This is a genomic window from Alteromonas sp. CNT1-28, from assembly GCF_022348345.1.
Lineage (GTDB): Bacteria > Pseudomonadota > Gammaproteobacteria > Enterobacterales > Alteromonadaceae > Alteromonas > Alteromonas macleodii.
This window is the reverse complement of sequence record NZ_JAKREZ010000009.1, coordinates 1-105,028: the sequence shown is the minus strand read 5'-3', so window position 1 is coordinate 105,028 and position 105,028 is coordinate 1. Positions and strand designations below refer to the sequence as shown.

Annotated in this window: 92 protein-coding genes, 1 tRNA gene, 1 other RNA gene and 1 riboswitch; of the genes, 35 read left to right on the top strand and 59 right to left on the bottom strand. The window is 44.8% G+C overall.

Annotated features, from left to right (window positions below; translation table 11 throughout):
* Positions 1-248 precede the first annotated feature (248 nt).
* From MHN02_RS08590 to MHN02_RS08580, 3 genes are all read left to right on the top strand, one after another.
* Complete coding sequence (locus MHN02_RS08590; protein WP_014975982.1) at positions 249-2,171, top strand: PrkA family serine protein kinase; 1,923 nt, start codon at positions 249-251, stop codon at positions 2,169-2,171.
* An 85-nt stretch (positions 2,172-2,256) separates the two neighbouring features.
* On the top strand, positions 2,257-3,543 hold the full coding sequence (locus MHN02_RS08585; protein ID WP_014948762.1) for a YeaH/YhbH family protein: 1,287 nt from the start codon (positions 2,257-2,259) through the stop codon (positions 3,541-3,543).
* Position 3,544: 1 nt separating this feature from the next.
* The gene (locus MHN02_RS08580) at positions 3,545-5,092 is read left to right on the top strand and encodes a SpoVR family protein (protein WP_014978686.1); all 1,548 of its coding nucleotides are present in this window, start codon (positions 3,545-3,547) and stop codon (positions 5,090-5,092) included.
* 28 nt (positions 5,093-5,120) lie between these two features.
* Here MHN02_RS08580 and MHN02_RS08575 read toward each other — a convergent pair whose 3' ends face one another.
* The 3 genes from MHN02_RS08575 to prmB form a co-directional block, all read right to left on the bottom strand.
* Positions 5,121-6,338: an MFS transporter gene (locus MHN02_RS08575; protein WP_239245550.1), complete on the bottom strand. Its 1,218-nt coding sequence runs from the start codon at positions 6,336-6,338 to the stop codon at positions 5,121-5,123.
* A 151-nt stretch (positions 6,339-6,489) separates the two neighbouring features.
* The gene (aroC, locus tag MHN02_RS08570) at positions 6,490-7,587 is read right to left on the bottom strand and encodes a chorismate synthase (protein WP_239245547.1); all 1,098 of its coding nucleotides are present in this window, start codon (positions 7,585-7,587) and stop codon (positions 6,490-6,492) included.
* A 9-nt stretch (positions 7,588-7,596) separates the two neighbouring features.
* Positions 7,597-8,532 (bottom strand): 50S ribosomal protein L3 N(5)-glutamine methyltransferase, encoded by a 936-nt coding sequence (gene prmB / locus MHN02_RS08565; protein WP_239245556.1) that lies wholly within the window; start codon positions 8,530-8,532, stop codon positions 7,597-7,599.
* Between the two features lie 152 nt (positions 8,533-8,684).
* Here prmB and smrB point away from each other — a divergent pair, with 152 nt between their 5' ends.
* Entirely contained in the window at positions 8,685-9,335 is a 651-nt protein-coding gene (smrB, locus tag MHN02_RS08560; protein ID WP_239245544.1) for an endonuclease SmrB, read from the top strand.
* A 29-nt stretch (positions 9,336-9,364) separates the two neighbouring features.
* Here the strand turns inward: smrB and MHN02_RS21645 are convergent, their stop codons facing one another.
* The 5 genes from MHN02_RS21645 to MHN02_RS08540 form a co-directional block, all read right to left on the bottom strand.
* Positions 9,365-9,490, bottom strand: coding sequence for a hypothetical protein (locus MHN02_RS21645; RefSeq protein ID WP_012517787.1), 126 nt, complete (start codon positions 9,488-9,490; stop codon positions 9,365-9,367).
* Between the two features lie 255 nt (positions 9,491-9,745).
* The gene (locus tag MHN02_RS08555) at positions 9,746-10,204 is read right to left on the bottom strand and encodes a hypothetical protein (protein ID WP_014948755.1); all 459 of its coding nucleotides are present in this window, start codon (positions 10,202-10,204) and stop codon (positions 9,746-9,748) included.
* Positions 10,205-10,482: 278 nt separating this feature from the next.
* Positions 10,483-11,121 carry a hypothetical protein gene (locus MHN02_RS08550; protein ID WP_014948754.1) on the bottom strand — a complete coding sequence of 213 codons (639 nt, stop codon included), beginning with the start codon at positions 11,119-11,121 and terminating at the stop codon, positions 10,483-10,485.
* 67 nt (positions 11,122-11,188) lie between these two features.
* The gene (gshA, locus tag MHN02_RS08545) at positions 11,189-12,787 is read right to left on the bottom strand and encodes a glutamate--cysteine ligase (RefSeq protein WP_131138032.1); all 1,599 of its coding nucleotides are present in this window, start codon (positions 12,785-12,787) and stop codon (positions 11,189-11,191) included.
* A 74-nt stretch (positions 12,788-12,861) separates the two neighbouring features.
* A complete protein-coding gene (locus tag MHN02_RS08540; RefSeq protein ID WP_239245541.1) occupies positions 12,862-15,747 on the bottom strand; it encodes a pitrilysin family protein in 2,886 nt (961 codons plus the stop codon).
* Positions 15,748-16,084: 337 nt separating this feature from the next.
* Here MHN02_RS08540 and MHN02_RS08535 point away from each other — a divergent pair, with 337 nt between their 5' ends.
* The 3 genes from MHN02_RS08535 (at position 16,085) to MHN02_RS08525 (ending at position 18,437) form a co-directional block, all read left to right on the top strand.
* Positions 16,085-16,651, top strand: a complete 567-nt coding sequence (locus MHN02_RS08535; protein ID WP_014948751.1) for an Hpt domain-containing protein — start codon at positions 16,085-16,087, stop codon at positions 16,649-16,651.
* Positions 16,651-17,403 (top strand): pseudouridine synthase, encoded by a 753-nt coding sequence (locus MHN02_RS08530; RefSeq protein WP_239245537.1) that lies wholly within the window; start codon positions 16,651-16,653, stop codon positions 17,401-17,403. Before MHN02_RS08535 ends, MHN02_RS08530 begins: the two co-directional genes overlap by 1 nt.
* A 92-nt stretch (positions 17,404-17,495) precedes the next feature.
* Positions 17,496-18,437 (top strand): 2-dehydropantoate 2-reductase, encoded by a 942-nt coding sequence (locus tag MHN02_RS08525; RefSeq protein WP_239245534.1) that lies wholly within the window; start codon positions 17,496-17,498, stop codon positions 18,435-18,437.
* Positions 18,438-18,477: 40 nt separating this feature from the next.
* On the opposite strand, the gene lysS is transcribed toward MHN02_RS08525, so the two are convergent.
* Both lysS and prfB read right to left on the bottom strand, forming a co-directional pair.
* Positions 18,478-20,046: a lysine--tRNA ligase gene (gene lysS / locus MHN02_RS08520; protein ID WP_076012584.1), complete on the bottom strand. Its 1,569-nt coding sequence runs from the start codon at positions 20,044-20,046 to the stop codon at positions 18,478-18,480.
* Between the two features lie 23 nt (positions 20,047-20,069).
* Positions 20,070-21,168 (bottom strand): peptide chain release factor 2 gene (gene prfB / locus MHN02_RS08515; protein ID WP_101563798.1). Its coding sequence is split into 2 segments (ribosomal slippage): positions 20,070-21,092 and positions 21,094-21,168, totalling 1,098 coding nucleotides; the frame shifts between segments, so codons are not numbered across the junction.
* Positions 21,169-21,479: 311 nt separating this feature from the next.
* Here prfB and MHN02_RS08510 point away from each other — a divergent pair.
* On the top strand, positions 21,480-21,698 hold the full coding sequence (locus MHN02_RS08510) for a hypothetical protein (protein WP_014948746.1): 219 nt from the start codon (positions 21,480-21,482) through the stop codon (positions 21,696-21,698).
* A gap of 225 nt (positions 21,699-21,923) precedes the next feature.
* On the opposite strand, the gene MHN02_RS08505 is transcribed toward MHN02_RS08510, so the two are convergent.
* Positions 21,924-23,009: an alkene reductase gene (locus MHN02_RS08505; RefSeq protein ID WP_239245532.1), complete on the bottom strand. Its 1,086-nt coding sequence runs from the start codon at positions 23,007-23,009 to the stop codon at positions 21,924-21,926.
* A 289-nt stretch (positions 23,010-23,298) separates the two neighbouring features.
* Between MHN02_RS08505 and MHN02_RS08500 the strand changes: the two genes are divergently transcribed.
* Together MHN02_RS08500 and MHN02_RS08495 are read left to right on the top strand one after the other, a co-directional pair.
* On the top strand, positions 23,299-24,357 hold the full coding sequence (locus MHN02_RS08500) for an FAD-binding oxidoreductase (RefSeq protein ID WP_230633740.1): 1,059 nt from the start codon (positions 23,299-23,301) through the stop codon (positions 24,355-24,357).
* Positions 24,354-25,508 (top strand): acyl-CoA desaturase, encoded by a 1,155-nt coding sequence (locus tag MHN02_RS08495; protein WP_239245529.1) that lies wholly within the window; start codon positions 24,354-24,356, stop codon positions 25,506-25,508. The genes MHN02_RS08500 and MHN02_RS08495 overlap by 4 nt, the downstream gene beginning before the upstream one ends.
* On the opposite strand, the gene MHN02_RS08490 is transcribed toward MHN02_RS08495, so the two are convergent.
* Together MHN02_RS08490 and MHN02_RS08485 are read right to left on the bottom strand one after the other, a co-directional pair.
* The gene (locus tag MHN02_RS08490; protein ID WP_014948742.1) at positions 25,486-25,923 is read right to left on the bottom strand and encodes a DUF2177 family protein; all 438 of its coding nucleotides are present in this window, start codon (positions 25,921-25,923) and stop codon (positions 25,486-25,488) included. The genes MHN02_RS08495 and MHN02_RS08490 overlap by 23 nt on opposite strands.
* Positions 25,924-26,066: 143 nt before the next feature.
* Complete coding sequence (locus tag MHN02_RS08485; RefSeq protein ID WP_239245527.1) at positions 26,067-26,924, bottom strand: SDR family oxidoreductase; 858 nt, start codon at positions 26,922-26,924, stop codon at positions 26,067-26,069.
* Positions 26,925-27,031: 107 nt separating this feature from the next.
* Here MHN02_RS08485 and MHN02_RS08480 point away from each other — a divergent pair, with 107 nt between their 5' ends.
* Together MHN02_RS08480 and MHN02_RS08475 are read left to right on the top strand one after the other, a co-directional pair.
* The gene (locus MHN02_RS08480; RefSeq protein ID WP_239245525.1) at positions 27,032-27,943 is read left to right on the top strand and encodes a LysR family transcriptional regulator; all 912 of its coding nucleotides are present in this window, start codon (positions 27,032-27,034) and stop codon (positions 27,941-27,943) included.
* A 230-nt stretch (positions 27,944-28,173) separates the two neighbouring features.
* A complete protein-coding gene (locus MHN02_RS08475) occupies positions 28,174-28,545 on the top strand; it encodes a hypothetical protein (protein ID WP_014948739.1) in 372 nt (123 codons plus the stop codon).
* A 69-nt stretch (positions 28,546-28,614) separates the two neighbouring features.
* Here the strand turns inward: MHN02_RS08475 and MHN02_RS08470 are convergent, their stop codons facing one another.
* On the bottom strand, positions 28,615-29,073 hold the full coding sequence (locus MHN02_RS08470) for a hypothetical protein (protein WP_156086095.1): 459 nt from the start codon (positions 29,071-29,073) through the stop codon (positions 28,615-28,617).
* Positions 29,074-29,320: 247 nt separating this feature from the next.
* Between MHN02_RS08470 and MHN02_RS08465 the strand changes: the two genes are divergently transcribed.
* Positions 29,321-30,199, top strand: coding sequence for a DUF417 family protein (locus MHN02_RS08465; RefSeq protein ID WP_239245523.1), 879 nt, complete (start codon positions 29,321-29,323; stop codon positions 30,197-30,199).
* Positions 30,200-30,260: 61 nt separating this feature from the next.
* On the opposite strand, the gene MHN02_RS08460 is transcribed toward MHN02_RS08465, so the two are convergent.
* Both MHN02_RS08460 and MHN02_RS08455 read right to left on the bottom strand, forming a co-directional pair.
* Positions 30,261-33,119, bottom strand: a complete 2,859-nt coding sequence (locus tag MHN02_RS08460; protein ID WP_343212216.1) for a diguanylate cyclase — start codon at positions 33,117-33,119, stop codon at positions 30,261-30,263.
* Positions 33,120-33,221: 102 nt separating this feature from the next.
* Entirely contained in the window at positions 33,222-34,436 is a 1,215-nt protein-coding gene (locus MHN02_RS08455; RefSeq protein ID WP_239245521.1) for an endonuclease/exonuclease/phosphatase family protein, read from the bottom strand.
* Between the two features lie 308 nt (positions 34,437-34,744).
* Here MHN02_RS08455 and MHN02_RS08450 point away from each other — a divergent pair, with 308 nt between their 5' ends.
* The 5 genes from MHN02_RS08450 to MHN02_RS08430 all read left to right on the top strand — a co-directional run bounded on the left by MHN02_RS08450 (position 34,745) and on the right by MHN02_RS08430 (position 40,656).
* Positions 34,745-35,794 carry a PLP-dependent cysteine synthase family protein gene (locus tag MHN02_RS08450; protein WP_239245519.1) on the top strand — a complete coding sequence of 350 codons (1,050 nt, stop codon included), beginning with the start codon at positions 34,745-34,747 and terminating at the stop codon, positions 35,792-35,794.
* Between the two features lie 36 nt (positions 35,795-35,830).
* Positions 35,831-37,087: a DUF2891 domain-containing protein gene (locus MHN02_RS08445; RefSeq protein ID WP_239245517.1), complete on the top strand. Its 1,257-nt coding sequence runs from the start codon at positions 35,831-35,833 to the stop codon at positions 37,085-37,087.
* A gap of 105 nt (positions 37,088-37,192) precedes the next feature.
* Positions 37,193-37,828 carry a response regulator transcription factor gene (locus tag MHN02_RS08440; protein WP_014975961.1) on the top strand — a complete coding sequence of 212 codons (636 nt, stop codon included), beginning with the start codon at positions 37,193-37,195 and terminating at the stop codon, positions 37,826-37,828.
* 243 nt (positions 37,829-38,071) lie between these two features.
* Positions 38,072-39,922: a methanol/ethanol family PQQ-dependent dehydrogenase gene (locus MHN02_RS08435; protein ID WP_014948731.1), complete on the top strand. Its 1,851-nt coding sequence runs from the start codon at positions 38,072-38,074 to the stop codon at positions 39,920-39,922.
* Between the two features lie 65 nt (positions 39,923-39,987).
* Positions 39,988-40,656: a pentapeptide repeat-containing protein gene (locus MHN02_RS08430; protein WP_014948730.1), complete on the top strand. Its 669-nt coding sequence runs from the start codon at positions 39,988-39,990 to the stop codon at positions 40,654-40,656.
* 42 nt (positions 40,657-40,698) lie between these two features.
* Here MHN02_RS08430 and MHN02_RS08425 read toward each other — a convergent pair whose 3' ends face one another.
* The 3 genes from MHN02_RS08425 to prfC all read right to left on the bottom strand — a co-directional run bounded on the left by MHN02_RS08425 (position 40,699) and on the right by prfC (position 44,907).
* Positions 40,699-41,265: an NAD(P)H-dependent oxidoreductase gene (locus tag MHN02_RS08425; protein ID WP_014978661.1), complete on the bottom strand. Its 567-nt coding sequence runs from the start codon at positions 41,263-41,265 to the stop codon at positions 40,699-40,701.
* Positions 41,266-41,553: 288 nt separating this feature from the next.
* The gene (gene argS, locus MHN02_RS08420; RefSeq protein WP_239245515.1) at positions 41,554-43,284 is read right to left on the bottom strand and encodes an arginine--tRNA ligase; all 1,731 of its coding nucleotides are present in this window, start codon (positions 43,282-43,284) and stop codon (positions 41,554-41,556) included.
* Positions 43,285-43,317: 33 nt separating this feature from the next.
* Positions 43,318-44,907: a peptide chain release factor 3 gene (gene prfC, locus MHN02_RS08415; protein WP_014948726.1), complete on the bottom strand. Its 1,590-nt coding sequence runs from the start codon at positions 44,905-44,907 to the stop codon at positions 43,318-43,320.
* Positions 44,908-45,253: 346 nt separating this feature from the next.
* On the opposite strand from prfC, the gene MHN02_RS08410 reads away from it, so the two are divergent.
* The 6 genes from MHN02_RS08410 to MHN02_RS08385 all read left to right on the top strand — a co-directional run bounded on the left by MHN02_RS08410 (position 45,254) and on the right by MHN02_RS08385 (position 52,079).
* Positions 45,254-46,747, top strand: a complete 1,494-nt coding sequence (locus MHN02_RS08410) for a carbon starvation protein A (RefSeq protein WP_239245512.1) — start codon at positions 45,254-45,256, stop codon at positions 46,745-46,747.
* 122 nt (positions 46,748-46,869) lie between these two features.
* Complete coding sequence (locus tag MHN02_RS08405) at positions 46,870-48,561, top strand: sensor histidine kinase (protein ID WP_239245509.1); 1,692 nt, start codon at positions 46,870-46,872, stop codon at positions 48,559-48,561.
* A gap of 2 nt (positions 48,562-48,563) precedes the next feature.
* Positions 48,564-49,292, top strand: coding sequence for a two-component system response regulator BtsR (gene btsR / locus MHN02_RS08400; protein WP_101563756.1), 729 nt, complete (start codon positions 48,564-48,566; stop codon positions 49,290-49,292).
* Between the two features lie 220 nt (positions 49,293-49,512).
* A complete protein-coding gene (locus tag MHN02_RS08395; RefSeq protein WP_014948722.1) occupies positions 49,513-49,968 on the top strand; it encodes a MarR family transcriptional regulator in 456 nt (151 codons plus the stop codon).
* Complete coding sequence (locus MHN02_RS08390; RefSeq protein WP_239245506.1) at positions 49,965-51,038, top strand: HlyD family secretion protein; 1,074 nt, start codon at positions 49,965-49,967, stop codon at positions 51,036-51,038. Before MHN02_RS08395 ends, MHN02_RS08390 begins: the two co-directional genes overlap by 4 nt.
* Positions 51,039-51,047: 9 nt before the next feature.
* Positions 51,048-52,079: a DUF2955 domain-containing protein gene (locus tag MHN02_RS08385; RefSeq protein ID WP_187447336.1), complete on the top strand. Its 1,032-nt coding sequence runs from the start codon at positions 51,048-51,050 to the stop codon at positions 52,077-52,079.
* A 49-nt stretch (positions 52,080-52,128) separates the two neighbouring features.
* Here the strand turns inward: MHN02_RS08385 and dkgB are convergent, their stop codons facing one another.
* From dkgB to MHN02_RS08370, 3 genes are read right to left on the bottom strand one after another with little or no spacing between them, the layout of a single operon-like run.
* Positions 52,129-52,965: a 2,5-didehydrogluconate reductase DkgB gene (gene dkgB / locus MHN02_RS08380; RefSeq protein ID WP_014948718.1), complete on the bottom strand. Its 837-nt coding sequence runs from the start codon at positions 52,963-52,965 to the stop codon at positions 52,129-52,131.
* A gap of 21 nt (positions 52,966-52,986) precedes the next feature.
* A complete protein-coding gene (locus MHN02_RS08375; RefSeq protein WP_239245503.1) occupies positions 52,987-53,895 on the bottom strand; it encodes a TIGR03571 family LLM class oxidoreductase in 909 nt (302 codons plus the stop codon).
* Positions 53,896-53,905: 10 nt separating this feature from the next.
* Positions 53,906-55,105, bottom strand: a complete 1,200-nt coding sequence (locus MHN02_RS08370) for an MFS transporter (RefSeq protein WP_239245500.1) — start codon at positions 55,103-55,105, stop codon at positions 53,906-53,908.
* A 192-nt stretch (positions 55,106-55,297) separates the two neighbouring features.
* On the opposite strand from MHN02_RS08370, the gene MHN02_RS08365 reads away from it, so the two are divergent.
* Entirely contained in the window at positions 55,298-56,194 is an 897-nt protein-coding gene (locus MHN02_RS08365) for a LysR family transcriptional regulator (protein ID WP_014948715.1), read from the top strand.
* Positions 56,195-56,201: 7 nt separating this feature from the next.
* Here MHN02_RS08365 and MHN02_RS08360 read toward each other — a convergent pair whose 3' ends face one another.
* From MHN02_RS08360 to MHN02_RS08315, 10 genes are all read right to left on the bottom strand, one after another.
* Positions 56,202-57,131, bottom strand: coding sequence for a DMT family transporter (locus MHN02_RS08360; protein ID WP_014948714.1), 930 nt, complete (start codon positions 57,129-57,131; stop codon positions 56,202-56,204).
* A 228-nt stretch (positions 57,132-57,359) separates the two neighbouring features.
* The gene (locus MHN02_RS08355) at positions 57,360-57,656 is read right to left on the bottom strand and encodes a hypothetical protein (protein WP_014948713.1); all 297 of its coding nucleotides are present in this window, start codon (positions 57,654-57,656) and stop codon (positions 57,360-57,362) included.
* Positions 57,657-57,784: 128 nt separating this feature from the next.
* On the bottom strand, positions 57,785-58,285 hold the full coding sequence (gene rimI / locus MHN02_RS08350) for a ribosomal protein S18-alanine N-acetyltransferase (protein WP_239245497.1): 501 nt from the start codon (positions 58,283-58,285) through the stop codon (positions 57,785-57,787).
* A gap of 8 nt (positions 58,286-58,293) precedes the next feature.
* A complete protein-coding gene (locus tag MHN02_RS08345; protein WP_239245494.1) occupies positions 58,294-59,022 on the bottom strand; it encodes an alanine acetyltransferase in 729 nt (242 codons plus the stop codon).
* 307 nt (positions 59,023-59,329) lie between these two features.
* A tRNA-Trp gene (locus tag MHN02_RS08340) sits at positions 59,330-59,406 on the bottom strand.
* 211 nt (positions 59,407-59,617) lie between these two features.
* The gene (locus tag MHN02_RS08335) at positions 59,618-60,469 is read right to left on the bottom strand and encodes a phosphotransferase (protein ID WP_232306464.1); all 852 of its coding nucleotides are present in this window, start codon (positions 60,467-60,469) and stop codon (positions 59,618-59,620) included.
* Positions 60,426-61,070 carry a nicotinamide riboside transporter PnuC gene (gene pnuC, locus MHN02_RS08330; protein WP_020743106.1) on the bottom strand — a complete coding sequence of 215 codons (645 nt, stop codon included), beginning with the start codon at positions 61,068-61,070 and terminating at the stop codon, positions 60,426-60,428. Before pnuC ends, MHN02_RS08335 begins: the two co-directional genes overlap by 44 nt.
* On the bottom strand, positions 61,070-61,333 hold the full coding sequence (locus MHN02_RS08325; RefSeq protein WP_014975943.1) for a hypothetical protein: 264 nt from the start codon (positions 61,331-61,333) through the stop codon (positions 61,070-61,072). Before MHN02_RS08325 ends, pnuC begins: the two co-directional genes overlap by 1 nt.
* A gap of 17 nt (positions 61,334-61,350) precedes the next feature.
* Positions 61,351-63,441 (bottom strand): TonB-dependent receptor, encoded by a 2,091-nt coding sequence (locus MHN02_RS08320; RefSeq protein ID WP_239245491.1) that lies wholly within the window; start codon positions 63,439-63,441, stop codon positions 61,351-61,353.
* Positions 63,442-63,496: 55 nt separating this feature from the next.
* A riboswitch (TPP riboswitch) is annotated at positions 63,497-63,600 on the bottom strand.
* A 130-nt stretch (positions 63,601-63,730) separates the two neighbouring features.
* The gene (locus tag MHN02_RS08315) at positions 63,731-64,156 is read right to left on the bottom strand and encodes a hotdog domain-containing protein (protein ID WP_012517742.1); all 426 of its coding nucleotides are present in this window, start codon (positions 64,154-64,156) and stop codon (positions 63,731-63,733) included.
* Between the two features lie 59 nt (positions 64,157-64,215).
* On the opposite strand from MHN02_RS08315, the gene MHN02_RS08310 reads away from it, so the two are divergent.
* Positions 64,216-66,477: a GNAT family N-acetyltransferase gene (locus MHN02_RS08310; protein ID WP_239245488.1), complete on the top strand. Its 2,262-nt coding sequence runs from the start codon at positions 64,216-64,218 to the stop codon at positions 66,475-66,477.
* A gap of 229 nt (positions 66,478-66,706) precedes the next feature.
* Here the strand turns inward: MHN02_RS08310 and MHN02_RS08305 are convergent, their stop codons facing one another.
* The 7 genes from MHN02_RS08305 to MHN02_RS08275 form a co-directional block, all read right to left on the bottom strand.
* On the bottom strand, positions 66,707-67,972 hold the full coding sequence (locus tag MHN02_RS08305) for a tetratricopeptide repeat protein (RefSeq protein ID WP_239245485.1): 1,266 nt from the start codon (positions 67,970-67,972) through the stop codon (positions 66,707-66,709).
* 2 nt (positions 67,973-67,974) lie between these two features.
* Positions 67,975-68,586: an energy transducer TonB gene (locus MHN02_RS08300; protein WP_014948704.1), complete on the bottom strand. Its 612-nt coding sequence runs from the start codon at positions 68,584-68,586 to the stop codon at positions 67,975-67,977.
* Position 68,587: 1 nt separating this feature from the next.
* On the bottom strand, positions 68,588-68,986 hold the full coding sequence (locus MHN02_RS08295) for a biopolymer transporter ExbD (RefSeq protein ID WP_012517737.1): 399 nt from the start codon (positions 68,984-68,986) through the stop codon (positions 68,588-68,590).
* An 11-nt stretch (positions 68,987-68,997) separates the two neighbouring features.
* Entirely contained in the window at positions 68,998-69,522 is a 525-nt protein-coding gene (locus MHN02_RS08290) for a MotA/TolQ/ExbB proton channel family protein (protein WP_012517736.1), read from the bottom strand.
* Between the two features lies 1 nt (position 69,523).
* Positions 69,524-70,882: a MotA/TolQ/ExbB proton channel family protein gene (locus tag MHN02_RS08285; RefSeq protein WP_156078053.1), complete on the bottom strand. Its 1,359-nt coding sequence runs from the start codon at positions 70,880-70,882 to the stop codon at positions 69,524-69,526.
* Positions 70,883-70,888: 6 nt separating this feature from the next.
* Positions 70,889-71,650, bottom strand: coding sequence for a DUF3450 domain-containing protein (locus MHN02_RS08280; RefSeq protein WP_014948702.1), 762 nt, complete (start codon positions 71,648-71,650; stop codon positions 70,889-70,891).
* 335 nt (positions 71,651-71,985) lie between these two features.
* On the bottom strand, positions 71,986-72,684 hold the full coding sequence (locus MHN02_RS08275; protein WP_239245482.1) for a 2OG-Fe(II) oxygenase family protein: 699 nt from the start codon (positions 72,682-72,684) through the stop codon (positions 71,986-71,988).
* A 133-nt stretch (positions 72,685-72,817) separates the two neighbouring features.
* Here MHN02_RS08275 and MHN02_RS08270 point away from each other — a divergent pair, with 133 nt between their 5' ends.
* A complete protein-coding gene (locus tag MHN02_RS08270) occupies positions 72,818-73,375 on the top strand; it encodes a 2OG-Fe(II) oxygenase (protein ID WP_239245479.1) in 558 nt (185 codons plus the stop codon).
* Between the two features lie 127 nt (positions 73,376-73,502).
* On the opposite strand, the gene MHN02_RS08265 is transcribed toward MHN02_RS08270, so the two are convergent.
* From MHN02_RS08265 to MHN02_RS08235, 7 genes are all read right to left on the bottom strand, one after another.
* A complete protein-coding gene (locus MHN02_RS08265) occupies positions 73,503-75,314 on the bottom strand; it encodes a putative 2OG-Fe(II) oxygenase (RefSeq protein WP_239245476.1) in 1,812 nt (603 codons plus the stop codon).
* Between the two features lie 4 nt (positions 75,315-75,318).
* Positions 75,319-76,251 (bottom strand): aspartyl/asparaginyl beta-hydroxylase domain-containing protein, encoded by a 933-nt coding sequence (locus tag MHN02_RS08260; RefSeq protein WP_239245473.1) that lies wholly within the window; start codon positions 76,249-76,251, stop codon positions 75,319-75,321.
* Between the two features lie 102 nt (positions 76,252-76,353).
* A complete protein-coding gene (locus MHN02_RS08255; RefSeq protein ID WP_120960342.1) occupies positions 76,354-76,626 on the bottom strand; it encodes a hypothetical protein in 273 nt (90 codons plus the stop codon).
* Positions 76,627-76,631: 5 nt separating this feature from the next.
* A complete protein-coding gene (locus MHN02_RS08250; RefSeq protein ID WP_239245470.1) occupies positions 76,632-77,762 on the bottom strand; it encodes a 2OG-Fe(II) oxygenase in 1,131 nt (376 codons plus the stop codon).
* 66 nt (positions 77,763-77,828) lie between these two features.
* Positions 77,829-80,642, bottom strand: a complete 2,814-nt coding sequence (locus MHN02_RS08245; RefSeq protein ID WP_239245467.1) for a TonB-dependent receptor — start codon at positions 80,640-80,642, stop codon at positions 77,829-77,831.
* 324 nt (positions 80,643-80,966) lie between these two features.
* Positions 80,967-83,912, bottom strand: coding sequence for a TonB-dependent receptor (locus tag MHN02_RS08240; RefSeq protein ID WP_239245464.1), 2,946 nt, complete (start codon positions 83,910-83,912; stop codon positions 80,967-80,969).
* A 251-nt stretch (positions 83,913-84,163) separates the two neighbouring features.
* On the bottom strand, positions 84,164-85,252 hold the full coding sequence (locus tag MHN02_RS08235) for a tryptophan 2,3-dioxygenase family protein (protein ID WP_239245461.1): 1,089 nt from the start codon (positions 85,250-85,252) through the stop codon (positions 84,164-84,166).
* Between the two features lie 270 nt (positions 85,253-85,522).
* Here MHN02_RS08235 and MHN02_RS08230 point away from each other — a divergent pair, with 270 nt between their 5' ends.
* Positions 85,523-85,804, top strand: coding sequence for a late competence development ComFB family protein (locus MHN02_RS08230; RefSeq protein ID WP_014948691.1), 282 nt, complete (start codon positions 85,523-85,525; stop codon positions 85,802-85,804).
* A gap of 15 nt (positions 85,805-85,819) precedes the next feature.
* On the opposite strand, the gene ffs is transcribed toward MHN02_RS08230, so the two are convergent.
* Together ffs and MHN02_RS08220 are read right to left on the bottom strand one after the other, a co-directional pair.
* Positions 85,820-85,916: signal recognition particle sRNA small type (ffs, locus tag MHN02_RS08225), an RNA gene on the bottom strand.
* A gap of 86 nt (positions 85,917-86,002) precedes the next feature.
* Entirely contained in the window at positions 86,003-87,061 is a 1,059-nt protein-coding gene (locus tag MHN02_RS08220; RefSeq protein ID WP_014948690.1) for a Glu/Leu/Phe/Val dehydrogenase dimerization domain-containing protein, read from the bottom strand.
* 308 nt (positions 87,062-87,369) lie between these two features.
* Here MHN02_RS08220 and MHN02_RS08215 point away from each other — a divergent pair, with 308 nt between their 5' ends.
* Positions 87,370-87,837 carry an Lrp/AsnC family transcriptional regulator gene (locus MHN02_RS08215; RefSeq protein WP_014948689.1) on the top strand — a complete coding sequence of 156 codons (468 nt, stop codon included), beginning with the start codon at positions 87,370-87,372 and terminating at the stop codon, positions 87,835-87,837.
* A 44-nt stretch (positions 87,838-87,881) separates the two neighbouring features.
* Here MHN02_RS08215 and maiA read toward each other — a convergent pair whose 3' ends face one another.
* The 7 genes from maiA to pspA all read right to left on the bottom strand — a co-directional run bounded on the left by maiA (position 87,882) and on the right by pspA (position 94,335).
* A complete protein-coding gene (gene maiA, locus MHN02_RS08210; protein WP_014975930.1) occupies positions 87,882-88,535 on the bottom strand; it encodes a maleylacetoacetate isomerase in 654 nt (217 codons plus the stop codon).
* A 155-nt stretch (positions 88,536-88,690) separates the two neighbouring features.
* Positions 88,691-89,701 carry a fumarylacetoacetate hydrolase family protein gene (locus MHN02_RS08205; RefSeq protein WP_014948687.1) on the bottom strand — a complete coding sequence of 337 codons (1,011 nt, stop codon included), beginning with the start codon at positions 89,699-89,701 and terminating at the stop codon, positions 88,691-88,693.
* A 416-nt stretch (positions 89,702-90,117) separates the two neighbouring features.
* Positions 90,118-91,674 carry a transcriptional regulator TyrR gene (tyrR, locus tag MHN02_RS08200; RefSeq protein ID WP_014948686.1) on the bottom strand — a complete coding sequence of 519 codons (1,557 nt, stop codon included), beginning with the start codon at positions 91,672-91,674 and terminating at the stop codon, positions 90,118-90,120.
* A 215-nt stretch (positions 91,675-91,889) separates the two neighbouring features.
* Complete coding sequence (gene phhA, locus MHN02_RS08195) at positions 91,890-92,690, bottom strand: phenylalanine 4-monooxygenase (RefSeq protein WP_014948685.1); 801 nt, start codon at positions 92,688-92,690, stop codon at positions 91,890-91,892.
* A gap of 203 nt (positions 92,691-92,893) precedes the next feature.
* A complete protein-coding gene (gene pspC, locus MHN02_RS08190; protein ID WP_014948684.1) occupies positions 92,894-93,340 on the bottom strand; it encodes an envelope stress response membrane protein PspC in 447 nt (148 codons plus the stop codon).
* A complete protein-coding gene (gene pspB, locus MHN02_RS08185; RefSeq protein WP_014948683.1) occupies positions 93,337-93,576 on the bottom strand; it encodes an envelope stress response membrane protein PspB in 240 nt (79 codons plus the stop codon). The genes pspC and pspB overlap by 4 nt, the downstream gene beginning before the upstream one ends.
* Before the next feature lie 75 nt (positions 93,577-93,651).
* Entirely contained in the window at positions 93,652-94,335 is a 684-nt protein-coding gene (pspA, locus tag MHN02_RS08180) for a phage shock protein PspA (protein WP_014948682.1), read from the bottom strand.
* 222 nt (positions 94,336-94,557) lie between these two features.
* On the opposite strand from pspA, the gene pspF reads away from it, so the two are divergent.
* Genes pspF through MHN02_RS08150 form a run of 6 tightly spaced genes read left to right on the top strand, consistent with a single transcriptional unit; the run spans position 94,558 to position 101,154 of the window.
* The gene (pspF, locus tag MHN02_RS08175; RefSeq protein ID WP_239245458.1) at positions 94,558-95,679 is read left to right on the top strand and encodes a phage shock protein operon transcriptional activator; all 1,122 of its coding nucleotides are present in this window, start codon (positions 94,558-94,560) and stop codon (positions 95,677-95,679) included.
* Between the two features lie 3 nt (positions 95,680-95,682).
* Positions 95,683-97,443 carry an ABC transporter substrate-binding protein gene (locus MHN02_RS08170; RefSeq protein ID WP_239245455.1) on the top strand — a complete coding sequence of 587 codons (1,761 nt, stop codon included), beginning with the start codon at positions 95,683-95,685 and terminating at the stop codon, positions 97,441-97,443.
* Between the two features lie 59 nt (positions 97,444-97,502).
* Positions 97,503-98,471, top strand: a complete 969-nt coding sequence (locus MHN02_RS08165; RefSeq protein WP_014948679.1) for an ABC transporter permease — start codon at positions 97,503-97,505, stop codon at positions 98,469-98,471.
* Positions 98,458-99,351, top strand: a complete 894-nt coding sequence (locus tag MHN02_RS08160) for an ABC transporter permease subunit (protein WP_014948678.1) — start codon at positions 98,458-98,460, stop codon at positions 99,349-99,351. Before MHN02_RS08165 ends, MHN02_RS08160 begins: the two co-directional genes overlap by 14 nt.
* A gap of 1 nt (position 99,352) precedes the next feature.
* Positions 99,353-100,348 (top strand): oligopeptide/dipeptide ABC transporter ATP-binding protein, encoded by a 996-nt coding sequence (locus MHN02_RS08155; protein WP_014948677.1) that lies wholly within the window; start codon positions 99,353-99,355, stop codon positions 100,346-100,348.
* Positions 100,348-101,154 carry an ATP-binding cassette domain-containing protein gene (locus MHN02_RS08150; protein WP_014948676.1) on the top strand — a complete coding sequence of 269 codons (807 nt, stop codon included), beginning with the start codon at positions 100,348-100,350 and terminating at the stop codon, positions 101,152-101,154. Before MHN02_RS08155 ends, MHN02_RS08150 begins: the two co-directional genes overlap by 1 nt.
* Positions 101,155-101,324: 170 nt before the next feature.
* Here MHN02_RS08150 and MHN02_RS08145 read toward each other — a convergent pair whose 3' ends face one another.
* The 4 genes from MHN02_RS08145 to MHN02_RS08130 form a co-directional block, all read right to left on the bottom strand.
* Positions 101,325-102,455, bottom strand: coding sequence for a sodium ion-translocating decarboxylase subunit beta (locus MHN02_RS08145; protein ID WP_014948675.1), 1,131 nt, complete (start codon positions 102,453-102,455; stop codon positions 101,325-101,327).
* 3 nt (positions 102,456-102,458) lie between these two features.
* The gene (oadA, locus tag MHN02_RS08140; protein WP_039226399.1) at positions 102,459-104,279 is read right to left on the bottom strand and encodes a sodium-extruding oxaloacetate decarboxylase subunit alpha; all 1,821 of its coding nucleotides are present in this window, start codon (positions 104,277-104,279) and stop codon (positions 102,459-102,461) included.
* A gap of 19 nt (positions 104,280-104,298) precedes the next feature.
* Complete coding sequence (locus tag MHN02_RS08135) at positions 104,299-104,586, bottom strand: OadG family transporter subunit (RefSeq protein ID WP_061485071.1); 288 nt, start codon at positions 104,584-104,586, stop codon at positions 104,299-104,301.
* Positions 104,587-104,840: 254 nt separating this feature from the next.
* A partial coding sequence (locus MHN02_RS08130) for a hypothetical protein (RefSeq protein WP_239245452.1) occupies positions 104,841-105,028 on the bottom strand: 188 nt, incomplete at its 5' end.

Below are 105,028 nucleotides of genomic sequence, written 5' to 3'. Positions count from 1 at the left end.
CTTAGCATTAGATATGGAAACGCCTAACGCAGTGCATAATAGAAAAGGCCAGCTTCGAGAGCTGGCCTAATAACTGTCAACCTATATTAGGACGACACACACTGTTGTTCATTAAGTGACACTAAATTCTTATTAAAGTTGCATTTTTCATTAGACGAAAAGATTAAAAACTATACACAATAATTACTATCGTTTTCCCAAATACATACTAAGCTGAAATTACGGGGTTCCGTATTTAAGGGGTATTCATGGGTATTTTTGAACACTATCAAAGTCGCTATGAAGAGCGAAAACAGGAAGAGTTCACCATTGGGGAGTTCCTTGAAATTTGTAAAGAGGATCAAACCGCTTATGCAAATGCAGCAGAACGTTTGCTACAAGCTATTGGTGAGCCTGAATTAATCGACACTGCCAACGACCCGGCACTTAGCCGCATTTTCTCAAACCGCGTTATTTCTCGTTATCCAGCTTTTTCAGAATTCTATGGCATGGAAGAGGCCATAGAACAAATCGTTTCTTACCTTAAACACGCCGCACAAGGTCTTGAAGAGAAGAAACAAATTCTCTATTTGCTCGGCCCAGTGGGTGGCGGTAAATCGTCTCTGGCAGAGAGACTTAAAGAACTGATGCAGCACGTACCTATTTACATGCTGAAAGGCTCGCCTGTTAACGACCATCCATTCTGTCTGTTTGATGTCAAAGAAGATGGCGACATTTTACAAAAAGAGTACGGCATTCCTAAGCGCTACTTAAAAACCATCATGTCGCCGTGGGCACGCAAGCGCCTGCATGAATTCAATGGCGATATTACCCAGTTCAAGGTGGTTCGCGTTTACCCTTCAGTACTCGACCAAGTGGGTATCGCTAAAACCGAACCCGGTGATGAAAACAACCAAGATATTTCATCTTTGGTGGGTAAAGTTGATATTCGCCGCTTAGAACAATATGCACAAAACGACCCTGATGCTTACAGTTACTCGGGTTCACTATGTAAAGCCAATCAGGGCTTAATGGAATTTGTGGAGATGTTCAAAGCACCGATTAAAGTGCTGCATCCACTATTAACCGCAACACAAGAGGGTAACTACAACCCAACAGAGGGCTTCTCTGCCCTTCCCTTCGATGGGCTTATACTTGCGCATTCAAACGAATCTGAGTGGCAATCGTTTAGAAACAATAAGAATAACGAAGCCTTCCTAGACCGTGTCTATATAGTAAAAGTACCGTACTGTTTGCGAGTACGTGAAGAAATTAAGATCTACAAAAAGTTACTAGACAGCAGCGAGCTTAACGGCGCGCCCTGTGCGCCAGACACGCTAGAGTGTTTAGCGCAGTTTACTGTGTTATCGCGCTTGAAAGAGCCAGAGAACTCCAGTCTATTTTCTAAAATGCGCGTGTATGATGGCGAGAGCCTGAAAGACACCGACCCGAAAGCCAAGTCTTATCAAGAGTACCGCGACTACGCCGGTGTCGATGAAGGCATGGAAGGGTTATCCACCCGCTTTGCATTTAAGATTCTCTCCAGGGTTTTTAACTTCGATCATCAAGAAGTGGCGGCAAACCCAGTCCATTTGTTTTATGTACTGGAGCGTCAAATTGAACGGGAGCAGTTCCCTCAAGAAACTGCTGATAAGTATTTGGAGTTTTTGAAAGGCTACCTCATTCCTCGCTACGTGGAATTCATTGGTAAAGAGATTCAAACGGCTTACTTAGAATCGTATTCTGAATATGGGCAAAACCTGTTTGACCGCTATGTAACCTATGCTGATTTCTGGATCCAAGACCAAGAGTATCGCGACCCAGAAACCGGACAGCTGTTCGACAGAGCGTCACTGAATGCTGAGTTAGAAAAAACAGAGAAGCCTGCAGGAATAAGTAATCCGAAAGACTTCCGTAACGAAATCGTTAACTTTGTTTTGAGAGCCCGTGCAAATAACGGCGGCAAAAACCCAGCATGGACCAGTTACGAGAAACTTCGCACCGTGATTGAGAAGAAAATGTTTTCTAACACGGAAGACTTACTGCCGGTTATTTCTTTCAACACCAAAGGCTCTGCAGAGGAGCAGAAAAAACACGACGACTTTGTAAATCGTATGACCGAGAAGGGATATACGCAAAAACAAGTTCGGTTGCTGTGTGAATGGTACCTGCGCGTACGTAAAGCGTCTTAGCGCTAAACGCATGTGATGCTGAAGCGCGTGTAATGCGTGCTTCAGCACGGGTATTTGTAGTTCACAACAAGACAAGCAGGTGTGTATGGCGCATTTTATTGACCGAAGGTTAAACAGCAAAGGTAAGAGTACGGTAAACCGCCAGCGCTTTATTAAGCGTTACAAACAGCAGATAAAGCGCGCTGTTTCTGATGCAGTGGGTAAACGTTCTGTTACCGATTTAGATTCTGGCGAGCAAATTAGCATTCCAGCCAGAGATATCTCTGAACCTATTTTTCATACCGGCCGCGGCGGCAGTAGAGATATTGTCCACCCCGGCAACGACCAATTCACAGCGGGTGATAAAATTGATAGGCCGCCAGGCGGCGGTGGCAAGGGCGCAGGCGAAGGCGACGCTAGCAATGAAGGCGAAGGCCAAGATGAGTTCGTATTTTCTATATCTAAAGACGAATATTTAGACCTACTTTTTGAAGATTTAGCGCTTCCCAACCTAAAGAAAAATCAATTTGATAAAGTCACCCAATACGAAACCTATCGCGCAGGTTATCAGACCGATGGCGTGCCAAGTAATTTAGATATTGTTCGCTCACTCAAAGGCTCTGTGGCAAGGCGTATTGCCTTAAGCGGAAGTGATAGAAAGAAACTGAGAGAGCTTGAAGAAAAACTTGCACTGCTTATAGAAGACAAGCACGACAATACGTTAGCCATAAATGCATTAAAAGAAGAAATTGAAGCACTTAAAGCCAAAATAGCCCGAGTGCCTTTTATTGATACTTTCGATTTGCGCTTTAAGAACTATGACAAGCGTCCGCTTCCCTCAAGCAAAGCCGTAATGTTTTGCTTAATGGATGTATCTGGCTCTATGGACCAAGCCACCAAAGACATGGCTAAACGGTTTTATATCTTGCTGTATCTCTTTTTGACGCGAACCTACGAAAACGTAGACGTGGTGTACATTCGTCATCACACGCAAGCAAAGGAAGTAGACGAGCACGAGTTTTTCTACTCTCAAGAAACCGGCGGCACTATTGTTTCAAGTGCATTGAAGCTAATGGATGAAGTCGTTCGCGAGCGCTACAGCGATGGAAACTGGAATATCTATGCAGCACAAGCGTCAGATGGCGATAATTGGGCTGATGACTCGCCTCAGTGTCGTGACTTGCTTACCGCTAAACTGCTACCCGCAACCCGTTACTATGCCTATATTGAAATAACCGAGAGGCAGCACCAAAGTTTGTGGCGAGAATACGAGAAAGTGGCCGCCACTCACGACAACTTTGTATGTAAGCACATACAAACACAGGCCGACATCTATCCTGTGTTCAGAGAGCTTTTCAAACGCTCTGAACAAGATGCGCAGCAAGGAGCCTAATATGACAACCGACGCTATGGCAAAAGAAAACAGCAAGCCTGAAACTTCAAAACGCCACTTATTAAGCGATGGGCCCGACTGGACGTTTCCACTTATCGAAGAGTATGAGCAACATATCGATCGCATCGCCAAAAAATTTAAGTTAGACACCTATCCCAATCAAATTGAGGTGATCACCGCAGAGCAGATGATGGATGCTTACGCCAGCATCGGCATGCCGCTTAACTACACGCACTGGAGCTTTGGAAAAAAGTTTATTCAAACTGAGCAACAATACCGTCGTGGACAAATGGGGCTGGCTTACGAAATCGTCATTAACTCTGACCCCTGCATTGCGTATTTAATGGAAGAGAACACCATTACCATGCAAGCGCTCGTTATGGCTCATGCGTGCTACGGTCACAACTCATTCTTCAAAGGCAACTACTTATTTAAAACCTGGACCGATGCCAGCTCTATCATCGACTACCTAGTATTTGCTAAAAACTACATTGCTAAATGCGAACAAAAATATGGATTTGATGAAGTCGAAAATATGCTCGACTCGTGCCACGCGCTAATGAATTACGGCGTTGACCGATACAAACGCCCGCAGAAAATTTCGTTACAAGAAGAGAAAAACAGACAAGAAGAGCGCGAGGCCTACCTGCAATCGCAAGTGAACGAGCTTTGGCGCACCCTGCCAAATAGCCCGCATAGCAAACACAAAGAAAAAATTCGTTTTCCACAAGAACCGCAAGAAAACCTGCTTTATTTTATTGAAAAAAACGCACCTTTACTTGAACCTTGGCAACGTGAAATTGTGCGTATTGTACGGAAAGTTTCGCAGTATTTTTATCCGCAAAAACAAACCCAAGTAATGAATGAAGGATGGGCCTGTTTTTGGCACTACCACATTCTAAATGAGATGTATGACGAGGGTTTGGTCAGCGACCGCTTCATGATGGAGTTTTTGCACAGTCATTCAAGTGTGGTTATGCAGCCAGAGTACAACAGCCCTTATTACTCTGGCATCAATCCGTATGCGTTAGGCTTTTCCATGTTCATGGATATTAAACGGGTGTGTCAGTCCCCCACTGAAGAAGACTATAAATATCTTCCAAGTATTGCGGGAAAAGACTGGCTGGAGACCGTGCATTTCGCCATGGAAAACTTTAAAGACGAAAGTTTTATCAGTCAGTTTTTATCGCCTAAAGTTATTCGCGACTTTAAGTTATTCGCCCTTGAAGATGACACCACCAAGCCCTTTATTGCGGTGAGCGCTATTCATGACGAAATGGGTTATCAAATTATTAAAGAGAAGCTGTCTGCTCAGTACAATTTGAGTAATTTAGAACCCAACATTCAGGTGCATAATGTTGATGTGAGAGGCGACCGTTCGCTTACTCTTCGCTATATTCCTCAGCGAGGAATTCCGCTAGGCGATTCAAAAGATGAAGTTATGCGCCACCTGCACAGGCTGTGGAAATTCGATGTACGTTTAGAGCAAGACAATGGTGATGATGGTATTGACGTGATATCAGAGTGTAAACGTGCACCGCAGGCGTAAGCCTGCGGTCAGCCCTTAAAACAAGATTTTAAGCCGCCTTCGCACCTTCCATTTCTTTTCTGGAACACAGTAACAATGACAATGCGCCTATTGCTGCAAAAACGGCTGCGGTAACGAACGTCTCATAGGCGTTAGTGCCTTGCTGCCATTGCTGCCCTGCCATGTAGTTTCCAAATGCACCACCTAATCCAAACGCTATACTGATGTATACCGCTTGCCCTCGGCTTTGATACGCCTTCGGCAGGAACTGATGGATAAAATGCACCGATACTGCATGCGTTAAACCAAAGCTTAATGCATGAATAAGCTGACTCAACACAATCACCATAAAGGTATCAGCGAATGCCGCCATGACATACCAGCGAAGCCCTGTCAGTGCGATGCTCACAAACAATAAATTCCACACGCCAAACTGGCTAATCAGACGGCGGGCAATAAGAAATATCCCCACCTCGGCAAGTACCCCAAGCGCGATAAAGATGCCAGTTTGTTGACCGCTGTAATCAAGGTCGCGCATGTAAAGTGCGAAAAATCCGTAATACGCACCAAAGCTAATTTGCAAGCACGCTGAAGCGAATATAAAGATGGCGAAAGGTTTTTGTTTGGCGTATTTCCAAATACTTCCCGCCGTAGACGTTTCAGGTGCAGCTTCTTTGGGCGCATGTATGAACAAGGTACTGATGAACAGTAACGCGAGTACGCCAATACTGGCGTGCACTGGCGTATCGGTAGAAAAAATGTCTAGGGCCTTTCCTACACCGACCGTCAAACAAATAAAGCCAACGCTCCCCCATAGCCTTACCTGCCCATACGTGGCATTGGTTTTCGCCACCGTGTTCATGGTGATAACTTCAAGTTGAGGCAACACCGCTGTCCAGAACATCATCATTAATCCGAACGCCAGCGTAAGCCCCCAAAAACTGGTGAAGTAAAACACCGAACTGAAAGTCAGTACGGTGAGCAAGCAGCCTAAACGCATTACGCCAATGGCATTGCCCGTTTTATCGGCCACGCCGGCCCACAGGCCAGGCCCTAAAATACGCGCTAACGTTATAACCGCAAAGAGTTCACCGATTTCGGCAGAGGAAAACCCCCGCCCATCAAGAAAAATACCCAAATAAGGCACAAGCACGCCAAGCTGACCGAAGTAAAGCCAGTAGGTAATAGCAAGAATAAAAAGACCGGTTCTGCCGCTTGCTGGGCTCGCCGAAGTGCTTTTGGCGTCGTTTAGGCCATTTGGTGACAATTCACATCTCCATATGCAAAAACGCCACTAGCGCAAAACTGGTAGTGGCGAATAGTAAAATTCATTGGCGCAACATGTTTTTAGTGCTGCGCGTATTTGTAAACCGCGTGAATATGGCGGTCGTTAGAATGCGGCGCTGGGATTATAAACGCTATGCCTGACCAGCAATAGGCTTGGTGGTCGATAGCACACCGGCATTTTGCGCGCGATGACGCAGCAGATGATCCATCAATACCAGCGCCAGCATGGCTTCAGCAATAGGTACAGCACGGATACCCACACACGGGTCGTGACGCCCTTTGGTGACGATATCGATTTCCTCATTGTCTTTATTGATAGTTTTACCGGGAACCGAAATACTTGAGGTCGGCTTAAGCGCCATGTGTACTTCAATGTCCTGACCGGTAGAGATGCCGCCTAGCACGCCACCTGCATGATTAGATGTGAAGCCGTCAGGAGTAAGCGTATCGCGGTGTTCACTGCCTTTTTGATTAATAACATCAAAACCATCACCAATTTCCACGCCCTTTACAGCATTAATTCCCATCATGGCGTGGGCAATTTCAGCATCTAGCCTATCAAAAACTGGCTCGCCAAGGCCTACAGGCACGTTCTTCGCAACAACCGATACTTTCGCGCCAATGCTGTCGCCTGACTTTTTAAGATCTCGCATGTACTCGTCCAGCGCATCTAACTTAGACTCATCTGGACAGAAAAACGGATTAGTGTTGGTTACGCTGTGATCAACCTTATCTACTGTTACCGGCCCAAGCTGAGACAAATAGCCTAATACTTCAATGCCGTGCACTTCTTTGAGGTACTTTTTCGCAATACCACCTGCAGCTACGCGAATAGCTGTTTCGCGGGCTGATGAACGTCCGCCACCGCGATAGTCGCGGCTACCGTATTTTTGATCGTAAGTGTAGTCGGCATGACCAGGACGGAAGCGGTCTTTGATATTGCCGTAATCTTGGCTTCGCTGGTCTTTATTTTTAATCAACAGACCAATGCTAGTGCCGGTTGTTTTGCCTTCAAATATGCCAGATAAAATTTGTACTTCATCGTCTTCTCTTCGCGCCGTAGTATAGCGAGAGGTGCCGGGCTTACGTCTGTCTAAATCAACCTGAAGATCTTCTTCTGTGATCTCAAGTCCTGGAGGGCAACCGTCTACTACACCGCCAATTGCAATGCCGTGGCTTTCACCAAACGTGGTTACAGTGAAAAGTTTTCCGAAGCTGTTACCTGACATAATTAACTATTAATCCTTACTACTAAAATACTGTACTAATGTGTTTTTGCGAACGGCGAAAATACCTGAACCGCCATTTTCGAACTCAAGCCAAATGACTTCTAAGCCAGGGAACCTTTCGCTCATGTGCACTTCGCTATTTCCAACTTCAACGAATAACCAGCCACCGTCATTAAGGTAAGTTGGCGCCTCTTTAAGCATGATATCAACCAGTTCCAGACCGTCTTCACCTGCGGCAAGGGCAAGCTCAGGCTCGTGGTGATACTCTTCTGGCAGGTCAGCCATGTCCTCTGCGTCAACATAAGGAGGATTAGACACGATAAGGTCGTATTTCTGCCCTTCTAAACTTGAAAACAGGTCAGACTGAATGGGATAAACACGGTGACTAAGACCATGCTCCTGAATATTAATATCGGCCACTTCCAATGCATCTGTGCTGATATCAACGGCATCTACCTGCGCCTCTGGGTATGCATGAGCAAGCGCAATAGCAATACACGCACCGCCCGTGCACATGTCGAGAATAGTGTTTGGCGTCGACTCTACAAAAGGCGCAAATTCGTTTTGAATGAGTTCAGCAAACGGTGAACGAGGAATAAGCACGCGCTCGTCTACGTAAAACGGCATACCGCAGAACCAGGCTTCATTAGTGATATAAGGCAATGGCATGCGAGTTTGCACGCGCTTTAAAACAAGCTCTGCAATCTTCTCTCGCTCGCTTTTCGTTAAGCGAGACGTCATTACGCTGTCCCCAACTTGCTCTAATATAGGATGAGGCAAATGTAAGGCTTGCATAACTAGGCTTGTCGCTTCATCCCATGCATTGTCAGTACCATGACCAAAATACAAAGCCGCATCGTTAAAACGGCTGGTTGCCCATCGTGTCATATCTAACAGGGTATGCAGATCTTCAATGGCTTCTTCAAGGTAAAACTTATCGGTCATGGCGTTTGGGTACATCAAAAATTTCAAAGCTGGTATCATACCCAAACTTCATACCGATTCACATAATTAACTACGTACCGAATCTTTCTATTCGTTATAATTTAGGCGTTTTGAATCGTTAAACTCGAGTGTATTTACCCAAACTATCGTTGATGAAAACCTTTAAAAAAGAACTTAAAGCATTAAAGAAGCAACTTTCTGAACCTCATCGCCATAAAAGTCAGGCGAGACAGGAAGGTGCCCGTAATGGAAATACGTCTACGAATACCGAGGAAGAGACCTTTTCATTTGCCGATGCAATGCAGGGAGTGACGCCTTTATCACAAGATAAAGTTGAGCCTGATAAGCAAGTTGAGTTATTTAAGAAGTCGCAGCAGGTAAAAGGTAAACACATGAAACACAGCAAGCAATTAGCGGCAAGCTTCGACTTTTCTGATATGTACCAGGCAGCGTTGCCGCAAGAAGGGCCTATGCGCTTTTGCCAAGATGATGAGTCTACGCATATTTTGAAACAGTTACGCCGTGGCGACTACTCGCCAGAAATGACGTTAGATTTACATGGCCTTACCCGAGAGATGGCAAAAGCCGAGCTTGCCGCACTTATTCACACGGCAAGAAAAGAACTGATAGATTGCGTGTGCGTTATGCATGGTTTTGGTCAGGGCGTGCTAAAAGCCGCCCTGCCCCATTACTTAGTTCAGCACCCACACGTACGTGCATTTCATCAAGCGCCCCTCGAATACGGTGGACAAGCAGCACTATTGGTACTCATCGACATACCGCTTCAAAACAACAAGCGTTAATTTGCACCTGGACAGCCATACATGGTGACTTATTTGTCTTCATCTGCACTGTTGTGCATAAACAAATAAGTGTAATACATCATCATCGCTACAATAATGCCTATACCGAGTAGTGAGCCCCATACTACGGGGTCTTTCATCATAGTCCACAACATAAGTAATCTCCTCTTCAACTAAGTAAATAGTAGAAGAGGCGTTAGATAGAGGATGTGATCCAGATCAAATTCGATTTCTAGTCGTTAGCTGTCGGCCTAATTATTTGATCCAGGTCAATATACACTTTATACCAATCAGAAATACGCATACTACCATGGCTACCTCCTGTTATGCCTTCATTCAATTGGTAGAGTGGAGCTCTGAGCAAAGATCAATTTTGACAGGGCGAGTTCGCCTAGTTAGGACTGTTATGGCTATCGTCTGGCATTATTGAACTGATTAACATTGTGGGCCTGCAGACAAGCAAGTACTTTTTCACTCAACCACAGTGTTGCCTGAGCAGTGTCGTCAAAGTATTCGAATGCTAGTGTTGAAGATTCATAAACACGAGACCAAAACTTCTTTTGCATTGCCACACCTTCTGGTTCATGAAGCACCACTGCCGTAGCAATTAGCCCCAATGCTACGGCTTTACTAACAATTTCTTGCCCAGCGTTAGTAGCCTCCATGGGCGCAAGTGCCAGACCATGCACATTTACTAAGCTTCCCCAACACGGTGTATCAATATTCTTTCTTTGTGCGCCAACCACACGCTCATACTTTTGCATGAACTCAAGATTAAACGGACCTACTAAGTCTATATGTAGAATATTTTGCTCTGCTTGAAAATGAGCGTGAACCTCTCCATGCGCACTAAACTTGTCTATATCCATACGTTCCTCCACTTGAAAAGTATAGAACAAGATCAGGGCCAGATAAATTTGTTGCATATTTAGGGATAGAATTAATTTACAAAAAGATATTGCAAATCATTCTCATTTGCAATATCTTGTAAATGCCTGTTCGACGTTGGGTAAAAAAACGGTCTTGGCTTAGCGTCGCTGAGGGATAGACGCCCGTCTATCCCTCATTTTTTTCTACTTAATTTAATCAACGTTCATAGACGCATAAAAAAAGCGACTATAACGTCGCTTCTTCTCGTTTCTGTAGTTTAGCTAAACAGCTTCATAAACCAACCTTTTTGAAGATCTTCCTCGCAGGTTTTAAGTTGCGTAGCATAGCGCAACGAGCGCGCTTTAACTTTTGACGCCACTTTCTTAAGCCACGGCTTTCTATCATAGCTTCTGCGTTTGTACCCGCCCCATCCTTCGTGATAGTTAAGGTATTGCGCGTAGGCGTCCCATTTAGAAATACCGTTCACTTTTTGCGACTTGTAAATAAACCATCCCATAAAGTCGATAGCGTCCTCGAAATCATCACGATCCGCACCACTGTTATCTGTTTCTCTCATATAGTCAGACCAGGTAGGTGTTTTCGCTTGTGAATAGCCATAAGCCGAACTAACACGCCCCCAAGGGATAAGCCCGAAGAAAACGTAATCTCGCGGTGGAAGCGCATCGTGGCGGAAGGAACTTTCTTGATACATCATGGCCATTGGAACATGTATAGGCACACCCCATTTATCGCGGGCATCAGCAGCTGCATCATACCAATCGTCCTTTTCGTAGAATATTTCGCACAAATTACTGATGTCTTTAGGGGGCGTAGTTGCACACCCAGCGATAAACAGCGGAAAAAGAACGATGAGAGTTGATAAAAAAACAACCAATTTTTTGAACTTTTGGTTCATAGCTTGTCTTAACTAATGTTCTAGTAAAATGTGTGTTTCCCTGGAACCCTTCGATGCCTGACCTATGTCAGGCATTTTTTTTTGCTGGGGCCTCAGCGAAATAATCACGAATAAATGTATCAAAGTCTTTAACATCAGCAGCTTCTATTTCTTTTTGAGCAGCAAACGACACGTCAGCTTGGGCAGCAAATCCAGCAGCATCCGTATCCGTGTATTCAAAAGACTTCATCTCAGCTTGATAAGCTTGTGCCAGTTCTAAGCCCAACACGCCATTATCTTTGTCGCTTTCTAGCAAAGTAGCAAGTAGTTTACCTGACGGTGTTAGCGCCGGATCCGCCACTTTTTCAGCCTCGACGTTCACCGCTTGTGTATAACGCGACGTATCATTGGCTAAATCGAGTAATTCGGCCGCTTGCTCGAAGGACTTAAACAGCGAGGCACACCATTTAGGTAGTGAAATATTTTCTCCGCCATTTTGCAGGAGCAAATCAGGGTTTCGCCCTTCTAACACCACTTTATTCATATTCTCTTTAGCTTCTTTAAGCTGCGCTTCGTCAAGTTCTGCACTTGGCATTAGTAAGCACGCCACTAAGAAAACATCTAAGAAATCGAATTGCGTCTGTGAAATACCAATTGCCGAAAATGGATTTACATCTAGAGCGCGCACTTCAATGTAGCTGATACCGCGTCTAACCAAAGCGTCTGTTGGCTTTTCCATTGACTGAGTGGGCTGCTTAGGGCGAATAGGCGAGTACAGTTCATTTTCAATTTGAATGATGTTGCGACTTAACTGTTGATAATTGCCCTCTTCGCCTGCAGCAAACTGGCTGAACCGGGATGACGGCGTATTCATCGCATCGCGCAGCAAGGTGACATAGTTGTCTAGCTTGTTGTAACAAATCTTAAGCGACGATTGCTCTGCACTTGTGTAGCCTAAATCACTCATGCGAAGTGATGTCGCGTATGGCATGTATACCGTGCCCTTACCTACCTTTTTAAAAGGTAACGCATGCTGCTTTCCTTTTAAAAACGATCCACATAATGCAGGGGATGCACCGTACAAATAAGGAATAAGCCAACACAACCTGCGGTAGTTGCGGATAAGCCCAAAATAATCGGCTGAAGTCTGCTCTTGAGAATGTTCTTTTCCATTCAGTTCAGCCCATAGCTTCCAAAACGTTTCGGGAAGAGAAAAGTTGAAATGCACGCCGGCAATTGCCTGCATCATACTGCCGTAGCGGTTTTTCAGACCAATGCGATATACACGCTTCATCTTGCCCACATTTGACTCACCAAAATAGGCGATGGGAATGTGCGCTTCATCATCTATAAAGCATGGCATACTTAGCGGCCATATTTGCTCTTCACCAATATTATCAATAACGAATTTATGGATATCTTTTAACTGAGAAATCGTTTTGGCAGCACTGTTTTCTGGCGGCGTAATAAACTCAAGCAAGGATTCAGAAAAATCGGTGGTGATTGAATCATGGGTTAGCGCAGATCCCAGCGGCTTAGGATGAGGGGTTTGCGCTAATGTACCGTTCGGGTTTATACGAAGGGCTTCGCGCTCGACACCACGCTTAATATCTTTTAGCGCAGCGAGAAATTCGGGTGACTTAAGCGCAGCAATGCGCGCTTCAAAACGGGATGAGTCTACAGTCAAAATGGTGGTCCGTTATGTCAATATAGCCCCCTTTTATGGGGGGCAATAATGTAAATTCAACAAAAATCAATCTATCAGTTTAACGTTTCTCGGGTATTACTCTCTACTGATAACTCGATAATTGGCATCGATAGCGCGTTTAACTGAGGCAAAATTTTAGCTTTATCGCCTACTACAATAATTTGCATCTTGTCGAGATTCAAATATTGCTTTGCCAACGCATCCATCGTTTTCTTATCAATATTGTTGATAATAGCAAGCTGCTCTTCACGATAGCCTTTATCAAGACCATAGCTAAGCAATTGCCTTAAAAAGCGCGCTTTACTGGTAGGTGTTTCAAATTCAAGTGCGTCGCTTAACGTAAAGGCATTGCGCATGAACGCAATTTCTTCCTCGGTTACACCTTCAGTGCGGTAGCGATTAATCTCTTTTAAAATTTCAGCGATACCTTCACCTGTGTTAGCAGCAGTGAGGTCGGTACTTGCTTCAAACCAGCCAAGGGTTTTGCCACCAACGAAACCACTATTTGCTCCATAGGTGAAGCCTTTATCTTCTCGAAGGTTCAGATTTATGCGGCTATTAAATGCTCCCCCTAAAGGGAAGTTCATAAGACGAGACTTAAAGTGATCGCCTGTCGCGTCAAATGGCAAGCTTCTATCAACAATAAATACTACTGACTGAACCGCTTCTGGGCTATCCACTAGGAAGATTTGGTTTTCTTCGTACTTGGGAAAGTCGCTGTAATCAGCAAATTCATAGGTATTCCCCTTCCACTGACCAATAAAGTCTAGTGTATTCACCATGTCTTTTTTCGGTAAGTTACCAACAACGACGATACTCGCTTTATCTGGCGAATAGTAATTGGCATAAAACGTTTTAACATCTTCCAACGTGATATTCTGCACAGTTTGCAGCGTGCCTTCGTCCGGCAGGCTCACGCGATTATCTTCACCAAACAAAACGAGGTCACGCGCGCGGCGGGCTAAGCTAGACGGCGTTTTCGCTTGCTGCTGTAAGCCTTGTACAACACGCTCTTTCATGCGGTCGAAATCTTCTTGAGTGAACGCAGGGTTGAACAGCTTTTCTTTTAACAGCGCTAGGGTTTCATCTAAATGCTTGGTTAAAGTAGACACGTAAACCTGTGAGTATCTACCTGCAGTACTAAATCGGATAGTGCTACCCAGTTTTGCAAGTTCGCTGGCTAATTCTTCGTTGCTGTAATGCTTTGTAGTTTCATTCATAAGTAACGCGGTTAGGTAGGCCGTACCCGCTTTACCTTCAGGGTCTAGCAACATGCCTCCATCCATACCTAATGTAAGCGTTACCGTTGGTGTTTCGGTGCTGGTTACGCCAAGCACTTCAATACCGTTGGCAAGTTCAGCTTCCCAATAATCTGGAACTTCAACAACCGGTGCTTCACCGGCTTTCGGCATTACGCTTCTATCAAAGCTAGGGGCGGTATTGGTAGATAGGGCACTGGAAAAGGCTTCATCATCAGACACCTCTACCGTATCGATTTCAATATTTCTCACCGGACGTTCAAAGGTCTGCTTAGCCGCAGCGAGCTGAACCTTCCCTTTTGGCACCACGCTTAACACAACGCTGTTGGCGTCTTTAATATATTTATTGTAAACACGCATAACGTCTTCAGCAGTTACGGCGTTATAGCGCGCAATATCTTCGGCAATCAAATCTGGCGTTTGGTAAAAGGTTTCGTTAGCGGCGAGGGCTGACACTTTGCCAGATACACTTTGTAAGCCAAATACCGTACGCGCTTCAATTTGTCCTTTTGTACGCGCTAAATCATCTGCCGTTACCCCACGTGTTTCAAACTCTTTTAGGGTTTCATTCAGTACGTTCTGGAGAGTAGAAAGTGAGGTGATTTTTGCAGGGTTGGCCAAAGCGAGTAGTTGGAATTCACAGGCAAGTTCGCGGCAAGGGTGAGACACCACGGCTTGCACCGCCATACCTTCTTTCACTAGGTTTTTGTAAAACAATGAGGTTTTTCCACCGCCTAAGATATCGGCCAACACGTCCAGTGGCGCTTCGTCTTCATGGCGACCATACACTGTAGGATAAGTTATTTGCAGAAGCGGAAGATGAACTTTATCTTCTAACGTTACATAACGGGTTTCGTCTAACGTTACTGGCTGAGGCTCAGGCTCATCTACTTTCGGTCCTGTTGGGATTTCCCCAAAGTATTTATTCACCCACGCTTTGGTTTTGGCTACGTCGATATCACCGCCAATAGTAAGGACTGCATTGTTCGGGCCATACCAACGCTTAAAAAAGGCTTTTAGGTCATTAACGTTAACCCGGTCTAAATCTTCTACATAGCCGATAGTCATCCACGAGTACGGATGCCCTTCAGGATATAGCGCTTCACCGTTCAACTCGAAACGCAATCCATAGGGCTGATTGTCCACACGTTGGGCGCGCTCGTTTTTAACCGTTTCTCTTTGGTTTTCAAACTTAGTTTGGTCTACGGCTTCTAACAGGTAGCCCATTCTGTCAGATTCTAACCAAAGGACTTTTTCTAATTGGTTGGCAGGCACGGTTTCAAAATAGTTAGTGCGGTCTGTATTGGTTGTACCGTTTAAATTACCGCCCGATTCCGTAATAACCTTAAAGTGCTGCTCATCGGCAACATGCTTTGAGCCTTGAAACATCATGTGTTCAAAAAAGTGAGCAAAACCCGATTTGCCTACGTCTTCTCGCGCAGAGCCAACGTGATAGGTAACATCGACGTGAACCAGCGGATCAGAATGGTCTTCGTGGAGAATGACGGTAAGTCCGTTTTCTAATGTGTACTTTTCGTAAGGGATCGACACGGTGTTCGACGAATCAGCGACTGTGTTTAATTGGTTATTCGTCTTCTCTTCCTGTACGTGCTGACACGCTGTTACTGCGATGACGCTTATGGTCATAAAGAGGGTACGTAGGGTCAGTTTTCCTGACATGATGATTCCTTTTAAATTACTACACATTCTTCACTCTGCCTTTTCACTCTGTATTCACTGAGTGGTACTTGGCTTATTGGGTGAAAACAGAGGTTGCTATCTCTATAGCGCAAGCGAATTTTCGAAGACTACCAGACTTTTTAGCGCTTTACTTGCTTCGACTTTGCTATGATTGTATTAATTTGTGTATTTCTGAAATACACTTACACTTCATAGTCTTTTGTAAAATAGGCTTTAGCCAGTTGAATTCGCTAAGTGGTACGAATGAACTGACAAACGGTTTCCATTTGGAATAGAAATAGCCCAATAGAAGTTGCGAAATAAAAAGGATAGTTGCATGGATCAGTCAACAACAGTAGTCGATATTGATTTTGGAATGTCACAGCTAAGTGGTAACAAAAAACTGTTGTTCACCCTACTTGGTAAGTTTACGGACGAATACCGTTCTCTTGATGCTGACTTGCAGGCGCATGTTGCTAAGGGTGATTTTAATGAGGCTTACTCTCTTGTTCACACACTAAAAGGCGTGACAGGAAACCTAGGGCTTTTTGCTTTGCACAATGCGAGCAAGCCTGTAGAAAGCGGCTTTAGAAACGACAAACGCGTTGCTGAACAATACCCTGCTTTTATCGCAGTACTTGATGAAACCATTGCTGCGGTTGATGCGTTGATCAAAGAGCCAGAAGTCACAGCTTCTGCCCCGGCACCGGCGAATGGAGCAGCAGCTGAGCAAGCGCGAAAACAGTTAATGACAGCGCTGAAAGCGAGCGAGTTTATCGCCCAGGACAAACTGGATGAATGGCTAGATGCCCTTGCCCTACCACAAGAAAAGCGCTCGGCTATTATCGATGCGGTAGACGAACTTGACTATGAAGAAGCCATTTCAGAGTTAGAAAATAGCTAGTGCAGCCGATCCCCGTTCTCTTTGAAAATACAGACCTCATTATTGTTAACAAGCCTATTGGCATTGCTATGCACGATGCCACTAATGAGGCAGATGTTAGAGAAAATATTGCCGAAAACGGCGAACCAGAAAAAATAGACGGCATTGTCACCCGATTAAAAAAGCAGTTAGCCGTAACAGAACTGCATCTATGCCACCGCTTAGATACGGGCACGTCGGGCTGCTTGTGTCTTGCTAAAAATGCAGCTGTAGCCGGAGAAATTGGCGAGCTTTTCTCATCACGACGTGTGAGCAAATACTACTTGGCGCTAAGTGATCACAAGCCTAAAAAGAAACAAGGCATGATAATGGGCGATATGAAAAATCGTCGAGGCGGCCAGCGGATTTTGCTAAAAACCACAGAAAACCCGGCTATCACTCAGTTTTTCAGTAGCGCGGCTAAGCCCGGTACCCGAGGGTTTATCGTTAAGCCTCACTCGGGGAAAACCCATCAAATTCGTGTGGCGCTTAAAAGCATTGGCGCACCTATTTTGGGTGATACACTTTATGGGGGTGAGACATCAGACAGGCTGTATCTTCATGCATGGCATTTACAGCTTCCTTTATCTTCTGGTGAATTAGCAGTTACTGCACCTTTCGATAAAGGTGAAGTCATAAACGAAGCCGATGTGCAGACTTGGTACAACGGGCTTAATGCGCCTGAGACTTATCCATGGCCTTCCCTGCCCGCACGCTTTCTGCCGGCGTGCTAGGGGAAAACGCGAACGGCCTAATAGGTGCTAACCTAATAGGTGCTAATAGTCATAAGAAAATAGAAGCTACTTTGAATGTTTAATAGGTGCTAATGGGTAAACTACATATAGTTGGCGGCGGTGCCATAGGAAGCCTCATTGCTGCAAGCTCCCAGAAAAATGGCGTGCCGTATGACTGCTACCCCAGAGACATGAAAACCATGCCCTCTTGCGCACAATGGCAAAACGGCCAAACCACTGCGCTAAAACCTGCGAAGCCTTCACCTATCGTGTTACCTAAAAGTGATGTGCTGATAATCCCCTTAAAAGTATATCAACTTAAAGCAGCCCTATTGCAATGGCTTCCCTATCTCACACAACAACCTACCGTTGTGCTGCTTCACAACGGTATGGGCGGACTTGAGATCGCAAGAGATTTACTAGGCGGCGATTATCCGTTGCTTCTTGCTACAACCAGTCATGGCGCGTTAAAAGTAAGCGCGTCGAGCGGCGATTTTCATGTTAAGTATACTGGCGTTGGCGCAACGCAAATTGGCGCGCCTAATGTAGATAAGCCATCACCTCAAACATTGGCCGCCCTCTCACAAATAGCGCCACAGCTAGCCAGCGCAATTGCGACGTTAGATAACGCACTTCCGCCGGTGCAATACCAAAATAATATTCTAAGAGCATTGTGGACGAAGCTTTCCGTTAATGCCGTAATTAACCCACTAACGGCGCTTCACAATATCCAAAATAAGCACATTACTAAGCCTGAATTTGAACAAAGCCGTATTTCAATTTGCAATGAGTTTACTCAGGTAGCGGATGCTTACGGGCTAGATTTTGATGCACTGTCAGTTCATGAAAATGTGCTGTCTGTCGCCAAGGCGACCGGAGAAAACTACTCAAGTATGCATCAGGATGTTGCTCACGGTAGACAAACAGAAATAAACGCCATCAACGGTTACATTGTAGATATGGCAACAAAAAAGGGTATTCCCGTTCCCGAGAATACCCTTTTAGTAGAGCGTGTTAAGGCGCTGAAGCTTTAACAGCGCCGAGCACCTAAATCACGCAATTTAAGGATTAAGATTATTCTTGTTCACCCGCTTCTTGCGCGTCTTTTGGCGCCTGAGGCTTCATGTGTGGGAACAAGATAACATCTTTAATTGTTGAGCTATCAGTAAATAGCATAGCTAGACGGTCAATCCCGATACCTTCACCCGCCGTTGGCGGCAAGCCATATTCAAGGGCGCGGATGTAGTCATCGTCAAAGTGCATGGCTTCATCATCGCCAGCGTCTTTCTCTTCAACCTGCTTTGCAAAACGTTCCGCCTGATCTTCCGGGTCGTTAAGCTCGCTAAAGCCATTCGCTAATTCACGTCCACCTACAAAGAACTCGAAGCGGTCTGTAATGAATGGGTTGTTGTCGTTACGGCGCGCAAGCGGCGATACTTCCCACGGATATTCTGTAATAAACGTAGGTTGGATAAGCTTCTCTTCCGCGGTTGCTTCGAAGATTTCGCAAAGGTACTTACCCGCACCCCAAATGCCATCAACTTCAGGCTCTTTAATGTGAAGCTGTTTTGCCATTGCTTTAAGCGCGTCAAGGTTCGCCTCTGGGTCGCGGATAGCTTCCTCGTTAGCTTCTGGCCAGTACTTAAGAATAGCTTCGCCCATGCTTAAGCGGTCAAACGGCTTACCAAAATCGTATTCAACTTCAGACGTTACGTTGCCTTCAGCGTCTTTAGTTGTGTTTTTGATAATGCTTGTACCAAGAATATCTTCTGCCAGCGTGCGCAGCATATCTTCGGTAAGGTTCATCAGGTCATTGTAGTCAGCATACGCTTGGTAGAATTCAAGCATAGTAAACTCTGGGTTGTGACGGGTTGATAAGCCTTCGTTACGGAAGTTACGGTTAATTTCGAATACACGCTCAAAACCACCAACCACTAGGCGCTTAAGGTAAAGCTCTGGCGCAATACGTAAGTACATATCGATATCTAGCGCATTGTGGTGAGTTACAAACGGCTTCGCCGTCGCGCCACCAGGAATAACCTGTAGCATTGGCGTTTCTACTTCTAAATAGTCACGCTTAGTCAGATAGTTACGAATTCCGTTTACGATCTTGCTACGGATCATGAACGTTTTGCGCGTTTGTTCACTTGTGATCAAATCTACGTAGCGCTGGCGATATTTCGTTTCCTGGTCACTCAAACCGTGGAATTTTTCTGGCAATGGACGAAGTGCTTTGGTTAGCAACTCGTATTGCTCCATGTTCACGTAAAGATCGCCTTTACCTGACTTATGCAGGTCACCCGCCACGCCAATAATGTCGCCAATATCTAGTGCGCCATATTTTGCTTTAAGGGCTTTTTGCGTGTCTTTATCTGCATATGCCTGAATACGGCCAGTCATATCTTGAAGTAGCATGAAAGGGCCACGCTTTGCCATAATACGACCAGCGATGCTTACTTTGTTACCCTGCTCTTGTAGCGTTTCTTTGTCGAATTCACCGAACTTAGCTTGAAGCTCATCCGCATAGTTTTCGCGACGGAAGCTGTTTGGGAAACCGTTTGCACGGCACTGCTCGCGAATAGCGCTTAGCTTAGCACGGCGCTCTGCAATCAATTTGTTATCGTCTGTTTGTTGGTCAGTCATAACCTTTCACTTCGTTGTTCGGTTTACAGCCCAGATTTCAGGCTGGCTTCAATAAATTTGTCCAAGTCGCCATCCAGCACGGCTTGAGTGTTGCGTGTTTCCACGCCAGTGCGCAAATCTTTAATGCGAGAGTCGTCCAAAACGTAAGAGCGTATTTGGCTTCCCCAGCCGATATCAGACTTGCTGTCTTCCATCGCTTGTTTTTCAGCGTTTTGTTTTTGCAGTTCAAACTCATAAAGTTTGGCTTTTAACTGCTTCATCGCCTGATCTTTGTTTTTGTGCTGCGAGCGGTCGTTCTGACACTGCACCACAATGCCCGTAGGTTCATGGGTAATACGTACCGCTGAATCTGTTCTGTTTACGTGCTGGCCACCCGCGCCCGATGCGCGATAGGTGTCTATACGTAAATCAGACGGGTTGATTTCAATATCGATGTCGTCATCAATTTCAGGATATACAAACGCAGATGAAAACGACGTATGACGGCGGTTGCCCGAGTCAAACGGCGATTTACGTACTAAGCGGTGTACGCCTGTTTCTGTGCGTAGCCAGCCAAACGCATATTCGCCCTGAACGCGCAGCGTAGCACTTTTAATGCCCGCGACTTCGCCTTCCGACACTTCAATAAGTTCCGTTTTGAAACCGTGCGCTTCGCCCCAACGCAAATACATGCGCAGCAGCATGTTGGCCCAATCTTGTGCTTCTGTACCACCAGAGCCCGACTGAATATCAATATAACAGTCGTTTTCGTCGTTAGGGCCAGAAAACATGCGGCGAAACTCAAGCACTTCTAGCTGCTCAATTAAGCCTTCAAGCTCACTTTGGGCCTCAACGAAGGTATCTTCATCTTCGGCTTCAACAGCCAATTCAACAAGACCTTCAACGTCTTCAGTTCCCTGATCGAGCTTGTGGATCGTCTCTACGATTTGCTCCAAGGCCACTTTTTCTTTGCCAAGGGCCTGCGCTCTGTCTGGCTCGTTCCAAACGTCAGGACTTTCTAACTCTCGGCTAACTTCTTCTAAACGCTCTGACTTTGCATCAAAGTCAAAGATACCCCCTAAGCGCTTCAGTGCGCTCGCGGATATCTTTTATCGCATTCATAACGGGGTTTATTTCAAACATAGTCCGCTTATTTCGTTAAAAATTTAAGACCGCGGATAGTACCGAATTTGAAGGAATTTTGATAGGGGTTGGCGCAAATATTGCGACACTGAGCTTGTGCTAATTTTCGTATGGATTTTAAGCACCTTCGTTGAAGCGAGTATTTTCACCGTTCAATGGCGCGCACATACTGTTGGGTAGGCTGTCTTAGCCCATACAAATAGAGTAAATGTTTGAAAAAGCAGCCTTCAGCTGCACTAGTTTGGAGCATTATTGCTTATTGTCGCGTGCGTTTAGTGTGCGAATTGATTGGAAAATCTTTTAGGAAAAGTATGTCGTTCAATAATTTGTCTTATGCCGTTATCGGCGTACTTCTCGGTCTTTTTGTATTGGCCTTGGGTCAACTCGTCGATTGCCAGAACCTTGCGGGGGCAACGATGGCGTTGCAGTGCCCCAACGGCACACCCATTTCTAAATTGTGGCTTGCCACGTCAATGTTAATAGCGGGAAGCGGAATTTTCACTTGGCTATATCGCAATCGTAAATATTAACCGTAAAGTGCAGAAATGACTCGGTGAGTATCAACGGTGTTAACACATCACTGCGTATAACTGTTACGTAATGAGTCTAACTGCTGACTGACGAAAGTAAGATTTAGAACGAACAACATGTTTTAAGTGCTGTTCGTTCTGGTAAAAAAGAGCCATGCTCATTTTTAATGGGTTGCCCCTTTTTCCTGAGCAAAGTGTTTTTTACACACCCGCTGGAATTTCCGGCTATTTAGCAAAAGAATAATCTGTGTAGCCCTTCTCACCACCGCCAAATAACGTATCGGGGTTGTGCTCATTCAGGGGTACATTATTCGCTAGTCTGTAGGGTAAATCTGGGTTCGCCACGAAAGGTCGACCAAAACCAATCATATCTGCCCACCCTTCAGTTAAAGCTTGTTCGGCACGCTCTGTGTCGTACTTTCCGGCATAAATGAGCAGACCGCTATAGGCTTCACGAATAGCCATCTTGAATGATATTGGCATTTGCGGCGCATCATCCCAGTCGGCTTCGGCAATATGCATATAGCCAATCTTGAAACTATTAAGCATGGAAGCAATCGCAAGATATGTCTCTTCGGGATTGTCGTCGACTGTCCCGTTTAATGTTGTTAGGGGCGCCAAACGTACACCTACTTTATCAGCGCCAATTTCCTCAGACACAGCCTGCACCACTTCTTTCAAGAATCGAATACGGTTCTGTACACTTCCGCCGTATTCATCAGTTCTTGTATTACTTTGAGAATCGATAAACTGGTTAAGCAAGTAACCATTAGCCGAATGCAACTCAATGCCATCAAATCCGGCATCTACGGCATTGCGCGCCGCAACGCGGTACTCTTCTACCACGGCTTTTATATCTTCAATGCTCATTTCTCGGGGCATGACCGACTCAACAAAGCCAGGGTTGCCGCCTTCATCAACAAATACTTTTACGCCTTTTGCTTGAATCGCCGATGCGCTAATAGGCTGCTTCCCCTCTGTATTTGAAGGATGGGATACGCGACCCACATGCCAAAGTTGCGCAAACATCACACCACCCGCTTCATGGACTTTATCTGTTACCAACTTCCAGCCATCGATTTGCGCCTTGGTATAAATACCCGGCGTCCACGCATAACCCTTACCGAGTGCCGAAATTTGTGTGCCTTCACTCACAATAAGCCCTGCACTTGCGCGCTGAGCGTAATATTCAGCCATAAGGGTGTTGGGCACATCTCCCGGCTGCGTTGAGCGGGAGCGGGTCATTGGCGGCATAACAACCCGATTGTTCAGCGTTTTTCCAGACAGCGATAGGGTTTCAAATAATTTCATAATACGATCCTTTGAACTTTATTCTTGCAATTTACACGTTTAGATAACGGTAAATAAAAGGCCCTATAGCTGGCTTAGAACCCGTACTTTTAACAAAGCACTTTTGCATTTTTCACAAAAGTACCGGTGTATTTCGACGACGTTATCCCAAATTTCATGCATCTCCTCTTGACGCAGAAAAAATTAAGCTTACACTTGTGCGCTGAGTTAGCGTACAAGTGTAAGCTAAAATATTTTCATCCTTTTTGTATTTAAGATATTCCGACGAAATACAGGTGTGATTTCTACATTGAGACTATTACTAGATAAATTCACTGATCGCATTTTTCACCATGCCTCTTGGAAGGGCTACTGGGAAGTGCTGATGCAGCAAGTTAGACCCGCGTGGCGCGATGGGTATTTCAGAGCTAGGGTCGTGACCGTAAAAAAACTGAGCACGGATATGCTCGAGGTGTTACTTATACCAGAGAGGTCTTGGCCAACGCATGTTGCAGGGCAACATATCGCAATAACCATAGAAATTAATGGCAGGCTCACCACTCGCGTGTTTACCATAGCGAGTGGTGCTAACACCCGACAAAAAGAAAAGCAGATTCGTCTTGTAACCAAGGTTAAAGCTCAGGGCGCATTAACACCTTATCTTCACTCTTGTGTGCCTAATCAATGGGTAAATATCTCAGCCCCTATGGGGGAATTTATCTGGCCGAAGGTTGAAAAGCCCCTACTTATGATAGCGGGCGGCTCGGGTATAACTCCTTTCATTGCCATGCTTGACGATGCCGTCAACAACGCGCAGCTAAACCATACACCGGTACACTTACTTTATTTTGCTAAGCCGGACGAGCATGTATTACTCAATGAATTATCAGCGTTCAGTCAGCGCTGTGAGCACTTCACCTATGATATTTTGAGCAAGCAAAAAGACGGAGACGTAGAAGCGCATCTGTGTAACTTTGCCAATGCACACTGGTTAGTGTGTGGTCCACATGCCATGTTCGAGCAAGTTGAAAGTTATGCAAATACGATCAACGTCCCTGTTTCGAGCGAGCACTTCGCTGCGCTTCCTGTCCTAAGCAGTTCTAGTCTTAGCCAAAGTGAAACCTTTTCCTTGGTACACAACGGCCAATCTTTAACTGTCGACAATCAGCAAACCCTACTTATACAACTTCAGCAAGCAGAACAACCTGTGACTTATGGCTGTGGCATGGGAATTTGTCATCAATGCCAATGTGTTAAGAAACGGGGCGTAGTGAGAGATACCCGCACGGGTGAGCTTTCAGATAGCGCAGAGCAACTTATTCAGCTGTGTGTATCACAAGCCGTTACTGATTTGGAGATTCAACTATGAACACCAGCGTTGCAATAGACAACCAACACCGTGAAGAAGCCATCGAACAAGCGCATTCTCCGATAAGTGAAACCAAAGCTATTCGGTCAACGAGCACTAAAGAGAAACCGAACTACGAGTTACTTGCCGCTCAGCTTGATGAAATTAAAGCTGACATTAAACGAAAAGTGGGCGCTGAAGATGCGGCCTATATCCGACGTATTATTCTTGTTCAGCGAATTTGCGAGTGGAGCGGACGGATACTTTTAATGTTGGGGTTCATTCAACCGCTGCTCTGGGTTGCCGGCGTATTGAGTTTAGCTACAGCAAAAATTCTCGATAATATGGAAATAGGCCACAACGTAATGCACGGCCAGTACGATTGGATGAACGACAAACACATTAATTCGAAAGGCTATGAGTGGGATATTGCCTGCGATGGTGCGAGCTGGAATCGCGTTCATAATTACGAGCATCACACGTATACCAATATTATTGGGAAAGACAGAGACTTTGGCTACGGCTTGCTTCGCCTGTCTAACGATTTTAGATGGCGTGTAAAAAACCTATGGCAGTTTGCGACTTACATCGTACTTAGTGTTTTATTTCAGTGGGGTGTGTCGTATCACGAAATGGCCGCTGAGCGGGTCTTTTTTGGAAAAAAGAAGGACAACCGTAAGAATCAGGTTACCCATAATGAACTTAAGAAACGCTTTTTTAGTAAAGGCGCACGTCAGTTAGTAAAAGATTATGTACTATTTCCTTTATTAGCTGGGCCGTTATTTTTATGGGTATTTACCGGCAACCTTATCGCCAATTTGCTACGCAATTTATGGACATCTACTATTATCTTTTGCGGCCATTTCACTGGCGACGTGGAAACGTTTAAACAAGAAGATTGTGTTAATGAAACCCGAGGGCAATGGTACTACCGACAAGCGCTGGGCTCGTCGAACATAAAGGGCGGAAACCTGTTTCACGTGCTTACTGGGCATTTAAGCTTTCAAATTGAGCACCACCTGTTTCCAGATATCCCAGCCAGACGCTACCGAGAGATGACCCCCAAGGTAAAAGCCGTATTCGAAGAACACGGCATGCACTACAACACTGGCAGCTTTTTAAAACAATACGCCAGCGTGTTAAAACGCATTATTCGCTACTCTTTCCCTTAACCAGTTGAAACCCTAACCAGCCGGCCATGGCGCTTGCGCTGGTTAGGCACGTGCCCCACGCCCAGTCAATCAACATAATAAACAAAGTAAAACCTTCAATAATGCTGTACGCCGTTAAATTGTAGGCGCCATAACTGGCCAACCCTAGAAGCGCGCCATCGATCCCTGCATAAAGTAACGACTTATCTCTGTTCGCCACCACAGCAAGTACAAACACCACACATCCATACATGAGGTAAAAAACCACCCAAGGCCACGTGATAAATTGACTTCTAAGCAGAGGAGCCATTTCACTTTGATACCAGCCATCCGCAATAACGCCAAGCCACAAGAAGTCGAGCACACCAAAACACACAAAGATTGCAATTAACGACACGACGATGTTTTTCGCAAAGCGAATGATGTTGGAAAGCATGGAACCTATCCCTGTAAATAAGCAAATTGCGGATGCAAGTGATTTAAAATATGAATACGCAAGTGTTGCACAATAAGCGCATCACTTGAATGATAATTCAAGGTAATGCGCATGGGATGGTAATTCACTTAGCTTTTAGATACTCAGCTTTTCATTTTCGCAGCAAGTGTTGCACGCAGAGTTGCAGTTGGACGACCAAGTAGTGATGATAGGGTGCCGCTGTTATCTTGGAGCCACCCCGAGGCGGCGTAATGCTCTGAATCTGCTAACGCTGCTGCCATACCTTCAGGCAGCCCAGCTTTAATGAGTGCTTCTCTATAAGCGCTCTCATCCATGTCTAAAAAACCAATATCTTCGCCGGTAATTTCAGATAGGGTGGAAGCATACTCCATAAGCGTAAAACCCGTGTCGCCAGCAAGCTCATAAATTTTGCCTGTTTGATTTTGCGATGATAAAAGAACGGCCACTGCGGCGTCTGCATAATCTTGTCGGCTAGCGGTAGACAAAACTCCCTGTTTTGCAGCGCCTGCCACCGCTCCCATCTGCAGTACGCTGTCTACATTATCGGTGTAATTTTCCGTGTACCACCCATTTCGAAGAAACACGAAAGGCGCTGACACATCTTTAAAGTAAGCCTCGGTTTGTTTATGTTCTTGCGCTAACAGCAAAGGAGACGTATCAGCTTTCAACAAACTGGTATAAGCAATGAGGCTAACGTTTTGTGCCATAGCTGCATCTATTACCGCCTTGTGCTGCTCAAAGCGTTTCCCAAACTCTGTACCTGATATTAGCAACAACTTCTCAACACCCTCAAAAGCTGACTTAAGCGTTTCCGGGTTATTATAGTCGGCCTGTCGTACTACTACTCCCAACTGCTTTAATGCGTGTGCGTTATCAGGGTTGCGCACTAGTGCAACTATTGTGTTTGCCTTCTCTGTATTAAGCAGTGTTTGAATAACTTTTTGACCTAATTGTCCGTTAGCGCCGGTTACTGCAATCATAATCTATCCTCTATCAATTAAATGAGTACTGGTTGAACACAGAGGTGATTATGTGCGTGAAACACTGTTATGATAAGTAGACATATACAGAACGAATTGTCACGAATATGAGTACAATTAACTATTCACATCTTAAGGCACTCGCCATATTTGCCAACGTAGTAGAATGTGGAAGCTTTGCGGAAGCTGCCCGCCGTTTAGGCACCAGTCGATCTAGAGTTAGCGAGCAAGTGGCAGGTTTAGAAGCATCTCTTGACGTGCGATTACTGCAAAGAACCACTCGACAGCTCATGCTTACTGACGAGGGAAATGCTGTATTTTCCCATGCGAAAAAGTGCCACGAGATTTTGCATGGTATTGATGAAGAGCTGCGTCAAACAGCGCCAAAAGGAAGAGTATCAATAACAGTCACCAACGACATTGCACACAAGTTTTTATTACCGTTGCTGCCTGAGTTCAAGCGCCGCTATCCTGAAATAGATTTACACATAGTGAGCAGTGACGATAAGCTCGACCTTATCGCTCAGAATATTGATGTAGGACTTCGAATTGGTTTGCCACGAGACGACTCGCTCGTCGGTAGGGTCTTATATCAAGAACAATTCGCCTTATATGCTAGCCCTGATTATCTCAAGAAATATGGTGAACCTAAGACTATTGCAGAACTGAATAATCATACCTGGATTTTGCTATCTCAGTTAAATTCACGAATCATGCATTACCTAATGCTGGACAACACACCAATCGACATTACACCCAAACATTACGAGCTGTGTAATTCTCCTCACCTTGTTCAAGAAATGGTCAAAGCAGGGTTGGGAATATCTACGCTGCTACCTTCAACTGTGCAAAAAGAAGTCGCATCTAACGAACTGGTACGAATTTTCCCTTCACTTGGAAGTGAAACCTTGTTGTTTACCTTGGTTTATCCTTCTCGTAAGCATGTGCCAAGCCGTACCCGAGCACTTATTGACTATCTGGTTGAGACTTGTCGCTTCGGCAATGCCGCTTCTTTTTGACGTAAAATGCATAACGTAATGAGTGTTGCTTGTAACGATACGCTCGTTATGAAGTTTGCATACCGAAATGCTTTACTTAAAACTTACACTGGGTGCTGCAACTAAAGAGGCGTTTGAATCTCAAAGTGACGTGGTTCAAATAAGCGTTAAATAAAATGAATAAAACACTATTAGTAATAACGACCTCTTTGATTGTCAGTGCGTGCGCTCATAGGCCACCACCTTTAGACATGGATGAAATATTTTTTGAAACGAAGATCAAGCAAGACGGTACCAAGCTCTTCGCCTTTAGCATTCCGTTAATGCAGCATCGTGACAGTGCCAAAGGTGGCGGTAAAGGCGGCCGTGGTCAGGGAGGCGAACGAAGTGGTCGTGGCGGTCGCAAAGGACAGGAAAGTCGCGAAGGCTCGTCACATAGCAGCGATAGAATGACTGAGCAACTTTATACATCTCTAGATGAGAAACTGGATGAGACCGGTTACTGCCAAACGGGCTTTCTAGAAATAGATACACACCAAACCGAAGATAGGCTTCACCTATTAGGTGAGTGCAATGAAACGGCGAGCGAACTGGACAAAATCGAGTTCCCCAACGTTAATTAACCCGCGTTGTTGTGAAGCGCATTGCCGATGGCGTGCGCTTCATTCAACGTTCGTTTGCTAAACAACCTCTTAGTCAACACACAAGGTATGCTCCACAACGCCGTTAGACACATAGGCTCTACAGCCGAATAAGTCCGTACTTTCTAAACACACGCCGCGCGCCTTTTCTCCCGCTTCCATATTATTGTTTTCCGTAACACAAGCCACTTCGCACTCGCTGCTGTCATTACACGCATTACCGGCATCGTTTGCTGGGAGCACACAAGCATGCGCCTGCTGTCGGCCTACTTTCTTCCAGTTACCACCGTGTTTATCGCACACTTTTTCGGACTCAATGGAATAGGCCTGCTGCACCAAAGGCAATGAGGTATCAACAACTTGCTCTAATCTTTCGACGTCTTCAACACTCGTGATTGGCTCATCAATAGGTTCTGGGGGCTGAGCGCCACAAGCAGACAAGGCTGCACACACGCCTGCTATTAACCAGATCCTAAAACGCTTCTGTGCTCTACTGCTTGCTTGTTTCATTTTTTCTCTCAATTTATTTTACTTTTTAAACCACTACTATTTAAGCCCCACATTACTTAAGACCTAATTTATTTAAGACCGCTGCTACTTATGACAACCGCTATTAGATAAGTTCTTATTTTGTCGATAAATCCTTATTTGCTTATTGCGCTATGCCTAATAAATTATCAAACCTATGAAATTTTAGTGCTACCTCGACGGGTCTCTACATACACTTCGCAAAACTAGCAGTATTTACGGACGCTTTATGACACTAAACCAAACCGAAAACATGGTCACCGCATTGCTCACTTTTAGCTTCGCAGTTCTTGGCCTAACATTTTTATTGGGTGCAAACCCCAATGCACTTATCGCTACATTTAATTTCTACTCGTTAGACACTGTGTTGAGCGAGAGTGCCCTTGGTGCTTTTTCAGGTATCGCATTGCTGTTACTACCGTTAATGACCATTGCAGCACGTTTTAGCCTTGTTTCAGCAAAAGCAGTAACAATATATGCCGCTTTTGTAACTGCCATTCCATTGCTGACGTTATTATCACCAACAAGATGGATGGCCGATTTAGGGGGCTTCCCGATTATTGGCAGCGGTCAAGGCATCATCAAGTACTTCGCAGTATTACCACTTTTCCTATTCTTGTTTTATCGCGAAAAATTTTCGCACAAGCAACTGACATACCTCAACTTTGCTCCTGTAGCCATGGTCTTATTATGGATAGGAGGCATGAAGTTTTTCGAGTTTGAAGCTAATGCGATTGTGGGGCTAGTTGAAACATCACCGTTTATGTCGTGGCTATATGCTGTGTTTAGCGTTCAAGGGGCATCGAATGTAATTGGTGGGTTTGATGTCCTCTTTGCACTGCTATTGGGTGCGGGCATCTTTACTAAGAACAAGCCGATGCTCATTGCGAGCGGATTGGCTTGTTTATCGGTTTTTCTGATGACACAAACGTTTTTGTTTACTGTGCCGGATACCTTTAACAGCACGACTATCGTCAACCGCCTAGGTCAATTCGTTATTAAAGACCTTTGGTTTGTCGCTAATCTTGCTGTGGTGGCTTACTTTACGCTGTTCGAGGCAGTTTCACGAGAACGCGAAGAAGCGCAGTTGGGACAATCGCCACAGTAAGGCTTTACGGCAAAGTCAGGTTAAAGATGTTGTAGTAATTAACCACTACCCCACTTATCGTTTATTCGAAAATGGTCACTTGGTTGCGGCCATTTTCTTTTGCAGTGTAAAGTGCTTGGTCGGCATGGGTTAACATTCGGTCGTGATCTCTCGCGCCATCTGCACTTGCTACACCAATACTGATTGTGACTTTCAGCGTTTGCGCTATAAAACTGAAATCATGTGCTGCCACGATTTTTCGAACATGATCCATAGCTACCCTTGCATTTACCAAGTCATATTCAGGTAACAACACAGTAAACTCTTCGCCGCCCCACCTTGCACATTTAGCATAATGCGGAACTTCGCGATTTAATATACGGGCCACCTCAGTAATGACTTTATCCCCTACTAAGTGAGAGTACTGATCATTTACCTGTTTGAAATGGTCAATATCGATAACGGCAAGACATAGAGGAGATTGTTTCGCTTTAGCCTCTTCAAAATATTGTACAAGCCAGCGGTCGAATGCTCGTCTATTTGCAATACCGGTTAGATCATCGTGAGTTGCTTGGAACTCGAACCGCTTGGTTTGTAATTCTAGTGATCTGGTTTGTTCATCGACCCTTTGTTTTAAAATCATTTCTGATTTTTTCAAGTGATGAAAACGTACTTTATAAAGTGCATAGATAACAAAACAGAAGAAAAGAAAAACCGAGAATTTAAAAGCAAATGTCTGATAAATACTGGGTAACACGCGAATAGAAAATGGTGACGTAATCTCTTGCCAGGGACCACCAATATAACGAGCACGTACTTTAAACTGATAACGACCAGGTGCTAAATTAGTGTATTCAGTCATTCTAAATTGATGACGGTTAACCCAATCTTGGTCATATCCTACTAACATAGCCTGATACTCTATACGCGAAGGCATAGCGAAACCCAACCCTGCATACTGAAACGCAACTCGCGTGGTTAACGGCGTTACGTCTACTTCCCTTTTATCCGTATCAAATTGCTGGTCAGCACCGTCCAGTAGTACCGCCTCTATACTTACCGGAATAGGGAATTCACTCAACATGGCAAGGTTTGCAGGCGTCACTGTAGCGAGCCCTTTCGCAGTAGGAAGCCAAACATTTCCGTCTACATCGACAATCTGAGATGGCTGTGATCCACCATTGATTTGAATACTCGCCAGGCCATTTTCTTCCTTAAAATGTTCAAATTCCAATAATGCACTTGGATATGTCAGACACTCCTTAAGACTTGATAGCGAAGTGAGAATGACCCCTTGATTTGAACTTAGCCATACACCGCTGTTGTGATCTATACCAATTGAAAACAGTTTATCTACGGGAAGCCCCTGCGACTTTTCGATTACACTAAGTGCCTTTGTAGCATTGTCAAAATACGCAAGGCCTCGATCGGTTGTAATCCAAGTTCCCTTTTCAACAACGCTAAAACTGAACGCGTGCTGCGCATCTGAATGTTCAGGAAACGAAACTACGTGCACAATACCCTGTTGGATATAGGCGAGCCCTATCCCTGTAGCAATCCAGATTCGTCCTTCACGATCTTCTGCCAAGCCCATCGAAAAATGGGCAGGTAGCCCATTTTGTTCATTAAAATGGCTTAGCTTTCCATCTGGTGTTTGTTGAACTACACCTTGCGCCGTGGCATACCAAACACTGTTATCACTCGCTAAAAGAATGGCCCTTACTTCATTACTCGGTAACCCTAAATGTCTATTGAGGTAAGGAGTAAGTTGGTCATTTTCATATCGCAGCACACCTTTTGTGTAGGTGCCGACTAACGTTACCTCTTCAGTTACCGCTGCCAAACTGAGTACAGAGAAAGCTTCACCTGTAGTGAGCGATGCGCTGGAAAACGCATCATTGGAAAATATATCTAATCCAGCACTTCCACCTGATAAAAGTTTGCCATCAGACGTTTGCAAAACAGTTCGCAAAAAGTCTCCACTCATTCCTTGGCTTTGCGAGAATGTGGTAAATAGCGCACGACGCAGCCTAAACAAACCACCATTAGTGCCAATCCAGATATTTTTTTCCAAATCTTCAAGCAGTGAAAAAACGCGGTTATTGGGAAGACCTGCTGTCGCATCCAGTTTTTCTAGGCCTAAGTCACTTAGACGATAAAGGCCATGATTGATGGTGCCTACCCAAATGCTATTTTGATGATCAAGCAAAATACTACTAATTGATTTGTCGGCAAGTGAGCTGTGAAGTAGCGCAAAGGTACCGTTTTTTTGCTGCCAAACACCGTGTTCTGTGCCAACTAAAACACGTTTTTTGCTATCAAGAGCGAGAGTAAATGATGGACCAGAGAGTATGTTGTGGTCGGGTACAGCTAGCTGAAATTTATCGTTTATGTATTTGAACAAGCCTTGATTTGTTGCAAACCAGATTACGCCAAATCCGTCTTCGATTATGCGGTAAGCACTCGAATTTACAATGTATTCTTTTTGCGTGCCGTCAGGCGTTCTCATTGCAATCCCCGTGTCTTCCAGCGCAAACCACAACACGTTATTACTGTCTCTAAATGCATGATTAACCATTGAAGACAGGGGCGCTTGAGCATGCCACTGCTCTGCGATAAGCGACGTTACACCGCCTCGGTTTCCTGCCACAAGTAGCTCGTCGCGCGGCTTGTTGTAATACAAGCTTCGAATGCCGGAGTCTGGTAATCCTGTTTGCGCGCCGCGGGTAAATACAGTGAACTGCTGGCCATTAAACCGAGCAACACCTTCCCAAGTACCCGCCCATAGATACCCATTGGACGTTTGTGCTAATGCGTGAATACTATTGTGAGGAAGCCCGTCTTTCGTTCCCCACGATTGAGGGAAATACCGGTTGAGCGGCATGAGCTGAGAAGACTCTACCGAAAAGCCATCTATGGGTATCACCCACAGCAAACACATCACAAAAGTGAGAGACACAAACTTCAATGGCTTCTCGGTACGTTATTAGATAGACGGTGTAATAATACCTCTATCTATTAACTAACACAAAAATTGTGGTTTTTAGTTATCGTCGGTCAACGACAAGCTAATCCAAACTAACCTGTGATCTGAGCTGGCTTCGCGGTCTTTAACTAATCGATATAGGTCACTGGTTTTTGCAGGCCAGAAAACGCCAGCATCGTTCACATCGAAGCCAAATCGAGATGGCAAAACATAGTCAGCTCTGGCTCCCCAATAGGCAGTAAAGCGGTTACTAAACTCTGCTCCTGACGCGCCTGCACCGCCTGCGCTTGTTGGAATGATGTCATTATTAACTAACGGGTGCTCGGTCAACTGTTCAATAACACCCTCGCGATGTTTATCTCCAATATCCGCCGCATTAAAATCACCAACGAGTACAAAACGCGCGTTCTCTGACAGGCTGACTTTCTCGCCATTATCATCGTAGATGTAGGCTCCTTTATCCGGAGAAAGGTAATCTGCCATAAGCCTAATTTCGTCAAAGTTGCGCTTGCCGTTGCGGTCCTCGCTCCCATCGAAATTAGGTGGTGTTGGATGCATAGCAAGTATGTGTACGGTTTTACCTCCTACTTTCACCGGCACATCCCAGTGAGACTTAGAACTCAACCTTAGCGCGGCCCACTCTTCTACGTCGTACCATGGCTTGCCCTTATCAGTACTTCCGCTCTCATCGGGAATAATAGGAACCTGTGGATGAGGCATGTGATGCCATTTAAACGTCTGAAAGGTGCGAATACCATCAACATCAATAGGGTATTTTGACAAAAGCGCCATGCCATATTGCCCGGGATAAAGCCCAAAACCATATGCATCGCCACCAAAACCTTCTGCTTTGCCATTGTTATCTAAGTCGAATTTCGTGGGCTCCCCTGTGTTGACTGTGGCCACATACGTATATGGGTAATCCACAGGATCAAGGCCGCCTTGTGAAACATTCAGGTAGTTCTTAACAAATGCTTCTACCCCTTTACGCTTATCTGCAATGTAGTCAAATTCATTCAACATCAAGATATCGGGGTTAACGCGTTGAATAATTTCAGCAATGTTTTTAACTTGGCTATGCTCACCCGTTGAAAGAACGTGTTGAAGTACCTGATCGCTTGGCTTCATACCCAACGCTTTGTAGTTAGTGGCTTCCATACTTACATTAAACGTTGCGACTTTAAGCATTTGCTCTTCTTGCGAGCTAGCCAGCGTAGATACGAATAATGCGGGTAAAAGAGCTATTGCACAGAAAAGTGCCCTATTTTTCATGTTGTTACCTGTAAGTAAAAGCGAAATGCAAAGATAGCAACTTTAGCGGCTTATCTGAACTTTTTTGTTTTATTAAAGATCGTTGTATCAACAAGATGGTCATGGTCATGCTCTCGCCCTTACATAAAAACGGAATTTATTTTCATAAATGAGACCTATTAAAGAAATATTTTTTACTATAAAGCACCAACACTAAAATAATAGAATCAAATACTCGCTCTTAACTGATATTCTAATTTTGTTTTATACAGCTAGCGTCAAGCGAACTACGCTTAACGTTTCGCATTTTGGGTGAATGAGAGAAAGTTATGAAAAGCTGGGTTTCAAAAGCGATCAATATTATCAATGCAGATTATCAACGTTCGGCTGATACGCACTTAATCAAATTAGAGCAGATCGCTTTTAGAGATATTGATATCTACCTTAAAGATGAAAGCACCCATCCAACAGGCAGCCTAAAGCACCGTCTAGCCCGGTCCCTTTTTCTGTACGCCCTTTGTAATGGAAAAATTGTAGAAGGAACTACTGTGGTTGAAGCCTCGTCAGGCAGTACAGCGGTGTCTGAAGCTTATTTTGCTAAAATGATTGGCGTTCCGTTTGTTGCGGTTATGCCTAAGTCTACCGCCCAAAGTAAAATCGCGCTTATTGAGCGATATGGCGGGCAGTGTCACTTTGTAGATTGCCCTACGCAAATGCACAGCGAAGCAACCAAAGTAGCTCACGAGCTTAATGGCTACTTTATGGATCAGTTCCTTTTCGCAGAGCGCGCTACAGATTGGCGTGGCAATAACAATATTGCTGAGAGCATCTTTGAGCAAATGAAAGCCGAGCCCCACCCTATTCCACACACCGTGGTTATGAGTGCAGGTACAGGTGGTACATCAGCCACCATTGGGCGTTACATTCGCTACAAAGGTCTCTCTTCTCAACTTGTCGTGGTAGATCCAGAATTCAGTGTGTTTTTTGATAGCTTCAAAAACAACGATCATACACTTACTGCTACCCGTGGTAGCCGCATAGAAGGGATAGGACGCCCTAAAGTGGAAGCCTCTTTTCAACATGACGTTATAGATGACATGATTGCCGTTCCCGATGCCGCCAGTATTGCAACCATGCATTGGTTAAACAACACCATGGGGATTAAAGCCGGCCCATCTACCGGCACAAACCTATGGGGCGCATTAAGTATTGCTGAACAAATGAAGCAGCGAGGAGAAATGGGATCGATCGTAACGCTTATGTGCGACAGCGGAGAGCGGTATAGTGAAACTTACTATAATGCTGGTTGGGTAGAAAAGACCATTGGCTCATTCGCTGAATACACCACCAAACTAGAGGCCATCGGAGCCCCTGTTTAAATAGCCTGTTTCTGCTGTTTAAAGTGCTGGGGCGTTATGTATCGCGCAGCACTTTATTCAAAGCGTTTATCTCTATACATTGGCGATATACTTCTCATTGATAAAGCGCGCAAAATTATGATCAAAATAAAAAACGTTGTTAGCTGTACAGTTGCATTTGCCACAGCGTTTGCTGCACACACTGCCTTTGCTACTAGTACGTCGACTGTTGAAACTGCGAACACAAGCAACACTAGTATTAACCGAGCCGCAGACGCGACCGCCAAGACTGACATTCCTAACAACAATTACGAAAGCCTTTTTGCTAACCTCGCGCTTCATTGTATTCATCAAGAGTTTCCAAATGTAGTGAAACACATGATGAATAACGGCGATGACGTTAAGGCACCCAATCAACTCTACCCTTCATTTTATGGTTGTTTAGACTGGCACTCGTCGGTTCATGGCCATTGGCTTTTAGTAAGAATGCTAAACACTGCGCAAGATGCAGTGGATAAGGATGAGATCATTGAAAAGCTCAACATCAGCTTTACGCCTAAAAATATCCAAGGTGAATTGACGAGCCTTAAGCGTGAAAACAATGCCTCATTTGAACGCCCCTATGGTCTTGCTTGGTTCCTGCAGCTAACCGCTGAACTACGTCAATCTTCCCTTCCTGAAGCAACAAAATGGCTAAATACTTTACGTCCTCTCGAGGACGAAATTGTAGCCAGAGTAAGCGCATGGTTACCCAAATTAGCTTACCCAATCCGTACGGGTGAGCATAGCCAAACCGCCTTTGCTTTTGGCTTAATGTTGGATTGGGCGAAAACAGCAGGTAATAAGGAGTTTGAAGCGCTGTTAACGTCCAGGGTGAAAGACTACTATCAAGACGATACACAGTGCCCTCTTGCCTACGAGCCTTCGGGACAAGATTTCTTATCACCGTGTTTGGCCGAAGCTGATTTAATGCGAAGAGTAATGTCTAAAAAGGACTATAGCCAATGGCTTTCAGCGTTCTTTCCAAGCCTCACAGCTAGAACATCAAATTGGCTAGCTCCCGCTACAGTGACTGACAAGACGGATGGTAAACTCGCTCACCTAGACGGGCTGAACATCAGCCGAGCGTGGATGATAGAAGGCATAATGCAAGCTTTGCCTGAAGGTGACAAACGCTTACCTGTGCTTAAGAAAGCACTAAGTTCACATCGTGAGGCCGGGCTCAACGCGGTGTTTGGTGACATGCACTATATGGGCAGCCATTGGCTTGGCAGCTTTGCCAGCTACTTAGAAACACAGCGCGGTTTGAATTAACTTATATCCTACTAAAGTGTGAGATGAATGAGCACTAAAGTGCTATTCGTCTCACACGCCTACCGTGGCATGCTCATTCTATGGTGATATGAATAAAGCGCAGCTATGGAAATTTTACTTGTTGATGATCACGCAATAGTGAGAGAAGGCTTTTCTACACTGTTATCTTCGGTACTCGAAGGCGCTGTCGTCACCAATGCAAAAAATGCGCAGCAAGCCACAAATGCACTTCGTGCCAACCACTTCGACCTCATTATTTTAGACATTAATTTAGGAACCACCAGCGGACTCACGCTGGCGGAATATATTGTTCAGCGCTGGGAGCACGCAAAAGTACTTATGTTCAGCATGTTCGATGATATTTCCATCATCGATAGAGCTATGAAACTAGGGGCAATGGGCTATGTTAGTAAACAAAGTGAACCTGATGTACTGATAAGCGCGGTGACATCTATCATTAAAGGCCGCCGTTATTTAGAACACAATACTGCCATTGAGCTCGCTACATTCAACCTGTCACATTCCGGAGGCAACTTAACAGATCTGACACAAAGAGAGTTGGATATATTCCTTGGTATAGCGAACGGGCTTTGCCGAAAACAGGTCGCTGAAAGCCTCAACATTTCTGAAAAGACGGTCTCAAACGTTATCACCCAGCTCAAGCGAAAACTTGAGCTACAGACAAATGCCGAGTTTGTTCACCTTGCCATAAAGCAGGGTTATATCAAAATTGCCAGCTAAACAAGCGCCACTAAACAAGGTCGGGAAAACTTCCCTGTACTTTCGTATCTTTTTTATACCCCTTTGGTACTAACTTTGTCTCATGATAAAGATACCTCATGTAAATCAATATATTAGCGTTTTCATTACACTTCAATCTAAGGGAATTTTTCCCGTATTTTGAAGGACGGAATCCGTTTATCAGGGCCTCTACTTAGTTACATACTGTTAACACAACATCAAGGTAACAGTGGAAATAAAACTATGGCTAAGTTCTATTCAAAGGCTTCATTGGCCTTAAGCGTAATTATTGGTTTAGGTACGAGTTCACATTTATATGCGGACGATGGCGTGACATGGGCAGACATTGAAAATGATGCCAAGACGCCTGAGAACGTGCTGATGTATGGTATGGGTCCAGAAGCTCAGCGTTACAGCGGACTTGATCAAATCAACAAAGAAAATGTACACATGCTATCTCCGGCTTGGGTGATGAGTTTTGGTGATGAAAAGCAACGGGGTCAAGAGTCCCAAGCAATCGTGTACGACGGTATTGTCTATGTAACCGGTAGCTACTCCCGTATCTACGCCTATGAGGCAAAAACAGGTAAGAAGTTGTGGGACTACGCCCACCGCCTTCCAGAAGGGATTCGACCGTGTTGTGACGTGGTAAATCGCGGCGCAGCAATTTATGGTGACTTAGTCTTTTTCGGTACGCTGGATGCTGGCGTTGTTGCCCTTGACCGGCTAACGGGCAAAGTAAAATGGAAGAAGCGCTTTGAAGACTATCGTGCAGGCTACACCATGACGGGGGCACCTACGATTGTTAAAGACCAAAAGTCAGGAAAGGTCATGCTTATTCACGGTTCATCAGGTGATGAGTTTGGTGTTGTAGGAAAACTGTTTGCACGCGATCCTGAAACCGGTGAAGAGATTTGGATGCGTCCATTTGTTGAAGGACACATGGGCAGATTAAATGGAAAAGACAGCACACCTACTGGTGGTTCATACGAAGTGACAACGTGGCCAAAGGATGAAAACGGCGAAATGGTCGAGGCATGGCACCACGGTGGTGGCGCACCATGGCAGAGTGCAAGCTTCGATGTTGAAACTAACACCATCATTATTGGTGCAGGTAACCCCGCACCTTGGAATACATGGAAACGCACCGCCAAAGGCGGCGATCCAAGAGATTGGGATAACCTTTATACTTCCGGACAAGTGGGTGTAGATGCAACCACTGGTGAGGTTAAGTGGTTCTATCAACATACACCTAACGACGCATGGGATTTCTCTGGCAACAATGAACTTGTTCTATTTGACTATTACGATAATGGAAAGCTCATAAAAGCGACGGCTCATGCAGACAGAAATGGCTTTTTCTATGTAGTTAACAGACAAAACGGTGAATTCATCAGAGGATTTCCCTTTGTAGATAATATTACGTGGGCCACACACATAGACCCTGACACGGGTCGCCCAGTTGAAGTAGACGGACAGCGCCCGCCACTACCTGAGCCGGGTGAAAAACGAGGAAAGTCAATAGAGGTATCGCCTCCATTCTTGGGCGGGAAGAACTGGAACCCGATGGCCTACAGCCAGAATACCGGCTGGTTCTATATGGGCGCAAACCACTGGAAAGAAGACTACTGGACGGAAGAAGTGACCTATAAGAAAGGTGCCGCTTACCTAGGACAGGGTTTTAGAATTAAGCGCATGTATGACGACCACGTGGGCGTACTTCGTGCCGTAGACCCCATTTCAGGTGAAATTAAATGGACGCACAAAGAGAAACTTCCTATGTGGGCTGGAGTTCTGGCGACGAAAGGCGGACTCATTATTACCGGAACAGGCGATGGCTATGTCAAAGCTTTCGATGAGGAAACCGGCGAAGAACTTTGGAAGTTCCAAACGGGCTCGGGCATCATTTCATGCCCTATAACCTGGGAAGAGGATGGTGAGCAATACATTGGCTTAGCGTCAGGGTATGGTGGTGCAGTACCGCTATGGGGAGGAGATATGGCTGAACTCACCAAACCTGTCGCGCAAGGCGGTTCGTTCTGGGTATTTAAACTTCCTAATCACAATAAAAAGCAAAACGTAGCTAAACAATAGCTTTATCTTTGCAACAAACCAAACCGAGAGGCGGTGAAAACGCCTCTCGGCATTAAGGAGCTCTCATGCGCTTACGTTTTCAAGCAACCAAACAACTCCCCATATTATTAGTTGTCCTATATTCAGCAACTGCCAGTGCCATTCCCGATTTCGAAGATGACGTGAAAATTATCAACGGATGTGAAATAAAACCAAAGACAGTGTGTAGCGATACAGACTTAAGCGGTGCTGATTTGAGCCATGCAAATTTGCACGGGGCAGTATTCACCAACGTTAAGTTCAACAAAACAGATTTAAGGCACGCCAACTTAAGCTATGCGACGTTTAAGAAAAGTAACCTAGATCACGCTGATTTAGCTACCGCCAACTTAAAACACGCAGATTTACGCAGCTCAAAAGTTCGCAACGCTAACTTAGAAGGCGTAGATGGCTGGGCGCTTTTCGGTCAAGGGGTTGATTTCACTAACTCCAACTTTTCAGGTGCTAACCTGGACCAAGCGCGTTTATCAGGTGCGACAATGGTAAACACCAACTTACGTGCCGCACGCTTAGAGCGGGTTTGGATGAACAAAGCAAACTTTGAAGGTGCTTCACTGATTAACGCCAATATTCAGGAAGCAAAACTGAACGATGCAAGTTTGTATCGAGCGAACCTAACCGGCACGCGCATCCACTACGCAACATTTCAGGGCACTTTCATGGACGAATGTATAAACTGTCCTATTAACTGGTAAGCTAGAGCCCCCTTGGGGTTACTCTAGCAAGGTCGCTTTCGTCTAAGACACTTTACCTGCCAACTCAGCCGTTTCTTTACCCAAATTTTTAAGCTGCTTAATCGTCTTTTCATCCGTAATTGCGCCATCTTCCATAAGCGTATTTACCTTCGCAATAGCTTTTTGGTTCGGCAGCACCATGGTACCTAGATTTTCAAGTAACATTCTCAGTACCACCAGCACGCGCATGCCGCCTAGCCCACCAGCAGACGCAGCCATAATTCCAGCCACCTTACCGCGATATGCTTGTAATGGCTTTTCGCCTTCCCCCATGCGCGATGCCCAGTCGATGGCATTCTTTAGCAGTGCGGGATAGCTTGAGTTGTATTCTGGTGAAGCAATAAGAAAACCATCATGGCTCATTAGCAATTCTTTGAACGCCTGTGCTTTTTCAGGCATACCAAACTCGGCTTCCTCATCTTCATTAAACAACGGCATTTGAAAGTCAGCGAGATCTATAACGGTAACCTCTGCGCCAGCTTCACGTGCGCCCTCTGCGGCAACTTTCATAATAGCTTGGTTGAATGAACCTTTACGGGTACTACCTGCAAATGCAAGGATCTTAGTCATTTGAGTTTCCTGTCGTTAATTTAAGTAGTGTTCTAGTTGTCTGATTTATAGGAAGCTATCGCCCTATCGGTTCTAATCGAAATGTTATACCACTGTACCTGCGGTTACACGCCGCGATTACGAACATTTTAAGTCTCGCTGAGTACGCAATAATCTATGCCCACTGGTATAACGATCACGATTAGCGCAAACGAGCGTTGTAGGGTTGACGCTTATGTTTCGTATAAAAAAAGGCTGACAATCAATGTCAGCCTCTTTGTTATCAATATGTATGTTGTACCGCGAACACTACATTTTTTCTAGTGTTTCGATGCCAAGTAGAGTTAATCCTTGCTCTAGCGTCTTGGCAACCAGAGCTGACAACGCTAGACGGCTATCGCGTACAGCTGGCTCAATACCGTCTTTTAACATCGGGCATGCTTCGTAGAATGACATAAACGCTGAAGCCACATCATAGAGGTAAGTACACAGTATATGAGGCGTGGCTTCACGAGATACTGTACCAATCACCTCTTCAAACTGCATAAGTAATACAGCTAGCGCGTGCTCTTGTTTCTCAGCAATATTGATATCTACTGGCATGGTGGCCATATCCACACCCGCTTTTCTGAACAAGCTTTTCACACGGGTATAAGCATACTGAAGGTAAGGCGCCGTGTTACCTTCAAAGCTTAGCATGGAGTCCCAGTTAAACATGTAATCAGTTGTGCGGTTTTTAGATAGGTCAGCGTATTTCACAGCGCCAATACCCACCTTGTGAGCGACTTCTTTAAGCTCGTCTTCGCTTAAATCGTTGTCGCGCTCGGCGATAAGTTTGCCCGCACGCTCAACGGCTTCATCAAGCAATTCGACCAGTTTAACCGTACCACCAGTACGGGTTTTAAATGGCTTACCGTCACTGCCTAGCATCATTCCAAATGGGCAATGCTCGTAAGTTTGCTCTTCTTTCATAAAGCCCGCTTTACGGCCCACAATTTCAGTTTGCTTAAAGTGCAGTGCTTGACGAGCATCGGTAAGAATCAGCGTACGGTCAGCGTTTAACTTGCCGCTGCGATAGCGCATTGCCGCAAGGTCTGTCGTTGCGTATAAATAGCCGCCACCCGACTTTTGAACGATGTAAACCGCAGGGTTACCTTCTTTATCAGCAAGCTCAGGTATAAACACCACCTGCGCACCTTGGTCTTCTACTGCAAGGCCTTTCGCTTTAAGGTCACTGATTACGTTGGCTAAATCGTCGTTGTAAGCCGACTCACCCATAATATCTTTACGGGTCAGGCTTACGTTTAGCTTATCGTACACTTCTTCTGAGTGAGCAATTGACACGTCAATGAACTTTTCCCATAGCGCCAGACACTGAGCGTCACCGCCCTGCAGCTTAACTACGTATTCACGGGCGCGGTCGGCAAAACCTTCTTCTTCGTCAAAGCGTACTTTGGCTTCGCGGTAAAAGTCTTCAAGATCAGAGAGTGCAGTTTCAGCCACTTCATCTTGTAGCTTGTCTGAAAGGTGCGCAAGCAACATGCCGAACTGTGTGCCCCAGTCGCCCATGTGATTTTGACGAATAACGTTGTGGCCCAAGAACTCAAGTACTTTAACCACAGCATCGCCGATGATAGTAGTACGCAGATGGCCCACGTGCATTTCTTTGGCCAGGTTAGGCGATGAGTAATCAACAACAATGTTTTGTTCTTTTGACTTAGCAATACCTAAACGTGGGTCGGTTAGTGACAACTCACACTGATTAGACAGCCATTCGTCATTTAAATGAACGTTGATAAAACCAGGGCCCGCCACTTCTAGCTTGCTGGCAATATCGTCGAGCTTTACAGTCTCAACAATTTTCTCTGCAATATCGCGCGGCTTTTGCTTAAGCTGCTTGGCTAGCGCCATCGCGCCGTTAAACTGATACTCACCAAATTCAGGTCGAGCGCTGCGCGAAACTGGCACTGGCGCATTTTCTACGCCCATTTCTTGTAGAGCTTCAGTGAAACGGTTAACTAATAGTGCATGTATATTCATAATATATTGTGTCTTTGTTTAATCTTTATTAGCTTAATTTTCGCGCGTGTTCTTGAACTGAATATCAGGGTAGCGCTCTTGCGCTAGCTGTAAATTCACCATAGTAGGTGCGATGTACGTCAAGTTATCGCCGCCATCTAGTGCAAGGTTTTGCTCACCTTTACGGCGGAATTCATCAAGCTTCTTCTCATTGTCAGAGTAAACCCAGCGGGCAGTGCTCACGTTAATATGCTCATAAAGCGCGTCTACGTTGTATTCGGCTTTCAAGCGAGCGACAACTACGTCAAACTGAAGCACACCTACTGCGCCCACAATCAAATCGTTGTTGGCAAGCGGTCTAAACACCTGTACCGCCCCTTCCTCAGAAAGCTGGATCAGCCCTTTCAGCAGTTGCTTTTGCTTAAGCGGATCTTTCAAGCGGATGCGTTTAAATAGCTCAGGCGCAAAGTTTGGAATACCCGTAAAGCGGTAGTTATCGCCTGACGTGAAGGTGTCCCCTATGCGAATGGTACCGTGGTTGTGCAAGCCGATGATATCGCCGGCATAGGCTTCTTCTAGCAATGAACGGTCACCAGCCAAGAAGGTTAATGCATCAGAAATACGCACATCTTTACCTAAACGGCTGTTGCGCATTTTCATGCCTTTTTCGTACTTGCCCGACACAATACGACAGAATGCTATGCGGTCACGGTGTTTCGGGTCCATGTTGGCCTGAATTTTAAATACGAAGCCACTGAACTTACCGTCGGTACTTTCGATAGTCCCTTCTTCGGTTTCGCGACCAAGTGGCGCAGGTGCCCACTCAACCAAACCGTCAAGCATATGATCAACACCGAAGTTACCTAATGCTGTACCGAAAAATACTGGCGTTAACTGGCCTTCCAAGAAAAGCTCTTGTTCAAATTCGTTAGATGCACCGCGTACAAGCTCAAGCTCGTCACGCAAGGTTTCAGCGAGGTCACTTCCTACTGCAGTATCTAACTCAGGGTTATCTAACCCTTTGATGATGCGCACGTCTTGGATAGTGTGACCCTGGCCACTTTGATACAAAATAGTTTCGTCGCGGTGAAGGTGATATACACCTTTAAAGCTCTTACCGCAGCCAATTGGCCAAGTAATTGGTGCACACAGGATATCAAGCTCGGTTTCTACTTCATCGAGCAGTTCCATAGGATCGCGAATATCACGGTCAAGCTTGTTCATGAAAGTCACAATCGGCGTATCGCGCAAACGGGTGACTTCCATAAGTTTACGGGTTCGGTCTTCTACACCTTTCGCTGCGTCGATAACCATAAGGCATGAGTCAACCGCCGTCAGTGTTCGATAGGTATCTTCAGAAAAGTCTTCGTGCCCCGGAGTATCCAGCAGGTTTACTAAGTGATCGCTATATGGAAACTGCATGACCGAGGTGGTTACCGAGATACCACGCTCTTTTTCCATTTCCATCCAGTCAGATTTAGCATGCTGACCTGACTTTTTACCTTTAACGGTACCGGCAGTTTGCAGGGCGCGTCCGAATAACAATACTTTTTCGGTAATCGTGGTTTTACCCGCATCCGGGTGCGATATGATTGCGAACGTACGTCGCTTTTTAATCTCTTCTAGAAGCTTCTTATCTGACATCAATACTTATCTTCGTTATCTATTATCCCTGTAAATCAATTACTTACAGGCGCGTTTCATAACGGATAAGCAATGCTTTTCCGCGCAAATTCAGTATTGCGGTAAAACGCTTGATACGGCTTGGTAATTAATTGCGCGGATTTTAGCATTTTACTGCACGTAACAGTAGAGCGAAATTACATACTCCCTACCGCTTAATTTGCTATGCGACCACTCACTGCTTTTTTTCATGCATACACACTTTCACATTGTTAACCTATTTCAAACATTGTTGTACACACCGTTTACAACACAAGTGACAGACCCTTTTTATAAACCCTATTTATAAAAATAAGGACAACGCCCTGTGATATTGTTTCTAATTTGCGTAGCCGCGCTTATTGCTGGCTACTTTATATATGGCGCCTTTGTTGAGAAGGTATTTGGCGTCACACCAGCACGCCCCACTCCTGCACATAGCCAAAAAGACGGCGTAGACTTTGTTCCCATGTCTACACCGAAGGTGTATCTCGTTCAGCTTCTGAACATTGCTGGCGTAGGCCCTATATTTGGTCCTATTATGGGTGCACTATATGGCCCAGCTGCCATGCTTTGGATTGTATTAGGGTGCATTTTTGCCGGCGCTGTTCACGACTATTTCTCAGGCATGCTGTCAGTTCGCAACAATGGCGAATCTGTGCCTAGCTTATCTGGCCGTTATTTGGGCCGAGGCGCTAAGCACTTTATGAACTTGTTCGCTATTGTGCTGCTTCTACTGGTAGGTGTAGTTTTTGTCTCAGCGCCCGCAGGCATGATCACAAATCTCGTTAATGATCAGACATCATGGCATGTTGAAGTTGGCACTATGGTCGCCATTATTTTTGCCTACTATATTTTGGCTACCATTGTTCCCGTAGATAAAATTATTGGTCGTTTTTATCCGTTTTTCGGAGCCCTTCTTATTTTCATGTCGGTGGGATTATTAGCCGCGGCCAGCTATTCTGACCAGCACTCGATACTTAGCCAATTCACGGCAAGTGATATGCTGACGAATTTAAATCCTAACAATATGCCTCTTTGGCCAGCGCTCTTTATCACTATCGCTTGTGGCGCTATCTCTGGATTTCATGCCACCCAGTCCCCGCTTATGGCTCGCTGTATGGAGAACGAGAAGAACGGACGTTTTGTGTTTTTTGGTGCGATGATAGGTGAAGGTGTGATTGCCCTTATCTGGTGCGCCATTGCCCTTTCTTACTTCGACAATTTAGAAGGACTATCGGCAGCTATTACCAATGGTGGCCCTGGAAACGTTGTCTATGCCTCATCATTCGGTCTTTTAGGTGTTGTTGGTGGCGTACTGGCTTTTCTTGGCGTGGTCATTCTTCCTATTACGTCTGGCGACACCGCATTTCGCTCAAGTCGTCTTATCATGGCCGAGTACTTTAACGTTGAACAAAAAGGTATACGTAACCGCTTGTTCATGGCCGCCCCTTTGTTTGTGCTTGGCGGTATTCTTACCCAAGTCGATTTCGGCGTTATTTGGCGCTACTTCGGATTTGCCAACCAAGCAACAGCCGTCATGATGCTGTGGACCGCGTCTGCATACTTACTAAGACATAACAAACTGCACTGGATAACTACGGTACCAGCAATATTTATGACGGCCGTTTGCGTTACCTTTATTCTAAACAACGACACCTTGGGTTTCGGTATGGCGATGAATGTATCGACAACCATCGGGCTTATCGCATCGCTAATCACCACGGTTTACGTCATTCGAATTTCCAAGGGGAAAGGTGAAGCGCCGCTTGAGCCATCATCTGTGAATGTTGAAAAGCCCTCCCAACCATTAGACGCGTAACTACCTACAGTAAACACGTGTAATATGATGAGCCGCCCTTTATATAGGGCGGCTATTTATTTTGTACTTTTGACATGGGTTATAATGAGGCTCATTTTTAACCGGCGGTAATATTGGCAAGCATGGAACTCATACTTTCGCTACTTCAACAAATGTGTGTGTATCTTGTGCTCGCATATATGCTGAGTAAAACACCGCTTTTTCTTCCTATTCTCAGCATTTCTTCTCATCGCAAACACCGGTACTTGGTGTATGTAGTTTTTTCTTCCTTTTGTATTCTGGGCACGTATTTTGGTCTGCAAATAGACGACGCCATTGCCAATACCAGAGCCATTGGGGCAGTTATAGGAGGATTACTAGGCGGTCCAGTAGTTGGGTTTGCCGTAGGATTGACCGGCGGCCTCCATCGTTATTCATTGGGTGGTTTTACTGATGTTGCCTGCGCTATTTCCACCACGCTGGAAGGTCTTATCGGCGGCCTCATGCACGTTTACTATGTTCGCCAGAACAAAAGTCTAGATCTTTTTAACCCATGGAAAGTTGGTGTCATTACCTTTGTAGCAGAGTTGTTTCAGATGGCTATCCTGCTTACCGTTGCTGAGCCTTTTGAAAAGTCTTACGCACTGGTCAGCGCTATAGCCGCACCTATGGTTATTGCAAATTCTGTGGGAGCTGCACTTTTTATCAGTATCTTATCTGACAAAAAAACGATTTTTGAAAAGTACTCTGCCACTTTTTCACGACGTGCACTATCCATAGCAGATCGCTCAGTGGGCGTGCTCACATCTGGATTCACCCCAGTTAATGCAGAAAAAGTAGCACGTATTATCTATGAAGAAACGAATGTGGGTGCGGTAGCGATTACTGATAAGGAAAAGATTCTGGCGTTTATCGGAACGGGTGCCGATCATCACCTGCCAAACACCCCCATATCGTCATCAAGTACGATGGAGTCACTGAACAATAACAAAATAGTCCATTTAGATGGCGCTGAGCGCCCATATCAGTGCACATTAAACAAAAATTGTCCGCTGGGTTCAGTGTTGATTATTCCACTTCACTCTGGCTCTGAGGTGGTAGGTACTATTAAGCTTTACGAACCCAAACGGAAGTTTATGTCGACGGTTACACTGTCAATGGCAGAAGGCATCGCTCAATTGCTGTCTAGTCAAATTGTTTACGGCGCATATCAGCAGCAAAAGGATCTGCTCTCACAGTCTGAAATCAAACTGCTGCATGCACAGGTCAACCCTCATTTCCTATTTAACGCACTCAATACGATTAGCGCTATTATTCGTCGCGATCCCAAAAGGGCCAGAGAACTCGTGCTAAGCTTGTCACGCTTTTTTAGAATAAACTTAAAGCAAAACACCGCGGTGGTGACACTAAAAGAAGAAATTGACCACGTTAATGCTTATCTGGCAATCGAAAAGGCGCGTTTTGCCGAACGCCTACAGGTTACCATCAAGTGTGACGATGCTGCCATGTCAGCGCTTCTACCAAGTTTTACGTTACAGCCACTGGTTGAGAACGCGGTTAAACACGGTATCGCCCAACGAATAGAAGGTGGGCATCTAACTTTGAATGTACGATGCACAACAGATAACCACATTCACATTCTCGTTGAAGATAATGCTGGCTCGTACAAACCCAAAAAAGAACAACACGCAGGTTTAGGGATGGATATTGTAGATAAACGACTTATTCATCAGTTTGGTCAACAAGCAGGCTTGGTGATCGAGTGTCGAACTAACCAGTTCACTCGGATGTCCTTTTCCATTCCACATACTCACCTTAATTCTCATCAGGGCTAACAATGACTAAGAACTCAGCATTTCGCGCGCTTGTTATTGACGATGAACCGCTCGCCAGAGAAGAGCTTTGCCAGTTACTCAACGAAACCAATGAAGTACAAGTCTTAGCCGAGGCCGCAAATGCCATAGAGGGGTTGGCATTAATTAAACAACACCGCCCGGATGTTATATTTCTTGATATAGAAATGCCTCAGCTCTCTGGACTCGATATGCTGGCTATGCTTGATTTAGACACCATGCCTTATGTTGTGCTGGTCACCGCATTTGAACAGTATGCCCTTCAGGCATTTGAAGATAACGCGTTTGATTACTTGCTCAAACCTGTGGAACCAGAGCGGCTTGATAAAACACTTGCCAGGCTTAAAAAGAGAACTCAGCCCCAAACTGACATTGACGCTATTGCCTCCCCCACGTTAGTACATATTCCTTGCGTAGGTCATCAGCGCATATTACTTCTACCCGAATCTGATATTCAGTTTGCTTACAGCGATGTGGCGGGCGTACATGTTAGATCGCTAGAACAACAAGCAGACACGCAGCTCACATTGAAAACCTTAGAAGAGAGAACCGCGCTTGTTCGGTGTCACCGGCAATACTTGGTGAGGTTATCATGCGTTGCGGAAATTAAACTCTTGGATAATGGCCTTGCTACGCTTCTAATGAAGACGGGAGATTCAGTTCCCGTGAGCCGTCGATATCTCAAAAAGTTAAAGTCGTTATTAACGCTTTAATCACACCACAAAGGCTGCATTAACTTAAAAAGGACTGAGAGAGTATGCCTGATTTTCGGGCACCGTAAGACAAATAGCCCCATTTTCCTGCTCACTGGAGAGCCTTCACCCGTTCAATTCACGCTCAACTTGCAAAATCTCTTTCTCATCTCAATGCCATTTACTTAGCATGCTAAACAAATAAAATAGTTAGCATGCTAAGTAAATCAACGGTTTTTACATGTCATTTTCAGAACCTATGCCACTTCAACTTATTGCGCTTTTTGCCCGCACTGCGCAAAAGTGCAGAAGAACTGTCACTGAATCGGTCGCTCATCTCGACCTTACAGAGTCTAGATGGCGCGTAATGATTCATATGTCATTACTTGGTGAGGGCTGTACGCAACAGATGGTGGCTGAAAGCTTGGAAATAGAAATGCCTAGCTTAACTCGCACAATTAAACAGCTCGAAACTACCGGATTAATCAAACGCGTTACAGATACTAACGACAAACGAAGTCGCTTACTTTACTTCACAGATATGGGCAAAGGTCGAATGAATGATATCGAAAGTACATTGATGGCGCTGCGAGATGAAGTGTACGCAGGAGTATCTGAAGAAGAGTTACGCATTATGGCTAAATGTGTTCAAAAAATTGAAGTTAATGCCGCAAAATTATTGGAGTCACTTAAGTGAGTCAACGAACCCCAGATCAGGAATTTGCTAGGTACATAAAGCTGGCTTTGGTCGCTTTTGCCATCTGCTTTATCTACTTTATTATTGCAGATATACGCATGCCAATGACACCACAGGCGAGAGTCTATCATCAGGTCACGCAAATCTCTCCTCAGATAAATGGGCCGATAAATGAGGTGCTTGTCAAAAATAACCAAACCGTAAAGGAAGGGCAGGTTTTATTTATCATTGATGAGACACCTTACCTAATTGCCCTTGAAAAGGCGCAAATTGATTTGGCGAATGTAGAGTTAGAGAATGCTCAGATAGATGCAAAAGCGGAAGCGATTAGAGCCAAAATAGAGGCTGCATCGGCGGTTTACGACGAACGCAACAATGAATTTCAACGACTTAATTCCTTAGTTCAAACTAAAGCGGTATCTCAACAAAACGTGGACAAAGCGTACGCGCAACTTAAAAGCGCTGAAGCTGAAATTAGTGCGCTTGAAGCCGATCTAAACCAGCAAGTTGTTGCAAGAGGTAAGCAAGGTGACAAAAACCTAAAATATCTAGAAGCGGTAAATGCGGTTAAACGGGCAGAGTTGAACTTAGCCTATACCAAAATTAAAGCACCGCATGACGGCATAATGGCAAACATGCAGGTAACTCAAGGCACTTATGCTAAACAAAGTACGCCCCTTGCCTCAGTTGTCGATAACACGCTAGATGTGGTTGCAGATTTTCGAGAGAAATCACTCGCCAATGTAAAAGAAGGCATTCGCGCTAACGTCGTTTTTGATGCACTACCGGGTAAAGTATTTGAAGCTAAAGTGGAAGAATTTGAAGCTGGCGTAAGCGACGGCCAACTTGCCGCCAACGGCACCCTTGCAAGCGTTGAAAAGTCGAATCGATGGGTACGAGATGCACAGCGCCAACGTGTCCACATTAAGCTTGAAGAACAAGAAATATCGTTAAGCCACCTCACCAGTGGCGCTCGCGCTACCGTGCAGATAGTTCCAGACAACCCTATTGAAAGTGTGGCAGCGAACATTCAAATTCACTTTATAAGCCTGCTGCACTTCATTTATTAGACTTAAATTATGGATTCACAGCTAAGTAAAAATGATGTCCAGCAGATGCTTAGGATCGCCTCCGGCGCCACGTTGGGCTTTGCTATATCGAAAGCGCTGGATTGGCCTAATCCGATATTTTTTACCTTGTACCCTATTTTGTTGCTTGGACTGGTAGCCGTTTTAAATGGTCACATTATTCGACAATTTCTTGCCGCAACTATCTTTCCGGCGGCAGCTGTTTTAGTGGTATACGGCTTGTTCGGAAGCCACCCATTGCTGATCACGCCGCTAATCGCCATCACTTTCGCTTTTCTGTTTTGGCAAATGAGTAAAGGTACGCTGTATTTATTCGGTGCGTTTTCCCTTGTAGGACTTTCGCTGCAGCTTCACTTTGCCAGCTACAGCAGCGATGGAATAGATATCTACGCATTAGTGATATCAAACATCGGTGCAATTCTGTTGGCATTGATAATTGCATTCGCTTTGCATATTGTTTTTCCCGATGAAGAGCCACGCACGCCTTTGCCCAAAGCGGCAAAAGATAAAGCAAGTATTCGCCACGAAGTCATATTATGCACCACTGTCGCCACGCTATCGTTTGCTGTATTTCAAACCTTCGACTTAGTAGATTCGATATCAGCACAAGCAGCAAGTGTATTGATTCTTTTTCCACTGTGTTGGAAAGGAGCCACATTGAGTGGCTGGCAGCGAGCGCTGGGCACGCTAATTGGGTGTAATCTTGCCCTGCTCGCCCAGCTTATTTTGCTCAATTACAGTGACACGTTGTTTTTCGCAAGTTTCAGCTTATGGATATTGGTATTTTTTATCAGCCGCCAGCATGTGCTTAGCGGTGGTGGTGCTGGCACTGGCTTTGGCGTACTTACCACATTTGGCATTTTGTACGGCCAGTCACTCTCTCCACAACAGGATATTATTTATAGTGCGCTGTATCGCTTTTCATCGGTAGTCGTAGCTATTGCACTTAGCCTGTGCGTTATTTATGTCGTACACAGTCTACTTAACAAATTCCAGGCTACACGACACCACACGTTTACTTGATTGTGGGTAAAAATGAAGCCAGCGCCAGTTGGCGCTTGGCAACATTAAATTAGTCCCACGCAGGTGAAAAATCTGGGTTAGCTTGACGGTCGCCACAATCTAGCGCGTCAATCTTTGCGATATCGTCAGCGCCTAATGTAAGTTCAAGCGCTTTGAAATTGGTTTCCAGGTTCTTGCGCTTAGTCGACGATGGAATAGTGACTAAACCATGGGCCAGCTCCCAGGCTACCACTACCTCAGCAGTGCTCACACCATGCTTATCTGCAATTGCGATGATGGTCTCGTCTTTTAACACTTTGCCAACAGCAAACGGCATATATCCTGTTACTGTGATACCGTGTTTCTCACACGCTGCACGCACTTTTTCATTAGTAAGATAAGGGTGTACCTCTACCTGATTCGTGGAAATAACGCCCTCGCCCAAGATACTCACCGCTTCTTCAATTTGTGCCACGGTAAAGTTAGAAATACCAACTTCTTTTGTGAGTCCCAGTTCCTTAACGCGCAGCAATTCACCTAGGTACTCTTCCATGCTTTCGCCGTTTTCCGGTGACGGCCAATGAATAAGTAGCAGGTCAACGTACGACAGTTGAAGCTTTTCCAAACTCTCTTTTACGCTATCCACAAAGCTTGCTTTATTCAGCTTGTCATTCCACACCTTGGTGGTGACATAAAGGTCTTCACGTGCAACAAGATTGTTTGCAATAGCGTCTTTAATAGCGCGACCTACCGCTTCTTCATTGCCGTAAATTTGCGCCGTATCAATGTGACGGAAGCCCACTTCAAGTGCCATTGTCACGCTGTTATAGGCTTCATCGTCTTTTAAGCGAAACGTGCCTACACCTAGCGAAGGAATTTTAGATTGTGACTGATTTACATTCGGCATGATGCCTCCTTGTTGGTTCCGTTATTTATGAAAGTGAGGTAATACGTTGTCAGCAATGCGCTGCATCGCGCCTTCTACTGGTTGCGTATTACGTCTGAAGTGCAGGCCAATATGATCAACCCCCGCGTCTTTCATTGCATTGAGTTCTTTGATAAGCCCATTTACACCAGTTTCAACCCCGAATCGGTGGCGTTTTATGGGCGCTTCATCGTCTTCAACCAAATTAAGATGAATAAAGCTAACGTACGGCTTGTTGCCCGCGACACTTCGCCATAGTTCTACGCGCTTTACATGCTCGTTCGGTGTACCTGGATACGCCAGCCAACCGTCCATATTTTCTCCAACCCACTGAGGGCTTTGCTGAGCGAGCCCTGCAACGTACAATGGCGGCGTGGTTGAGCGCGGTAACAGCGACATGCCAGGCTTAAGGGAATTCTCACCGTGCTTTACAATTTCCAGTGACTGCCTGAAGTGCTCGCCGCGACTGTCAAAATCAACATCGAACAACGGATATTCAACCGGTCTATCTCCACTGGCGACACCGAGTATTAGGCGGTCGTTACTTAGCTGCTGTACCGTTGCTGCCGCCTTTTTAACAAGCCATGGCTGCCTAAGAGGTAAAACAACGGCGGCTGTGCCTAATAGAATATTGTCTGTGATACCTGCTAAATAGCCCAGGTAAGTGAAGGTTTCGAAAACCTGAGCTGCATCACCAAAGCTAGGGTCGTAAACCGGTACATCTCGTACCCACGCTGCTTTAAACCCTAGTTTGTCGGCTAGTTGAATACGGCTGTGATGCTCGGTCATATCAGGTACGCCGAATGGCGTACCTTTTGTGGCGTCGAAATGCGCCCAGTCGTTATCTAGCGGAAGCTCTACACCTACTGAGAACGTGTGTTGTGCTAGCTTATCAAAGGTATTTGTCGTCATTATGACCTCCCTACGCGCTCGTTGTATTATTCGCCGTATTCGCAGTACTGAGTGCGCGCTTGTCTAAGTAGCCGCTGTAACGTGTAACAAGTAACGCTGCAACAGAAATAATTGCGCCAATCCATGCGGTATCAGATAACTGCATGCCGTCTACAATTGCACCGCCCAGAATTGAACCCACTGCTATGCCAATGTTAAATGCCGCGATATTTAAACCTGAAGCGACATCAACAGCATTAGGGGTAAACTTCTCTGCTAATTGAACAACGTACACCTGAAGTCCTGGAACATTGCCAAAGGCAAAGGCGCCCCACACTAAAACGGTGATCACTGCGGCAACTTTACTGCCCATGGTAAAAGTCAGGGCAAACAAGATGACCGCAAGGGCTGAAAAGATGATAGTTAACGCGCGGATTGGGCCTTTTTTGTCAGCAAGCTTGCCGCCATAGATATTGCCCACCGCGACAGACACACCGTAAACCAGCATAATTAAGCTGATGGCTGAGGGCGCAAACCCAGCCTCTTCCTGCAATATAGGAGCGAGATAGGTGAATGCCGTAAATGTGCCGCCATAGCCCAATATCGTCATTAGATACACTAGTACCAGACGAGGCTGGACCAACACTTTCATTTGTTCACTCAAGGTGGCCGGTTTACTTTGCTTAAGATTGTTCGGTACCAGCAACGCACTGCCTATTAGCGCAAGTGTGCCAAGCGCGGAAACCACAAGGAAGGTTGCTCTCCAACCGAAGTTTTGACCAATCCAGGTACCCAAAGGTACGCCAGTAACCAAGGCTACGGTTAAGCCCGTAAACATAATGGCAATAGCACTGGCTTCTTTTTCTTTCGCCACTAGCCCTGTAGCAATAGTTGACCCTATGGAAAAGAACACACCGTGCGCTAAGCCTGTCAAAATGCGAGCTAAAATTAAGCTCTCGTAGCTAGGCGCTTGCCAAGCAAGAATATTACCAGCCACAAATAGCGCCATTAAGCTAAGCAGAACATGCTTTCTATTCCACTTACCCGTAAGGGCGGTAAGAACCGGTGCGCCAACGGCAACACCAACGGCGTACAAGCTTACCAGTAAGCTTGCGCTCGGTAACGTAACGCCAAGATCAGTAGCAATGGTGGGGACAAGCCCCACTATCACGAACTCTGTTGTGCCAATAGCAAACGCACTTAACGTTAACGCAAATAATGCAATAGGCATTTCAATTATCCTCAAAAAGTAATTAACGAGATGGCTTGATTAACAACGCCACCATTGGCTTCTAGAACGAACAACTACACCGTTTTTTGAAAGCCATTAATAAAGTGCGTACAGTTTGACGATAAATTTATTTGCAAAAAACAGCACTAATGACAAAATACTTTTGCGATATTTGAAAATATAAGGTGTGCGATGCCAGTCTCATCAAAAACTGAAGATTTAGAAGCGTTCCTAACCGTTGTGGATACAGGTAGTTTTTCCAGTGCTGCCAATCTACTCAATCAGCAGGTTGCAAAAGTTAGTAGAGCAGTTACTCGTCTTGAAGATGGCTTAGATGTAACTCTATTGAATCGCACTACCAGACGGCTGGAATTAACAGAAGAAGGTGAGCTTTTCCTGCAATATGCCAGAGACGGGCTAAATATATTAGAAAAAGGTGAAGAAGCATTACGGCTATTAAAGCGGGCTCCTTCTGGAAAACTTCGGGTTGATGCTGCGAGCCCGTTTGTGTTCCACCAGCTAGCGCCGTTAGTGGGTGAATTTCGAGAAGCATTTCCTGACATAACACTCGATATCACCAGTCACGACAGCATTATCGACCTGTTGGAACATAAAACCGATATCGCAATACGTATTGGTGATTTAAGCGACTCTAACTTGCACGCTAGACGTTTAGGAAAAAGTAAGCTGCATATTGTGGCAAGCCCACAGTATCTTGAAAAATATCCCATATCTGAAGGTGAGGATGGAATTAGCACGCTAAACAAACACAAACTGATTGGCTTTAGCGACTCACCAAGTCTAAATAAATGGCCGCTCAAGCAAGATATTAACTTGCAGTACAGTCTTCGTGCGTCAAGCGGCGAAACTATTCGCCAGCTGTGCTTGGCGGGTCAAGGTATCGCGTTACTTTCTCACTTTATGGTACACAAAGATATCAGTGCAGGCTCGCTGGTAGCGCTATTTCGCGACGATATCGTCAGTCCAAACCGCAGAGAGTCGGTACAAGCGGTATACTATAAAAATAGTGCAGTATCGTCTCGTATCTCTGCGTTTTTAGATTTTATACAGCCTCGACTAACTCTTTAACTTACCTTTATTTCGCGTGGCCTTTACCTAATATCTTTTTAAGTGTGCTTTGAGGAAGGCCATTTACTATTAGCGCGGCTATCATCAATATTGCACCGGCCATAACCATAGGCAGCAGCGTTTCTTTAAGCAATATCACAGAGCTTACATAACCCACTATCGGCGTGAGTGTACTAATAAGAACAATTTTATCTGGGGGTAATTTAGGCCCCGCCGCTACCATGAGGCCAAAACCGAGACCCGTTGCCACTGGCCCAATGTACGCCAATAGTAACCAATCGCTTATATCGTAAGCCCCAAAATTAGGTGTTGGTTCAACTATCAGTGCAATAGCAAGCATGGCGAAACCTGCGATGGTAAACTGCCAGAAGACAGCTTCAATGACGCTTCCCTTCCACTTATGAAAAGACACTCTTCGAATAGCGACCGCCCACAATGCAGATGCCAGCAACATACCAAAGAGCGGTAGCCATGCGCCCGGTTGTCCCGAAGCAAATAAAATCATTGCACAGCCAATGGTAGATATACCGGTTAGAATTAATCGCTTAGAAGGCGGACGTTGCCGATACCATAGGGTGTCGATAAGCAGCATCCAAAGCGGTGTAGTGTAAATAAGAATACTGGCCGTGCCGGCAGGAATAAACTGCAGTGAGACAGTAATAAGCCCCATTGATAGGATAAACTGGAAAAAGGCAACGACAAACACCACCGAGCGATCTTTACGATTGAGCACCGGTAAACGTTTTTTGGTGATAAGTACAAACAGCGCGAGTACCGGAAGGCTTAACAAGAAGCGCAAGCACACCATCCATACAGGCCCTACAATCTCAAGCCCTAATTTCATGCCTGGCCAGTTAAGTCCTAAACACAACACCGCAACCAAAAGCATTTTAATGCCTTTTGATTGCTCTTTTTCCGCCACCGATGATGAAGACATGCGTTTTAAAAAATCCAATTACACGAACTGCGTTAAGAGAAGTTTCTACCGCCTGGTAAGCTGAATGTAGGCGGAGAATTTTGAGGGCGCAAATATAAGTGAATTAGCAAGGGATTAAAACCTTCCTGACCGTGTAAACACGCCAATTTATCGACCAAATGGTCAACTTTTTAAAACCTTGTGGAAACTTTGCTATACGGGTGGTTAATCACTGATAAACACTATGACTTACAGGTACAATGCAACAGACAGCAGCTTCCGCTCACCTCTTTCTATTTTGCTTACGCTGTGCATGTACTTATCTGGCCGAAAAAAGTAAATGCGGTTAAAGAGATTAAAGATGACTTTCTCTGCCCAAAATTGACCGCCGCGCTTCGGCTTTTTTAGTACTACATTAAATTTAAAGTAACGCCCGCTGCCCATAGGGTCATTATGTTCTAACACGCTATGACCCTCTTTGTAGGTAACCACATTTATAGCAAATCGTTTTGATGAGATTAAAGCCTTGTTGAGCACTTTAGCCATGCTATTTCTACCTTGATTGATGGGGACGTGTTCTAATTTAAACACGCACGGCTATGGTCTGGAAGCGTATGCTGAGTTCAGATAATGCTTTGATATACGCGAAACGTATATGCCTAGGATTACAAACACTAGGCTAAGGTGGGATTTGTCCACTTCATGATTTTAGCGTTTTCTTTTTGTGCGCTGTTTCCATTACTCTTGTCATGCCCGTCATCATTATTTTTTACGGTGTAATAATTTTTGCGGGTTTCTATATGCTGAAACCCCGAGCTCTCATAAAGCGCAATAGCAGTATGGTTACTTTCACGCACTTCTAGCCACATTTCACGCATTGCATTTTTTACCGATGTCTCAATGACAAAATCAACTAAAGCGCGACCTACCCCCTTGCCTCTTGCGCCACTGTCTACCGCAATATCCATCAGCGTAGCTTCATCAACGACTTCAAGCATGATGGCATAGCCAACAATCTTGTCATTTTCAAAGGCAAACACCCCGTAATAGGGTTTGGTGAAACAATCCGCGAAAGTACTTAGTTTCCAAGGCGACACTTGTGCCTCTTGATGGATAGCATGCGCAAGTTCAATGTGCTCGTTAAAGCCTTGTGGCGGTACGATTGTTAACTTCATCGACGCGACTACTGGCCGTTAGCTGAATGGTTTAATTCGCGTGCTGCGCTGATAAGCTGCGCCCACAGCTCCCGTTTTTGCACAGCTGTGAGTTTAAGCGGTGTGGCTGGCAATATAATGGCCGTTTCGGTTACCGATAGCGTACGGCCAATCATTATGGTGCTAGCCCACTGTGACGGTATACCCAACTGAACACAGGCTAGCTGTAAGTCCTTCAGCCATTGCTGTGATTTTGCTTTCTGTTCGGCACTTAACGGGATACCTTCAGGCGATACCGGCCCTTTTGCGCCAATAGACTTTGTTAAAGACTCTTGCGAAGCAACCGCATTGTCGTAAGACGGCGAAGTGTTGTGTGACTGTGAAGCACCTGTTTCGGTTTGCCCTACTTTCCCTTCATTGTGCGATGCGCCAAGCGTGGAGAGTTTTGCTGCCCCGCCGTCTTTAGGCTTAGCCTTGTCTTTCGCGCTACTGCCAACATTTGCTCTCAACTGAGCAAGCCGTGATTGCTTTTCTTCTTGAGATATTGGCGTTGAAGGCGGCTTATTGGCTTGAGCATTTTGACTGTAGGGAATTTGGGCCGATGAACTACTAGGAGTGCCGACGTTGCGTTGTGCTGCATTGGCGTTGTTTTGTTTCGCTTGGTCTTCCTGCTTTAGCTCAGTGTAGGCGTCTTTGGTGATCCAAACAGGGATCCCCATTTCCTGTAAAACCGCCTGCTGATATGAAGTAAGAGACATTGCGTAAAAACACCTAACGTGGATAGTTCATTATGTTTGTTTAGTTTACTAAAGTTGCAGGCTTGGTTGAATAACTATCGCGTTCTTTTGCTCGGATTGCACCTGCTGTTTAATGCTCAAGCGCTAATTCATAAGCGTTAGTTCATAAGGGTTATGCGCGAATTTATAATGCCTGGCCCTTGGTATAAGAGGAAATAAAACAGCTGCAGCAAATTAAACACTAGCAACAGAAACCAATAGAATTTAAGAAGAATTTAACAAAGAAACGATTTAGGATTTGAACGTAAACGTTCATAAGAAGAGAAAGTGGCAGGGGTGGAGGGACTCGAACCCCCAACCATCGGTTTTGGAGACCGCTGTTCTACCAATTCGAACTACACCCCTAGCGCGCTGTGCATTATACGGATGACATTAAAAAGGTAAAGCCTTTTTATCACTACCATGCACTGCATGCTTAATTAACACGCAATGCGCTGTTTTTTCAATCGAATAACACCAAATAGGCTTTATCCATCACCTGTGTTTTGTCTTATTGCTCGCTTTTAAACCGACTTCTATGCAGCGTCACTTTTAAATGCGGAGCAGTTTATGCCAATTAGACCTTATTGGCGTTAAGCGCAGCAAACCACAGGTCATTAGTGATAGCGACAATCTCGGTGTGCAGATCAAATTTCGCTATCGCGTCGTGCTCATCGATATTCATTAGCTTGGCGTAATGCTTAACGAGCTCTCTACTTTCATTGATTTCAAGTTTATTGATAAGGCAGCAACTTGCTAAATCGAAGTAGCGGTTTCCCATGGCGGCATATTCCCAATCAATAATTTTGAGTGAGTTATCTGCGCTCAGTAATAAGTGATTAGTTAGCAAGTCATTATGACATAACACATAGTCGTCATCGTCTTGTTCACTTTTTATTACTTGTTTCCGCAATGATTGGGCTTTTAGATAAAGCTCACTGCTCATGTCGAGCTGTGCAACATTAATATAATGCTGCCATCTTGATGCTAAATCTAGTGGCCTAGCGGTAATGGGCAAAGAATGAATACGAGCGAGGGTGTTGGCCAGCTCAAGCATTGAAAGCGTCGCACTTTCACTGTGCTCTAGCCACTGCTCAACCCAGATGGTTTCATCATCGCTTAACCATATAGGTTGCGGCGCTACTCCCAACCTATAAAGCTGTTGCTGCAAAGCAAATTGGTGCGCACGATTAACCCCACTAAAGTCATCATCGCCCATCCATTTCACCGCTAAGTCGACAGGGTTATGATCCGACTTTGGTTGCCCACTACTTTGAAGGTTATTTGCAATCAAGGGTAACTGACTATCTGCGAGCTCTTGAACGCGGTAAACGTGATTTACCGCTCCAGCAGGGTGTGACGAAATTTTCGCACTGTCGCTAAGATTAAGCGCCTTTTGCAGCGTGGCGATGATATCCAACCTGTTCACCTTGTTTTTTATATTGTACTAGCCACTGATAATACCCAAATACCGCAAAACCAACATAGCCTAAGAACAGGCAAGCAGATAATGCATAACCCACTTGCAGGTATAAATAGGCGGACGCTAAATTGATGAAAAACCAATAAACCCAGTTTTGCAGGATTTTATGCGCCACCATAAATGTTGTGACTACACTCAATAAATTAATGCTCGCATCTAATAGTAGGTACTCACTATTGAACTGTGAGCCTGCCACCTCAGACAGAACCCAAGCGAGCAATAACATACTCGGCACAATGAGCAAATGAGCCCAGAGAGGCCAATGAAGCACTGGCTTAACATCGCCGTCTTCCGCCCCTTTCGACCACTGATAATAACCGTATCCCGCCATTATCATATAAAAGAAGTTAAGCGCAGACTGAAATGGCAAAGTCACCTGCCAAAATAGCCAGGTGTAAATTGCGGTACTCACAAAAGCGCACAGCCAACACCAGCTGTTCTGTTTTGCGGCTAACAGCACATAGGCAATAGCGAGGACAACCGCTACCCACTCTAAAAGCGAAGTAGCGGCAATTTGTGAGGTAAACTCAGAAAAAAAGCTAGCCATTAAGATGATTTTCTAGATTGCATGGCATCGAAGTTTAAGAACTTGGCCACGAAAATAGCTTGCCCCACTTCTTCATGGGTCCTTTGCATTTCTTCACCAAGTACTTTCATAACCACACCATAGTCACCTGTAACCTGCGTGCTGGTTGAGCTTGTTGAAACTGTAATATCACTGTAGCTATTTAACCTATCAATGAAATCTTGAATAGGTGGAATGTATTCGTTAACCAATGGGTACAACGACAGTTCAACCATAACTTGCATGTCTGTTTCCTTTTATTTTAAAACGCGTACTTAACAGTAACGCCAAACTGACGACCGTTACCTATTTGGTAATATGGCTCATCGAAGGCATACTCATCGCGAGGGTCGTTGCTGAAACCACCGAATCCACGGGTGTAGTACTCACGATCAAAAGCATTTTGTACCCACAGTGATGTCTGCCAATCACCGTGTAGCACCACAATCTCCGAATTAACCAGCGTAGTACTTGGCGAGGTTACATCATGGCCGTCAGAAAAACGGTATTCACTTTTGTAATCTACATCTACACGCCAAAGCATGTTATCTGTAAGTGCGTACTCACTATACAGGTTTGCGGTCCACTTAGGTGATTGAGCCTGTCTTTGCTCAGACACTTCAGTACCGTCTGCAAGCGTATACCCTTCAAAGGTAGCGCTTAGATATCCAACACTTGCATCTAGCTGCCATGCATCACTAGCAATCCAGCTAAGCTCCAGCTCGGCTCCTTTGTTTGTTCCTAAATCAGCATTATCAATAATATCTACGAACCCTGCCGTACCGTCATCACGAGTGATAACGTCAAAATCGCTCACCTGAGTATCTTTTCTATCCATATAGAAAATTGCAGCGCGAGCAATTAGGTCAGGTGTAAATAATGGGCCCTTAACGCCTACTTCGTAGTTCCAGTTATATTCTTCGTCGAAGAATCGCTGATTGTCATTCACGCGGCTGTCGGGGTTAAAACCTGCACCTTTATATCCGCGTGAAATACTGCCGTAATAGAAGTGATTGCCCTGCGTATACTGAAGCGCGACTTTCCCGCCTACCATGGTGGTGTCGAACGCGCGAGTAAGTTGGTTGTTATCAGCGTAATCAAAATCGTAGTTTTCTACTCTTAACCCTGCTACCAGTACTAAATTTTCGTTCAAACGACTTTCAGTCTGAGCATAGATAGCGGTCGTCGTAGGCGTGTATTCACTGGCAAAGTCACTATCCAAATAAGTGTATTGACGTAGCAGCTTTTCTTCCGTGCTTTTATAAAATACGCCTATTGTCCAGTCAGTCATACCATCAAAAAGTGCGGCACTGTCAGAGGACACGAAACGCATCTCGCCGGTCTGTGTTTCTACATCGCGATAATAGGCGTCAAAAGACGTGTAACCCCACGGGTGAAACCCTGTGAATGTCCAGTCTTCATCGTAGCCATAAGCAATATTGTGAGAAGCATGGGTGGCAATTAGAATAAAGTCGCCCGCTGCTGTATTGGTTGTAGAGCGCGCGCTAACAGCGTGGGTTTGGTATTCGTCAAATCCTGGTTCATCAGACAGCGTTTTGTTGTCATTGTCTAGCGAGAATGCATCGTAACCGTTATCGATATCGTACCAGCGATAAGTAAGTGCAAGTGTGGTTCGCTCATCTACGCTGCCTTCAACGGCAAAGCGCAGTGCGGTTTCATCGATATTCGCGGTATCGCTTCTATTTAAGAACGTATTTTCTACAAAGCCATCACTGCGATTATGAACCAGCGCAACACGATAGCCCCAATCCGTGTTGATATCATCACCAGTGGCGCCTTCAATACGGTAACTCTCTTTGTTCCCAATGCGGGCTTCAACGTAGTCTGGGGCGTCGCTACCCACGTCATTACTGGAGAGTTTAACCGCTCCGGCCAATGCACCTGTGCCGTATAAGGTAGCCTGAGGTCCGCGATATACCTCTAGTTGTTTAGTATCAAAAATAAGACCTGCCGCAGCAAGGCCTGAAAAATCAAATTCATCGACGATAAAGCTTACAGAAGGATTGATAGGCTCGGCGAACTGACTACGCTCTCCAATACCGCGAATTTGCACGAAGCGGCCGCGAGACGCACCAGCTGCAAAGTTTACGTTTGGAATACTGTTTAGCACACTGTCGATATGGCTCGGCTGTCTACTGCGAAGACGCTCTTGATCTAAAATGGTCGCGCTAGCACTTAACTGGTCGAGTGTAGTTTGACGAAAATCACCAGATACGACGACTCGCTCAATATCTGATGGCGTACTATCTGAAGTGTTACTTACATTGGCTTGTTGCGCATAGGCCGCAACGGAACTAGCAAGCAGTGAAAGTGTGAAAAGTGTTTTATACATGGGATCTCTTATTCTTATTTAAGAAAAAAGATCCGGGTCTAACGGCAGGTGATAAGGCTATATTGTGAACCATCCCTACGCCGGTATTATCCGGATCAGGTTTAAGGGTTCCCACGAATGTGGGTCTCAGACCGAAAACGGACACCCCTTGGTATAGTGTTGCGCTGCTAAAACTAGCAAACTCAACTTCTGCAACGGAGTCTACCAGTTCGATACACGCCGTCAAGCAGATAAGACGTTAAGCTAACGTAAGGTTTTATATATGATATAAGGCGTTGAAAGCTTAGGGCTATTCAGCGTCAATATTCATATTTAGGCGACGTACTTCATCGTCAGTTTGTGCTTTTAAACCTTCCAACGTTTTGCCGTGTGCGGTTGGTTGACGCGTATCAGGGTCAACCTTTACGAAAACGATATCGTCTGCAAAACAGATGGTTTTCTTGGTTGCTTTGTTGCGTACCAAGCAGCTTACGGTAATAGACGTACGGCCTACAGCTTTAGTTTCTAGACCAAACTCTACGATATCACCCTGCATAGCCGGTGATTCGAAACTAATTTCACCAATATGCTTAGTTACCAAGCAATTAGTTTCTAGCTGACAAATAGCCCAAATTGCAGCTTCTTCGTCTATCCATTCTAACGCGCGGCCACCGAACAAAGAATTGGCGTAATTAAGGTCGTTTGGCATAACTAGACGCCGAGAAAGAAAGCGCATTCGAATTCCTCATAATAAATCGCTACTATAGCGTTAGATTATACCGAAAAAACTGATTCATGGCGCTAACTCAATTACGCGAATGGCTATTAGCCCCCTACTTTGAAAATAGCGGCGAAAATGGCTGCAAAAAAAGCTCTCACGCTTCACACTTATCAAACGTGACTTGCCCGCTTCACCGGAGAATGCTTGTAATATCTGGCAATGATGATTTTTGTGAAGCTGCCATACGTAGCGTTCAAGCCTTTGTAGATGAAGTTTCATCTATAAGCGTTGTGAATTTTGCTGGCGATACACTTAAGGGAAAGAACCGCAAACAAGTACTGGGGAGTGAATGTGACATTGCCACATTAGACTGTCGCGATTCATTCAAACCTGGCGACGTGATGGCAGTGGCGGGGATCGTTAAACGCAGTGGTTGTTTAATACTTATTTGCCCTGCATTGAGTGAATGGGTCAACAATATTTCGGTCTCGTTCCTGTCGGAGGGGTTTAAGCTTACACAAAGTCGATACCTCGAACGTTTTATAAAGCACCTGCGCAACAACGACTACGTGGCATTTCACACTGAAGAAAAAACCACGCTTCCAGATACGGCTATGTACCGTATTAGCGAAGGCTTAACATCAAACGTCTATAGAGGCTCACTATTTAAATCAGAAGAGCAAGAGCAGGCATACAGTCGTTTATATCAAGCACACTCACTTAATAAACTAAACGCGCTGATTACCGCCCCAAGAGGCAGAGGCAAGTCATCATTATTAGGTATATTCATTGAAAGCCTAATCAGACAGGGTAAAAATGTACTATTAACCAGTGAACGCTTTGATAATGTGAAGAACGTGCTTTCACGTATTCAACAGTACGAAATAGCCGGTGTCAGAACACAACAACCATCCACCGCTAACATTCAAACCCAACTATTCCTTGGTGATAAGAATGAGGCAGCGACGTTTGGCAGTGTAAAATGGGTGCCCCCTGACAGTGCCTTGTTATATACCACAGAAGATGAAAAGTACGACGTTGTAATTGTTGATGAAGCGGCTTCAATCCCCCTCCCGGATGTATACCGGATCATAGCCAACCACAAGCAGTGGGTGCTTAGTACTACGCTTTTGGGTTATGAAGGTTCAGGCAGTGGTTTTATTCACAAACTCATCCCTAGTTTACCGCCATCAGCTATCCATTTAAGACTATCAACGCCGTTACGATGGTTCGAACATGATCCCATTGAAGCCTTTTTCAATACGACTTGTTTATTTGAGGACAGAGATGCGGCGCGCAATATTGGCGAGATTAATTTCAAAAACAGTATTAACCCACCGATAGATTACGATTTTTCCATAAGTTCGTTTAAAAGCATTTCCGAAGAGGCGCTTCAGCAAATAATGTCGCTACTTTCATTAGCCCATTATCAAACTACGCCCGATGATTTTATGCGCTTGATGGATAGCCCGGATGTACTTGTTGCCATACTTAAATTCAACGACAACGTGATAGGTGCTGCAATCATAAACGCTGAAGGTAGCGACTACCTGAACGATACCGCATTGGGGATTGCGTCTGGAAAGCGTCGTCCTAAAGGGCATTTAGGTGCACAGCGACTTGCTCTGTTGTCTGCTGATGCAAAAACAGCAACGTTTAGATATTGGCGTATTAACCGTATTGCCGTCGATACGCTTGCGCAGAGTAAGGGTATGGGCAGTTACTTGCTACAAAGAGTTAGTGATGAAGCCAAGAAGCAAAGTATTGACGCTATCTGTACTTCTTATGGAACGACACTTAAGTTAGACAGTTTTTGGAAAAGAAATGGATTTGAGATTGTAGACTATGGGCGAAAGCCTAATAAAGCCAGTGGAGAAACCAGTGCACTAGCGTTATATCCTCATTCCAACAGAGCAAAAAAACTGCTTTCTGAATTGGTAGCGCTAAAAGAGAGCTTTAAATTCGATAACCAGTTAGACAACGTGCCAATTAGCATACTGACAATCTATGTAGAAAAGTTAGTACATTTTACCCAAGGCACACGCACTTTAGATGATGTTTGGCCGATATTACATAAAATTGCGCGTTATGCAGAGACTCAGCCTACACCAAGCGCAAATACTCAACTGAACAAGCCAAATAACACAATACTGTATATGCTATGGCGTCTTGTTGAAATCATTAACACGAAGCGCTTTCTCAGAAAAGTACTTACACATTCAGATATGAATGCGAAGCAACTTGTTTCTACATTCAACGAAGAAAACCTAAAAGCACGTGGGTTAAAAGAAGTCACTATTATTATAAGAGAAGCACTTCTGCCTGCTTTCAAATAATAGAAAGTCTGTAGCCTGAAAGTACAAATAATCTGCTTGGCGTAGAGCCACTATACCTGCGTTAACAAGCCGCGATTACGAACATTTTAAATACCGCTGAGAGGCTAATGATCTATGCGGGCTGGTGTTAAAGCCCTATAAACAAAATCCCATTCGAGAAAAGCTCACTTACTAAATTAAGGGCAAAAAAAAGCCTCCCAAAGGGAGGCTTTTTTGCTAAAACCACATATTAGATACTAATACCGCGGTTCTTTGCTTTTTCCTTGATATAAGGTTCCCACGCTGCAGCGTTGCGGCGTAGAGAGCGATCTTTCTTAGCTTCTTGTACGTGCTTGTAAGCAGACTTGAAGTTACCTGCGTAGAAGTTCGCTTCCATTAACGTGAAGTGAATCTTCTCAGGGTCTTCAGCACCACGCTCTAGAGCATTCTCTAGTGCTTTAATAGCGCCTTTGTAGTCTTCCGCTACAAGTAAAAGTGTACCTTGCTTACGATAATGCTCAGGGTCTGAACTCTTAGCAGCAGCTTGTGCATACAAGTCAGCAGCCGTTTTGAAGTTCTTTGCCTGGTGATAAGCATTAGCTACGTTTGCTAACATATCGGCATCATTTTTTAGCAAGCCTTCTTTCACGTGCTTTTCAAGCAACTTAGCCGCCTTGTAAGGCATACCGTTACTTTGATAAAGCTGAGCAAGCGTCTTTATTTCTGACTCTTTCTCTAGATAACCCTGCATATAAGCAAGTTCTAGCGTTGAAAGACCTTTCTTATAGTCTTCAACTAAGATGTAGAAAAAGCCAAGACGTGACCACCAAGTCTTTTCCTGAGGGAAAGTTCTAACAAGATCTTCCGCAACAGCAACCGTTTCAGGGTACATCTTACGCTCGTAGTAAGAAGTTAGCTTTAATACATACGGGTTTTTGTTTGGCTCTTCATACAAAGCAATCGCTTTGTCTGCTGGCTCAACCATCTTCGCTAGTTGCTTAGATTCAAAGTAAGCCTGTGCCAAACGCGTATATACGTCTGCGTCTTCTTTACACGTGAAGTCCATCCACTCGTTATACCATTTAATGGCATCAGTGTACTTCTCTTCCTGCATGCTCAAATCACCTAGTAATTTAAGTGTTTGAGAGTGTTCAAGGTCGTTTAGAACTTTCGGTTCAACTGATTCAACCAAATACCCTAAAGCTTTACCACCTTGACCTTCTTGCGCAGCAAGTAAGTTACCAATAAAACGCTTTACGTAAGCTCGATCGAAATCGTCAGATGCGTCGATTTCGTAAAGTACGTTTAGTGCTTCATTAACTTGGTCTTCATTGTAGAACTCAAAAGCTTTCTGAACTTTTTTACCGGTACGCTCACCTACAAGCGTTGTTTTTCCTTTCTCATATCCAGGACAAACAACAGGTGCTGACTGCGCTAGGGCAGCGGGTGCTGAAAGCACCGCGCCTGCGCCTAGCACTAAAGCAACGGCTGACATTTTGAATGTACGTTTCATCATGATCATTGCTCCAGTTTAAAGTCTAGCTGTACGAACATGCCAGGTTGTTTAACTGGCTTGCCATCAACGATCTTAGGCTTGTATTTCCACTTACGTAGAGCACGACGTGCTTCACGGTCGAATACGCGCTTAGGTTCAGCTTCGATAACTTCGATATCTTCAACACCACCAACTTCGTTGATAGTGAAAGACAGTCTTACCCAACCTTCACGGCCGTCACGGGCTGCATCAGGTGGATATTTCGGGTCGATACGAACGATAGGTGTTGCTTCACCATCACGCTGCATTGCACCAACACCACCGATGTTTACACCAACACCACCTGTGTCGATAGCTGGAATAGCTAAGCTAAAGCCATCTGCATCAGGTTCCGCAGTTTCCGGCTCAACTTGCTCCATTTTAGGAGGCTGTGGCGGCGGAGGCGGCGGTGGTGGTGGAACACGAGTACGCGTTTGCGTTTGGTCGTCTGGTTCCTGCATTACAATATCGATAACCGGTGCAGGCGGTACTTCGTCTGCTGGTCTAGATGAATTTTCAATCAACTTGGCCATTAGAACGAAAAGGGCAAATGCAACACCAGCACCTAAAAGTATAGATACAATTATACGTAACATCTTATCCCCTTGCCGCTACCGAGACTCGGTTAACGCCAGCGGCTTTAACCTGATCCATAATCTCAACTACTAAACCATGCTTCGCTTTAACGTCAGCTTGAATGATTACGTAGTCTGTAGGCTGCTCGGTAAGCAGTCTCTCAATATTCGCTCTTACGCTGTCCGGCGCTACTTCACGCTTGTCTAGCCAAACATTTCCGTCTTCAGTTACGGCGATGAAAATGTTTGCATTTTTGTGAAGAATCGCCTGGCTCGCATCTGGCTTGTTGACTTCGATCCCTGCTTCTTTAACGAAAACAGTGGTAACGATAAAGAAGATCAGCATGATAAACACGATATCCAACATGGGCGTCATGTCGATCTGTGCATCTTCTTCCTCGGTTCTGACTTTTCGAGCCATAATCTCTCTCTCTAATGATGTGGCAGGCTATCAACTAGCCCTTCTCTTGCCAGCTTCACTTTCGCTTCAAGACGTGAACTGATGAACAGTCCAGATAGCGCGGCTACCATTCCCGCCATTGTCGGGATCGTTGCCATAGAGATACCAGCTGCCATTAGACGAGCGTTGCTGGTGCCCTGTGTTGCCATTGTCTCGAAAACACTGATCATACCGGTTACTGTTCCAAGTAGACCGATTAGTGGACACATTGCAATAATGGTTCTGATAATCAGCATTCTAGCGTTAAGGTCGTCTGACGCTTGAGAAATCCACGCGTCACGGATTCTATGCGCATACCATGATGTGGTATCTGCTCGGGCATCCCAATTCGCGATGATGTTTTTCTTCACCTTTGGGAAGACCGAGGTTAAATACCAGTAACGCTCAATCATTAAAACCCACATGAGAAAGAGCGCGGCAGCAACGAAGTATAGTACGTCACCGCCGGTAGCGATAAAGTCCCTGACCGATTCGAATAATCCAATCAGGTAATTCATATTACGCTTTCTCCGACTCTGAGTGAGCAGCTACGATACCCGCAGTTTGCTCATCAAGAATGTGGATGATTGACTTGCTACGAGAAGCTACGATGCTGTGAGTAAGGATTAGAGGCAGAGCCGCGATAATACCTTGAGCAGTAGTTACAAGAGCCATAGAGATACTTCCTGCCATCATACGTGGGTCACCTGTACCGAATAGTGTGATGGTTTGGAATGTCTCGATCATACCTAGTACTGTACCTAGTAGACCTAGTAGAGGAGCAATCGCTGCGAAGATCTTGATAACGTTAATGCCGCTTTCAATTTTTGGAAGCTCGCGAAGAATCGCTTCATCAAGTTTAAGCTCAAGGTTTTCTGCATCAGCAGTCTTGTTCTCTTGGTAAACTTTAAGGATACGACCTAGTGGGTTACCTTCTGAAGGATTGTTTACGTTCTTAAGCTGTGAACGCATTTTTCCACCAGTGATCGTTAGTGTGATCATTTTGTAGATACCAATTAGTAGGCCAATCGCAAGCATAATTGTGATTGTGTAACCAACTGGACCACCAGCATGATAACGCTCAGACATTGTCGCTTTTTGCTTCAATAGACCAAGGATTGCACCTTGAGAAGGGTCAGCAAAGAAAGGAACAAAACCAGAAGTAGCGCCGATTAGTTCGTCAGCAGAAGCTACAAAGTGACCATCTGGTTGACGACCAAGAGGCTGAACAACTTCAGCTTCAGCGTCATACGCTAGGTAACCAGCTTCACCAACAAGGTTGAAAGTACCAACACGAACAACTTCTTGCTGTGAAGAACCGCCGTCAAGGTTAACAACTTCAGTAGTGAACTTAACTACTTCACCGCCTTCAGTCATTTCTTTCTGAAGAGCAAACCATAGGTCTTCAAGTTCTTTAATGTTTGGAAGACCTTTAGAGTCTTCTGACATTTCAGCAAGGAACTGACCACGGCCAGGGAATTGTGCACTTACGATTGATGTAGAGATACGGCCGTAAGCTTCAGAAGATGCTTGACGTACCACACCGAACATTTCACCAAGTGTACCTGTAGCTTGGTCTAGCTCAGCAGCTTTCTCGTTTAATGTAACTTCGTTGTCTGAGAATTGCTTCTGTAGACGGTCACCACGAGCTTGTTCAGCTTTAAGATCTGCTTGTGCTTTGCGAAGAAGTGCTTGCTTGTCAGCACGTGCTGATTGGAACTCAGCTTCGCGTTGCTTATCTAGGCGAGCTTCAGAAACGCGGTTCTGTTGAACCTGGTCTAGAAGATCTTTCAGGCTCTTTGCTTCCTGAGCCTGCGCTCCGGTTGCTGCAACTGCAACTGTCGCAGCGGCTAAAAGAGATTTGAATACTGGTTTCATTAACAATTACTCCGCTGCGCTAATTGGTAGTTTAATCAGATCCGCAGGAATGACGTTGTTAGCCATTTTAACTGCGTCAACAACTGAAGACAGATACTCGTCACCCAGTTTTTCCCATGCGCGGCTTTCGTTGTTCCATACCCATGCGTGAGTTTGGTCTAGAGAAAGTGCAACTAGCGCCGTACGACCTAGGTTAAAGAAGTCAACAGTAACTTCTGTGCCTGCGTCGTCGATAGTACCTTGGTAAGAGTTGATCTTAGTACCGTATTCAACTTCAACTAGGTAAGCTTCTAGTACCTGACGGAACTGTTCTGAAACAGTTACGTTAGAGTTAGCCATAAGGTCGCGAAGACGCTCAACACGCTGTAGACGCTCGTCTAAGTGAATTGGACGGTCTAGCTTGATGAACTGCTCTAGGCTGTCGATCATGCGGAACATAAGAGGAACGATGCCCTGCTTAGTTTGTTCGATGCTGTCGATCTGACGTTGTAATGAATCGATACCGCGTTGCTGGTCTGCAACTAGGCTTGCGATGTAATCGTTGTAGATTTTAAGGTTTTCTGTCTCATCTACTGTTTGACGATACTCAACAAGTAGTTCTTGAGACTGTTCAAACAACGTATTGATTTTTTCTTGAGATTTCGCTGCAGCCGCGTGGATTTTCGCTTCTTCTTTATGAAGATCTTCAAGCGTATCTGCAGAGACTGCACTACCTGTTAGTGCGAATGCACCCATAACAGTAGAAGCAATAAGAGTTCTCTTGCTCATTTTGGACATAGTTCCCAACCAAATTTCTTATTTGAATCCTCGCCGATAAGGAAAATATTCGGGCAAGGGGCGTATAAAACTTTCACAATTTTGTTTCAGGAATGTAGCACTGACGTCAATGTTCAGTACTACGAACGTAGTATACTCACATGGAATGTTACGTTTAGTCAAGTAACTCCCTGTTTACACTTTACAGAAACACTGCTATCTGCCGGTTTTACAATCACTTTTCAGCGAAGTAACAACTCAGAGCAATTGTAAACGTCCGTATATTCCTTAATCGATTAATGTAAACTTTTACTTATCTCGCTGTCGCTCTAGCAGAATACAGTTTGTTAAGTTGCTTTAAACCAACCTGTTAGCGCATAACGCGGCTGCTGTGCGAAGGGAGTAACATAGCTCACGCTGTGAATATGTTTAACGTCAAAGAGACTTAATGTATTGAATTCTGGCGCCCAACTTTCAGTGGTCGTACCATCCTCTTCGTAAAATTGTAACAAGCCTCCCCAGTCTGGATGCCATTGTGGTGCCAAATTAACCACATAAGCAAGGCGGCGTTGTTCTCGTTCAACTACATCTTGATGGCGAGTAAGAAATTGGCCTGGTGTATAGCGGGTTGCTTGAACACTTGCTGTACAAATATCATCGAAGCCACTGAGTTCTCTCGCCCATTGAAGTACTGCTTCACTATTAATCCAGTCGTAAAACTTACTCATCTGGGCAATCCGTTCTGTTGACGTTACTAGATGTCGCCCGTACACAAAGCCAATACCTTTAGCCGCATTTGACATTACTTCTGTATTCACTGCTTGTTTTGCTTGGTTATCCATTGCTTTCCAGGCGCTTTGTGAAATTGACTCGTAGCGACCACCGCGTACCAACGCCATCTCAAATGGCACGTCGTTGGTTAAGCTCAATAAGAGCTTTTCTGCATACTCCTGGGTAAGGAAACTTTTTACTCGCACTTTTCTTTCTTTGTCGAAAGCGGCTTTTATATCAGCCTGATACAACTGACTATTCATACCATCAATCATTGATTTTCCTGTTTTATTTAATCTATACGCATTTCTTACGAAGCGTTTTTTCTTGTATTGGCGTTGGATTGTACAACACAATTTGATATTAATGACGTCATAGTCTCATAGAAATAAAATCAAGAACAATACAATGGCAAAACCGACTTACAGTCATACCGTAGGTGACAAACCGATATGGGTATTCGATAACTTATGCTCAAAAGATGAAGCAACTTCCGTGTTCAAGGGTCTTGAAGCAAGCGCATTCCGTCTTAACGAAGTCGCACGGCCAGATACAGCAGAATATAAACACTGGGCCGTAGGGTTAAGCGAACCACAGATAGCAGGTTTACCCGTTTATCAACGGGCCATGGCACAAATCGCTGAAATAACAGGGAAAAAATATCGAGCTTATCGAGGGTACGTCAATTATGCGTCCTATGGCGATATGTTGTTTACTCATACCGACTGCCTACCAGAAGCAGACGAGTTGACTGTACTCGTGTACATTTGCCCGCAGTGGGATATTGAATGGGGGGGAGAGACACTTTTTTATAACGAACACGACGACTGTGTTTTTGCTAGTACGCCCAAGCCCGGCCGAACGGTGATATTTCACGGTGCCATAAAACATGTTGGTCGCCCGCCGAATAGAATTTGCTACACGCCACGTTATACACTCGCCTTTAAGCTTGAGCCGGCTACCTAAAATACACAACATTTCTGAAGATATGAGGTGCTTTTCCTCTCAATGTATTTCCGCATTATGTTACGACAAGGGTTAACGCTAGCGTAATGCGTGACATCCGGCTGTTTCTGGCTCGCATCGACGCTTTTTAATTTGGCACAATGTCAAAAGCTATAGTCATTCTCTGGCTTTCAGTTTCAATGGGATTGGTTCCGTGCCATAGGTACGAGGGAAAGAAAACAACGGTGCCGGCCTCAGGCTTAATCGCATAATCTTCATCCATAGCAACGCCGTTTATATCAGGGCGCCCAAAGCATAGCCATCCATTGCCCCCTTGATTAACTTCTTCAGGAACGTCTACATAAAGAACTCCACTCAACCAGCCCTCAGAATGATAATGAGATTTGTGAAATCCCGACCGACGAAGGCGTACAGACCAACTTCCTATAAAATTAAGATTATCACTTAACCTAGAAAGAAAGGGGTGTTTCTTCTCGGTTTTCAAACTGCCTATAAATTCCTGTGCCCTTTCTTCTAGCACTCTTCTTAACGTTTGCAGTAATTGATGTTTGCTATCTAACAAATTTTCAAACGTCTGCGATCCGTTTCTTAAAGATTGTCCAATCGGATGCCTTTCGTCATTGTGTAAGGTAGAAAGGTGGTCCTTCAGTTCCTGCACAAAGCTAATATTTGCTGCGCTGTCTGTCAGAAGCTCAGTTGCGTGGACAAAACACTGATAATCACACAGATTTTTGTATTTGTTACTATTGCCGTTCGCTTTATACGCTGTAGAAAGCAGTGTCCAGTATCCTTGATTGAGGGGAGCCATACGACAAACCTTTTCAAATACTACAATAGCGTCTTTGTACTTTCTTAAGCTTAATAGCGCATATCCTTTCTCGACGAGAAGTGCAACTGTGTTGCCTTGTGCCGCTTTTAATTTGCTTTCACTTAAAGTTAGTGCTGCTTCAAATTCGCCTGAGTCTCTAAGTGCACTACTTAAATGAGCGGTTGCAGCGACGCTAATACTCTTGTCTGTGTGGCCTATCAACTTTTCAAGCCAATAACGCGCTTTTGATGGTTCGCCAATACGTAACATCAACTCACAATATACGAGTACAAGCTCCGCACTTTCGTCAGACAATTGTTCTTCGAAAAAAGCGAATGGCGAAGAAACGTTCTTTATCCATGCGAAATGGGCATATTCTTTGTTCAATTCGCTATTGGTGGGGAAACGCGACAGCCCTTTTTGGTACACCGCTAATGATGAATCAGTATCACCATTGAGCCCCATAACCGCAGCTAAGTTCTGATAAATTAATGGTGTATCGGCATTGGCTTGAACAGCATGTGTTAACGCTAGCTCGTAATTGCGAATTGCTTCAACGAGCTTTCCCTGCCCGCGCTTCAGGTTACCTAAATTATTCAAAGCAGTAACATTGCGATTATCAATATTAAGCGCTGAAACCAAATGGGCTTCAGCAATTTCTATGTTGCCGAGTTCAACCTGAATAGCGGCTAGTAAGATAAGTAATGAAACATGATTCGAACGAGCCTCAACTAGTTGCTTTCCTAATTGTAAGGCCTCACGGTATTTCTTTTCAGCATAGAGGGATCTTGTAAGGTTATATTTATAATCGAAGGACTCAGCATTTATGCTGCTCGCCTTTCTAAAAAGCTGTGAAGCCTTTACTGCATTTCCACTCTCTAGAAGAAAGTTTCCATAACTATTCATCAGATCAGTCGATGAAGGAAACTTTTTCAACCCTTTTTCAAAAACTTTTGCCGCTTTTTTGTGCTCTGCCAGTTTGCGTAAGGACCCACCGTACAATTGAACGACAACAGGGTCTACATTAACAAGCGCAGGCGATGCTTCTATAGCGTCAATAACGTTTGAAAAGTTGCCTTGCCTAAATGCATTAATAAGCTGGGGAATAATAATATTTGGCTGGCCTTGCATTATATTAGTAAAACCTCTTGTCCAACACTGCAAGCGCACCAAAATGTGCGGACCAATTAGCATATTCGCGCATCAGCATTTGTATGTCTTGCTTTTCTACTTCGGTTAAATGAGGGTTCCAGATATCGATAATCAACACCGCTCGTGCTGCGTCAGCTGGATTTTCTGCACTATGCACAAAACTATCGTCAAATAGTAAAGCTTCTGTTTTGGCACTCCACGTTCTTTTCTCACCGGCGACATCTAAATAAGCGTTGTCGTTAACAACAAGTGGGATATGAAGTGTCCACTTTATATTCGAGATACCGTAATGTGGAGGAATATAGGCTTTTGGCTTTAATACCGAAATGACGACTTCAGGTGCGTGGGTCGGACAGTGTGCTAACAAAGGCGAATTAAACAAGGATATGAGGTCATGCGGAAGACGCTTAGCGTGCTCCGTAAAGTGTCCTCCTTTCATCAAATGCATGGAAGACCAATTTTCACTCAGTTTTTTCCAATCATCTGACTTTGGCACCTCTCCTATCTCATGAACATAGTTATCATTTGCATATTTTACACAAGACAGAAAGACTTCCTTAGATGAAGAGAGCTTATCAACCAAATCTTGAAGCCCCTCTACCTCGCTAGTTTCAGAAAATGGCGACGAAGGCAAATCAGGTATAAAAAGGAAACTTGGTTTTTGTGCTTCGTGTTGATAAACCTTTCTTTCAACGCCACACAACATATTCACCGCCTGCTTTATTCTGGATGTGCTCCCTATGTGATGGCAAGCATTGTACAGTGCCCTACGAGACAAGTTAGCCGCATTATGAATATGGGTGGCCCTGAACTTTGAAAGAGGCTCTTCATCTTTTGGAGATAAAAATTCGGGGTATTGCTTGAACAAAGACGCGTAGGCCGAAAGTGCTGAATCATACTCAGCTTTCTCAACCATTGTCGTAATGCTTTCAATTAATTGAGTGATGTGATTATTATTGTTATTCATATAAAAATGGGAAGTGTTTCGCTTCCCATACTAGCCTTACAAAGTTTTGAATTACTGGTCGCCACCACCAGTTTCATTTCGCCCCTGCATACGAGTCCAGGCTTCACGACCTGCTTCGCGCATTTGCTCGCGTTCTTCTACTGAGTAACAAACCCGTTGCATACGGTTTGAACCAATCTTTTTCTCAATTTTGCAGACCATGCCGTCGTCTTCAGCATTGGCATCAGCTTTCGCATACTGAGAACTTTGATTACTGGTTGAACCACATGCACCTAGCGTTAGAGCAAGGCTTGATGCAAGAATTATTTGTGTTACTTTTTTCATCCGTGTTATCCCTTAGTATAAGTACCGTAAACCAAGTTACCATAAATGGTTGTACATTCTCTAATCCATTTTGTAACTAACCATTTATTTTCTGAAATAGATGGCGCACCAGCATGATAGCTGTTTAACAATAGTTTACCATGATCGTCCGTGTTAGGAAAAACAACCATATTTCCGATTGTTGGCGCTATGCTAATGTCAAGCTTTGGGAAAAGGGTTTCCCCCCCCTCTTTGACCGTATTTAAGTAAATAAGCGCAGTCTTAATGCGCTGTTTGCCATCTTTAAACATTAACGCATCGTTTTTTTCGTTTAATCCGTCATAGTGAGGTTTGTACTGCTGGCCCGGTTCATACCTCAATATATTCAATGCCTCACCATTACATCTTTGTGTGTTCGTTACCTGTGATATTACTTTGTCTAGCTTGCGGGTAATCCAGTCGCAATGGTTAGGTGCTATTATCGCTACATAACTTGTTCTAACACTATCAATCCTACCCTCTCCCGTTAAAGGATCTACAACCATTGAAGGTTGCAGCAGTGCGCTAAACTTCGTGATCAGATAGTGACATTCGTATTCAGATAGTATGCCTTCGTACACTTCAATAGGTAAGGACTCATCTAACACTTTTGAAGGTTTAAATTCTCTGCCAAGCGATTCAGACAATTCTTCAATGATTTGCTGGTGAAAGTCTTTTTCAATCTCACCTTGCGCCGGTGAAGCCAGATTAAGCTGTTTACTGATATTAGGTGCTAGGTGATATACCTTGTCTGCAATGTAGGAAAAAGTTGCGCTTTTTACCGATAGATAGGATAACGCGACTAAGTAAGCCTCAATAACACCTTCGTTGCCAAGTGTAAGTAGCGTCTTAGCAACTTCACTAGTACTCGTTGTCACTTCACCAAAATAGCCAATCTGCAACTTGTGGAACTGAACCACGGGGTTGTCTGCACAACTTACACCGTTTAAGAACTCCACTGATTCAGCTGGGTTCTCCCCTGACTTAAAATAGGCATAGTCTAGTGCAGCATTAAGATCTCCCAAGCTACCTGCCTTCTTTAGCCATCTCATCGCCTCATCGGAATTGCCCGATGAATGGGCTTCGTTAGCATTCTTGATGCATTGTTCTATATTCATTTCCTGTTGTCCACACAGCAAAAAAGCCTCCGAAGAGGCTTTTTCTTAGTTCATTCTACACTTCTATTAGAAGGTCACGTTTACGCGTGAGTAGAAGAATTGTCCAGGAATTTCATACATAGACGGGTCGAAGCTGTTAGCAAACGTCGAGTAAGAAACTTCTGGGTCAGTATCGAACAAGTTGTTCACACCTACAGTAATACGAAGGTTATCATTAACAGCATAGCCTAGTGAAACATCGTGGTAAGCCATTGCTTCTAGCTCGTTAAAGCTATTGCCTTCTTCTGCAGCTGGGTCAACTGGATCACTACATAGCTGCTGATCAAGTTCACCGCCGTCGATTTGACATAGCTCAGTCGTGTTACCGATGTAACGCATTAACCAGTTAGCTGTCCAATCATCGTAGTTCCAAGTAAGTGACAAGTTAGTACGTAGACGTGGAACAACGTCACGGTCACCCGCTTGACCTGCATCGTTGAAGGTCTCTGAAGTACCGCTTACTGGGTCAACAACAATTAGTGAACGCTCATCGATGTATGTACCATCCCAGTTCACACGGAAATCACCATATTCAGTTTCGAAGTTGTACGCTACGTTGTAATCGAAACCAGAAGTCGTTTGACCACCTAGGTTAATTTGACCGTTGAATAGGTCAACAACGTTACCGCCTGAACCACGAGTAATTAGTGAACAAAGAGTCTCACCAGTCTCAGCACACGCGTTAAGGATAGTTTGCGCACCTACTGAAGATACTGCGTTGTCAACTTCGATATCAAACACGTCAAACGTGATTGATAGGCCTTCAACTGCTTCTGGAGAGTATACGAAACCGTATGTGAAGCTCTCAGCTTCCTCAGCTTGTAGATTCGCGTTACCACCAGTTGTTATACGAATCTGTGAGTTAGGCTGCTGATAACTAGCTGGGATTCCCGCACAACCAGGTAGGTTAGGGTTAGCCGCTGCGCCGCCGTTACATGGATCCGTTAGTGGTGGGAATGCATCGCTGTTACCGCTGAACAATTCAGTTAGTGATGGAGCACGGAATGCTTCTGACCAAGTACCACGTACTAATAGGTCATCGTTGATGCGCCACTTAAGACCAACTTTAGAGTTAGTAGTGTCACCGAAGTTGCTGTAGTCAGAGTAACGAGTAGCAAGTTCTAGGTCTAGTTGCTCTACGCCAGGCATATCTGAAAGTAGAGGAACTGCAAGCTCTAGGTAAGCTTCTTCAACGCTGAAAGCACCTGAGGTAGGCAGACGCGCGTTACCAGAAGTGATACCCGCAGCGATGATTGCATCAGGCTGGTCGTAACCTGACTGCCAGCGCTTCTCGTAACCCGCAGCGAATGCTAGGTAACCCGCTGGAAGTTCCATTACTTCACCAGAGATGTTTGCAGAGTAGCTCTCAAGCGATGAATTAAGTTCGTCTTGCGCAGTAAAGGTGATGTAATCAAGCATCTCTTGCGTGATTGAACCTTCACCGATAACTTCAGGTGCACCGCCAAACAGATTTAATGGAACACAATCGCCAGTACAGTTTGCTGGGTCGCCAATTGCACGTGCAACGCGGTCCATGTTTAACAGACCTTCAGTTGACGTGTTCTGCGTGATGTCTGCATAAGTGTAGTTAACATCCCAGAAGAATTCACGGTCAGCAAATTCAAATACACCGTCAAAACCACCGTTGAACTGGAACTGGTCAACGTTTTGCTTAAAGCTACGGAAGCCCGCTTCCATCATACGACGACCGAACAGGAACATCTCGCGCGCATTCGGGTCAGCGTCTAGTACGTCTTGGTCAGTTGTAACGTCAAAATCGTAAGGGCTAAACGGGTTATCGGCTGATAATGTGAAGCCAGTATCACCAAACGCTGTACCAATAAATAGCGGAGTAGGCGCAAGAGCCTGCTCTGACTTACGGTTGCCGTAGAAGCCCGTTACGTTAACAGAAACGTTGTCCGTAAGCTCGTAACGTGCCTGAGTATAAATATTTGTACGTTCTTGTGGCGTAGAAAGATAGTTAAACGGCGCGAAGTTGAAGCGGCTTGTAGGCTCAACCCATGGCTCTAAACCACCGTTACCGTCACCCTGCTGGCTGAACGCATTGCCATCTTGGTCAAAAGTAAAGAAACGACCTTGAGGAGGAGCAGATGAACCACCAAAACCTTCAGGAGTACCAAACGTAGGCACTGCAGAGATTTCACGGTCGCCCGCTAGTGTAGGCTCTTCTTCAACGTAAGAGATGTTGAAGTAAACGTTACCCTTGTCGTTAGCTGTACCGAAACCGATGTCCCACTGCTCTTTATTACCGTCGCCTTCATCCCACTGACCAACATAGCCAGACGCTTGAACGCCTTCGAAATCTTGGCGAGTAATAATGTTTACAACACCTGCAATCGCATCAGAACCGTATACCGCTGATGCACCATCTTTAAGTACTTCAATACGCTCGATGATTGCAGCAGGAATGTTGTTAAGGTCAACAGAACCGCCAAGGCCTGGTGCCCAACGCTTACCGTTAACAAGAACTAGTGTACGGTTTGAACCAATACCACGGATGTTGATAGTAGTTGTACCATTACCGCCGTTGTTATTGTTGGTGTTGATAGCAGAACCTGCAGAAGGAATTGCTTGAAGAACGTCACCGATTGACGTAACACCAAATTTTTCGATGTCAACACGTGACATTACTGTAACTGGGTTTGCACCTTCAATGTCGGTACGACGGATACGAGAACCCGTTACTTCGATTTTTTCTACTGCGTCCGCTGCTTCTTCGGTTTCCTGTGCGTTAACTGCGCCTGTGAAGCCGATAGTTGATGCTGCACCGAATGCGCACGCTAACTTCACTGACTTAGCCAGCTTAGAGTTTGTAAACATGTATTGTCTCCCTGGACCACTAAAACTCTTAGTGTGTGTTTCTTAAATCGTTTATATAACGAATTATTATTAGTAAGGTCAAAGCCTCACTTTGATAATAACCACATCCTAAGCGAGCGGTCAACTGGGATCAGACGGGTGTTCCGTAAAAGTTCAATTTTTTTTTGTCTTTTCGCCTTTTTCCGTAAATATTAACTTACATTTAACATTCGCAGTGCAAAAAACGAACTGACAGTTTATTTTTTCTGCTCCCCTTAATTGGGGCAAGGGATACAACTAAAGTATCACCTCACCCCTGCCATAAATGTTGATTAAGTCTACTCTCTAGAACGAGTAGTTCACGCTGAAACGAACGTATCTAGGAGTTTGCCACGCAGTTGGCAGACCGTAATTCGGGTTTACGTCAGGATTTGTTGGATCAGCTGAGCCCTCATCATCATATATTTCATTAACTTCTGTAACGCGGTCGTTGTTAAGAAGGTTGAAAATATCCGCTCTAACAACTAGCTTCTGCTCGTCACCTATATCTATATTGTAAGAAGCAGATACGTCGATAGAATAATAACTGCTGGTGCGGCCACGAGAACCACGAGGTGCTGGCTCACCACCGGCGAAGAATGATTCTGAATCATAAGCTTGAGCAAAAATATCTGTAGGATGATAGCCAAACGCATTGATTGGACGGCCAGTCCAGAATTGAAGGTTGGCACCAAGGGTTAGATCTTCAGTCACCGCATAAGCACCGTACAACTTCACTTGGTGACGTCTGTCGTTTGGCAAATCACCATAGGCGTTATCAAGCAGACCTGGTTGGTCAAATAAGGTTGTTAAACCTGCATCATCCTGACCGTTATCTGAGCGTACATAGCCTTCGTTGTTACCCCAGCTATGTGACCACGTGTACGCCGCGTTCAGCATCCATACTCCGTCCCAAGCTCGTTGCCACATAAAGTCTACCGCTGCATATTTACGAATTGAATCAGGGTAGCCCAAATCTTCGGCTGATAGGTCCATGTAAACTAACTCACCTTCAGCACCTGGCAGCTCGGTAGTACCAATACGCATATCAGAATTAGGGTTTGTAAGTACATACTGATGAAACCCATCCCAGATATCAGATACGTCGCCGTAGCCATTCGCTGCGGCCCACTCTATAACCGCCGCATCAATTGCCATATCCTCTATAGTGGTAGAAAGTTCTCGATATGTACCTTGAATTGACATGCTCCATTCATCGTTCAATTGGAATTGGTAACCCGCGATAAATTCATCCGAGTACATTGAATCCAAGTTTTGATCCACAATTTCATCTGGTGATTTCGCGGTACCGTCAGCAAATACATCATCAGGCTGAGTTTTAGCGCCCGTCAGATTAGGGATCCCCAAGGCTTCATCAGCAAAACCTTCAAACGCGTAGTACTCTTGTGTGTAAGTTTCAGCGCCTGCTAGACGAATATTCGTGTTTGCAGCAATAGGTAAATAGTATCTGCCGTAGCTCGCCCATGCTTTTGTCTCGCCATCACCAAACACGTCCCATACTGCTCCAAGACGAAGTGCCCACTGATTGTCGAGTTTAGCGAAAGACTCACCGTCCGCATTGAAGTTTTCGAATGTATCGTTACGAATACCGGCGTTAATGACCAAGGTGTCAGTAACCTGCCATTGGTCTTGAACATAAAAAGCAAAGTTTTCAGAGTCGAACTGACCACCGACGTTATAATCGCGATAACGAACTTGGTAAATTTCCTCGTTAGCTAGATCGCTGTCATCAACATAGTATAGATAGTATGCACCGCCTGAGTTTATGGTATTGCTGTTTGAAGTAAGCTTCTCATAATCAACACCAAATCGTACTGAGTGATCGCCTGCGTACCAATCAGCATCCAATCGAATAACTTCACGTTCATCATCGCCTTGCTCTGCCGTAAAGTTAGCCCATGTATTTGTTGGAACGAACGCTGCCGTGCTGTCATAGCGGTAATAAACAACCGGGTTGCCATCTAACTCGCTTCGCACGGTTCTGTCTTGTTTGTTAATGCCATACTGAGCAGAGATTGAGAAATCATCATTAATGATGCTTGTCCATTTGGCCGTGTAGTTTAGCCCACCTTCATCTTCGTAACCTACACGACCGTCAGTGAATTCACCGCCGTCAACAGAGTCATAAGTCGTGATTTCTGTTGAACGTTCATCAGAAAATGCAGTAATTTCAAGAATATTATTTTCTGTAACGTACCAGTCTAATTTGGCAACCCAAAATGCATCATCATCTTTTTCAAAAAAGCCGTTTTGTGATACGCCGCTACTGGTGTTTGTTTGGTCACTTACGTAATTATTTTCAGCTGAACGAGGGTTAAATAGTGCATAGAAGAACAACTTGTCTTCTATTAGTGCACCGCTCGCCCAGACATTGACATCCCACTCGTCTATTTCATCTCGCGTATTGTCGATGCGATACAAATTGTTTTTGTTATTACGAGACGAATCACGCTGTTCACGTAGTGCATCTGGTTCCCAGTAAAAGTTGGCACCCGCTTTGAATTCGTTAGTACCACTTTTGGTTTTAGCGTTGATAACACCGCCTGTTACACGTCCAAACTCAGCTGAATAACCACCCGTTTTTACTTCAAACGTTTCGTACATATCAAACGGTGGCTCACTTGAACCCACGCCAGTACGGAAGTTAGTGATGTTTAATCCGTTAATGTAGTAACCATTTTCGCCCACAGACGCACCGCCAATTGAAGGCAAATCTCCAAATGCTGAGTCACCCTGAGTAGTACCTGGTGCTAATAGCGCTACAGAAGTCAGGTTACGTGGGACCGGTACTCTATCGAGTGTAACGCTATCTACAATAATACCCGTGCTTGAACTTGTTACATCAACCATCGCAATCGTAGTACCAGTCACTTCAATACGCTCTACGTCATCGCTGGCAAGACGCATATCTAGATTTGTTTTGCCGCTAATGCCAACTTTTACAGATTCTTGAATGGTAGTGCGAAATCCATTCTTTTCGGCGGTAACTTTGTAGTTACCAGCAGGAAGTAATGGAAAGCGGAAGTTTCCTGACTCATCACTTTGTACAGAACGTGTTAGACCCGTATCTAAGTTTTCGATGGTAACGGTAACATTTGCAAGGCTGCTGCCATTTATTTGAACAGATGTTCCTTGAATAGAGCCATTGGTGTTATTTGCTAAAGCTGGTGCAGTTGCACCAATTGACAGTGCAACCGCTAATGCAACTGCACTTCTCTTGATTTGATACATGTACGTATTCCCTGGTTAGTCTCGATTTAGTATTAAGCTTTTATGAAAAATCAATTAAGCCAACCTAAATCTTTGTATTTATTAAAGATAATAAATATTATCCAAAAGGATAATTGACTATGCAGAGCGGAGCGATCAACTCATTTGAGGACAAATTGCGACGAAACGATTCTTTTGAGCGATTACCCGTAGAACCCTCCAAAAATTTCGATAAACTACTAATATAAATAAACTTTTTCGCATATTAATATTTACTGTAGATAAAAACCTAACTGCTTTCTCACAGATTCGGGTAACTCAGGCAACGCACTTTTAGGCAATAAAAATGTTGCCATATTAAAAAAGTCTAAATAGATACGATTAGATTCAGTAGTTTTCTTCAGATAATGGTGCCCAGAAGACCCTCCGGTCCCAATCTTAGTACCCAGCATACGCTGAACCATCATTGCATGACGGTAGCGCCAGATAGTGAGTTGTTCGTCTATTTCAGTTAATGCTGTAATCAGTTGAAACGGAAGATTAAAGATAGGCTCTTCTGAATACTGTTTTATAAATAGCGCAGATAATAGCGCCTTATGATTTAGCCGGAACTTATCTTCACCTCGAAGCTTTTCGAATTTTGCTTCATCAAACAGGGCGTCGAAGTTTTCCTTAGTGGCTTGAAGGTCTTTAAGTTCCTGGCGTTTTTCAGTCTCCGACAACATATCACTGGTAGAAACGGTGTGATGGTCATCTTTCAACATCTCGTCAGCTGCATTTTTATAGTATTGCCAAAAATCGAACCCCTCTGTTTTTAATAGCGGCATTCTAGCTAGCCAATTATCGACCAGCTCAAACAAACTCGGTTTGCTCTCGAGACTCTCTAGTAGCGCTCTATCTTTATCGTTCAGTCGGTTATAAAAGCTTTGCTTATCAAAATCGATTCTAAAATCGCGTTTTAAACCAAGAGAAATTTCTAAACGTTTAAACTGAATACTTTGGAAACCAGACGCAGGTACAAGGTAATCTCGAAATGACAAAAACTGCTGTGGCGTCATGGTTTCCATAATAGCAATTTGGTCATTCATTAATTTTTGTATTTGTATGACTCGCTGGAGCCTATGTACAACGAGAGTTAGCTGCTGATCTTTTACCGTTTCTTGATTAAAGGTATCAATAACGGCATTAAGTTCGTGAAGAACCTGTTTAAACCAGAGTTCGTAGACTTGATGTACGATGATAAATAGCATCTCTTCGTGCGCAGCATCACCGTATTTTTCACTCTGCAATTCTTGTGCGCCCAATACTTTGTCTAAATGTAAGTAATCGCCGTAATAGCAAGGCTCTATATTCTTTTTCATTTTAGTGCTGCCTTAATACTGGTTTTGACCGGGTAATTCTATCACCGTCACCTCGACATACCCAGAATACAAGCTATATATTATAAGGTTACATAGCTTAGGGTAACGTCGTTACGCGATGGGCGTAAACGAATGTATCCATTTCAAGCTTGAAGGGTTTGTATAAGCTAAAGATGCTTTTAAGCTAGATGCTTCTTGTGTAATTTATTGCTCGCATACTATTCAAACCGCTAAAGCAAGATGCTTCCAAAAATTATAAGGGGAACCAAGGTGAAACTAGATGACGACATCCATAACTATTATGAACACCTGGTTTTAGAAAGAATCAGTAAGCTGGGGCTCGATACCACGAAAAGTCCTGATTACTTAGCAGACTTATGCTGTCTTGCCTTAAATCAGGTTCCACCACGTTATATCCGCTACGAAGTAGACATGGCGTTTTACCTGCCTCAGAGCGAACGAAATCAAATGGAAATGAATGTTGAGCATGCTATTAGTAAAGCACTCAAGTACTTAGATGAAATAGAAAAGACTAAAAAAGAAGACGAATAAGGAATTTGGGTGGCGGGCCTCCAGCCACATCCCGGCACATGAGTCGTCTGCTGCGGCTGCTCCCTTCCAGGCCTGACCGGGTTCACAGAGTATCATTGCGGGAGGACCAAAAGCCCACCATAGAAAATCGCATTCAAAGCAAAGTCATTCGCCCCTGCCTGAGTGCGGGGCGCATTATGACTATTTGGTTGAGAGTTTTCAACCCTTTAAAGAAAATCTCTCTTCGGCAATAAGGTTGGCAACACGGTTTGTCGCCGCCCCTTCTTGCTCTGCACGGGTATAAATTTCTTTTAGCGTTTCGCCGATTTGCTCAATATGTGCGCGAAGCGCTTCATTAGAACTCGATTCCATACGCTGATGGAAGATGTCGATAACGCCACCCGCGTTGATCACGTAATCTGGCGCATACAGAATGCCGCGCTGTTGAAGCAATTCACCAATATCTTCACGTGCAAGCTGGTTATTTGCAGCGCCTGCAATTACTTTGGCTTTGATTTCAGGCAATGACAGATCGTTAATGGCTGCACCCAACGCACATGGCGCTAACACATCCACATCTAAGCTCAGTATTTCTTCCGGCGCTACAGCTGTCGCACCAAATTCAGATACTGCTTTTTCAACACCCTCGGGATAGATATCCGCAACATAAAGCTTGGCACCGTGCTCATGCAAATGCTTTGCAAGACGGTAGCCAACGTGCCCCATACCTTGTATAGCAACACTGACGCCATCAAGGCTGCGCTTCAAGCCGTACTCTACCGTCGCCTTCAATCCCACAAACACACCGTATGCTGTAGACGGAGCCGGGTTTCCGTCAGGTACTTCGCCCGCATAGTGGTATTTAGCATTAACACCAGCGATGTAATCCGACTCGGTTGCCATGGTTTGCAAGTCCGTTACTGAAATACCAGAGTCTTCAGCAGTGAAATATTTGCCGCCCAATGATTCAACAAACTTGCCCATTGCCTTCATCATTTCTGGCGATTTAGCCTTGCGAGGGTCGCCGATGATCACAGATTTACCGCCGCCAAGCTCCAAGTTAGCCATGGCTGCTTTATACGTCATCCCCTTTGACAGTCTCAACACATCGGTCAATGCCTCACCACTATTTACGTAGGGCCACATGCGACAACCGCCAAGTGCTGGCCCCAGATTGGTATTGTGTACAGCAATAATGGCGCTCAAGCCCGCCTTCTCGTCATGATAAAACGCAACGTGTTCGTGATTATTGAACTCTGGGTGATCAAAAACTGACATATTTCTCCTGTTAATACTGTGATGAATTAAAGCCTACCCAAGGTCTAGCTGTCACGAAAACGAAACGCCGCTCATTTGGGATGATGTGAGAGTCTGAAGATGATTTGCGGTACACTTATCGGCCTCGCAAAGATCAGCAACATTTTGCCAAGTGTATCCGATTGTTTTGAGGACAGGCCTTGCAAAGTTTGTTAATGAAATTTACAAACTGAAACGCAATAGAATTGATTACAATTTTTCTAGGACAGCTATCCTAGAATTTTTTTTGATATATAATAAACATCATAAAAACGACGGAAACAGTGTTAATGAAATTGGATAAATTTGACCGTGAGATTTTGCGCGTACTTCAGCAAGACGCCACGGTGTCGATGGCAGATTTAAGCCAGCGTGTAGGATTGTCGCATACTCCGTGCTGGAGACGTGTCAAACGAATGGAAGCCGACGGCATCATTCTTGGTAAAGTCACATTACTAAACAGCAAAAAACTGAATTTAGGTGTGTCTGTCTTTATCTATGTCACGTTGAAAAACCATGACGGTGACTCGCTAACCGATTTTGAAAATGCCGTACAAAACATCGATGAAATCGTAGAGTGTCATACCACCAGCGGTGAAAAAGACTATTTACTAAAAGTGATAGTGGAAAGTATTGAAGAGTACGAATTCTTACTTAAAACGAAATTAACTCACCTGCCTCTCGTCGATCACTTAAGCTCAACCTTCGCCTTAAAGCAGGTGAAAAACACCACCGAGCTACCGATTAAACGCCAATAACTTAAAAAAATGGGTCAGAGTACATTTCTACTCTGCCCCGTCAGCTAAGTGGCGTCTATTTGATTTTCGGGCTTAGCCCGCTCAAAAGCATCTAACTCGTTACAGTTCTTCGCTATCTTACTAATTAAAGGGTAGCGACTCATATCGACGTTAAAACGTTGCGCATTATACACTTGGGGTACTAAGCAAATATCAGCCAGCGTAACATCGAAATCAAAGCAGAACTTTCCAGCTTGGGTCTGAAGACGCTTTTCAATGCCGTCGAACCCCAGCGTTATCCAGTGGGATGCCCACTTCGCCACATCATCTTGTGACGCCTCAAAATTCCCTTTTAGCGCATTCAGTACACGTAGATTACCCAAAGGCTGAATATCACACGCGATATCTTGTGCTAGCGCTCTGACTCTGGCTCTCTCTGTTCGATGTTCAGGAACCAGCTGGTGTTCGCCTTCATACCGTTCATCAAGATATTCGATGATTGATAACGATTGATTCAGAATAATATCTTCGTCTTCGTCAACCAAAGTAGGGACAAGGTGCGCGGGATTGAGACGCGTATATTCGCTACTATGCTGCTCGCCACCGTTGTTTACAAGATGTACAGGTACATACTCGTACTCAACCCCTTTCAAATTCAGCGCAATCCGCACGCGGTAAGAGGCGGTCGAACGCCAATAGCCGTAAAGTTTTATACTCATGGTACTACCACACCTATTAAACGTTTTTGGTAGGAGTGCAGGGCTTTGATGAATCTAAACGCTCTTCACCCTCTTATAATTATAGTGGGGAAAACAACAACGTGCCTACTGAGTAAACCGCGTTATTAGCCCACACTACTTTTCATTTTAAAGTTTTAGCTAAGCGGTTTAACTTGCTGTTCAATGGCGCCAAAAACAGAGTGACCTTCTTTATCTAGCATTTCTATGCGTATACGATCGCCAAACTGCATGAAAGGAGTAGAAGGTTTGCCGTCTCGAATAGTCTCAATCATGCGCACTTCTGCAATACATGAATAACCCACACCGCCTTCAGCGATGGCAGAGCCATGATCTGTACCCTGTTTATTAGACACTGTACCCGAGCCGATGATAGCACCTGCACCTAGGTTTCTGCTCTTGGCGGCATGCGCGACTAGCTGACCAAAATCAAACGTCATGTCCTGACCCGCTTCAGGCTTACCGAATAGTTCACCATTGTAGGTTGAACGCAAAGGCAAGTGCACTTTGCTATCTTTCCACGCATCACCTAATTCATCTGGTGTTACAGCAACCGGAGAAAAGCTAGACGCAGGTTTTGATTGAAAGAAGCCAAACCCCTTCGCCAGTTCGCCTGGGATTAACCCTCTAAGTGACACGTCGTTAACTAACATAATAAGTCGAATGCGCTCTGAAGCTTGTTCAGGCGTACACGCCATAGGAACGTCATCGGTAACAACAGCGACTTCACCTTCAAAATCAATTCCCCAATCATCACTTGGAAGTATGATGTCATCCTCGGGTCCAATAAAGTCATCGGAACCACCTTGATACATCAATGGGTCAGTCCAAAAGCTTTCCGGCATTTCTGCATTACGCGCCTTTCGCACCAATTCCACATGGTTCACGTAAGCACTTCCATCAGCCCATTGGTAAGCTCTAGGCAGAGGCGACTCACAGCGAGATGCGTCAAACGGCACGCTGTCACACGCATTGTCATTTAGCGCTTGGTATTTCATCTGTAGCTGAGGGGCAATCTCTTTCCAATTATCCAGTGCGTCTTGCATCGTTTTCGCAATGTCCTGTGCACTGCATGCTCGAGAAAGGTCCTTCGACACTACCATTAGGCAGCCATCTCGGGTTTCATTCTTATAGGTTGCTAGTTTCATTGTTCTTTCCTCGAAAAATTATTCATCAGCTTGGCGCTCTTGTCTTTTATTAATACGTTCTGAATAAAAGACCTATATCTTTTTACGCGGCAGCATCACACACAATTCCATGATTATAGTTATGCCACTAGTTGGTGTGCGTTGAGAAGTGATCTGTTGACGAAGTTTTATTTGGCTGTAAGAAAGGATGTACGCTAGTAAGCCTCTGTTAAGCAGGTATAGCGCTGCCCGCTTGCTCCGTGGGCGATGTAAATTTATCGTAACAGATGAATTGATATTGCTATGAGGTACAAAAACGCATTAACGATATAAAAATTGGCGTTGACCATTTGCCATTTTTACTTTGCTAAACGACGTCAAATATACTTGGTCACATTGACCTTCACCCTATGGCAAAGGTCAATGCTCCCATCTAATTAAAGCTTAACCGTTGCCTTGTTAATGCCGTACTCACGTAACTTATTTGCAATTGCCGTATGACTTAATCCCAGTTTTTTAGCCAATTGACGGGTACTTGGGTAAGAAGGATATAACCGCTTGAGCAAGTCCTTTTCAAACTTTTTCACTTCTTCGTCTAATGTGCCGTCAAAGTTTTCGTCAATATAAGTGACGCTTGGCGCACAACTTGGAAGTTGAATATCTTCCTTCGTTATTTCCTTGCCATCAAGCAGTGACAACGCGCGATATAATGCATTTTGCAACTGTCTTACGTTACCGGGCCATGGATACTGCTGTAGAAAATCAACGCATGATTTGCTCAGCTTCGCAGGACGACGGCCTAGCTTTGTGCTGTGTTGGACAATAAACGACTCGGCAAGAGGCACGATATCTTGTCTTCGGTCTTTTAATGATGGCATAACTAGACTTAGTACATTTAAGCGATAGTAGAGTTCTTTTCTGAATCTCCCTTCTTCTACAAGTTGTCCTAAATCACGGCAGGTAGTGCAAATAAATCGAACATCTACCTTAACGGGCTCAGAATCTCCTACTCTTCTAAATTCACCATCTTCTAGAACGCGGAGCAGTTTAGCTTGAAGCTGAGAAGACATATCAGCGATTTCATCGAGAAGAAGCGTACCGCCTTTTGCTTGCTCTAATAGCCCCACTTTTGCATTAGGCTGATTGAATGCCCCCGCTGCGTAACCGAATAATTCGGTTTCTGCCACGCTGTCAGGTAAAGACGCGCAGTTTAAAGCTAAAAATGCACCTTCACTGCGACGGCTAGATTGGTGACATGCTCTGGCAATCATTTCCTTGCCTGTACCTGTTTCACCAAAAATTAAAATAGGTGCATCCAAATCAGCTATTCGCTTGGCTTCATGAACGACTCGCTTCATAAACGGAGACTGAGTGACAAAGCGGTCAAAGCTATCAGTGGGAGACTGGTGGAACGCGGTAAATTGCTGTCCTAGTCGCATCTCTGATTTTAATATCACCACAGCACCTGCCATGATCATATTCTGTTCGCCGTCAGGTACGGTAATAGGCAGCATATCGGCTAGGTAATCCTGTTGAATAAACTTCACTTTCGAAGACTGAGGGCCAGGCGATTTACCGTCCATCCATTTAGTAAAGTTAAAGCCTTTCACAACTTCGCCAATTTCAATGCCTTCTATTTCGCTACTCGGAATTTCTAGCCCCGCGCATACCGCTTCATTGCATAGCAAGATATTGCCTTTGGCATCTATAGAAAACACAGGGTCGGGCAACGTTCTTAAAATAGCGGAAAGCTGATTTTTTTCACGCTCTCCTGGCATGAAAAGCGTCGTCTTCACATCGTCGATACCATCGATGCGGCGAATTTGAGGCATGAGGTGTTGAAAATCTGCAAATTCGATATTGGGAAAATTAAGGAAAATTTTCCCCGCAGGGTCAATTTCAATACCGCGTAAATCTATTTCTTTAGTAACGAGAATATCTAAAACATCTTGAGTGATACCAAGACGGTCCTGACAGCTTATTTCTAGACGCATAGGGTGTTATAGCTATTTTGTAAACATATATGTACAGAATATCATACTTTTACAAAAAGATAACAAGATAAATGTTACAGATGGTTAAATTTGCGATGAATCACACATTTAAGAACACGCAGAGAGCATGATTAAAAGGCCGTGCATACCAAATAAAAAAGATGCCGCTTCAGTGAGCGGCATCCTATATAAAACACATTTAATTAACAATAGTGTTAACTGGCTTTTTTCTCTTTAGGTGGGAAAAGTGGAGAAAATAGCCCTAAAGACTTAGCTTCTTCTACGAGTGCCATAATATCCATTTCCGCTAATTCAAACAGATGGTCGAATTCCGGTAAGATATAATAAAGAGGCTGCATAATATCGATACGATAAGGTGTTCTTAATGCATCAATAGCAGTGAGCGGGTTACGCAGAGGTGTGTCGCTGTCTAACGCATATATTGTCTCGCCAGGAGAAGATAAGATGCCTCCACCGTATATCTTCAATTCATCTTTGGCTCTCACCAATCCAAACTCTACGGTGAACCAATAAAGACGAGCAAGATAAACTCGGTCTTCTTTGCTGGCAGCAAGGCCCAACTTTCCGTAAGTGTGAGTAAAATGAGCAAATGCAGGATTCGTTAGTAGCGGACAATGACCGAAAACTTCATGGAAAATATCCGGCTCCTGCAAATAATCGAATTCTTCTCTGGTGCGAATAAAGGTGGCAACAGGAAATTGCTTATTCGCCAGTAATCTGAAAAATTCGCCAAAATTAATTAACGCAGGCACTTCAGCTGTTTGCCAACCCGTTTTCTCCATCAGTACTTTGTTGATGTCGGGTAGCTGAGGGATTTCCTTTTCATTTAACTTCAACAAATCAAGCCCGTCCAAGTATTCTTGGCACGCTCTTTCTTTCACCAGCGGAATTTGTCTCGCATAGAGTTCAGACCAAATTTGGTTCTCTTCGTCTGACCAATGGATAATGCCATTCTCGTCAGATTGTCTCGACTGGTATTGCGTTGATTTTGGCATAACTTCTGTAACCAATAAGAGTTGAAAAACTTGTTTATCAGTCTAATGAAATTCGCGACGTCGAAAAGTATAAGCCCTTACGAGCGACTCGATTTTGCTGTAACAGGAATTTTACAAAACCAAGTGAACGCATTGTTTTATATAACAAAAAGCCGCTCATTACGAGCGGCTTCATTCAAGTTTGCTTGGTGCGCCATCGCTAATTAAAGACGGCTAATTTCTTTATTGAGTTGATATTCGCGAGACGTTACATAAGTTTCCATTTTACGAAGTCGAACTTCTGCTTTTTCAAAACGATTGCGAATATCGTGAAACGCTTGTTTTGGTGGCTCGCCCGCCTGCCAAACTTTCGTTTTCACTTCCACTTTTGGGCTTTTTACCTGACCACCGTTGGGATTTGTCCATCCCTTACCTTTTGAGAAAACAGGTTGCGTTGGTGCATTTTTTAACCCAACAGGTTTTTTATCGAGGATGAACCAAGCTGCAATGTATGCAACAAAGATGAAAGGTCCGGCTAACAAGAAGAAACCTGTTACAACTAAAATCCTTACTAACCAAGTTTCTAAGCCGAAATATTCAGCTACACCCGAGCACACGCCTGCAATTCTTGCATTTTCTGGGTTGCGATAGAGCTGCTTACCGTTTCTCATGCTCTATTCCTCCACTCAGGTGCCTCGCTGTCTAAAATGGCCTCTAGAGTTTCAATGCGTTCGCTCATTTTCTCGGCTTTCTCGGCTAAGTCTTGCAAAGATGCGTGCTCTTCTGCACTCAATCCCTGATTCACTTGCTTCTTGCTTCGATAGTGTAATATTAGCCAAATTGGAGCAACGAATATTGAAAACACCACAAGGGGCATCACCAACATTGCAATCGTACCTTCATCCATCTCAATCTCTCCTACAAACTCTGATGTAATTACCCTCCTTCCGATTTCACATCCGGAGGGTACACCCTATTCTTATTATTCTGATTTTTCGGTGCTTGTGTTTGCACCTTTTACTTTCGCTTTAAGCGCAGCAAGTTCGTCTTCAACTTTGTCACTGGCCTCTAGTTCAGCAAACTCATCCTGTAACGTTTTCTTACCTAGATCGTAAGCTTCAACCTGCGACTCAAGGTCATCGATCTTACGCTCATATTGCTCAAAGCGTCCCATCGCATTATCTACTTTAGTGCTATCCAGCGTCTTTTTCACTTCAAGACGAGAGCTTGCAGTTTTCTGGCGCATAATAATCGCTTTTTGGCGACTCTTCGCATCCGCTAGCTTTTCTTGAAGCTGACCAATTTCATCCTGAAGTTTGCTGATTTGCTCATCAACAATAGCCAGCTCTTTACTTAACGCTTCAGCAGCTTCTGCAGACTTCTTCTTTTCCTGCAGCGCAGCACGCGCCAAATCTTCTCTGTCTTTGCTCAAAGCAAGCTCAGCTTTGGCTTCCCAGTCGCTTGCATCGCTTTCATACTTTGCAATTTGATTAACAATTTCTTTTTTGTTGGCTAAGGTCTTTGCTGATGCTGAGCGCACCTCAACCAATGTGTCTTCCATTTCCTGAATGATTAATCTAACCATTTTCTCAGGATCTTCCGCTTTATCTAAAAGCGCATTAATATTCGAATTCACAATATCTGTAAAACGCGAGAAGATACCCATAATAATTACCTCTTGCTAAAAATGGTAAGTGTTTAAAAAACACCACACTTGATAAATAGGTTACTCTTGGTATTAGCTGTATTCAATATGCTTGCCAACTTTATAACTGTGCTAACTTGCTATTTTTCATACACTTTTTATAAGTTCAAATAATACTCGTTTCTCAATATGTTTTGTTCTACACTATTAATTGGTCGAAATGACTAACTTTTGAGGGATTTAATGAGTAGGTATCGACAGCAAGACAATTTACTTGGCCAAGCGAATAGTTTTCTAGAAGTTTTAGAGCAAATTTCACAAATTGCACCGCTAGATAAACCTGTGCTGGTAATAGGTGAGCGAGGCACAGGTAAAGAGCTTATTGCCGCGCGACTTCACTTCTTATCTAAGCGCTGGGATCAGAACTATATTAAGCTTAATTGTGCTGCCTTAAGTGAAAGCCTATTGGAGAGTGAATTATTCGGTTATGAAGCAGGTGCGTTCACCGGTGCCTCAAAACGTCGCGAAGGTCGCTTTGAAGTGGCCCACAATGGCACCTTATTTCTTGATGAACTGGCTAATACTTCTGGCCTTATTCAGGAGAAGCTACTGCGCGTTGTCGAATATGGCGAATTTGAGCGCGTTGGCGGAAGCAAGTCAGTAAAAACTGACGTACGCCTTATTGCAGCTACAAACGAAGACTTACCCGCGCTTGCCGATGCAGGTGAATTTCGTGCAGACTTACTCGACCGACTTGCCTTTGACGTAATTACCATTCCTCCGCTACGCGAGCGTAGGGAAGATATCATGATGTTGGCAGAAAACTTTGCTATTAATATGGCCCGTGAAATGGAAATGGAATTATTCAGCGGCTTTACAGAGAAGGCGAAGCGGACCCTTCTTGATTATGATTGGCCAGGCAATATACGTGAACTTAAGAACGTGGTCGAACGTGCAGTATATCGAACAAATAACCCTCATCTGCCCGTACATGAAATCGTTCTTGACCCCTTTGAGTCAGCTTATCGCCCGAAAGGTAGAGTGAAGACCAATGACAGAGTGAATACGCCCGACTCACCCGTTACTCAGTCCCCTTCAGAGGCCGCTGCCACCAATGAACGCATTGAAAGTGCAGACATTACGCCACTGGCACCAGTGAAAAAGCCAGAAATTGTTGAATATCCCATAGATTTGAAAGAACGTTCTCAACAACATGAGATAGATATGATAAAACAGGCACTTGCTGACAGTCAGTTTAATCAGAAGAAGACTGCTGAAAAATTGAGCCTGACGTATCATCAGCTGCGAGGCTATCTCAAAAAATATAACTTACTAGATTCTTCCGCGGAAAGCGTCGAGGCGTAAAACATGTCCCATGGTTTGGTAAAGCGTTTGTCATTATGTATATGTACAGCGCTTCTTGTTGCATCCTGTGCTAAGCAGAACAAACAAGCGTTTTACAATACGGGTATTATATACTGCTCTGAAAGCAATCCAGTTACCTTCAATCCGCAGCTAGATACATCAAGTACAACGTCAGATGCATCTTCACACCAACTCTACGACAGACTGCTTGATTTCGACCCTGAGTCTGGCCGCATTGTGCCGAGCTTGGCGAGTAGCTGGTTAGTGAGTGATGACGGTCTTACTTACGCTTTTCAACTGAGAAAGGATGTATGGTTTCACAATACGCGCTACTTCACGCCAACACGAAACTTTAACGCCGACGATGTTATCTTCAGTATAGACAGGTGGCGCCTACGCTCCCATCCATACCACTACGTATCTGGCGGGCGCTATCCCTACTTCGAAAGTATAGGCCTTGCACAAAATATCGCGTCGGTAGAGCGCGTAAACGGCTACCGCGTTGAAATTACACTTAAGCGCAGGGATAGCTCATTTTTGGCAAATCTAGCAACCGATTTCGCCGTTATGTTATCAGAAGAGTATGCTAACCAGTTGGCACAGACCGGCACGCCGGGCAAAATCGATGAGCTTCCAGTAGGTACTGGCCCCTTTAAATTCGATAGCTATCGCAAAGATCATTTCATTAAGTTCCTGCGCCACGACAACTATTGGCGTGACCAAATGGAAGATGCGCCTACGAGTGATGAAGTCCTAAGCGATAACAATACTGTAGAGAGTGCCAACCAAGAAGTTGAAAATGGCCAAGGTGGCGAAGATACTGTTCAAGATGGTACAGCACAAAACGGTGACGAAACGCGCCCTGTTGTAGAGCAGCTTATATTTGACATTACGCCAAGAAGCTCACTGAGACTGGCTAAATTAATGACAGGTGAATGTGACGCTACCGCTTTTCCTGCACAGACTGAACTTGAAGTGATTCGGGCAAAAGAAGATCTGACGCTAGCGGAAAAACCAGGACTAAACATTGGATTTTGGGCGTTTAACACTCAACGCCCTCCTTTTGATAACCCAGATGTAAGACGTGCGCTAGCGGCCGCAATCGATAAGAACACATTGCTAGAAGCGGTGTATTTTGACAGTGCTACTAGAGCTAAGACCCTGCTGCCTGAGGCAAGCTGGGCGTTTCAAAATGACGCAGACGATACCGCCTACAATCCAGTTCTAGCGCGCAAATTATTAGCTGACGCCGGAGTTAAGGCCGGCTTTTCTATGACGATATGGGCTATGCCTGTTGAACGCTCTTACAATCCTAACGCAACAAAGATGGCCGAGCTCATTCAGCGTTATTTGCGTGATGTAGGCGTAGAAGCAACCATTGTCAGTTACGATTGGACTACCTTCAGACGCCATCTTCAGGAAGGCCTGCACGACTCGGTATTAATTGGTTGGTCTGCCGACAACGGAGACCCAGATAACTTCTATCGTCCGCTATTGAGCTGTGGCGCTATACCCTCAGGTACAAATCGTGCCATGTGGTGCAGTGAAGACTATGATAAGTTACTCAACGACGCTCTTCAGACAGATGATATTGAAGAACGCACAGCCATATACCGGCAAGTTAACCGATTATTATACGAACGCCTTCCTCTTGTTCCCATCGCACATGCCTATCGCTATCAGGCATACAGGAATGAACTAGAAGGAATGACCATTAATCCCTTTGGCGGTGTACGCTTTGGTGGAGTAAAAAAAGCACTGTGATCCAGATCCTCGTAAGATACTGCACTTTATTTATATTAACGCTTTTGGTGTTAGCGATTATGTCGTTTTCACTCGCCTACCTTTTTCCAGGCGATACACTTGAAAACCTAACAGGACTCGTGCCGCAAAATGAAATTCAACGCGCGGCATTGGAGCGGCAATTTAAACTAGATCAGCCCTATATTTTCCAGTTTTTCTATTATGTAGGCAATTTGCTCACTGGTGACTGGGGATACAGCTTTACGTCAGGCCTGCCGTTAAGAGAAGAGGTAGGTATTGCGATGCCAGCCACAATAGAACTGGCAACCTATGCCATGTTGATGGCGTTATTCATTGGAATACCGCTTGGTTATTATGCGGGGATTCGCAGCTATTCAACGTCGGATCACCTAATAAATAGTGCAAGTATAACAACCTATTCTTTTCCTGTTTTTTGGTTTGCGCTCCTGCTTATATTGGTTTTCAGTTTGCAGCTAGACGCTGCACCGCTGTCGGGTCGTATCAGTTTGCTTTATAACATCGAACCCGTGTCAGGCTTTATTCTCATTGATATATTATTGTCTGACATAGAAAACAAGACCTTAGCCTTCAAGGATGCGTTATCGCACTTAGCATTACCTACGTTTGCCATTGGTGCTATCGCCACCGCTTCGATGATACGTATAACAAGACGTTCTGTTATAGACGTGAAACACCGCCCCTATATCGCTGCAGCAATATCTAGAGGCCTTTCAAGTTGGCAGATATTCTTTCGTCATATTCTGCGCAACGCGTTACTGCCCATTTTACCGCTAATGGCGATACAAATTACGACATTAATAACGAACGCGATGATTGTCGAAACCTTGTTTTCTTGGCCGGGGATCGGTAATTGGCTGATTCAAGCTATTTATCAGCGAGATTACCCCGCCCTTAGAATTGGTATGATGGCAGTATCCACGGTAGTAATTACACTCACGATTCTCGTTGATTTGTTTAACCGAATGATTGACCCAAGCAGAGAGAAATACGAACGTGCCACAGTTTAGTTTATACGACGAAGAATTCCATCCGTCGCCGTGGCAACGGACTTGGGCATCATTTAAAGCGAGCCACATCGCCATGCTTGGCCTGATTATGCTGGCGTTGTTTGTTGTTTGCGCGCTGTTCGCACCAATCATCACTCCCTATGATGCCGTGGAACAAAATATCGACGGACTGTTAATACCGCCTAGCTGGTTAGCTAATGGCTCTATATCGCACATTTTCGGTACTGATGCGTTGGGTAGAGACCTATTTACCCGCATAATTTATGGGTGTCGCATCACACTAGGCTCCGCATTCATTACTGTTGTGCTTGCCATGTTAGTCGGCGTTAGCCTTGGGACCTTTGCTGGCATGCTGCGAGGTGTTCGCTCAAGTATCGTCAACCACTTACTCGATGCACTTATGGCCATTCCCACGCTACTTATTGCGATTATTATCGTTGCAATATTGGGTACCGGTCTGGTTAACAGCATGTGGGCAATTACCCTTGCACTTATTCCACAGTTTGTGCACCACACAAGAAGTTTTGTGCGCGCCGAAATGAAAAAAGAATATATAGTGGCGTCTAAATTGGACGGTGCCAGTAGATGGCAACTTTTTGTTCATTCTATACTACCCAACATGACCGAAATGCTGGTTGTACAGGGCACGCTTGCACTTTCTATTGCCGTTATCGACATATCTGCACTTGGTTTTCTGAATTTAGGCGCACAGTCACCGCTTCCTGAACTTGGCGTTATTCTAGCTGATGGGCTAGATGTTGCTTATCTAGCACCGTGGAACGTTGCCGTCCCCGGCATGGCAATATTCTTCATGGTGCTATCTATCAATATTGTGGGTGACGGTTTGCGTTCAGCACTTAGAAAAAGAGTGAGTCATTAATATGCCAATGCTTGATATTAAAAACCTCACCTTGGAAATGCAGAGCAGCGATGGCGCAATTAAAGCGTTGGACAAAGTTAACCTGTCAGTTAGCAGCGGGGAGATTCGCGCACTGGTAGGAGAATCTGGCTCAGGCAAAAGCTTGATCGTGTCCGCCATTTGCGGAGCCCTTCCTAGCCAATGGAATTTAACGGCTGACCGCATGAGTTGGAATGGTGAAAACCTGCTGAGTATGTCTGTGCAGCAGCGTCGTGAGGTAATGCGCCGAGAAATAGCGGTCGTGTTCCAAAACCCACAGGCAAGTTTAGACCCATCGGCAACGCTTGGAGAGCAGTTGGAAGAGAGCATTCCCGATGAATTTGTTGAAGGGAGCTGGTTCTGGCAACGAGCACAACACCGCAAAAAGATCGCAATAAGCACCGTTCACAAAGTAGGAATAAAGTACCACAAGCATTATTTAAGCGCTTTTCCTCATCAAATACCGGCTGACATAGGTCAAAAATTCATGATTGCGATGGCCCTGGTTTCACAGCCTAAATTGCTCATCGCCGATGACCCAACTCGGGGAATGGAACCTACAACAAAAACACAAATTCTGAAGCTCTTCACGCGTTTGAATCAGACCCGCTCGCTCTCGATCTTGTTTGTTAGTCACGACCTACTGGCAATTGCAAGTATGTCTCACTCTATGACGGTGTTGTATGCAGGGCAGACTGTAGAATCAGGTAGAATGAAGCACATTAAGAAGCGCCCTCTGCACCCTTACACAAAAGCATTACTAGACAGCGCGCCAAGCTTCAGAAAAGATCTGCCACCGAAATCGCTGCTACCCACGCTTGGTGGCTCTATTCCCACACTACAGCATTTGCCTATTGGTTGCCGGTTAGGTCCACGCTGCCCTCGTGCACAGCGCGCCTGTGTACAAACGCCAGCCGTGCGTAAAATTCACGATCACAATTACAGCTGTCACTTCCCTCTACATATGGAGAAGCTGTAATGGATATCATGCAGGTTAAAGATCTCACGTTTATTCATAACGAGAGGAAACGTTGGCTAAAACGTCCTGAAGTTTTTCAACTTGGTCCAGTGAACTTAAGCGTAAAGCGCGGTGAAACCATTGCAATTATTGGTGAAAATCGCTCAGGCAAATCCTTGTTGGCTAAGCTCTTGGTAGGTGCACTGCCTGCTGATGCAGGTGAAATTGAAATTAACACGCACAAATATTTAGCCAAATACCAGTCTAAAGATAGCCAGCAAAAACGTACCCATGACATTCGTATGATCTTGCAGCATAGCTCCGAGTCGATGAATCCATCGGTTCCTGTGGGAAAAATTTTGGATGAGCCATTGCGTTTGAATACAGGCCTAAGCGAAGCAGAACGCAAACCAATTATAGAAGATATGTTGGTGAAGGTAGGCCTCTTGCGCGAACACTATTACTTTTATCGACATATGCTTTCTGATGGACAGCAGCAGCGCGTAGCGCTAGCCAGAGCCATTGTGTTAAAGCCCAAAGTGTTGGTGGCTGACGAACCCTTTGCAGCGTTAGACCCTTCCATTCGTTCGCAAACGGTGAATCTTATATTGAAGCTTCAGCAAGAACTTGGCTTGGCGTTTATCTTTATTAGTCACAACTTGGGTATTGTACGACACATTGCAGACAGGATTATTGTGATGGAAGGCGGTGAAATTGTAGAAGAAGGCAAGACCGAAACTATCTTTAGGTGGCCCCAGCATACGCGCACTAAGAAACTCGTTACCGCATACCAATCTCTGGTGCCACAAAACACAATTCGAGAATAAAGAGCTTATCGTTTGGGTGCTGTTTTCTTTGAGAAGCGCACTTACGTACCGAACTGGCACGCTCTACTCGTCACAAAAAGAAAACCCTAGAAAGCCTTTTTTGAACAAACGCCATGCAATAAAAAAGGGGCAAATAAATTGCCCCTTGTACAGCAATGCATTCGTGCTTTCTAGCCAACCAGAGCCAACAGAATACCTGCGGCAACCGCACTACCTAGCACGCCAGCCACGTTAGGCCCCATTGCATGCATAAGTAAGAAGTTATGAGGGTTAGCTTCTAGCCCAACTTTGTTCACCACTCTGGCTGCCATCGGCACAGCAGAGACGCCAGCTGCGCCAATCAGTGGATTTATACTGCCACCCGACAGCTTACTCATTAGCTTGGCCATGAGTACGCCTGCGGCAGTGCCTATACCAAACGCGATAGCCCCAAGCCCCAAAATACCTAAAGTCTCGACCGTAAGGAATGCTTCAGCTGATAACTTTGATCCTACTGCTAAACCAAGGAAAATGGTGACCGTATTGATGAGCTCGTTTTGGGCTGTTTTGCTCAATCTGTCTACCACGCCACACTCTTTCATTAAGTTACCGAAGCAGAACATGCCGACAAGCGGCGTTGCGGCCGGTAAAAACAAGATAGTCATAAACAGCACAGCAAGCGGGAAAATAATCTTCTCTCGCTTTGACACAGGTCGTAGTTGACCCATTTTTATTTCGCGCTCTTCTTTTGTGGTCAGCGCTTTCATGATAGGTGGCTGGATAATAGGTACCAACGCCATATAAGAGTATGCAGCGACTGCAATCGCACCAAGCAAATCAGGCGCAAGGCGTGAGGCGAGGAAAATAGCCGTCGGCCCATCCGCGCCACCTATGATAGCAATGGCACTCGCGTCTTTTAACGTAAACTCAAAGCCAGGTATAAGGTTTAGCGCAATCGCGCCAAACAAGGTAGCAAAAATACCGAACTGCGCGGCTGCGCCAAGTAACAACATTTTGGGGTTAGCAATAAGCGCACTGAAATCAGTCATTGCGCCTACGCCCATAAAGATGAGCAGAGGAAATACCCCTGTATCTATGCCGATTTTGTATATGTAGTGCAGCAACCCACCCGCTTCTGAAAAACCAGCAATAGGGATGTTAGTAAGCAATGCACCAAAACCAATGGGCAGTAAAAGCAATGGCTCAAACTTTTTAACAATGGCCAAGTACAACAAGCCGAAACCCACTGCCATCATTATAAGCTGGCCGGCTTCAAAGTGCGCAAGCGCGGTACTATCCCAAAGTACCATTAACTTATCCATGTACTACCCCAATAAGATTAACGGTTGACCACTGGTTACGGCATCGCCCTCACCTACGGTAATGTCTGTGACCGTACCGGTGTATGCGGAGCGGATCTCTGTCTCCATTTTCATGGCTTCTAAGATCATCACCACATCGCCTTCTGACACGCTGTCGCCGTTTCTCACCAAGACTTTGAAGACGTTACCTGCAAGCGGTGCATCAATAGACTGAGAAGAAGTAGAGGCTGATGACGCAGCACTCTTAGTTTGAGGCTGTGCTTGCGTCTGAGAGCCACTAGCAGGTGTAACGCTCGTCAGCGTACCTGAAGGCGCCACTTCAACGCGATACACTTTTCCATCTACATTTACATCGTAAGTTTCACTCGTTGTAGCCCCCTGTGAGCTTGACTTGGCTTCAGCAGGCTTAGGCGCACTCGAGCTTTGCGACTCTTGCGCGCTAGGTGCAGGTTCAAACGCATCAGGGTTGCCGCGGTTTTCGATAAACTTTAGGCCTATCTGCGGGAATAAGGCATAAGTCAAAACATCATCAATTTTATCGTCTGACAGCGATAGTTGCTTTTTCTCAGCCAGTTCATCAAGCTCTTTACTCAGTGTATCCAGCTCTGGTGCAATATTGTCAGCAGGCCGGCATGTCACGGGCTCTGCGCCATCAAGCACACGCGCCTGCAAATCCTTGTTTACTGGTGCTGCGGTAGCGCCATATTCACCTTTAAGAACGCCTGCGGTTTCTTTTGTAATGCTTTTGTAACGCTCGCCGGTGAGTACGTTAAGCACTGACTGCGTGCCCACGATTTGTGAGGTTGGCGTAACAAGAGGAATGAACCCAAGATCTTCCCTTACCCGTGGAATTTCTTTTAACACTTCTTCGAATTTATCTTCAGCGCCCTGCTCTTTAAGCTGACTTTCCATGTTGGTTAGCATTCCGCCCGGTACTTGAGCCAAAAGAATACGTGCATCTACCCCTTTGAGACTGCCTTCGAACTTGCTGTATTTCTTTCTTACTTCCCTGAAGTAACTGGCAATTTCTTCTAGTTCGGGTAGTGCAATACCCGTATCGCGCTCTGTACCTTCTACGATAGAAACCATGGTCTCAGTTGCACTATGACCATAAGTCATGCTCATTGAAGAAATAGCCGTGTCCAGCATATCAATGCCGGCATCGATAGCTTTTTGATACGTCGCCGTACTCAACCCTGTTGTGGCATGGCACTGCATGGCAATAGGTACATCAACCGTTTCTTTTAATCCGGTAATCAATGCCTCGCACTCGTACGGTTTTAAAAGCCCAGCCATATCTTTTACGCATATAGAATGAACCCCTAGGTCTTCAAGCTGTTTCGCCATTTCGAGCCAAAGCTTAAGATTGTGCACAGGACTTACCGTATAAGAAATTGTTCCTTGCGCGTGAGCACCACTGTCTATGGTCGCTTTTATTGCGGTTTTCAAATTCCTAATGTCATTCATGGCATCAAAAATTCTAAATACATCTACGCCACTTTCGTGAGCACGCTCTACAAAGCGAGTGACAACATCGTCAGCATAATGGCGGTAACCCAATAGGTTTTGACCACGCAACAGCATTTGCTGTTTCGTGTTAGGCATGGCTGCTTTTAGCTTTCTGATGCGCTCCCAAGGGTCTTCCCCTAAATAACGAATACAGGCATCAAATGTAGCACCACCCCAAGATTCAACTGACCAAAAGCCAGCTTTATCTAGTTTTTCCGCTATGGGAAGCATATCTTCAATACGCATGCGCGTAGCAAGAAGGGATTGGTGGGCATCACGCAGAACCAGCTCGGTAAGGGCCAGAGGCTTAGACATGGTAACTCCTGATTAGGCTTTATTTTTTAGAATTTTGGCGATGGGTATGAATTGCGGCAGAAATAGCTGCGATAACGTTTCCGTCTATTCCTGGTTGTACCGCTTGATTGTTTCGACTCAAATTAGCTGAAGGCCCTTTTAAATTAGCTGAAGGCTCTGCTGTTTCACCGGGAAAAGCTTCACAAAATCGGGCAATGAGATGAATACCCACAATAAGAAGCCCTAAGAATGAGAAAACAAATACCATTCCTATAAGCATAAGAGAACCTGCTTCAAAGAGCAGGCTAGCGACGGATCCCGAATCCATATTCAATCCTGTTGTTATTTTGTACCTGAATAAGTATCACGTGGTTTTTCAAAACACAACAAAGCAGCATAAAAAACCACTTTAAAATGAGTAAACCCCGCCAAAATGAAACTTAATGCATTATTCTTTAATAAATTTGCAACAAAAGTATATTTTAGGAATTAGCATAAGCGTTGCCGATGCCAGCAATCTACGTTTACGTTCATTTATACTCACGCCTTAATGAAAGCCTATATTTTCCGTAAAGTCACTGTCTAGCTGTTTAGCGAAATCTTTCGCATGCATCGCCAACAATACCAATCCGCATAGATAATCGCCCACTCAGAAGGCGCTGGCAAGTTTCCTAGCAAAGCGTGGGAATGCAGGAATGGCTGTTCCCTTTCAAATTCCCAGAATGCAGCTAGGAAGCTTGCCAGACCTTCCCGAAGGGCGAGTTTAAAAT

What these genes read in the sequence shown, in the direction of transcription:
- MHN02_RS08590 (WP_014975982.1), top strand. Translation starts at nt 249, where the DNA reads ATGGGTATTTTTGAACACTATCAAAGTCGCTATGAAGAGCGAAAACAG.
- MHN02_RS08585 (WP_014948762.1), top strand. Translation starts at nt 2,257, where the DNA reads ATGGCGCATTTTATTGACCGAAGGTTAAACAGCAAAGGTAAGAGTACG.
- MHN02_RS08580 (WP_014978686.1), top strand. Translation starts at nt 3,545, where the DNA reads ATGACAACCGACGCTATGGCAAAAGAAAACAGCAAGCCTGAAACTTCA.
- aroC (WP_239245547.1), bottom strand. Translation starts at nt 7,587, where the DNA reads ATGTCAGGTAACAGCTTCGGAAAACTTTTCACTGTAACCACGTTTGGT.
- prmB (WP_239245556.1), bottom strand. Translation starts at nt 8,532, where the DNA reads ATGACCGATAAGTTTTACCTTGAAGAAGCCATTGAAGATCTGCATACC.
- smrB (WP_239245544.1), top strand. Translation starts at nt 8,685, where the DNA reads ATGAAAACCTTTAAAAAAGAACTTAAAGCATTAAAGAAGCAACTTTCT.
- MHN02_RS21645 (WP_012517787.1), bottom strand. Translation starts at nt 9,490, where the DNA reads ATGTTGTGGACTATGATGAAAGACCCCGTAGTATGGGGCTCACTACTC.
- MHN02_RS08555 (WP_014948755.1), bottom strand. Translation starts at nt 10,204, where the DNA reads ATGGATATAGACAAGTTTAGTGCGCATGGAGAGGTTCACGCTCATTTT.
- MHN02_RS08550 (WP_014948754.1), bottom strand. Translation starts at nt 11,121, where the DNA reads ATGAACCAAAAGTTCAAAAAATTGGTTGTTTTTTTATCAACTCTCATC.
- MHN02_RS08540 (WP_239245541.1), bottom strand. Translation starts at nt 15,747, where the DNA reads ATGTCAGGAAAACTGACCCTACGTACCCTCTTTATGACCATAAGCGTC.
- MHN02_RS08535 (WP_014948751.1), top strand. Translation starts at nt 16,085, where the DNA reads ATGGATCAGTCAACAACAGTAGTCGATATTGATTTTGGAATGTCACAG.
- MHN02_RS08525 (WP_239245534.1), top strand. Translation starts at nt 17,496, where the DNA reads ATGGGTAAACTACATATAGTTGGCGGCGGTGCCATAGGAAGCCTCATT.
- lysS (WP_076012584.1), bottom strand. Translation starts at nt 20,046, where the DNA reads ATGACTGACCAACAAACAGACGATAACAAATTGATTGCAGAGCGCCGT.
- MHN02_RS08510 (WP_014948746.1), top strand. Translation starts at nt 21,480, where the DNA reads ATGTCGTTCAATAATTTGTCTTATGCCGTTATCGGCGTACTTCTCGGT.
- MHN02_RS08505 (WP_239245532.1), bottom strand. Translation starts at nt 23,009, where the DNA reads ATGAAATTATTTGAAACCCTATCGCTGTCTGGAAAAACGCTGAACAAT.
- MHN02_RS08495 (WP_239245529.1), top strand. Translation starts at nt 24,354, where the DNA reads ATGAACACCAGCGTTGCAATAGACAACCAACACCGTGAAGAAGCCATC.
- MHN02_RS08490 (WP_014948742.1), bottom strand. Translation starts at nt 25,923, where the DNA reads ATGCTTTCCAACATCATTCGCTTTGCGAAAAACATCGTCGTGTCGTTA.
- MHN02_RS08485 (WP_239245527.1), bottom strand. Translation starts at nt 26,924, where the DNA reads ATGATTGCAGTAACCGGCGCTAACGGACAATTAGGTCAAAAAGTTATT.
- MHN02_RS08480 (WP_239245525.1), top strand. Translation starts at nt 27,032, where the DNA reads ATGAGTACAATTAACTATTCACATCTTAAGGCACTCGCCATATTTGCC.
- MHN02_RS08475 (WP_014948739.1), top strand. Translation starts at nt 28,174, where the DNA reads ATGGATGAAATATTTTTTGAAACGAAGATCAAGCAAGACGGTACCAAG.
- MHN02_RS08470 (WP_156086095.1), bottom strand. Translation starts at nt 29,073, where the DNA reads ATGAAACAAGCAAGCAGTAGAGCACAGAAGCGTTTTAGGATCTGGTTA.
- MHN02_RS08465 (WP_239245523.1), top strand. Translation starts at nt 29,321, where the DNA reads ATGACACTAAACCAAACCGAAAACATGGTCACCGCATTGCTCACTTTT.
- MHN02_RS08460 (WP_343212216.1), bottom strand. Translation starts at nt 33,119, where the DNA reads ATGTGTTTGCTGTGGGTGATACCCATAGATGGCTTTTCGGTAGAGTCT.
- MHN02_RS08455 (WP_239245521.1), bottom strand. Translation starts at nt 34,436, where the DNA reads ATGAAAAATAGGGCACTTTTCTGTGCAATAGCTCTTTTACCCGCATTA.
- MHN02_RS08450 (WP_239245519.1), top strand. Translation starts at nt 34,745, where the DNA reads ATGAAAAGCTGGGTTTCAAAAGCGATCAATATTATCAATGCAGATTAT.
- MHN02_RS08445 (WP_239245517.1), top strand. Translation starts at nt 35,831, where the DNA reads ATGTATCGCGCAGCACTTTATTCAAAGCGTTTATCTCTATACATTGGC.
- MHN02_RS08440 (WP_014975961.1), top strand. Translation starts at nt 37,193, where the DNA reads ATGGAAATTTTACTTGTTGATGATCACGCAATAGTGAGAGAAGGCTTT.
- MHN02_RS08435 (WP_014948731.1), top strand. Translation starts at nt 38,072, where the DNA reads ATGGCTAAGTTCTATTCAAAGGCTTCATTGGCCTTAAGCGTAATTATT.
- MHN02_RS08430 (WP_014948730.1), top strand. Translation starts at nt 39,988, where the DNA reads ATGCGCTTACGTTTTCAAGCAACCAAACAACTCCCCATATTATTAGTT.
- MHN02_RS08425 (WP_014978661.1), bottom strand. Translation starts at nt 41,265, where the DNA reads ATGACTAAGATCCTTGCATTTGCAGGTAGTACCCGTAAAGGTTCATTC.
- argS (WP_239245515.1), bottom strand. Translation starts at nt 43,284, where the DNA reads ATGAATATACATGCACTATTAGTTAACCGTTTCACTGAAGCTCTACAA.
- prfC (WP_014948726.1), bottom strand. Translation starts at nt 44,907, where the DNA reads ATGTCAGATAAGAAGCTTCTAGAAGAGATTAAAAAGCGACGTACGTTC.
- MHN02_RS08405 (WP_239245509.1), top strand. Translation starts at nt 46,870, where the DNA reads ATGGAACTCATACTTTCGCTACTTCAACAAATGTGTGTGTATCTTGTG.
- btsR (WP_101563756.1), top strand. Translation starts at nt 48,564, where the DNA reads ATGACTAAGAACTCAGCATTTCGCGCGCTTGTTATTGACGATGAACCG.
- MHN02_RS08395 (WP_014948722.1), top strand. Translation starts at nt 49,513, where the DNA reads ATGTCATTTTCAGAACCTATGCCACTTCAACTTATTGCGCTTTTTGCC.
- MHN02_RS08385 (WP_187447336.1), top strand. Translation starts at nt 51,048, where the DNA reads ATGGATTCACAGCTAAGTAAAAATGATGTCCAGCAGATGCTTAGGATC.
- dkgB (WP_014948718.1), bottom strand. Translation starts at nt 52,965, where the DNA reads ATGCCGAATGTAAATCAGTCACAATCTAAAATTCCTTCGCTAGGTGTA.
- MHN02_RS08375 (WP_239245503.1), bottom strand. Translation starts at nt 53,895, where the DNA reads ATGACGACAAATACCTTTGATAAGCTAGCACAACACACGTTCTCAGTA.
- MHN02_RS08370 (WP_239245500.1), bottom strand. Translation starts at nt 55,105, where the DNA reads ATGCCTATTGCATTATTTGCGTTAACGTTAAGTGCGTTTGCTATTGGC.
- MHN02_RS08365 (WP_014948715.1), top strand. Translation starts at nt 55,298, where the DNA reads ATGCCAGTCTCATCAAAAACTGAAGATTTAGAAGCGTTCCTAACCGTT.
- MHN02_RS08360 (WP_014948714.1), bottom strand. Translation starts at nt 57,131, where the DNA reads ATGTCTTCATCATCGGTGGCGGAAAAAGAGCAATCAAAAGGCATTAAA.
- MHN02_RS08355 (WP_014948713.1), bottom strand. Translation starts at nt 57,656, where the DNA reads ATGGCTAAAGTGCTCAACAAGGCTTTAATCTCATCAAAACGATTTGCT.
- rimI (WP_239245497.1), bottom strand. Translation starts at nt 58,285, where the DNA reads ATGAAGTTAACAATCGTACCGCCACAAGGCTTTAACGAGCACATTGAA.
- MHN02_RS08345 (WP_239245494.1), bottom strand. Translation starts at nt 59,022, where the DNA reads ATGTCTCTTACTTCATATCAGCAGGCGGTTTTACAGGAAATGGGGATC.
- pnuC (WP_020743106.1), bottom strand. Translation starts at nt 61,070, where the DNA reads ATGGCTAGCTTTTTTTCTGAGTTTACCTCACAAATTGCCGCTACTTCG.
- MHN02_RS08325 (WP_014975943.1), bottom strand. Translation starts at nt 61,333, where the DNA reads ATGCAAGTTATGGTTGAACTGTCGTTGTACCCATTGGTTAACGAATAC.
- MHN02_RS08320 (WP_239245491.1), bottom strand. Translation starts at nt 63,441, where the DNA reads ATGTATAAAACACTTTTCACACTTTCACTGCTTGCTAGTTCCGTTGCG.
- MHN02_RS08315 (WP_012517742.1), bottom strand. Translation starts at nt 64,156, where the DNA reads ATGCGCTTTCTTTCTCGGCGTCTAGTTATGCCAAACGACCTTAATTAC.
- MHN02_RS08310 (WP_239245488.1), top strand. Translation starts at nt 64,216, where the DNA reads ATGGCGCTAACTCAATTACGCGAATGGCTATTAGCCCCCTACTTTGAA.
- MHN02_RS08305 (WP_239245485.1), bottom strand. Translation starts at nt 67,972, where the DNA reads ATGATGAAACGTACATTCAAAATGTCAGCCGTTGCTTTAGTGCTAGGC.
- MHN02_RS08300 (WP_014948704.1), bottom strand. Translation starts at nt 68,586, where the DNA reads ATGTTACGTATAATTGTATCTATACTTTTAGGTGCTGGTGTTGCATTT.
- MHN02_RS08295 (WP_012517737.1), bottom strand. Translation starts at nt 68,986, where the DNA reads ATGGCTCGAAAAGTCAGAACCGAGGAAGAAGATGCACAGATCGACATG.
- MHN02_RS08290 (WP_012517736.1), bottom strand. Translation starts at nt 69,522, where the DNA reads ATGAATTACCTGATTGGATTATTCGAATCGGTCAGGGACTTTATCGCT.
- MHN02_RS08285 (WP_156078053.1), bottom strand. Translation starts at nt 70,882, where the DNA reads ATGAAACCAGTATTCAAATCTCTTTTAGCCGCTGCGACAGTTGCAGTT.
- MHN02_RS08280 (WP_014948702.1), bottom strand. Translation starts at nt 71,650, where the DNA reads ATGAGCAAGAGAACTCTTATTGCTTCTACTGTTATGGGTGCATTCGCA.
- MHN02_RS08275 (WP_239245482.1), bottom strand. Translation starts at nt 72,684, where the DNA reads ATGATTGATGGTATGAATAGTCAGTTGTATCAGGCTGATATAAAAGCC.
- MHN02_RS08270 (WP_239245479.1), top strand. Translation starts at nt 72,818, where the DNA reads ATGGCAAAACCGACTTACAGTCATACCGTAGGTGACAAACCGATATGG.
- MHN02_RS08265 (WP_239245476.1), bottom strand. Translation starts at nt 75,314, where the DNA reads ATGCAAGGCCAGCCAAATATTATTATTCCCCAGCTTATTAATGCATTT.
- MHN02_RS08260 (WP_239245473.1), bottom strand. Translation starts at nt 76,251, where the DNA reads ATGGTTGAGAAAGCTGAGTATGATTCAGCACTTTCGGCCTACGCGTCT.
- MHN02_RS08255 (WP_120960342.1), bottom strand. Translation starts at nt 76,626, where the DNA reads ATGAAAAAAGTAACACAAATAATTCTTGCATCAAGCCTTGCTCTAACG.
- MHN02_RS08250 (WP_239245470.1), bottom strand. Translation starts at nt 77,762, where the DNA reads ATGAATATAGAACAATGCATCAAGAATGCTAACGAAGCCCATTCATCG.
- MHN02_RS08245 (WP_239245467.1), bottom strand. Translation starts at nt 80,642, where the DNA reads ATGTTTACAAACTCTAAGCTGGCTAAGTCAGTGAAGTTAGCGTGCGCA.
- MHN02_RS08240 (WP_239245464.1), bottom strand. Translation starts at nt 83,912, where the DNA reads ATGTATCAAATCAAGAGAAGTGCAGTTGCATTAGCGGTTGCACTGTCA.
- MHN02_RS08235 (WP_239245461.1), bottom strand. Translation starts at nt 85,252, where the DNA reads ATGAAAAAGAATATAGAGCCTTGCTATTACGGCGATTACTTACATTTA.
- MHN02_RS08220 (WP_014948690.1), bottom strand. Translation starts at nt 87,061, where the DNA reads ATGTCAGTTTTTGATCACCCAGAGTTCAATAATCACGAACACGTTGCG.
- MHN02_RS08215 (WP_014948689.1), top strand. Translation starts at nt 87,370, where the DNA reads ATGAAATTGGATAAATTTGACCGTGAGATTTTGCGCGTACTTCAGCAA.
- maiA (WP_014975930.1), bottom strand. Translation starts at nt 88,535, where the DNA reads ATGAGTATAAAACTTTACGGCTATTGGCGTTCGACCGCCTCTTACCGC.
- MHN02_RS08205 (WP_014948687.1), bottom strand. Translation starts at nt 89,701, where the DNA reads ATGAAACTAGCAACCTATAAGAATGAAACCCGAGATGGCTGCCTAATG.
- tyrR (WP_014948686.1), bottom strand. Translation starts at nt 91,674, where the DNA reads ATGCGTCTAGAAATAAGCTGTCAGGACCGTCTTGGTATCACTCAAGAT.
- phhA (WP_014948685.1), bottom strand. Translation starts at nt 92,690, where the DNA reads ATGCCAAAATCAACGCAATACCAGTCGAGACAATCTGACGAGAATGGC.
- pspC (WP_014948684.1), bottom strand. Translation starts at nt 93,340, where the DNA reads ATGAGAAACGGTAAGCAGCTCTATCGCAACCCAGAAAATGCAAGAATT.
- pspB (WP_014948683.1), bottom strand. Translation starts at nt 93,576, where the DNA reads ATGGATGAAGGTACGATTGCAATGTTGGTGATGCCCCTTGTGGTGTTT.
- pspA (WP_014948682.1), bottom strand. Translation starts at nt 94,335, where the DNA reads ATGGGTATCTTCTCGCGTTTTACAGATATTGTGAATTCGAATATTAAT.
- pspF (WP_239245458.1), top strand. Translation starts at nt 94,558, where the DNA reads ATGAGTAGGTATCGACAGCAAGACAATTTACTTGGCCAAGCGAATAGT.
- MHN02_RS08170 (WP_239245455.1), top strand. Translation starts at nt 95,683, where the DNA reads ATGTCCCATGGTTTGGTAAAGCGTTTGTCATTATGTATATGTACAGCG.
- MHN02_RS08165 (WP_014948679.1), top strand. Translation starts at nt 97,503, where the DNA reads ATGTCGTTTTCACTCGCCTACCTTTTTCCAGGCGATACACTTGAAAAC.
- MHN02_RS08155 (WP_014948677.1), top strand. Translation starts at nt 99,353, where the DNA reads ATGCCAATGCTTGATATTAAAAACCTCACCTTGGAAATGCAGAGCAGC.
- MHN02_RS08150 (WP_014948676.1), top strand. Translation starts at nt 100,348, where the DNA reads ATGGATATCATGCAGGTTAAAGATCTCACGTTTATTCATAACGAGAGG.
- MHN02_RS08145 (WP_014948675.1), bottom strand. Translation starts at nt 102,455, where the DNA reads ATGGATAAGTTAATGGTACTTTGGGATAGTACCGCGCTTGCGCACTTT.
- oadA (WP_039226399.1), bottom strand. Translation starts at nt 104,279, where the DNA reads ATGTCTAAGCCTCTGGCCCTTACCGAGCTGGTTCTGCGTGATGCCCAC.
- MHN02_RS08135 (WP_061485071.1), bottom strand. Translation starts at nt 104,586, where the DNA reads ATGGATTCGGGATCCGTCGCTAGCCTGCTCTTTGAAGCAGGTTCTCTT.